The 108,165-nt window shown below is 69.1% G+C and carries 92 protein-coding genes; 39 read left to right on the forward strand and 53 right to left on the reverse strand.

Going from position 1 to position 108,165, the window contains the following annotated elements; genetic code table 11:
- The 24 genes from Rhe02_RS24385 to Rhe02_RS24500 form a co-directional block, all read right to left on the reverse strand.
- On the reverse strand, nt 1-756 hold a 756-nt coding region (locus tag Rhe02_RS24385), incomplete at its 3' end, for an FAD-binding protein (protein WP_203910665.1).
- Nucleotides 757-758: 2 nt separating this feature from the next.
- Nucleotides 759-1,574, reverse strand: coding sequence for a glycosyltransferase family 2 protein (locus tag Rhe02_RS24390; RefSeq protein WP_203910666.1), 816 nt, complete (start codon nt 1,572-1,574; stop codon nt 759-761).
- Nucleotides 1,575-1,680: 106 nt separating this feature from the next.
- The gene (locus Rhe02_RS24395; protein ID WP_203910667.1) at nt 1,681-1,917 is read right to left on the reverse strand and encodes a tyrosine-protein phosphatase; all 237 of its coding nucleotides are present in this window, start codon (nt 1,915-1,917) and stop codon (nt 1,681-1,683) included.
- Between the two features lie 39 nt (nt 1,918-1,956).
- Nucleotides 1,957-2,253, reverse strand: a complete 297-nt coding sequence (locus tag Rhe02_RS24400) for a hypothetical protein (RefSeq protein WP_203910668.1) — start codon at nt 2,251-2,253, stop codon at nt 1,957-1,959.
- Between the two features lie 11 nt (nt 2,254-2,264).
- Nucleotides 2,265-5,573 carry a DUF6519 domain-containing protein gene (locus Rhe02_RS24405; protein WP_203910669.1) on the reverse strand — a complete coding sequence of 1,103 codons (3,309 nt, stop codon included), beginning with the start codon at nt 5,571-5,573 and terminating at the stop codon, nt 2,265-2,267.
- An 11-nt stretch (nt 5,574-5,584) separates the two neighbouring features.
- On the reverse strand, nt 5,585-7,531 hold the full coding sequence (locus tag Rhe02_RS24410) for a hypothetical protein (protein ID WP_203910670.1): 1,947 nt from the start codon (nt 7,529-7,531) through the stop codon (nt 5,585-5,587).
- Nucleotides 7,528-10,314, reverse strand: a complete 2,787-nt coding sequence (locus Rhe02_RS24415) for a baseplate J/gp47 family protein (protein WP_203910671.1) — start codon at nt 10,312-10,314, stop codon at nt 7,528-7,530. The genes Rhe02_RS24410 and Rhe02_RS24415 overlap by 4 nt, the downstream gene beginning before the upstream one ends.
- Nucleotides 10,311-12,884, reverse strand: coding sequence for a putative baseplate assembly protein (locus Rhe02_RS24420; protein ID WP_203910672.1), 2,574 nt, complete (start codon nt 12,882-12,884; stop codon nt 10,311-10,313). Before Rhe02_RS24420 ends, Rhe02_RS24415 begins: the two co-directional genes overlap by 4 nt.
- Complete coding sequence (locus tag Rhe02_RS24425) at nt 12,881-13,237, reverse strand: GPW/gp25 family protein (RefSeq protein WP_203910673.1); 357 nt, start codon at nt 13,235-13,237, stop codon at nt 12,881-12,883. The genes Rhe02_RS24420 and Rhe02_RS24425 overlap by 4 nt, the downstream gene beginning before the upstream one ends.
- Complete coding sequence (locus Rhe02_RS24430; protein WP_203910674.1) at nt 13,234-13,515, reverse strand: hypothetical protein; 282 nt, start codon at nt 13,513-13,515, stop codon at nt 13,234-13,236. The genes Rhe02_RS24425 and Rhe02_RS24430 overlap by 4 nt, the downstream gene beginning before the upstream one ends.
- A 34-nt stretch (nt 13,516-13,549) precedes the next feature.
- On the reverse strand, nt 13,550-14,092 hold the full coding sequence (locus Rhe02_RS24435; RefSeq protein WP_203910675.1) for a phage baseplate assembly protein V: 543 nt from the start codon (nt 14,090-14,092) through the stop codon (nt 13,550-13,552).
- The gene (locus tag Rhe02_RS24440; RefSeq protein ID WP_203910676.1) at nt 14,089-15,222 is read right to left on the reverse strand and encodes a hypothetical protein; all 1,134 of its coding nucleotides are present in this window, start codon (nt 15,220-15,222) and stop codon (nt 14,089-14,091) included. The genes Rhe02_RS24435 and Rhe02_RS24440 overlap by 4 nt, the downstream gene beginning before the upstream one ends.
- On the reverse strand, nt 15,215-15,580 hold the full coding sequence (locus Rhe02_RS24445; RefSeq protein ID WP_239124017.1) for a LysM peptidoglycan-binding domain-containing protein: 366 nt from the start codon (nt 15,578-15,580) through the stop codon (nt 15,215-15,217). Before Rhe02_RS24445 ends, Rhe02_RS24440 begins: the two co-directional genes overlap by 8 nt.
- Complete coding sequence (locus Rhe02_RS24450) at nt 15,577-16,239, reverse strand: hypothetical protein (RefSeq protein ID WP_203910677.1); 663 nt, start codon at nt 16,237-16,239, stop codon at nt 15,577-15,579. The genes Rhe02_RS24445 and Rhe02_RS24450 overlap by 4 nt, the downstream gene beginning before the upstream one ends.
- On the reverse strand, nt 16,236-16,490 hold the full coding sequence (locus tag Rhe02_RS24455; RefSeq protein ID WP_203910678.1) for a hypothetical protein: 255 nt from the start codon (nt 16,488-16,490) through the stop codon (nt 16,236-16,238). Before Rhe02_RS24455 ends, Rhe02_RS24450 begins: the two co-directional genes overlap by 4 nt.
- On the reverse strand, nt 16,483-18,294 hold the full coding sequence (locus tag Rhe02_RS24460) for an ATP-binding protein (protein ID WP_203910679.1): 1,812 nt from the start codon (nt 18,292-18,294) through the stop codon (nt 16,483-16,485). Before Rhe02_RS24460 ends, Rhe02_RS24455 begins: the two co-directional genes overlap by 8 nt.
- Nucleotides 18,291-19,571 carry a Pvc16 family protein gene (locus Rhe02_RS24465; protein WP_203910680.1) on the reverse strand — a complete coding sequence of 427 codons (1,281 nt, stop codon included), beginning with the start codon at nt 19,569-19,571 and terminating at the stop codon, nt 18,291-18,293. The genes Rhe02_RS24460 and Rhe02_RS24465 overlap by 4 nt, the downstream gene beginning before the upstream one ends.
- Complete coding sequence (locus tag Rhe02_RS24470; protein WP_203910681.1) at nt 19,568-20,188, reverse strand: hypothetical protein; 621 nt, start codon at nt 20,186-20,188, stop codon at nt 19,568-19,570. Before Rhe02_RS24470 ends, Rhe02_RS24465 begins: the two co-directional genes overlap by 4 nt.
- The gene (locus Rhe02_RS24475) at nt 20,181-20,885 is read right to left on the reverse strand and encodes a T4 family baseplate hub assembly chaperone (RefSeq protein ID WP_203910682.1); all 705 of its coding nucleotides are present in this window, start codon (nt 20,883-20,885) and stop codon (nt 20,181-20,183) included. The genes Rhe02_RS24470 and Rhe02_RS24475 overlap by 8 nt, the downstream gene beginning before the upstream one ends.
- An 8-nt stretch (nt 20,886-20,893) precedes the next feature.
- A complete protein-coding gene (locus Rhe02_RS24480) occupies nt 20,894-21,421 on the reverse strand; it encodes a phage tail protein (RefSeq protein WP_203910683.1) in 528 nt (175 codons plus the stop codon).
- Nucleotides 21,422-21,435: 14 nt separating this feature from the next.
- Entirely contained in the window at nt 21,436-23,022 is a 1,587-nt protein-coding gene (locus Rhe02_RS24485; RefSeq protein ID WP_203910684.1) for a phage tail sheath family protein, read from the reverse strand.
- A 158-nt stretch (nt 23,023-23,180) separates the two neighbouring features.
- Nucleotides 23,181-23,867 carry a hypothetical protein gene (locus Rhe02_RS24490; protein WP_203910685.1) on the reverse strand — a complete coding sequence of 229 codons (687 nt, stop codon included), beginning with the start codon at nt 23,865-23,867 and terminating at the stop codon, nt 23,181-23,183.
- Between the two features lie 48 nt (nt 23,868-23,915).
- A complete protein-coding gene (locus Rhe02_RS24495) occupies nt 23,916-26,300 on the reverse strand; it encodes an ABC transporter permease (protein ID WP_203910686.1) in 2,385 nt (794 codons plus the stop codon).
- Complete coding sequence (locus Rhe02_RS24500) at nt 26,300-26,992, reverse strand: ABC transporter ATP-binding protein (protein WP_203910687.1); 693 nt, start codon at nt 26,990-26,992, stop codon at nt 26,300-26,302. Before Rhe02_RS24500 ends, Rhe02_RS24495 begins: the two co-directional genes overlap by 1 nt.
- 212 nt (nt 26,993-27,204) lie before the next feature.
- Between Rhe02_RS24500 and Rhe02_RS24505 the strand changes: the two genes are divergently transcribed.
- From Rhe02_RS24505 to Rhe02_RS24515, 3 genes are read left to right on the forward strand one after another with little or no spacing between them, the layout of a single operon-like run.
- A complete protein-coding gene (locus Rhe02_RS24505; protein ID WP_203910751.1) occupies nt 27,205-28,506 on the forward strand; it encodes a sensor histidine kinase in 1,302 nt (433 codons plus the stop codon).
- Nucleotides 28,503-29,171: a response regulator gene (locus Rhe02_RS24510; protein ID WP_203910688.1), complete on the forward strand. Its 669-nt coding sequence runs from the start codon at nt 28,503-28,505 to the stop codon at nt 29,169-29,171. The genes Rhe02_RS24505 and Rhe02_RS24510 overlap by 4 nt, the downstream gene beginning before the upstream one ends.
- A gap of 30 nt (nt 29,172-29,201) precedes the next feature.
- The gene (locus Rhe02_RS24515) at nt 29,202-30,467 is read left to right on the forward strand and encodes a hypothetical protein (RefSeq protein ID WP_203910689.1); all 1,266 of its coding nucleotides are present in this window, start codon (nt 29,202-29,204) and stop codon (nt 30,465-30,467) included.
- Between the two features lie 7 nt (nt 30,468-30,474).
- Here Rhe02_RS24515 and Rhe02_RS24520 read toward each other — a convergent pair whose 3' ends face one another.
- The gene (locus Rhe02_RS24520; protein WP_239124018.1) at nt 30,475-31,167 is read right to left on the reverse strand and encodes a response regulator transcription factor; all 693 of its coding nucleotides are present in this window, start codon (nt 31,165-31,167) and stop codon (nt 30,475-30,477) included.
- A 148-nt stretch (nt 31,168-31,315) separates the two neighbouring features.
- Here Rhe02_RS24520 and Rhe02_RS24525 point away from each other — a divergent pair, with 148 nt between their 5' ends.
- On the forward strand, nt 31,316-33,541 hold the full coding sequence (locus Rhe02_RS24525; protein WP_203910690.1) for a histidine kinase: 2,226 nt from the start codon (nt 31,316-31,318) through the stop codon (nt 33,539-33,541).
- Here Rhe02_RS24525 and Rhe02_RS24530 read toward each other — a convergent pair.
- On the reverse strand, nt 33,538-34,239 hold the full coding sequence (locus tag Rhe02_RS24530) for a MerR family transcriptional regulator (protein ID WP_203910691.1): 702 nt from the start codon (nt 34,237-34,239) through the stop codon (nt 33,538-33,540). The genes Rhe02_RS24525 and Rhe02_RS24530 overlap by 4 nt on opposite strands.
- A gap of 91 nt (nt 34,240-34,330) precedes the next feature.
- Here Rhe02_RS24530 and Rhe02_RS24535 point away from each other — a divergent pair, with 91 nt between their 5' ends.
- Together Rhe02_RS24535 and Rhe02_RS24540 are read left to right on the forward strand one after the other, a co-directional pair.
- A complete protein-coding gene (locus tag Rhe02_RS24535; RefSeq protein WP_203910692.1) occupies nt 34,331-34,813 on the forward strand; it encodes a DUF6194 family protein in 483 nt (160 codons plus the stop codon).
- A gap of 83 nt (nt 34,814-34,896) precedes the next feature.
- Entirely contained in the window at nt 34,897-37,818 is a 2,922-nt protein-coding gene (locus Rhe02_RS24540) for an AfsR/SARP family transcriptional regulator (protein ID WP_203910693.1), read from the forward strand.
- On the opposite strand, the gene Rhe02_RS24545 is transcribed toward Rhe02_RS24540, so the two are convergent.
- The 4 genes from Rhe02_RS24545 to Rhe02_RS24560 all read right to left on the reverse strand — a co-directional run bounded on the left by Rhe02_RS24545 (nt 37,815) and on the right by Rhe02_RS24560 (nt 41,502).
- Entirely contained in the window at nt 37,815-38,165 is a 351-nt protein-coding gene (locus tag Rhe02_RS24545) for a hypothetical protein (RefSeq protein ID WP_203910694.1), read from the reverse strand. The genes Rhe02_RS24540 and Rhe02_RS24545 overlap by 4 nt on opposite strands.
- A gap of 102 nt (nt 38,166-38,267) precedes the next feature.
- The gene (locus Rhe02_RS24550) at nt 38,268-38,579 is read right to left on the reverse strand and encodes a hypothetical protein (RefSeq protein ID WP_203910695.1); all 312 of its coding nucleotides are present in this window, start codon (nt 38,577-38,579) and stop codon (nt 38,268-38,270) included.
- Between the two features lie 86 nt (nt 38,580-38,665).
- Nucleotides 38,666-39,340 (reverse strand): esterase/lipase family protein, encoded by a 675-nt coding sequence (locus Rhe02_RS24555; protein ID WP_203910696.1) that lies wholly within the window; start codon nt 39,338-39,340, stop codon nt 38,666-38,668.
- 140 nt (nt 39,341-39,480) lie between these two features.
- Nucleotides 39,481-41,502 carry a cellulose binding domain-containing protein gene (locus Rhe02_RS24560; RefSeq protein ID WP_203910697.1) on the reverse strand — a complete coding sequence of 674 codons (2,022 nt, stop codon included), beginning with the start codon at nt 41,500-41,502 and terminating at the stop codon, nt 39,481-39,483.
- Nucleotides 41,503-41,716: 214 nt separating this feature from the next.
- Here Rhe02_RS24560 and galE point away from each other — a divergent pair, with 214 nt between their 5' ends.
- From galE to Rhe02_RS24590, 6 genes are all read left to right on the forward strand, one after another.
- A complete protein-coding gene (gene galE / locus Rhe02_RS24565; protein WP_239124019.1) occupies nt 41,717-42,688 on the forward strand; it encodes a UDP-glucose 4-epimerase GalE in 972 nt (323 codons plus the stop codon).
- Nucleotides 42,689-42,721: 33 nt separating this feature from the next.
- Complete coding sequence (locus Rhe02_RS24570; RefSeq protein ID WP_203910699.1) at nt 42,722-44,722, forward strand: hypothetical protein; 2,001 nt, start codon at nt 42,722-42,724, stop codon at nt 44,720-44,722.
- 8 nt (nt 44,723-44,730) lie between these two features.
- Complete coding sequence (gene pelF, locus Rhe02_RS24575; RefSeq protein ID WP_203910700.1) at nt 44,731-46,182, forward strand: GT4 family glycosyltransferase PelF; 1,452 nt, start codon at nt 44,731-44,733, stop codon at nt 46,180-46,182.
- Between the two features lie 107 nt (nt 46,183-46,289).
- A complete protein-coding gene (locus tag Rhe02_RS24580) occupies nt 46,290-47,609 on the forward strand; it encodes a hypothetical protein (protein WP_203910701.1) in 1,320 nt (439 codons plus the stop codon).
- Nucleotides 47,606-48,586 (forward strand): spherulation-specific family 4 protein, encoded by a 981-nt coding sequence (locus Rhe02_RS50585; protein WP_203910702.1) that lies wholly within the window; start codon nt 47,606-47,608, stop codon nt 48,584-48,586. The genes Rhe02_RS24580 and Rhe02_RS50585 overlap by 4 nt, the downstream gene beginning before the upstream one ends.
- Nucleotides 48,587-48,633: 47 nt before the next feature.
- Complete coding sequence (locus Rhe02_RS24590) at nt 48,634-49,518, forward strand: endo alpha-1,4 polygalactosaminidase (protein ID WP_239124020.1); 885 nt, start codon at nt 48,634-48,636, stop codon at nt 49,516-49,518.
- A 2-nt stretch (nt 49,519-49,520) separates the two neighbouring features.
- Here the strand turns inward: Rhe02_RS24590 and Rhe02_RS24595 are convergent, their stop codons facing one another.
- Entirely contained in the window at nt 49,521-50,006 is a 486-nt protein-coding gene (locus Rhe02_RS24595) for a hypothetical protein (RefSeq protein ID WP_239124021.1), read from the reverse strand.
- Nucleotides 50,007-50,072: 66 nt separating this feature from the next.
- On the opposite strand from Rhe02_RS24595, the gene Rhe02_RS24600 reads away from it, so the two are divergent.
- A complete protein-coding gene (locus tag Rhe02_RS24600) occupies nt 50,073-51,956 on the forward strand; it encodes a hypothetical protein (protein WP_203910703.1) in 1,884 nt (627 codons plus the stop codon).
- A 63-nt stretch (nt 51,957-52,019) separates the two neighbouring features.
- Here the strand turns inward: Rhe02_RS24600 and Rhe02_RS24605 are convergent, their stop codons facing one another.
- Together Rhe02_RS24605 and Rhe02_RS24610 are read right to left on the reverse strand one after the other, a co-directional pair.
- On the reverse strand, nt 52,020-52,838 hold the full coding sequence (locus Rhe02_RS24605) for a hypothetical protein (RefSeq protein ID WP_203910704.1): 819 nt from the start codon (nt 52,836-52,838) through the stop codon (nt 52,020-52,022).
- Nucleotides 52,835-53,350 (reverse strand): SigE family RNA polymerase sigma factor, encoded by a 516-nt coding sequence (locus tag Rhe02_RS24610; protein ID WP_203910705.1) that lies wholly within the window; start codon nt 53,348-53,350, stop codon nt 52,835-52,837. Before Rhe02_RS24610 ends, Rhe02_RS24605 begins: the two co-directional genes overlap by 4 nt.
- A 128-nt stretch (nt 53,351-53,478) precedes the next feature.
- Between Rhe02_RS24610 and Rhe02_RS24615 the strand changes: the two genes are divergently transcribed.
- Together Rhe02_RS24615 and Rhe02_RS24620 are read left to right on the forward strand one after the other, a co-directional pair.
- Nucleotides 53,479-54,594 (forward strand): WD40/YVTN/BNR-like repeat-containing protein, encoded by a 1,116-nt coding sequence (locus Rhe02_RS24615; protein ID WP_203910706.1) that lies wholly within the window; start codon nt 53,479-53,481, stop codon nt 54,592-54,594.
- Nucleotides 54,591-54,896, forward strand: a complete 306-nt coding sequence (locus Rhe02_RS24620) for a MoaD/ThiS family protein (RefSeq protein WP_203910707.1) — start codon at nt 54,591-54,593, stop codon at nt 54,894-54,896. The genes Rhe02_RS24615 and Rhe02_RS24620 overlap by 4 nt, the downstream gene beginning before the upstream one ends.
- A gap of 113 nt (nt 54,897-55,009) precedes the next feature.
- Here Rhe02_RS24620 and Rhe02_RS24625 read toward each other — a convergent pair whose 3' ends face one another.
- Complete coding sequence (locus Rhe02_RS24625; protein ID WP_203910708.1) at nt 55,010-56,164, reverse strand: hypothetical protein; 1,155 nt, start codon at nt 56,162-56,164, stop codon at nt 55,010-55,012.
- On the reverse strand, nt 56,161-56,670 hold the full coding sequence (locus Rhe02_RS24630) for a SigE family RNA polymerase sigma factor (RefSeq protein ID WP_239124022.1): 510 nt from the start codon (nt 56,668-56,670) through the stop codon (nt 56,161-56,163). The genes Rhe02_RS24625 and Rhe02_RS24630 overlap by 4 nt, the downstream gene beginning before the upstream one ends.
- A 186-nt stretch (nt 56,671-56,856) precedes the next feature.
- On the opposite strand from Rhe02_RS24630, the gene Rhe02_RS24635 reads away from it, so the two are divergent.
- On the forward strand, nt 56,857-59,892 hold the full coding sequence (locus Rhe02_RS24635) for a BTAD domain-containing putative transcriptional regulator (RefSeq protein ID WP_239124023.1): 3,036 nt from the start codon (nt 56,857-56,859) through the stop codon (nt 59,890-59,892).
- Here the strand turns inward: Rhe02_RS24635 and Rhe02_RS24640 are convergent, their stop codons facing one another.
- Genes Rhe02_RS24640 through Rhe02_RS24650 form a run of 3 tightly spaced genes read right to left on the reverse strand, consistent with a single transcriptional unit; the run spans nt 59,893 to nt 62,781 of the window.
- Nucleotides 59,893-60,786 (reverse strand): Calx-beta domain-containing protein, encoded by an 894-nt coding sequence (locus tag Rhe02_RS24640; protein WP_203910711.1) that lies wholly within the window; start codon nt 60,784-60,786, stop codon nt 59,893-59,895.
- A gap of 52 nt (nt 60,787-60,838) precedes the next feature.
- The gene (locus tag Rhe02_RS24645; protein WP_203910712.1) at nt 60,839-61,504 is read right to left on the reverse strand and encodes a response regulator transcription factor; all 666 of its coding nucleotides are present in this window, start codon (nt 61,502-61,504) and stop codon (nt 60,839-60,841) included.
- The gene (locus Rhe02_RS24650) at nt 61,492-62,781 is read right to left on the reverse strand and encodes a sensor histidine kinase (RefSeq protein ID WP_203910713.1); all 1,290 of its coding nucleotides are present in this window, start codon (nt 62,779-62,781) and stop codon (nt 61,492-61,494) included. Before Rhe02_RS24650 ends, Rhe02_RS24645 begins: the two co-directional genes overlap by 13 nt.
- 128 nt (nt 62,782-62,909) lie before the next feature.
- Here Rhe02_RS24650 and Rhe02_RS24655 point away from each other — a divergent pair, with 128 nt between their 5' ends.
- Nucleotides 62,910-64,745 (forward strand): hypothetical protein, encoded by a 1,836-nt coding sequence (locus tag Rhe02_RS24655; protein ID WP_203910714.1) that lies wholly within the window; start codon nt 62,910-62,912, stop codon nt 64,743-64,745.
- 41 nt (nt 64,746-64,786) lie between these two features.
- Here the strand turns inward: Rhe02_RS24655 and Rhe02_RS24660 are convergent, their stop codons facing one another.
- The 5 genes from Rhe02_RS24660 to Rhe02_RS24680 all read right to left on the reverse strand — a co-directional run bounded on the left by Rhe02_RS24660 (nt 64,787) and on the right by Rhe02_RS24680 (nt 74,059).
- Nucleotides 64,787-65,731 carry a fibronectin type III domain-containing protein gene (locus tag Rhe02_RS24660; RefSeq protein ID WP_203910715.1) on the reverse strand — a complete coding sequence of 315 codons (945 nt, stop codon included), beginning with the start codon at nt 65,729-65,731 and terminating at the stop codon, nt 64,787-64,789.
- Nucleotides 65,732-65,779: 48 nt separating this feature from the next.
- Complete coding sequence (locus tag Rhe02_RS24665; protein WP_203910716.1) at nt 65,780-66,430, reverse strand: hypothetical protein; 651 nt, start codon at nt 66,428-66,430, stop codon at nt 65,780-65,782.
- An 8-nt stretch (nt 66,431-66,438) separates the two neighbouring features.
- Nucleotides 66,439-68,112 carry a copper resistance CopC/CopD family protein gene (locus tag Rhe02_RS24670; protein WP_203910717.1) on the reverse strand — a complete coding sequence of 558 codons (1,674 nt, stop codon included), beginning with the start codon at nt 68,110-68,112 and terminating at the stop codon, nt 66,439-66,441.
- Between the two features lie 56 nt (nt 68,113-68,168).
- Nucleotides 68,169-73,436, reverse strand: a complete 5,268-nt coding sequence (locus tag Rhe02_RS24675; RefSeq protein WP_203910718.1) for a hypothetical protein — start codon at nt 73,434-73,436, stop codon at nt 68,169-68,171.
- 179 nt (nt 73,437-73,615) lie between these two features.
- Nucleotides 73,616-74,059: a DUF4352 domain-containing protein gene (locus Rhe02_RS24680; RefSeq protein ID WP_203910719.1), complete on the reverse strand. Its 444-nt coding sequence runs from the start codon at nt 74,057-74,059 to the stop codon at nt 73,616-73,618.
- A gap of 565 nt (nt 74,060-74,624) precedes the next feature.
- Between Rhe02_RS24680 and Rhe02_RS24685 the strand changes: the two genes are divergently transcribed.
- Entirely contained in the window at nt 74,625-74,906 is a 282-nt protein-coding gene (locus Rhe02_RS24685; RefSeq protein WP_203910720.1) for a hypothetical protein, read from the forward strand.
- Nucleotides 74,907-74,930: 24 nt separating this feature from the next.
- On the opposite strand, the gene Rhe02_RS24690 is transcribed toward Rhe02_RS24685, so the two are convergent.
- Both Rhe02_RS24690 and Rhe02_RS24695 read right to left on the reverse strand, forming a co-directional pair.
- On the reverse strand, nt 74,931-75,827 hold the full coding sequence (locus Rhe02_RS24690; protein WP_203910721.1) for an IS256 family transposase: 897 nt from the start codon (nt 75,825-75,827) through the stop codon (nt 74,931-74,933).
- On the reverse strand, nt 75,799-77,145 hold the full coding sequence (locus Rhe02_RS24695) for an RNA polymerase factor sigma-54 (RefSeq protein WP_203910722.1): 1,347 nt from the start codon (nt 77,143-77,145) through the stop codon (nt 75,799-75,801). The genes Rhe02_RS24690 and Rhe02_RS24695 overlap by 29 nt, the downstream gene beginning before the upstream one ends.
- A gap of 180 nt (nt 77,146-77,325) precedes the next feature.
- Between Rhe02_RS24695 and Rhe02_RS24700 the strand changes: the two genes are divergently transcribed.
- From Rhe02_RS24700 to Rhe02_RS24730, 7 genes are read left to right on the forward strand one after another with little or no spacing between them, the layout of a single operon-like run.
- Complete coding sequence (locus Rhe02_RS24700; RefSeq protein ID WP_203910723.1) at nt 77,326-78,081, forward strand: hypothetical protein; 756 nt, start codon at nt 77,326-77,328, stop codon at nt 78,079-78,081.
- Nucleotides 78,082-78,096: 15 nt separating this feature from the next.
- Nucleotides 78,097-78,918, forward strand: coding sequence for a hypothetical protein (locus Rhe02_RS24705; protein ID WP_203910724.1), 822 nt, complete (start codon nt 78,097-78,099; stop codon nt 78,916-78,918).
- 11 nt (nt 78,919-78,929) lie between these two features.
- The gene (locus Rhe02_RS24710; RefSeq protein ID WP_203910725.1) at nt 78,930-80,249 is read left to right on the forward strand and encodes a hypothetical protein; all 1,320 of its coding nucleotides are present in this window, start codon (nt 78,930-78,932) and stop codon (nt 80,247-80,249) included.
- Between the two features lie 10 nt (nt 80,250-80,259).
- Entirely contained in the window at nt 80,260-82,128 is a 1,869-nt protein-coding gene (locus Rhe02_RS24715) for a hypothetical protein (RefSeq protein WP_203910726.1), read from the forward strand.
- 13 nt (nt 82,129-82,141) lie between these two features.
- On the forward strand, nt 82,142-83,236 hold the full coding sequence (locus tag Rhe02_RS24720) for an aminotransferase class I/II-fold pyridoxal phosphate-dependent enzyme (protein ID WP_203910727.1): 1,095 nt from the start codon (nt 82,142-82,144) through the stop codon (nt 83,234-83,236).
- Nucleotides 83,226-84,053 (forward strand): amidohydrolase family protein, encoded by an 828-nt coding sequence (locus tag Rhe02_RS24725; protein WP_203910728.1) that lies wholly within the window; start codon nt 83,226-83,228, stop codon nt 84,051-84,053. Before Rhe02_RS24720 ends, Rhe02_RS24725 begins: the two co-directional genes overlap by 11 nt.
- Nucleotides 84,050-85,177, forward strand: coding sequence for an amidohydrolase (locus Rhe02_RS24730; protein WP_203910729.1), 1,128 nt, complete (start codon nt 84,050-84,052; stop codon nt 85,175-85,177). Before Rhe02_RS24725 ends, Rhe02_RS24730 begins: the two co-directional genes overlap by 4 nt.
- Here the strand turns inward: Rhe02_RS24730 and Rhe02_RS24735 are convergent.
- The gene (locus Rhe02_RS24735; RefSeq protein WP_203910730.1) at nt 85,166-86,566 is read right to left on the reverse strand and encodes a sigma 54-interacting transcriptional regulator; all 1,401 of its coding nucleotides are present in this window, start codon (nt 86,564-86,566) and stop codon (nt 85,166-85,168) included. The two genes, Rhe02_RS24730 and Rhe02_RS24735, sit on opposite strands and share 12 nt — an antisense overlap.
- 278 nt (nt 86,567-86,844) lie before the next feature.
- Between Rhe02_RS24735 and Rhe02_RS24740 the strand changes: the two genes are divergently transcribed.
- Both Rhe02_RS24740 and Rhe02_RS24745 read left to right on the forward strand, forming a co-directional pair.
- The gene (locus tag Rhe02_RS24740) at nt 86,845-87,804 is read left to right on the forward strand and encodes a hypothetical protein (protein WP_203910731.1); all 960 of its coding nucleotides are present in this window, start codon (nt 86,845-86,847) and stop codon (nt 87,802-87,804) included.
- Entirely contained in the window at nt 87,801-88,331 is a 531-nt protein-coding gene (locus tag Rhe02_RS24745) for a hypothetical protein (protein ID WP_203910732.1), read from the forward strand. Before Rhe02_RS24740 ends, Rhe02_RS24745 begins: the two co-directional genes overlap by 4 nt.
- A gap of 17 nt (nt 88,332-88,348) precedes the next feature.
- Here the strand turns inward: Rhe02_RS24745 and Rhe02_RS24750 are convergent, their stop codons facing one another.
- On the reverse strand, nt 88,349-88,525 hold the full coding sequence (locus Rhe02_RS24750) for a hypothetical protein (protein WP_203910733.1): 177 nt from the start codon (nt 88,523-88,525) through the stop codon (nt 88,349-88,351).
- Between the two features lie 122 nt (nt 88,526-88,647).
- Between Rhe02_RS24750 and Rhe02_RS24755 the strand changes: the two genes are divergently transcribed.
- The 5 genes from Rhe02_RS24755 to Rhe02_RS24775 all read left to right on the forward strand — a co-directional run bounded on the left by Rhe02_RS24755 (nt 88,648) and on the right by Rhe02_RS24775 (nt 92,693).
- Nucleotides 88,648-89,631 (forward strand): helix-turn-helix domain-containing protein, encoded by a 984-nt coding sequence (locus Rhe02_RS24755; RefSeq protein WP_203910734.1) that lies wholly within the window; start codon nt 88,648-88,650, stop codon nt 89,629-89,631.
- A gap of 115 nt (nt 89,632-89,746) precedes the next feature.
- Nucleotides 89,747-90,094, forward strand: coding sequence for a hypothetical protein (locus Rhe02_RS24760; protein ID WP_203910735.1), 348 nt, complete (start codon nt 89,747-89,749; stop codon nt 90,092-90,094).
- 54 nt (nt 90,095-90,148) lie between these two features.
- Nucleotides 90,149-90,985, forward strand: a complete 837-nt coding sequence (locus Rhe02_RS24765; protein ID WP_203910736.1) for a VOC family protein — start codon at nt 90,149-90,151, stop codon at nt 90,983-90,985.
- Between the two features lie 47 nt (nt 90,986-91,032).
- Complete coding sequence (locus Rhe02_RS24770) at nt 91,033-91,542, forward strand: GNAT family N-acetyltransferase (RefSeq protein WP_203910737.1); 510 nt, start codon at nt 91,033-91,035, stop codon at nt 91,540-91,542.
- Nucleotides 91,533-92,693, forward strand: a complete 1,161-nt coding sequence (locus Rhe02_RS24775; RefSeq protein WP_203910738.1) for an MFS transporter — start codon at nt 91,533-91,535, stop codon at nt 92,691-92,693. The genes Rhe02_RS24770 and Rhe02_RS24775 overlap by 10 nt, the downstream gene beginning before the upstream one ends.
- On the opposite strand, the gene Rhe02_RS24780 is transcribed toward Rhe02_RS24775, so the two are convergent.
- On the reverse strand, nt 92,690-93,265 hold the full coding sequence (locus Rhe02_RS24780; RefSeq protein ID WP_203910739.1) for a TetR/AcrR family transcriptional regulator: 576 nt from the start codon (nt 93,263-93,265) through the stop codon (nt 92,690-92,692). The genes Rhe02_RS24775 and Rhe02_RS24780 overlap by 4 nt on opposite strands.
- 168 nt (nt 93,266-93,433) lie before the next feature.
- On the opposite strand from Rhe02_RS24780, the gene Rhe02_RS24785 reads away from it, so the two are divergent.
- Nucleotides 93,434-95,644 (forward strand): MMPL family transporter, encoded by a 2,211-nt coding sequence (locus Rhe02_RS24785; RefSeq protein WP_203910740.1) that lies wholly within the window; start codon nt 93,434-93,436, stop codon nt 95,642-95,644.
- Here Rhe02_RS24785 and Rhe02_RS24790 read toward each other — a convergent pair.
- Genes Rhe02_RS24790 through Rhe02_RS24805 form a run of 4 tightly spaced genes read right to left on the reverse strand, consistent with a single transcriptional unit; the run spans nt 95,634 to nt 100,772 of the window.
- The gene (locus Rhe02_RS24790) at nt 95,634-96,419 is read right to left on the reverse strand and encodes a ceramidase domain-containing protein (RefSeq protein WP_239124024.1); all 786 of its coding nucleotides are present in this window, start codon (nt 96,417-96,419) and stop codon (nt 95,634-95,636) included. The genes Rhe02_RS24785 and Rhe02_RS24790 overlap by 11 nt on opposite strands.
- A gap of 23 nt (nt 96,420-96,442) precedes the next feature.
- Nucleotides 96,443-98,197 (reverse strand): ABC transporter ATP-binding protein, encoded by a 1,755-nt coding sequence (locus Rhe02_RS24795; protein WP_203910741.1) that lies wholly within the window; start codon nt 98,195-98,197, stop codon nt 96,443-96,445.
- Nucleotides 98,194-99,954 (reverse strand): ABC transporter ATP-binding protein, encoded by a 1,761-nt coding sequence (locus Rhe02_RS24800; protein ID WP_239124025.1) that lies wholly within the window; start codon nt 99,952-99,954, stop codon nt 98,194-98,196. The genes Rhe02_RS24795 and Rhe02_RS24800 overlap by 4 nt, the downstream gene beginning before the upstream one ends.
- A 50-nt stretch (nt 99,955-100,004) precedes the next feature.
- Nucleotides 100,005-100,772, reverse strand: a complete 768-nt coding sequence (locus tag Rhe02_RS24805; protein WP_203910742.1) for an IclR family transcriptional regulator — start codon at nt 100,770-100,772, stop codon at nt 100,005-100,007.
- Between the two features lie 335 nt (nt 100,773-101,107).
- Here Rhe02_RS24805 and pqqC point away from each other — a divergent pair, with 335 nt between their 5' ends.
- Genes pqqC through Rhe02_RS24830 form a run of 5 tightly spaced genes read left to right on the forward strand, consistent with a single transcriptional unit; the run spans nt 101,108 to nt 107,101 of the window.
- The gene (gene pqqC / locus Rhe02_RS24810) at nt 101,108-101,773 is read left to right on the forward strand and encodes a pyrroloquinoline-quinone synthase PqqC (protein ID WP_203910743.1); all 666 of its coding nucleotides are present in this window, start codon (nt 101,108-101,110) and stop codon (nt 101,771-101,773) included.
- Nucleotides 101,770-103,146 (forward strand): pyrroloquinoline quinone biosynthesis protein PqqE, encoded by a 1,377-nt coding sequence (pqqE, locus tag Rhe02_RS24815; protein WP_203910744.1) that lies wholly within the window; start codon nt 101,770-101,772, stop codon nt 103,144-103,146. Before pqqC ends, pqqE begins: the two co-directional genes overlap by 4 nt.
- Nucleotides 103,143-103,958, forward strand: a complete 816-nt coding sequence (gene pqqB, locus Rhe02_RS24820; protein ID WP_203910745.1) for a pyrroloquinoline quinone biosynthesis protein PqqB — start codon at nt 103,143-103,145, stop codon at nt 103,956-103,958. The genes pqqE and pqqB overlap by 4 nt, the downstream gene beginning before the upstream one ends.
- A 28-nt stretch (nt 103,959-103,986) precedes the next feature.
- Nucleotides 103,987-104,955 carry a ThuA domain-containing protein gene (locus tag Rhe02_RS24825; protein ID WP_239124026.1) on the forward strand — a complete coding sequence of 323 codons (969 nt, stop codon included), beginning with the start codon at nt 103,987-103,989 and terminating at the stop codon, nt 104,953-104,955.
- A gap of 31 nt (nt 104,956-104,986) precedes the next feature.
- Nucleotides 104,987-107,101 carry an outer membrane protein assembly factor BamB family protein gene (locus Rhe02_RS24830; protein ID WP_203910747.1) on the forward strand — a complete coding sequence of 705 codons (2,115 nt, stop codon included), beginning with the start codon at nt 104,987-104,989 and terminating at the stop codon, nt 107,099-107,101.
- Here Rhe02_RS24830 and Rhe02_RS24835 read toward each other — a convergent pair.
- A complete protein-coding gene (locus Rhe02_RS24835) occupies nt 107,052-107,426 on the reverse strand; it encodes a hypothetical protein (protein ID WP_203910748.1) in 375 nt (124 codons plus the stop codon). The genes Rhe02_RS24830 and Rhe02_RS24835 overlap by 50 nt on opposite strands.
- A 44-nt stretch (nt 107,427-107,470) precedes the next feature.
- Between Rhe02_RS24835 and Rhe02_RS24840 the strand changes: the two genes are divergently transcribed.
- The gene (locus Rhe02_RS24840) at nt 107,471-108,001 is read left to right on the forward strand and encodes a GNAT family N-acetyltransferase (protein ID WP_203910749.1); all 531 of its coding nucleotides are present in this window, start codon (nt 107,471-107,473) and stop codon (nt 107,999-108,001) included.
- The last annotated feature ends 164 nt before the right edge of the window (nt 108,002-108,165 follow it).

The raw sequence follows: 108,165 nt of genomic DNA on the forward strand, positions 1-108,165 counted from the left end.
CCACCGGCCCGCCGCCGTGCTCAAGCTGCCCTTCCACCGACGCGCCGACGCGCTCGAGCCGCCGGAGGTGCCGTCGCGGTGGGTGGCGGGTGGGGCGGGGGTTGCTTGCCAGGTTTGGGTTAGCTCGGTGTGGGGGAACCACCAGAAGCGGAAGTATGGTGTGGCCAGCAGCTCGTCGAGGTGGTCCAGGGTAGTGTCCAATGTGGAGCGATGGCTGGTGGCGTGCAGGTCGAAGGCGGGCACGTGGCGCAGGGTGACCGCGGAGATCACGCCTAGCGCGCCGAGTGACACCCTGGCCGCTGCGAGCAGATCGCCTTGGGTGTCCAGGATCTGGCCCGCGGCGTCGACCAGGCGCAGCCCGGTCACCTGCTGGTCAAGCGCGCCAACGGAAAGGCCGGTGCCGTGGGTGCCGGTGCTGATCGCGCCCGCCACCGTCTGCTGCGCGATCGAGCCCATGTTCGCAAGGGCTCGCCCATGCCCCGCCAAGAAGTCGTTCAGGTCGTGTAAACGCATGCCGCCCTGCACGGTCACCTCGTGGTCGGTGAACGACAGCACGCGGTTGAGCCGATCCAGCAGGACCAGGTCGCCACCGCCGTCGGCGGCCGCGATAGGGCCACAGCTGTGCCCAGACCCGGCCACCTTCAGCGGCCTGAGCGCGCCACTCACCACGGAGGCCAGCTTGGCTTCGGAGGCCGGGCGGTGCACCCGGCGCGGGCGGGCGGTGACCGTACCCGCCCAGTTGCGCCAGCGCGGCATTGCTAGGCTCCGAACCGGGCGGCCGGCGCCATCTGGTAGGCGGCGCCATGCTGCTCGAAACCGCGGCGTGCCTCGTCGATCGCGTCGAGCACGGAGGCGGGCGGCTCACTGTCGCGAGTGGAATCGATGCCACGGTAGGCCAGGGTGGTCAGCCGGTGCGCCCGATCCTGGGTCATCAGCGCCTGCAGCCGATGCGTGTAGGCGAAGGCCAGGGTGCCCGGATGCCACGGGTGGTAGAGCACCGGCTCGCGGGGCCAGCACACTTCCAGCCCCAGGTTCTTCAGGCGCACGTACATGTCGAAGTCGTTGCCGTGGTCGCCGGTGGCGAAGACTGGGTGCTGGTCGTATCCGTTGAGCTCCACCAGCCAGCGCCGGCGCACCCCCAGACAGCCGCCCCAGTTGGACGGGTGGGTCAGCACCCCGGTCTGCCGCAGATGGGCCAGGTCGACCTCGTCGCGGTGGCAGTCCTTGGGCTCGTTGTAGCGGTAGTTGTAGGTCACCAGCCGCGGGTTGCGTTCATGCAGCAGCCACATGCGTTCCACAAAATCGGGCTCCACCACCAGATCCCCGTCGGGGATCAGGACGAGCTCGCCGCGGGCGGCGCAAATGCCGGCGTTGAAGCAGTAGGACGAGTGGTAGACCCCGGTGCGGCCCAGGGTCAGCAGCCGGGCGCGCGGCGCTTCGGCGGCGATCGCGGCATTGACCGCGGGATCGACCGTGCCGTAGTACTCGACCCAGATCAGCTCGAAGTCGGCAAAACTCTGCTGCGCGAAGGCCGGGATGGCATGGAAGGCCTCGCGAAACGATCCATCGATCATGATGATACTGACCTTGGGTAGCACGGCTATAGTTCTACCCAAGTTGGCTTGCAGGCCACTAGAGCGCCGCCAAGCCGAGCAGGCGTGCTCTTACGCGCTGATCTGGTCAGGGGTGGCGCCACCGTCCAGCAGATAGCTGTCGGCCCCGCCGTGCCTCCCAGTTCCAGCGCAGATCGAGAATCCGGCTTACCCCGCTCTCGGTGATGGCGCGGATTCCCTGAGGCGTCAAGCGATTGTGGTTGTCGGAACGAAACAGCGCACCCATTCGAGTGCGGCCGCCGGTTGCGGTGGGCAGGCCGCCGAGGTCTCGGGCATTGACGCAGTCGGGCCAGAACATTCTCATCGCGATGCCTCCGGCCCGTCCTCGTCGTCTGCGCGAAGGTTAGTCCTCGCCGTGCAGCTCGGCCAGCTCGGCCAGTTTCTCCTCCCACTGCTTGGTCGCTGCGGCTAGCGACTCCTGCCACGCTTCGGCCACGGTTTTGGCGCCGGCCAGGGCTTCGGTGTGCCGGCCGATGGCCGCGGCGAGGTCGATGTCGGTGTCGGCGATCCGGCGCAGGTCGTCGGCAGCCAGCAGTTTGGCGGCCTCCTCCCGCTGGGCGGAGGCGACGCGCTGGAACCGCGCGGAGGTGTCCACCATCCCGGTGAGTGCGGACCGTAGCACCCTGATGTTCTCTGGCATCGGCTTGTGTCCTATCCGATCGGGTTGAGCGCGTCGCGGGCCACCTCGTGCCCGTTGATCTGGATGCCGCCGCTGGTGATGTTGCCGACGGCGACCGCGGCCGACCTGGCCGTGATGGAAAGCGAGGGATGCCCGCCGCTTAGCCGGTTGCCCTGCGCGATCGCGGTGGCCGCGTTGATCCGGGCCACCTCGCGGTCGGTCTCGCTGGGATGTGAGCCACGGTTGCCGGTCAGGTGGACGTCGCCGGTGACGGTGACGTTGATGGCCGGCTCCTGCCCGCCTCCCTGCAGCGTGTTGCGGGTCAGCTCGGCATCGGCGGTGACCTGTGCCATCAGGTAAGCGCTGTCGCCCGCGAAGGTCCACGTGCCGGCGGTGGTGGCGGCCGAGCGGAAGAGCTGGAAGCTGGCCCGTTGCACCCCCATCAGCAGCATCGGGGTCCAAGCAGCGCGCAGTCCCTCCTCGGTCTCGCCGCGTACGGTGTTGTCCGTCACCGACATCGTGCTCTGCCAGAAGGCGCAGCCGATGCCGACGCTCGTCCCGCCGGAGTTGGCCGAACCGATGCGCGACACCATGTTCCCCGAAATCCTTGCCTCCACACAGGAGGCGACGAGGATGCCGTAGCCGTTTCCGCCGGTGTCGCTCGCGGCCACCCCGTCGATGGTGTTGCCGCTGATGAGCGCGGATTGCACGCCGATGACGGCGATGCCCATCAGCATCGCGGCCTGGATATAAGGTCTGTCCACCAAGGACGCCGCCAGGTGCTCGCTGAGCACCGCCGACACCCGGCTTCGAGCACCCGCCGCCAGACCGACGCCGCCCGCGGCGGAGGCCGCGGAGGCCGCGGAGGCAGGGGCGGTGGTGGCGGAGGTGGGGATGGCGGCGGCGGAGAGGGCGGTGATGCCGGGGTTGACGCGTGCCGAGGCGCGCATCGCGGCGGCGCTGCCGAAGTGCAGCGTGGGCTCGTCGGCGGTGGCCTCCCGGAACGAGGGCTGGCCCGCGACCTCCGCCCGCAGGCGGTCGGCGAACCGGTCGGAGAGCCGGCCGGGGAAGGGAAGGCTTGACGAGCCCGCGGAAAGGTCGAGCACGTGGTTGTTGTCCACCGAAACCCGGCCGCTCAGCGCCGCGGGCTGGACCAGGACACCGCCACCGCATTTGCGCACGATGTTGTGCTTGATCAGCAGGCTGGAAAGCTGCGCCGAGACCACGATGCCGGTGCCGCCCATGCCTGCGATCCGGTTGCCGAGCACCATGGCCACCCCGTCCGGGGTGTCCGGCGGGGCCGCCTGCAAAGCGATGCCGTGCTTGCCCTGCACCCGGGACGCGCCGACGACGGTGTTGCCGCTGATGCTGGCGCGGCCGCCGGTGACGATGCCGGCGCCGGTGACCTCCAGCATGTTGCGGTCGATGTTCAGCGTGCCGTCGACTCCGGCCACGTCCTGTGGCACCAGGCCGGTCATCACTATCCCGGCGTCCTCGCACGCGGTGAACTGGTTGCCGGCCACCGAGGTCAGCCCGGTGTGCTCGACGACTCCGTTGTGGTCTATGCCCAGATCGATGCCTCGCCCGGTACACGAGAAGAAATTGTCTTGAATGGACAGACCCGCGGTGAGCAAGCCTTTGTCGTCAAGGTGGGTCTGTGCGGTCAGGCCGGCGAAGCCGGTGAAGAGGCAGTTGCGGATGGTCAGTAGCTGTTGCACACCGCTGAGGCCAAGGCAGCTGCCCTGTTCCCATTCGTGGGTCACCCGCAGCGCGTCGGCGACACAGTTGCGGTTCGCCGAGCCGAAGACCACGGCGGGCATGTCGCCCCGGGTGCTCACCGCAAAGTTTTCCAGCACCACGTCGCGGCTTCGGGTGACCGACAGAACCCCGTTGGGCGCCTTGAGCACGGTGGCCGCGCCTACCCCGCGGATCCGGATCGACCGCGCGCCGTCTATCTTCACCACATCTTCGAGCTCGTAGACGCCGGGGCAGAGGGTTATCGTGCCGCCATTGTGTTTCTTGAGCGTCTCGATGGCCTCCTGCAGCGAATCGCCTGGCGACACACAGATCTCGCAGCCGCAGCTCTCGCCGGTGGAGGGCCAGTCGGGGCGACAGTCGGTGACCGGGCCGCCGATCGTGAGCAGCGCCAGCTTCGCGTAATGCAGATGGGTGCCGCGAGGCGGCGCCGCGGTCAGCTTCTCCACCGAGGCGTCGGCGACGCGGGCGGCGAAGACCCAATGGTCGCCGGGGCGGGGCTTGCCGGTGGCGGCGAAGGTGAAGGTGACCGTCACCCCGAGCTCGAGCAGGAAAGCCTTGCCGCTGGCCGGAATCGGGATCGGACCCGAATCCCACTTGCGCACCCGCAGATGGTGGGTGGAATTCGCCAGGTCGGCGGGAAGCGGCGAATCCAGCAGGATGACGTTGCCCTCCTCCACGGTGACCTTGCGCATCTCGCCGGGGGTGTGGTCCAGCTCGAGCCGGTCGTCAAGCACCTCGACCCAATCGCCCGACTTGATGCTCAGCAGCTCGTCGCGGCCCAGCGCGGTCAGGCGCAGCCGCGACGTGGAGATGGATTTGTCCACCGCGCTGGTGATGGTGGCGTTGTCCCGGGACCACTTGAACTCGGTCGCCGAATGCAGCTCCACGCGGTAGAGCTGGTTCTCCGGGCCGCGGTAGCCCTTGCTCGGCGGCACCTCGCACGGGCCCGACGGCGGGTCGCTGTCGTCCGTGCCGGTGGTCAGCCGGGCCGAGGAGGGCGCGGTCAGCTCCGCCCACTTGGCGATCGTCGAGTCGCAAGTCAGACCCGTGCCCACGTTGGGCAGCACCCGAACCTGCCACGCGGTCTGGTTGCGGGTAGTGGTCTCGACGCCGATCGCGGGCTCGACGAGGTCTGGCGTGTTGAGATGGTCCAGCTCCCGTTGCCACGCCACGAGATAGAACAGATGCTGCCCGCCGGTGGTGGGCGCATCGGTGACGTCGCGGCGGTAGGGCTGCTGGGTGTAGGCGATGGCGGCGTTGCCGTTGGGCTCGGCGAGGATCGGCTCGAGGTCCGTTTTCGTCAGCAGGCCATGGTTTTCGGCGAGCAGCCCGTCGACGTAGAGGCGTCCCGCGCCGATCGAGATGACCCCGCCCGCCTCAGTGATCTTGAAGGCGTCGGGGGTCAGCCGCGACACGATCGACGGGGTCGGCGCCAGGTCGACCATCTGTGCGCGCACGCGCCGATCGGTGATGGCCACCTGCTCGTTGAAATCGGCGTCCAGCCACACGCGCCCTTGCAGGCTGCCGATGCCGCTGTGGTCGCGCAGCGGGTCGAACCGGACCCGGCTTAGGTCAGCACTCATCTTCGCCGTCCTTACGTAGCGTAGAAGATCCCGGCCTCAAGGCCGAACCGGAGGTATTCGTCAAGGCGCACCCGCAGGTTCGCTTCGCGCTGCGGGGCGAACAGGTAGTTGCCCACACCCATTTCACTCTCATTGTCCGCTCCCTGCCGCACACTGTCCGATGTGGAGCGCCGAAGCTGCGCATAGCCGACATCGCTGAAACGCATGCTGGTGAAGTCCGGCCGCGGCGTCGAGACGCAGCTGTACTGGCGCGGTGTCAGCGACTGCGCGGGCAGGTAGCTGAAACGCACGCAACCGCTTTGCCGGCGTTTGACGGTCACCTTGCCAAGGACGATCGAGTTGGAGATCTCCACCTCGGTCGCTTCGATGCCGCCGTACACCGTGCACGCTTCAAGAATCACCATGCCTTCTTTCTGGTACCCGGCAACGCCCGCCGAGCCCGCATCGACCACGCAGTCGGTGAGCTTCACCACCGCCCCCTCCACGGCCGTCACCGGCCCGGTCACGCAGCGCTCCAGCTCGACGGTCGCGAAGGGATGCTCGACGATCAGGCTGGCCGCGCCGGGTTTGCCCGGCTCGTTGGCAGTGGTGCGGGTCAGACCCGGTACCAGGGTGCAGTGGCGCAGCACCACCTTGCGTATCCCGATGTCGGCGTTGGCCGGGATCACCAGTGGCCCACCGCTGATCATCAGACCGTCCAGCACGATCGTCGCGTCGTCGGCCGGGCTCAGCTTGACCTGGGTCTTCGTGCTCAGGTGCGGCCGGTGCCAGTTGGCGCTGCGCAGCACGACCGTCTTGCCCTGCGCAGCGGTGATCTCGGCGGGCGCGGGGTACTCCCAGTTGTCCTCGATCTGCACCGTGCCGCCGTTGGCGTCGAGCAGGGCGGCCAGATCCTCGCCGCCGCTCGCCAGCACCGGCTCGGTCTCGGGCGCCACCAGCGCGGGCAGCCGCCGCGAGTATCCCCCGCCACCGATGTCCAAAGTGGACCCGTAGTGGTAGCTGCCGATCGCGGTGACATTGCCGGTGACATCCTGCGGGAAGTAGACCCGGCCCAGCACCGGATCGATGGCGATGACGCCGGCCTCGGGCGCGTGCGCCCAATCGTCGCCGGGCACATCGGAAAGGTCGCAAATCCTCACGGTGCCCGGGGTCGGCGCGCCCAGCAGCCCCACCAGCAGGCTGCGGTCGGGGCCGTAATAGTGGTCCAGATTGGCCTTGAGAACCCGCCGGGTCAGCGGCAGCGGAACGTCCGAGGGCTCGGCCAGATGCGTGATCTCCGCCTCGGCGCGCTGCTTGCCGAACAGGCGCTGATCGATGCCGAGCGGGTGGAACCGGAAGCGCCGCTTGTCAGTTCCGCCATGGGGGGTCAGCTTCACCCGGGTCAGCTCCAGCGCCGCCGCCCGCCACAGGAAGATGCCCACGTTGTGGATGTTGTAGCGGCCGGTGCCGGTGGAGATCCGGCGCACGTCGGCAAGGTGGGCGTGGTCGTCGAAGGCGGTGCCCAGCCACTCCAGCTGCGCCACCCGCATGTCGAGGGTGCCGCCCCGGCCCGGCCGGGTGTGGTTCATGTATTGGGTCGCGGCGAGGCGCTCGAAGAATTCGACCGCCCGCGCCTTCCAGCCGGTGACATCGAGCGCGAGCTGTTCCAGCATCGCGGCTGTGCCCTTGCGCCGCCTGTAAGCGATGGTGTTGGCCACCTCGGCGCGCGGCGACGAAATCCGCGCCGTGCTGCGCGCCGCATCCTCGTGCAGGGGCCGGTAACCGACCAGCTCGCCGATGTAGGGCACCACCCAGTCGGCGCAGGTCTCGATGAACTGGTCATCGTGAAACTGATCGAGACTGTCCTCGAGCACCCCGAGCTGGCTGGCGATGATGGTCAGCAACCGCTTGAGCTGCCCGTCGCCCAGCTCGTCACGCGCCCGGTAGACCCTCGGAAGAAGATCATAAAGCTCGGTCATGGCATCTTCCCGATCGCGTTGGGGGACAACGGGTTCAGCAGGAGCAGCTCAGCACCGAGCACCGTGCCCTGCTCGGCCTCGGCCCGCGCCGCGAGCAGAAGCTCTTGCACACCGAGCGGCGCGGGGCGGGGCCGCAGCGGCCTGCGCAGACCGCCGACGCCATGCAGCTCGTGCGAGCCGATGGCGATGTCGAATAGCTCGCTCAGGCCGGTGGTGGTGCCGGGGGCGCGCAGCTCGTGCGAGCCGATGGCGATGTCCAGCAGCTCGCTCAGGCCCGTGGTGGTGCCGCTTAGCTCATGCAGGCCGAGGGCGGTGTCGCGGGTTTGCAGCAGCTTACGCAGGCCGGTGGAGGTGGTGGCGGCGTTCAGCCCGTGCAGACCGAGGGCGGCGCTGCGGGTCTGAAACAGCTTGCGCAGGCCGGTGGCGGCGTCTAGCTCGGGCGGGGCGGGCGCGGTGTAACGGGCTAGCACGTCGAGGTCGACGGCGATCACCCCGGGCGCGCGGTGAATCACGGCGATCACCTCCGACTTGCGCACGGGCATGCCGAAATCCCTTGCCCCGAAACCGAAAGCCTCTTCGAGCCGGGCGGCGATCGCCTTGCGGACGGGTTCCCACTCCAGAGCCGGATCGGCGAGCACCTTCGCCGCCACCTGGAACCAGGCCGGCCGGTGCGGCACCACCAGGACGGGGGCGAGCGGGTCGCCGTAGCTGCGAAGGGACGCGGCCAGGCGGGCGCAGAGCAGATCCCCGGCGAGGTGGTCCTTTTCCGCCGAGGCGACGGTCACCACGATGGTGCGGGTGTTGCGGACAGCGAGCACGGTCACGTCGGCCTTGGCCACCCCGGCGAACGTGCTCGCATAGTCGCCGTAATCGGTCAGCGACACCGCTCGGCCCAGGGTGCGGGTCGAGCGCGGGATGCCGGTGCGGGCCTGCGCCACGGTGTCCGGGTCTGCGCCGCCCTGCGCCGGGACCGGGTTGGTCACCCCGGTTACCCCCAGCGGTGGCGACGCCAGCTGGGTCAGCGCGCCCGTGGGCAGGTTGCCGGCCTCCCCGGTTCCCTTGCGGTACTTGGCTCGAACGTTGTGGCTTCCGGCGGGAACACGTGCGCCGCGCGCGCCGTCGCCGGTGCCGACGACGACCTCACCGCCGGGCGCTTCGCGGGTGACGAAGGTGCGGTCGTTGGGCCCGGCCGGGTAGTGCGAGCCGACTTCGGCCCAGCGCACCTCGTTGACCCGGACCTCCAAAGTGGACTGTGCCCCGCTCGGGCCGTCGGCGGGCACATAGGTCAGCGGCGCGTGCTTGAGCTCGAAACGCTGGAAGGGCCGGGCCGAGCCATCGCCCAGAATCTGGTGCACGGTCTCGCCGTGGGTCGCCACCGCCACGTTGCCGAAGATGCTGACCTTGGCCCGATCATGCGGCTGCGCAAGGTCTTCGGCGAAGGTCAGCTCGGTGCCCTCGTCGGTGGCGACCGCCGAGGCGACCGCGAGCAGCTGGGCGCCGGCCGGGCTGGAGACGAGCACCAGCCGCCCGGGCGGCAGCGCCGACACGTCCCCGGCGACGGTGCACTGACCCTCCGCCACCGCGGTCGGGTCGGGCTCGCCGACCAGGTCCAGCGGATCGTTGACCGCGAAAATGGTGGTTTCTCTGACGTAGCTGATGAATTTGTTGAACTGGGTGGGGTTGCCGGTGAGGTGGGCGCGGGTCACCTTGCCGGAGACGGCGAACTCTGACCGGGTCAGCTCCTCGACCTCGGCCACCTCGAACAGGCCGCGCTCGTTGCCCTGCACCAGCATCAGCCAGCTGCCGACCGCGATCTCCGGATGAGAACCCTCGATGTCGACCGCCTGGCCCGCCGACGCCGGGCGGATGGCGTAGAACGGCCAGTTCTCCTTGATCGCGGCTTTGTACTCCTTGCCCGGGGCTTTCATCACCGGCAAAGAGCTCTCCACGGCGTTCTTGTAGTCCTTGCGGAAGGTGTCCGACATCGAACCCCACATCGGGGCCTGATGGCCGAAGACCGCCAGCCGCTTGCGCCACACATAAGGGGTCAGCGGCCCGGCCACGCCCAGGGCGGGCTTCCAGGTCACCAGCGTCGATTCGGTCGAAGGCGTGACCGTGGCCACCGTGGCGGCGGCCCAGGTGCCGAGATCGGCGGCGAAGAGCAGCTGATCGCCCGCGCGCAAACCGGTGGCCACCCCTCTGAGGTTCATCGAGGTTGCGCCTGCCCCCAGCACCGTCTTGCGGAAAGCCAAGGGGCGCAGCATGTTCCACTCGGGCCGGGCCACCAGCCGCTGTGCTGTCTCGAAGGTCTGCTGCTGCTCACCCGGGCCGGGTACGCTGCGCACCGCGGTGCCCGCCTCAATGATCACCTCGGCTGGCATCCTGACCCGCTGGAAAGGCGACGTGGCGTCGGTGAGCTGTTGGCGTGGCGGGGGTTCGACGTGGAAGGCCAGATGGGTGGTGGCCGCGACGCCCGGGCGCAACCGGTAGCCGACCAGCTTGCCTAGCTCGGCCAGAGACGTTCTGTCCAAAGCCGTGCCGAGGTAGGACTCGTTGATGAGGCGCTCGGAATAGAAAGTGAGCACCTCGGCCACGCAGGCCACCCCATCGAGCAGGCCGATGGTGAAATCGTCGCTGTCGCGGGTGGTCAGCTTCGGCAGCCCGCCCTCATCGTCGAGCAGGGCGTGCAGGCTGGCGCGGAACTCCGCGTAGCCGCCCGGCCGGTAGCTGACCTGGGGCAGGCCGGAGCGATTGGTGATCTCGCGCGGTGTCTCCAGGGTCATCGCCCGCCTCCAACGGTGAGGGAAAGCACGCCCCGCTCGGGGAAGTTGCGGTTGTTCTCCAGCCGCGCGATCTCCAGGCGGCCCATGGTGAGCACGCCGGTGTCCAGGCCGCTGACCGCCGGATCGTGCTGGCGGCGGAAGGTCACGATGTTCACCGATTCCACGCCCGGCACCGCCTGGGTCGCGGCGTAGATCGGGCTGAGGTAGACGGGCTGGGCGAAGCTGAGCCGGTCGGCGTGGAAGAGCGCTTCGATGCTCGCGATCACCTCTTGGCGCACCGCGGAGCGGTGATGGCCCGCGGCCACACACACGTGCAGCTCCAGCTCGACCGGGATGTAGTGAGGCGCGTCGATCTCCAGGTCGTAGCCGGCCAGCCGGTACCTTTCCAGCCTTTCCCGTTGCCGTGCTTCGAAAGCGCTGTCGGGGGCACCGCCGCCGATCGGGTCCACGGTCAGGAACACCGTGTGCCAGCTGCCCGTCCAGCGCCACGTCGCGGCGGCGCGCTGGATCAGCGGGTCGCGTACGGCGACCTCCGCCCAGTCGGCCGGGGTGACCGCCCGTTCCTGGATCAGGAAGGCCTCGGGCGCGTCGCGGCGCACCTCGTCGGCGGTCTGCTGCTCCAGCCCTCCCGCCGCGGGCAGCGGGTTGGTCACCGCCGTCGCGGCCGCCCCCTGCTCGAGGTGCTCAAGGCTATGCGCGCCAACGTTTCCGGACACCCCGTTGCCGAGCCGGTAGCTGGCCACGAAGGCTGTCCCGGGTGCGGGCCTTCGGCCGTGGCCATGGCCGTCCTCACCGTCGCCGAAGCGGAGATAGGCGGTGCCGTCGTGTTCTGTTTCCACGGCGAAGTCGGTCGCGTCCGGCCCGCTGCCGAGCAGATCCCACTGCGGGCTCCAGCCGGTGTCGGCTTCGCCGGTCTGTTTGCTGACCAGCGTGATGGCGGGTTCGGCTCGGGCTGCGTCGGCCTCGGTGAGCCGGGCGGCCGGCATCGGGCGCTGGGTCACCCGCACCTTGCCGGACGGCAGCACGGTGATCCGGGCCAGCGTGATGGTGTTGCTTACCGACCATTCGCCGTCGTTTCCCCGTACCACGAAGGAAAGGTCTTTGAAAACAACGCCCTGTCTGGCCAGCCAGTCGCGAACGGTCTGGGAGGACTTGCGCAGAGCCAGATCCGCTTGCACCGCGGCATCCGCATCGGTGGTCGCGATGACCTTCGCGGTCACCGGCACCGACCGGGTCAGCGGCGCATAGCGCAACCGCGGGCGGTAGCGCCGGTTTCCCACCACGCCGAGCTCGTCGTCCTTGGCGCGGCGGCCGTGGTCGGCCACGACAATGTTGCCCCACGCCACCGCGACCGGGTCGGTCGAGACCCGGCCGTTGATCGGCAGATCGAAGGGCAGCGCGTCGGCGGCCTCCCAGACGATTTCGGTGACCGGCAACGGGTTGTTGTCCGGGGTGTCCTTGAACAGCCCGCCGGACGGGTCCTGCGCCGAGGTGACGTGGACCAGCCGCACCGGGTGGCGGCGCAACCGGTCGGGGGTGGCGAAGACGAGCAGGTCTCCCGCCTTGAGATCGGGGTGATCCCCGGACAGGGTGGCCGCGGTGCTTCCCGCGGGCAGGCAGCAGTCCTCGTTTCCCCAGGCGTAGAACGGGATTTCGTCATGGTCGGCGTAAAGCACCGCGTGGTCGACGGTTTCAAAGACGACCGCGCCCGCGTTGAGGGCGGCTGTCACCGCCTGCGGGCCGAGCATGGGCGGCAGCCCTTCCACCTTGCTGTAGACGCGTGTCGCCTTGGGCAGCTGCACGGCACCGCCCAGCGGCACCGTGAAGCGCAGCAGCACCCGCGAGGAACAGCCGTCGTGCATCCGGTAGTCCACCAGCCGGGCATGGCGTCGCAACGCTATCCGGCTGCGGGCGGTGGTGAAGTAGGCGTCGGTGGCGTGCGCATCCTGCCGGTAGGAGAGCCGGTCGCCCGCGTAGGCGAGCAGCTCCACCAGAGTCATGCCCAGATCGGCCGGGCTGCGCTCGCGCCAGCGCGGGGTGACCAGGCTGAGCCTGTCCAGCAGCATCCGGCGCAAGCTCTGATAGTCCTTGGCCAGATAGTCCAGCTCGGGCACGCCGGTGGGCCGGGCCGTGCCGCACCGGCATTTGCCGTCGCGGCAGTCGAATCCGCCCGCGCACGCGATTTTGAAGGTGAACCGCACCTGGGCCAGTATTGGATCGAAGCCGGTGGTGCCGATGTGCAAGGTGTAGTAGGAGAAGTCGCCGGCCTGGGCCGTGCGCACCACCAGCACCTGGCCGGGGGAGTCCAGCCCGGCCACCAGGGCCGGGTCCTCACCGGAGGGCAGGCTGTCGGCCGCGCTGACCCACTCCACCCCGACGGTGGCTATCCTTTCCCCGCCATCGATGCGGACCTCCTCGGCCTTTATCCCGGCCGCCGGTTTGAGCAGCCGCACCAGCAGCGTGCGCTGCGCGGTGTCGGCGACGTCCAGATACTCGATGCCGTTGAGCAGCCCGGCCCGCTTGACCACACGCAGCCGCAGATCCTCCGCACACAGGTACCGGCCTATCACGCTGGCGCTCCGAAACTCTCGGTGCGGCGCTGCCGCGACCGCAGCTCGACAAATTGCACAAGCACCTCGAGCCGGCCGTCGATCCCGGTCACCTCAACGCTTTCCACCGCGATGAGATGACCCAGCCACTGCTGCAGGGACCCCTGGACCAGGAACTGGGTGGTGGCGGCGAGCTCAAGGCTGTTGGGCTCGAAGGTCAGCGCCAGCAGGCCCGACCCGAAATCCGGGCGCATCACCCGCTCGCCGGGCGCGGTGAACAGCACCTGGGCGATGAGATCGCGCAGATGGGTGTGATCGTCGACCGCGCTAGTCAGGCCGGTGCCCGCGATGCGGTAGGGAAATTCGAGATTCATGTCGCCATCGCCCTCGGCTGCACCATGACCGGCAGCATCGGCGAGCCGGTGGAGACACAGACCGAAACCCCGGCCTGGACGGCGACCGGCATGCCCATCACCTTGACCCGCGCCGAGCCCACCACCCACTGCCCGGTGGCGCAGAAGACCCCGCTGGGCGTCAGCGAGCAGCCCGCGATGGCGTAGGGCGTGCCGACGGTGACCACCGGCTGCCCGCTCACGGTCACCCGCGGATTCGGCGCGAGCGGCGTGGCCACTCCCGCATGGGAACAGAGCACGGCGGCTCCTAAGTGGAGGATGTATCCAGGCATCTCACGTCACCGTCAATCCGCCGACATTGATGTCCACCGGGGTGCCCACCATGCTGATGGCCGGACCGGCCAGCGTGATGACCGCACCCTTGCCGTTCATGATGCTGATCCCGGCGTCGGTGACCGCGATCATCGGAATGCCGCGACAGAAGATGGTCACCCCGCCCACCCCGGGGGCATCGTTGATGACCACCGCGTTGAGCGTCGTCGTCTGCATCGTCATGCCGGGCACCCCGGGCGGCACCGCGTGCGACAGCGCCGGCGTTTCCGCGGCCAGCCCCCAGTAGCCGCCCACCCAGATCGGATGGTCGGGGTTGCCCTGCTCGAACTCCACCCACACCCCGGCCCCGATCGCGGGGACGGCGAACACTCCGTTGTTGATGCCGGAGATCGGCAGGCAGGGCATGGCCCAGCTGGTCGGCACGACGGCCGAAACGTCGGGCACGATCACCTGGATCCGCCCGATCTGCATCGGATCCACGTTGTTGAGCACCGTCGCCCGGTATTTGCCGTAGTACTTCTTGGTGGTCGAGGTCATCGTCATGTCGGCACCTTCGGAACGGTGGAGAGCAAGCCGTTTCGGGCCAGCGTGAAGGACTGTTTGAACTCGCCGCGCTTGATCGTGCTGGAGACCGAGGAAACGTAGTAAAGGCCGTCGAAGGCCTCGCCCGCCCCGCGTACCCCGACCAGGCCCCGCGATTTGAGCACGTGCCCGTACCGGGCCACGTCCAGCGAGCCCTGGCCGAAGACCGAGTCGGAATGCTGCGAGGCGTAGGCCAGGCCGCGCATGAGCGCCACCCACGGCTTGAGCTTCGCCTCCTCGTTGAGGTTGGTGAGCTTGGTGGGCAGGGGAGGGATGAGGCCCAGCGGCGGGCTCCACGGCGTCACGTCGGGAATCGGGATGCCCAGGGGCGCCTTGGAATACTGTTCCTGGATCCACACGATCGGCAGCTCCTTGCGCTCCTTGTCGAAGGAGAAGCTCATCGATTCGACGTTGCGGTGCGGGGCGTCCAGGTCGAGATTGAGCGCCGGCTGCGGAGCGCCCACCCGGATCTCGGGACCCCAGTAGGCACGGCTCGTGCCCGGGATGGGGCCGGGGTCGAGGTAGAAGACGTAACCCACTTCGTAGGCGAGCATTTTCAGGTACGCGTAGTCCGTGCCCTGGTGCCGGGGGATCGACTCGATGGGGATGGGGATGTCCTCGACCACGCTCGGGATGGTCATCGGGATGACGCCGAGGGCGGCGTACTTCGCCAGGATCACCAGCGCCCGCAGCACGGGCGGCATGGCCGGATAGGGGATGCCGTCGAACTGGAAGTAGTCCATGACGACCGATAGATCCTTGCCCTTCACCACCAGGCTCGTCTCACCTGTCCCGGAGTCGCGCACCTCATGGTTGGTCATCACCCCATCCATGAGCACCTCGGACCGGCCGCGGATGGTCGCCACGATCACCACCCGCACGATCGGGATGGTGGCCCCACCGGTCAGCAGGAACAGGGTGTGCAGCATTGAGCGGCGCGAGAGCCGGAAGGTGATTTCGAAGCCGCCCTGGGTCTCGCCGGATCCGGTTTGGACAGTCACCGACTCGACCTCATCGATCACCTCCTTCGGCGCCGGGATCGGGATCACCGGGCCGATGTAGAGGGACAGCTTCACTCCGCCGTCAAGCATCCTGCACCCCCGGCATGCCGGCTTGCGCGGCGATGTGCAGCCTTCGGCCGATGGTGTCGGTCAGCTCGTCGGGATGGGCGGCCAGGTTGGCGTCGGCTATGCGCCACCACAGCTCCGGGTCGCCGAGATAACGCGCGGCTATCGTGTCGAGCCGGTCGCCGCTGGAAACCGAGTGCTCGCCGAGCGGGGCCAGCTGGTGCGGCTGCGGCAGCAGCCGCCGGCCCAGGTAGGCGATGACCGCCCGGCCGTCGCCGGGATCGTGCGCCAGGATGGGTGTGCTGGCGTACCGGCTGTTGGGCGGAAAGCTGTTGGCGGGAATGGCGCCCGCGGCGATCAGCGCCTGCAACGGATCCATCATGCGCTCAGCCCTTCCAATCCGAGACTGGACAGCACGCCCGGCTTCGCCTTACCCGCCAGCGATTCCTTGGCCTGCAAGTAGTTGAGGAACAGCACCCCGCCGCGGTGGCCGAAGCCCAAGTCGTCGACCGAGAGCACCCGCAGCCCGAGGCTCACCTTGGCCCGGATCGGGTTGAGCTGTGGGTCGAAGGCCTCCTCGGTGATGGACAGCTCGGTGAGCCGCACCGGAACTATGCGGCTCTTGGACCAGACGAAAAGCGCGAGAGGCGTCTCGATGGGAAGCACCTCAAGCGATCCCGACCGAGCCATCCGGTCGTTGGCCAGCATCACCGACGTCGCCGGATAGGCCATCGCCTCCAGCACGGCCAGCTGCGGGTGGATGCCGTAGGTGACGGCATCCTTATTGCTGTCGGGGAACTCCAGCTGATCGGTGGCGTTCAGCGTCGCCTCCAGCTTGATGGTCTCTACCGCGGCGCCCTTGAGCCGCAACGCCTGGGACCGGTCGGCGTTGTCGCCGCCGGCCGCCTTGAGCTGCAGCGACCGGGTCAGCGTGTCCGGGTTGTACTGCAGCGAGATCACCTTGAGCAGCGCGCCGCTGCCCGGGTCGACGAGCACTATGCCGCCCTTGACCAGCCGGGGTGAACCCGGAAATGCGCTCATGGCGTCCCCCTCTGGTCACCCTGCGCGACCATGCTTGACCACACCGATTGGGCCACCTGCGCTCCCAAGTTGTCCACATCAGACAGTGCCGTGCCGTGCAGCTCGGGCGCCGCGCCACCGGAGATGGCGCCGGTATGACCCAGGGCGAGCGTCGTCAGCTCGGCGATCAGGCTGGCCCGGAAGCCGCCCTCGTCGGGCACGCTCACCCCGTTGAGCACGATCTCGTCGATGGCGATGGAGATGTCACGCATAGCCGCCCCCGAGCTCCGCGTCGGTCAGCGGCTTCTCCAGCTTCACGTACTCGCGCCGGGCCGCGGTCAGGACGTGACCCATCCCGACCGGTTCGCCCGCGGCGGCGGCCAGAAACGCCGCGCCGAGCGCGATCGTGCGGATGTTCCCGCCGGACAGCTGCATCCGGGCGAGGCGATCCCAATCGAGATTGGCGGTTGGCGTCTTGGGCGGGAACATCAGCCGCCAGATCCGCGCCCGTGCCTGCGCGTCGGGGAACGGGAAGGGCACCACGAACCGCAGCCGCCGCAGGAAGGCCCGGTCGAGGGAGTTCTTCAGGTTGGTGGTGAGGATCGCCAGACCTCGATAGGTTTCCATGCGCTGCAACAGATACGAGACTTCCAGATTGGCGTACCGGTCGTGGCTGTCACGAACCTCGCTGCGCTTGCCGAAGATCGCGTCGGCCTCGTCGAAAAGCAGCACGGCCCCGCTCGCATCGGCGGCGTCGAAGACCCGCTTGAGGTTCTTCTCGGTCTCCCCGATGTACTTGCTCACCACCGAAGCCAGATCGATCCGGTAGAGATCCAGATCAAGCGCGCCCGCGAGCACTTCAGCCGCAAGGGTTTTGCCCGTCCCGGACTCGCCGGTGAACAACGCGGTCACGCCGAGCCCACGTCCGGACGAGCCCGCCATGCCCCAGCTCTCATAGACCTGCGTGCGGTGCCTTACCTGAGCGGTGATGTCCCGCAACATCTCGGTCGCGAACTCCGGCAGCACCACCTCTTCCCAGCCCGCGGCGGGTTCGATCAGCTGGGCCAGGTCGGCTATCCCGCCCCGGGAGCTGCGCCGGCAGGCGTCGTGCAGGTCGCTGGGCCGGTCCAGCGCGATGGCCTCGATCTGTTCCACCTCAAGGCGAAACGCCGCGGTGATCCCGTCCAGTTCCCCGGCCGGGCCGAGCAGCTGCTCCCAGAGCTGGCGTTGCTCGCCGATGCTCGGCGACGGCACCGCGCAGGTGAGGTCGGCCCGCAGCTGTGGCAGGCCGGACAGCACCACCGAACAGCCCAGCTCGCTGACGAAGGCGGCCACCGGGCGCGGCGCGGTCTCCGGCTCGGCGGTGATCACGGGCAATGCGCCCAGCAGCGCGGCTTCCCGCTCCACCAGCAGGGCCAGCAGGGCGTTCTCCGCGCCCAGCGGCGGTATCCGGTCGGCCGGAATATGCAGCGGGGTCAGGTCGAGCGCGGCCGCGGCGTGGCTGGCTATCCGGTTGCGGGTCTGCTCTCCGGCGCCGTGGATGCTGGCCACGACCTTTTCCGGCCGGGAACCCAGCCGGGACGCCAGATCCACGGCGATCACCTGCTGGGCCGGGGTGAGCCGGCCCGGGATGTCGGGCAGGGCCCTGACCACGCCGTCGAGCCTGGAGTCGAGGCATACCACGCCGACGAGGTGATGCAGGATCCGTTCGTCGATTCGCAGTGGCCGGCTGATCAGGCCCGCCCCCGCCCCCGGCTCGACCAGCCGCCAGCGGCGAAGCGGTGCGCTGGTGGCCATCGCGTCCCAGTGGCCGCCGCCGAGAACGGAAAGCGCGGCCGCGAAGGTGGGCGGGGTGAACCTTTCGTCGAGTTCGGCGCCGGTACACCACAGCAGCAGGTCCCGCTCGAACCCGGACAACCCGAAGACCGAAACCACTTGCGCCAGACGGGTTTGCTGGGGCACGACGGCATCCTGCGCGGGCGCCTGCCCGCTGATCACCGCGTGCAGGCGGTCCAGTTGCGCGACGAGCAGGCGCTGGTTGCGCGCCATCCAGGTCTCCTGCTCGGCTTCGGTCATGACGGCACCACGACCTTGCGGTCGGCGCGGAACTCGGGTGCGGGCTTGGTGGTGTCGATGATGCGGCTTTCCACACCGTCGACGCGCAGCCGCACCACGGCTGGGCCGCCCGGAATAGGGGCCAGGTCGGCTTCGATCTGGGGCAGCGCCGCCGCGTGCGGGGCCACCGGGCCCTGCGCCGAGTTGAGCCCGATGGTGGCCGCCTGTTCGGGTTGCACGCTGGGGGTCAGCGGCACGACGGCGTGGATCCGGTTCGGGTCGCGGGTCAGCGCCACGCCGGACACGGTCGGGACTGGGGCGAGCATCATAGCGGCCACCTTCGTGGTGCGCGGCTCCGATTCCCCTTCCGGGACCAGCTCCACGCTGACGCTCCACACCCCGGCGGGCCAGATCTGGTTCACCGGCTCGGTGGCGGGCAGCGCGAACTTCGCCGTGGTCGCGTCGGCGTTGGCGCCCACCGTGATGACGTGCGGCACTTTGAGCAGCCGGTGTTGCAGAAGAACCTTCAGCGCGGTGCCCGCCAGATGGGTGCCGTGCAGGGTCACGGTCTCGCCCAGCTCCACCACCGGGGTGCCGTCGGGCGCGCTCACCGATTCCAGGGTGGGGTAAGGCGAAAGCGTGGACGGCTCCACCCGCAGGGTGCGCGTGAGCACCGGCAGCGGGGTGACCACGGGCCGGGCCGGCTCGATGAGCACCACGCTCACCTGGAACGCGGCGCTGGGCCGATAGTGGCTCTGGGTGGCCGACCACAGCTTCGACATGCCTTCCAGGTCAAGCAATTCCCAGCTGATCTTCAACGTCTCCAGCTGATCGGCCAGTCCGGCGTTGGCCGGGGTCTGGAACGCGGTGGGCACGGTCGCCGACGGGTCGAGCGGGTCGAATTGCAGCGCGCTGCGGATGGCGGCCCGGTCCAGGAACGGCCGGTCGTGCAACAGCTGCATCCCGTAGCCCAGCAGCATTTCGGCCTGCAGATCCTCTTTGCCGTAGGCGGTCAGCAGGTAGTGCAGGTCGAGGGCGAGCGGGGGGCTGGAGGTGCGGCGGCCGCCGCTGTCGCGGGAGGGCAGATCGGCGTTGCGCCAGCCTTGGTTCAGGCTCACCCGGTAGAGGAACAGGTTGAGCTGAGGCCCGTCGGAGGGGTTGTCGAGCTTGATCAGATCGGGCGCCTTGGCGGACACCTTGACCGGGCTGCCCACCGCCGGTACGGCGTCGACCAGGCCGTTGTCCAGAACGTTGCGCAGCACCGCGCTCACCGCGCCGATGGCCAGGGCCGTGCTCATCTCGGCCTCCCGTCATTTCCGCGCAGGTAGTCGGAGAGGCTGACCCCGTCGCTGGCCGCAGCGACCGGTGACGGCTCGAAAACCGGTGCGGGCGCGGCACTCGGCGCTTGCGGCGCACGGATTTCGATGCGCCCGATGGATATTTGCACGGTCTGCCGTTCCGGCGGCTGTGGCGCGGGCCGGGGTTCGCGTCGGTGCTCGATCGGGGTGACCGGCCTGACCCGCTCGACCACCTCGCTGTCCAATGTGGACAGCATCTTGACGACGACCTCACGTTCCGCCGGCCGCAGCACGGGCGGCACCGCGACCGGCGCGGCCGATGGCGGCGCGCTGCGAGCCGGCGGCGCCGCGATGGCTTGCGGCGACGGCGAAATCGTGGCGGCGGCAGGTGGCGCGGGTCGGGCGGGGTCGGAGTGGGTCTGCGCATGCGGCTCAGCGGGCGCTGCGAAACTCAGCACGGCGGGCGATGGTGGCGACAACGCGGGCGCTGGCGGGTTCACCGTCGTTTCCTCGACGTGTTCCTCCAGCGGCGCCGCCTCGGTGTGCATCGGGCCACGGACGATCGGGGTGGTGCGCGAGACCGGGCCGGAGACCAGGCGGGTGAACAGATCACTCATCGCGCACCAGCTCCAAATAGTAGGCACGCCTGGCCTGCGACAGAGCGAGGATCTGCGTTTCGCTCCAGCCGTAGGCGCGGGCCAGCTCGTCCACCTCGCCCAGCAGCCGCCGTGCGGTGGACCGCAGCGCGGCCCAGACGAACTCGCCGATGTCCAGCGGGCTCTCCCAGGACGCGGCGCACTGCGGGCAGGTCAGCTCAAAGGTGATGTCCGCGAACGGGTCCGCGGCCGCCACCCGGCGCGCCAGCTCCGAGCGCGCCGTCTCGCTCAGCTGCGCGCCGTCGCTGCCCACCATGCGGGTCAGCAGCAGCACCGCCCCCTGCGCCGGGTCGGCGCAGCGAGCAGAAGCCGCCAAGTCCTCCGCGCCGGGAAGCCGCCACTGGACCGCCTCGCCGTCAATCTCAAGCGGCTCCGGCCCGAGCGGCTGCGGCATCTGCTCGACCAGCTCCGCCACCGGCACGTTGAGCTCCACCTCGGTGCCGCAATGGGGGCACCCGGCCACGCCGTCAAGCTTCTCGCCGAAGCTGGCGGCATAGAGCTGGAGCAACGCGGCCTGCCTGGCACCCGCCGTGTCCCGCGCGGCGGGCACGGCGAAGGCGTCGAGCAGAGCGGCGTTGCGGGCGTCCCAATGCAGCGCCTGCTTGCGGGCAAGGCGATCCCAGGCCGCCAGCAGATCCTGGGCGGCGACGGCGGTCACGGCGGGCCTCAGCCGGCCGGTTCGGTGAAGCTGGGCTCGGCCGGCTCCGCCACCTCGTAGTCGCGTTCCCAGCCCTCATGTTCCAGCTTGATGGTCTGGATGGCCACCGCGTTGGCGTTGGCGTCGAGGTCGGGCAGCGCCTGGAATTCCGACACCCAGGCGCGGTAGACCTTGTAGGCCAGGACAAGCTGCCCCGCTTCGTTGTACACCTCGATGATGATGTCCTTGCGGAAGTTCTTCAGCGAGGTCTCCATGCCCAGGCCGGAGCCGAAGTTCCACACCCGGTTGGCCCACTTCTCGAATTCGGTGTCGTGGGTGACCCCGCGTTCCATGGTGATGGCCTCGTACTTGGTGCGCCCAGGCGACTTGTGGGAGGTCGACGGGTCGCCGCCTTCGCGGTGCTCGACGACCTCGGTGGTGCGCTTGAGCGCGCCGACCTTGCTTACCCCGGCCACGTACCGGCCGTCCCAGCGCACCCGGAACTTGAAGTTCTTGTATGGATCGAAGCGTTGCGGGTTCACGGTGAATTTCGGCATCGTGCTTGCTCCTCCTAGACGGCGACCTGACCGGCCATTTGCTGCAGCTTGATCACCACGAACTCGGCCGGTTTGAGCGGCGCGAAGCCGACCACGATGTTGACCACACCGTTGTTGATGTTGGTTTGGGTGGTGGTTTCCTTGTCGCACTTCACGAAGTACGCCTCCTTGGGGGTCAGCCCCTGGAAAGCGCCCTGCCGGAACAGGTCGTGCATGAAGGCCCCGACGTTGAGCCGGATCTGCGCCCACAGTGGCTCGTCGTTGGGCTCGAAGACGACCCACTGGGTACCACGGAAAAGGCTCTCTTCAATGAAAAGCGCTGTCCGCCGGACCGGAAGGTACTTCCACTCGTCGGCCAGCTTGTCGTTGCCGTGCATGGTGCGGGCGCCCCAGACCACCGCCCCGGCCGCGGGCATGACCCGCAAACAGTTGACGCCCAGCGGGTTCAGCTCGCCGTTTTCCAGATCGGTGAGCTTGACCTCCAGCTCGGGCACGCCCACCAGCGAGGCGTCAAGCCCGGCCGGGGCCTTCCACACGCCGCGCTGAGCGTCGGTGCGCGCGATCACTCCGGCCACCGCGCCGCACGGGGCGAACGACTCCATCTGGTTGGAGCGCAACGGATTCGGCTGGCGCAGCCGGGGGAAGTAGAAGGCGGCGTTGCGGCTGTTGGTGCCGGTGTTGCCGCTGAAGTTGTGGGCGCCGGTGGTGGTGTTGGCGGCCTCCGCCTTGGTCTTCCAATGCGGATCCACGATGAGCACGGCCCGGCGCTTCTCGCAATAGGTGGCGGCTTTGGTCACCAGGGTGGTCTCGATGTCGGTGATGGTGTCGCCGTCGCTGGCGTGCGGCGGAATGCACAGCAGGTTGAACAGGTCGGCCTTCTCCAGCGCGTAGAGCCCGCGATCGGCCACGCCGGTGATGGCGGCGTCGTTGAGCACGACCCCGTCCTCGCCCTCATCGGCCGTTTTCACCTTGAGCACCACGGCATCGCTCCACGGCTTGGTGGCGTCGACCTGCGCGGGCCGCTTCTGGCCGTCGCCCACCACGGCGCCGGTCACCAAAAGCGAATCGTTTTTGAGAACCTTGTCCACCCGACGGGGACTGGCCTTGTCCACCGAGACGTTGCGGAACTCCTCCAGCGGGCCGTCTTCACCTTCGCGCACATAGAGGTTGAACAGCTTGGTATCGAGCGGATCCTTGGTGTTGTAATCCACCCGCGCGTGCAGCGAATTGGCCCACTTGCCCGGGTAGCGCGCGGTCAGGTCGTAAAACTCCGACGGCGCCCCCTCCAGCGGGAGCCCCACCTTGGCTTTGCCCGAAGGCTCGCCAGTGGGTTTGAAGATGCGCACTATCAGCGCCTGCGCGCCGCCGTTGAGGAAAAAGTCGCGCACCGCGAACGTCATGGGGCTGTCGAGCCATAGCCCACCGAAGATCCGCTCGAAGTCGGCGTAGCTGTTGACGACCACCGGTCCGTCCTCGTCGGTTGGCCCGCGCCGAGCGCGTCCGACAAATGCGGTGATGGACGTGGCCACGCCGGTGACCGAGCGAACTCCGCTGGAAATCTCCTCGACGTACACACCCGGATAGGAAAGAGACACCGGCATCTGGGACCTCCGACAGGTTGAGTCTTACGCGGAGGTTAAGCCCCAGAACGATCCCTGCGGAGTCGCGATCCCGACATTGTCGCCTTTCGCGTGATCAGGGTCGATATTCGATCTTCCCAATGTCACACGTTAGTGTCGTGTTCGGACCTGTGCCGGGCTCACATTGGGAAGCCGCGCCTCCACGGACGGGCGTACCAGCCGAGCCATAGGTCACTGCGATGGGTCTGCACGGCCCGTTCCACCTTGGAGACCGTGCCCAGCACCGGCGGCAGCGGGAAGCGCCAGCGGTTGGCGGCCAGCCCGGCCGCGGGAACATGCAGCTGTTTGCGATATCGGGTCAGTATCGGGTACCGGGAAAGGACCTCCGGGCTGGCCGGATAGATTTCCAATCCGAAGCGGCGCTTGCTGTCCAGATTCATGGCGCTTTTCGCCTTATCTACCACGAAGCCCTTAACGGCGTCCTCAATGGACAGTGGCAGCGACGGCGCTTCCGGCGGCTGGTCGTAGCCGATGCCGACGGCGGCGACATCTTGCCACGGCATGAGCGTCCAATCTGTCCCCTGAAAGTGGTGAATTCCGTCGGCGTCGAAGACGAAGACGCGTGGCTGGAACGCCCGGGGGAGAGCAAGCAGGCCGAACAGCGCGATGAACCCGAAGATGGTGGCGAAGAAAAGCCCGATGACTGTCACCATCGTCTCTTCGGTGTCCAGGGCCGCATAAACGCCACCCGCGCTGAACAAACCGAAGAGCACGATGGTCAGCAGCACCGCAACGATGCTGGCTCGTCCGAGGTCAACCTTGACGGCGGTCGGGCTGAAACTGGCGTGGGGGGTGGGATCGGCCATAGCCGACGATGCTACCGCCCACGCCAGGATCTCTCTTGCCGTGTGGTGCTATTCGGTGCGCAATGCGGTCGCGGTACGGGTCTTCGCTGCCCATCCGGCCGGCAACAGAGAACCGGTCACGGCGATGAGCAGGCCGCCCAAGCCGAAGAGCACCAGCTGCATCGGCTGGTAGACGTCCACGACCGAGGCGGGCAACGTGAATCCCGTGACGTTGCCCATTTGGGTGGCGATCGTCCTTTGTAGTAATACGCCCACCGGTGCGCCAATGGCGCCGCCGATCAGCCCGGTCACCACCACGGAGGCGATAACCATCGCGATGGTCTGCCGTGGAGTCATGCCAAGCGCCTTGTGCACACCGAGATCGTGCACGCGCTCCCGGGTTTCCAGCACCACCATATTGAGCACGCCCAGCGCGGCCACCACCACCAGCATCAGCGTGAGCAAGGTGGTCAGCGCGTTGACGACGATGATGAATTCGGCAGTGTCCTCCTCGGCGACCTCCGCGGTGGCCTCCACCGATTCCAGTGCGGTGTTCAGCGACTTGACGTAGGCGGCCTTGTCGGTGCCGGGCTTGAGGGCGATGCTGTAGCTCATCGCCCGCAACTCCGGCTCGGCCGTGGCGAGCGTTGTCGCCGCGGTGAGAATCTGCAGGCCGCGATCTTCGGTGTTGAAGACCTCGCCCACGATCCGCACAGTGATGTCGACGCCGTGGTCGGTGAGCACCACGGAGTCGCCGACCTTGGTTCGGGTGGCGGTCAGAAACGGCGTGCTCACCACGATTTCGTTGGCCTGGCTGAACCAGCGCCCGCCAATCATCCGGTAGCCGTAGGAGGAGTTGTCCCCGGTGTAGGCAAGCACGTCCAGGGCGTTGGTGAGCCCGGCGACAGTGACCTGCGTGTCCGCCTCCCCGCTGTATCCGGCTGTCCCGGCCTGGGCGGTGATCGCCCGGACCACGGCCACCGGATCGGGCGGCGACGGCGGCCCGCCCGCCACCCGTCCCTGACCCTCGGTCGGCAGACCCGCGGGCGGCGGTCCGGACATGCGCTTGCCGGGATGGATGATCACGTCGCCGTGGCTCTCGGTCGCCTGGACCTCGTTGAGCGTGCTGCCCAGCCCGACGGCGAAGGTCGCGGCGGCGGCGCCGAAAGCGATCGCCGCGATGATGGTGGCGGACCGGGCGGGCCGGGCGAACGGGTGAGCCAGACCGAGGCTCACCGGCCGGGGCAGCGGAAGCCGCGCGGTCAGCCGAGCCGCGGTGTGACCATGCCGCAGACCCTTGGTGCGGCCCACCGCGAGGGCATCGACGGTGCGTAGCCGTCCGGCCCGGGAAGCGGCGGCCCATGCGGTTATCGCCACCATCGCCAGCGCCCCGGCGACCACGAGGGCGTCGAGCCACCAGCTGACACCGGTGTCGGACGTGCCGTAGAGCCGGTTGGTCTGCGCCAGCACCCCAACCGTCAGCGCGTTGCCCGCCACCACCCCGAGCACCGCCCCGACCGAGGCGGGTATCAGCGCCTGGGCGAGATAGGCCCGCACCACCTGGCTCGGTGTGAAGCCGAGCGCCTTGAGAATGCCGATCCGGCGGGTGGCCATCCCCACCGCGCCGGCTATGACGTTGCTGATGATGAGCACCGCCATGAGCACGCCCAGCACCCCGAAGGCGATGAGGAACGGCACGTACAGCACCGTGTTCCCGGCGCTGTTGGTTCTCGTGACCAGCCAGGATCGCGTTCCGGTCAAGGATTCTGCGGGTACGTTCGCGAGCAGCGTGGTGCGGGCTGCGTCGATCTGCTCGGCGGTGGCTGCCGAAGCGAGACGGTAGAGCATCTGGTAGCCGCTATCGGCTCCCGGTGCGGTCAGCGCCTTGATCTGGTCGGGCATCACCCAGCCGCCGGCGGTCTCGCTGACCGAGCGCGCGGTGCCGACCACCTTGAGGGTCGGGCTGCCCGGAAGATCGGGCAAGCTAAGCGCGTCACCGACTTTCGGCTGGAAGAACTCGGGCAGCCGGCCGTCGCTGAACAAAACGATCTCGCCCGCACCGGTCACCCACCGCCCCGAGATCAGCGAGACAGCGTCCACCGGCCCGCCCGGATCGGCCCGCCCCACCACCGTCATCGGCTCCGAATCCCGGTTGCGCGCGGTGTCCGGGCTGATGATGGTCGTGGCGAACGGGCCGGCCGAAGCGGTCGCGCCGATCGCCTGCGCGGAGGCCGAGACTTGCGCCGCCGTGGCCTTGGCGGCATCGAACTGGGCGGTCAGGTGCGCGCCGTTCTGCTGCGCGAAGGCCCGGTCGAAAGGTGCGCTGGAGGCCACCATGAGCGAGCCGCCCAGCACCGCCGCGGTCACCGCGAGCATCACGACGAGCCCGACCACGACGGTCTGCACCCGTCTCCGCCCGACTCCGGAGCGGACCACCCCGCCAACGGCACTCATCAGCGCACCCGATTCATCGCGGTGTCGGCTGCGACCCGGCCGTCGACCAGCTGGATGGTGCGGGTCGCGCACGCCCGCGCCAGGGCCAGGTCGTGGGTGACCAGCACGATGGTTTGCCCGTCGGCGTGCAGGTCCTTGATCAGTTGCTGGACGTCCTCGCCGGAGGCGGTGTCCAGGGCCCCGGTCGGTTCGTCGGCCAGCAGCAGCGCCGGGCGGTTCATCAGGGCTCGGGCCACCGCGACCCGCTGCCGCTCGCCGCCGGACAGCCGACCCGGGTAAGCGCGCGAATGCTGGGCCACGCCCAGCTTGCCGAGCAGGTCCGCCGCCCGCTGCCGGGTCTGGTCGCGGGCCATCCCGGCCAGCTGGGCCGGCAGCATGACGTTGTCGGCCACGGTCAGGTCGTCCAGCAGGTTGAAGAACTGGAACACCATGCCGACCTTGGCCCGCCGGTAGCGTGCCGAGGCGGCCTCGCCGAGCTCGTCGACGCGCACCCCGTCCACGGACACCGTGCCGCTGCTCGGCCGATCCAGCCCGGCGACCAGGTTCAGCAGCGTGGACTTGCCGCTGCCGGACGGCCCGAGGATGGCGACTGCCTCGCCCGCGGCGATCCGCAGTGACACGCTGTCCAGCGCTGGAGGTCCCCCGTCGTACCTGCGGCTTACTTCGTGCAACTCGATCACGGGCTCGGTCATGTGAAGCTCCTTGAAGATTCGTTGGCGAATCGGTCGGACCAGACGCTAGGTCGACTAGCGCACGGCGGACGTCGGCCGGTTGAGCCATTTGCTCTACCGCGTGTGGATGAAGCCCGCCGGCGTCATCCTCGCGATGTAGTCCTGGGAGGTACCCGCGCTGATCAGCTAGGGTGACGCCGCGGGCCGCTTCCATCGGCCAGAATGGGCCGGTGATGAAGGTGGCTGTGGTCGGCCGACTGCGGGCATGGACAGGGCAGCTGGTGCGCCCCTCCGGTCCGCTGCCGCCACTGACCCGGCGCGGCCAATTGTTCGATCTGTTCCTTGCCCTGGGCCTCGGCCTGGCCGCGTTCTTGGATGCCGACGGTGGCGATGCCGAATATCGGGGGCCCACCTACTTTCCCAACATTGAAGTGCCGGCGGTGCCGCTGCCCGGCGCCGAGCCCTTCGACGCGCATGAGCCGGACCAGGCCACTTTGATGCTGGTCATGTTGCTCGTGGTGATGCCGTTGGTGTTGCGCCGCCGCTACCCGCTGACGATGCTGTGGGCCGTGCTGATCCTGGCGCCACTGGTCAGCGACTTCGACGCCGCGCTGCGGCTGTCCTTCTACGCCTGCGTGATCGCTGCCTACAGCGCCGCCGTTTACAGCCCGTTCCGGATACCCGCTCTGGTGAGCCTGCCTTTCGCGGCAATCCTTTACACGGGCCTGAGCGAAGATGCGGTGCCCACCGTTCCGGACAACGCCGTTCCCTTCTTGATCTTGATTCCCATCGCGGTCGTCGCGGATGGCCTGCGGCGCTGGAAACGGCGCGCCGACGAGGACCGGGCTCGTCTGTCCACATTGGAAAGTGAGCAGGCGGAAGCGCTGCGCCGTGCGGCCGAGCACGAACGCGCCCGGATCGCTCGCGAGCTGCACGACGTGGTGACCCACAACGTCAGCGTGATGGTGATCCAGGCCGGCGCGGCGCGCAAGGTCCTCGACGCCGCCCCGGGCCAGGCCCGCGAGGCGTTGCTCGCCGTGGAGGCGGGCGGCCGGGCGGCCATGGCGGAGCTGCGCCACGTGATGGGGCTGCTCACCATGGACAGCGATGGCCCCGATCCGGCGGCCGGCGCCGATCTGACCCCGCAGCCCGGCCTGGACCGCCTGGATGCCTTGGTGCAACGGGTTCGCGACACCGGCGTCCCGGTCGAGCTGACCATCGCCGGATCGCCGCGGCCGCTGCCCTCGGGGGTGGAGCTGACCGCTTACCGCGTGGTGCAGGAGGCGCTGACCAACACGGTCAAGCACGCGGCCGGTGCGGCGGCCCGGGTGCTTGTCGAGTACAGCCCGGAAGAGCTGCGGGTGGAGGTCACCGACAGCGGCGGCACCCCGGGCGCCGCGGCCGCCGCCGGCAACCGCCGCGGGCTGATCGGTTTGCGGGAACGCCTTGCCGTCTACGGCGGCACCCTGCACACCAGGCCCCGGGTCACCGGCGGGTACCGTCTCACCGCCCAGATTCCTTTGGAGGCCATGTGAGCGAGCCGCTGCGCGTCGTCGTCGCCGACGACCAGGCGCTCGTGCGCACCGGCTTCCGGATGATCCTGACCGCCGACGGCATAGACGTGGTGGGCGAGGCCACCAACGGCGCCGAGGCGGTGGAGGCGGTGCGGCGCACCCTTCCCGACGTGGTGCTCATGGACATCCGGATGCCGGAGATGGACGGCCTGGAGGCCACCCGCCGCATCCTCACCGGCGCTGCGGGCGAGCCGCGGGTCATCATCCTGACCACTTTCGATCTCGACCACTACGTTTACGCGGCGCTGTCCGCGGGTGCCAGCGGCTTCCTGCTCAAGGACGTGACCCCCGAGCATCTGGTGGCCGCGGTGCGCATGGTGCGCTCCGGCGACGCTCTGCTCGCGCCCGCCATCACCCGCCGTCTCGTGGAAAGGTTCGCCGGCCGTGGCCCCGACACCGCCGCGATTCACCGCGATCTTTCCGCGCTGACGCCCCGGGAGCTGGAGGTGCTGCGCCTGCTCGCCCAGGGCATGAGCAACGGCGAGCTGGCCGGGCATCTGCATCTGTCCGAGGCGACCGTGAAGACCCACGTCGCCCGCATCCTGGCCAAGCTCGGCCTGCGCGACCGCGTCCAGGCCGTCGTCGTGGCCTACGAGACCGGACTGGTCAGCCCGAGCGGGACCTGAGGCGATCCGAGCCTTTGACACAATGACCCGGTGCCAGACCTAGTCATCGAGCTCGATCGTCAGGAAGGGCTGGACGAGCTGCTCTCGTCGCCTCGCCCGTCCTTGACCTCGGCCGGGCGCAGGTGGATCGCGGCGGGTCTGGTGCTGGCGTGCCTGCTTGCGCTGGGCTCCGGCGGCAGACCCATACCCGCTGTCGAGCCGGTGGCCGAGGTCAAGCTGCAGATCGAAGGCGAGCTGGTCAGCATTTCCGGCGAGCTGCTGATCGATGAGCCGGGCCTGCTGACCGCGCTGGACTCCCGTACCGCCCGGCCGCGCTGGCAGGTGCGCACCGGGCTGGGCCGGCACCTGACCCACAGTGAGGGCGACCTGGTGCTGGTGAACGGCGCGACCGAGCCTGCCGATGGCAGGGCCGGGCAGCTGTGGTCATTGGGCATCCAGATGGATACCGGCCAGGTGCGCTGGCGGCTGCCGGGACGGGTCACCGTGGTGGGCGGTCAAGTGGTGACCCACGCGGTCGATCAGTCGACCTTCCCGCCGATCGGACGTCTCGCGGTCTACGACCTTGCCGGGCAACCGGTCTGGGCCAAGGCGCCGGTCGCCGTGCTGCACGCCGTGGATCTTCGGCGGCAGACCGTGCTCGTGCTCGATCGCCTGTCCGGCGAGATGGTGGAGTACAGGATCGACACCGGCGGCGAGGTCGCCAGGGTTGTGCTGCCCGACCTGATCGGGGCCACCGGGCTCGGCTATCTCGACGGCGAGGTGGTCGCCTTCTTCGCCGACGGTGGGGTGGTGAGCCGGCAGGACTCCGAATTCAGCCGCATCGGTTTCCCCGAGGGGCGACCAGAGCGGGCCGACTGCGGACCGCTGTGGTGCGAATACTCCACTTCCACCTACGACATCATGTTGGTGGACAAGGCAACCGGTGAGCTGGTGCATCGTGGCGAGCTGTGGCAGCTGGCCATCCACACCGAAGGCGGCGTGGTCGGCCTCGGTCCCGATTACGGCCGAGCCGTCAGCACCCTCACCTACTTCGATGCGACGACCCGCCGCGCGCAGGAGCTGACCGGCTGGCGGCCGTTGGGCCCGCGCCTCGACACCGGCGTGGTGAGCTGGCAGGGCCGTCTGTTCCTGCTGTCGGTGAGGCCTTCGCGCACCTTCGTCGCCGCGATCGATCGCACCGGGATGCATGTCGTGGGCTCGGTGCCCTACGAGCGCCTCACCCAGTGCGGGGCCACCAGCTACCTGATCGCCTGCCGGGTGGATCCCAAGACCATCAAGGTGTGGCGTCCCAACTGATCTGCCTCTACTCCACGCCCAGGCCGGCCTTGCGCGCCCGGACGATGGCCTGTGCCCGGTCGGCGACCTGCAGCTTGCTGAAGATGTTCGACACGTGGTTGCGCACAGTCTTGGCGCTGAGGAACAGCCGCTCGGCGATCGCGGTGTTGTTGTTGCCGGCGGCGATCAGGTTGAGGATTTCCCGCTCGCGGTCGGTCAGCTGGGGGAAGGGCGCGAGCGCGGCGGTGGCGCGCTGCGCGGCGAAGTAGTCGATGAGACGCTGGGCGATGCTCGGCCCGAAGACGGCTGTTCCCGCCGCCACCGCGGCGATCGCGTGCACGATGTCGCTGAGCCCGGCGCCCTTGAGCAGGTAGCCGCGCGCGCCGGCGCGCATGGCGGCGAAGACCGAGTCATCGTCGTCGTACATGGTCAGCACCAGCACGCCGATGTGGGGACTGGTGTGGGTGATGGCGCGGGTGGCCTCTATCCCGTTGAGGTCGGGCAGGTGCAGATCGATGACCACCGCGTCGGGCTGGGACTGCGCGGCCATCAAGATCGCTTCGGTGCCGGTCACCGCCTCGCCGATGACCTGCGTGCGGGGGTCGGAGTCAAGCAGCATCTTCAGGCCGGAGAGGAAGACCGGATGATCGTCGACGATCAGGACACGGAAGGGATCCACATTGCTGCCTTCCTCGATGGCTGGACCCCAGGATATGGACACGGTCACCTCCGTGCTGACAGCTAGGTGTCACTTGTGATGATCGGATGGGGCCGGTCCCGGTGTCACGGGGCCACGGCCCTAAGCCGGGTCGGGACAAATGCCGGACAGCAGGTTGATGCGGCGGGGGCGGGCAGGCGATGGTGCGGGGGTGGAGGCGACGCCGCAACGCCGGGAGCGAAGGGCCCGCAACATAGCCGTGGTGGTGCTCGCCGCCTGCGCGCCGATCGTGCTGCTGGTTTTCGCCCGCCTCGGCGCGCCCGCGGACGGCACGGCCACCTTCCCGTCCGCGCCGCCCTGGGGTGACGGTGTGGTGCTGGCCGACGTGACCAGTCAGCCCGGTGATCTGCGCCCAGGTGACCGGGTGGTCGCGGTCGACGGGGTGGCGCTGCGGACCTGGGTCGCCGACCCGCCCGCCACCGCTTTCCGGGTGGGCCAGGTGCTGCGCTATCAAGTGATCCGGGACGGGCAGCCGCGCACGGTCGAGGTGGTGCTGATGCCCTATCCGCTGGTCCGCAAGGTCGTCGACAATGCCGCCCTGCACCCGCTTCTGATCGCGCTGCTGGCGGTGGCCGGGTTCGTCTTCCTGCGCCGCCCGGACGACCCGGCGGCGCGGGCGCTGCTGGCGGTGGCGGCCCTGGTTCCCTTGGGGCTCACCGCTTTTCCCTATTCGACTCAGGTCATCGATGTGGTGACCGGACGGCTGTGGCCGCTCGTCGTGGCCGATACCGCCTCGCTGCTGATGTGGGGGGCGGTGCTGCACTTCACCTTCGTCTTTCCGCGCCCGTCCGGGCTGGTGGCGCGCCATCGCAGGCTGGCGGCGGCGGTGGCCTACCTGCTGCCGGCCGTGCTGTATCTGGCCAACCTGGCCCGCACCCTGCCCGGCGCGACAGGGGCGCTGGAACGCACCGGATTGCTGGTGACCATCTCGGTACCGGCGGCCAACGTCATCCCGTTCGCTGCCGCAGCGGTCATGGTCTTGAGTTATCGAGCGGCCCGCGACCGGGCCACGCGCCAGCGGCTGGCGTGGGTCTTCGCGGCCTTCGGATTCGGCCTTGCCTGCTATCTCGGGCTGGGCAGGCTGCCGGAATGGCTCAACGGCACGCCTTTGGTGCCGTGGGCCTGGCAGACGTTGTTCTTCCTGCCGGTTCCGCTCGCCCTGGGCGCGGCCGTGCTGCGGTACAGGCTGTTCGACCTGGAGATCTTTTTACGTCGCTCGCTGATCTATGGGGCGCTGACCGGCACGCTGATTCTGATCTACTTCGGCGCCGCGGCGGCGTTCGGCGCGCTGCTGGGCACGCCGGTCCAGGTCGGGCCGTTGCTCGCGGGCGGCATCGTGATCGGGTTGGTGTTGTCGCTGCGGGAACGCTTGCGCCGCATGGTTATCCGCCTCATCTTCGGCGACCGCGACGATCCCGACGAGGTGGTCCGCCAGCTCAGCCAGCGTTTGGAGGCCACCGCGTCGGCCGACTCGATCCTGCACAACGTGGCGCAGACGCTGGCGCGTGCGCTGCGGCTGCCCTACGTCAGCGTGGAGCTGAGCGGAACGGAGCCGCGCACTGCCAGCCACGGCCGCCCGGCCGGGAACCCGGTGACCGTCCAGCTCACGCACAGAGGTGAGCATGTCGGTCAGCTGGTCCTGGACAGCGGGCCGATCCGGGAGCCGTTCGGGCCCGACGACCGCAGGCTGCTCGATGGCCTGGCCCGCCAGGTCGGCGTGACCGCGCACAACTTGCTGCTGACCGTGCGGCTGCAGCGTTCGCTGGAACGCGTGGTCGCGGCGCGGGAGGAGGAGCGACGCCGGTTGCGCCGCGACATCCACGACGGGCTCGGCCCGGTCATGGCCTCCGGCGGGATGCGGCTCGAACTGGCCCGGGCGTTGCTGCGTACCGATCCCGATGCGGCGCAAGCCGTTCTGGCCGACCTCGCCACCACCCAGCAGCAGGCCCTCACCGACCTGCGCCGCCTCGTCGAAGGACTGCGGCCGCCCGTTCTCGACCAGCTGGGCCTGGTCGGCGCTGTCCGCCAGCGGGCCGACCGCTTCACCGGCCTGGCGGTGACCGTCGAGGCGGCCGCCGATCTCGAGCCGTTGCCGGCCGCGGTGGAGGTGGCCGCCTACCACATCGTTTCCGAGGCGCTGACCAATGTGGTCCGACATGCCGGCGCCCACGCCTGTGCGGTGCGGCTGTGGCGCGATGAGGGGTTGCGGGTGGAGGTGAGCGACGACGGTGTCGGCCTGGCGGAAAGCTATCGCGCCGGTACGGGACTGCTGTCCATTCGCGAGCGCGCCGCGGAGCTGGGCGGCGAGGCCGACGCCGCGCCGCGGGCCCAGGGCGGCACCCAGATCCGTGCCCGGATCCCCTTACCCAGGGCCTAGTAGTACTTCACCAGGTAGGCGTGAAACGCGGCCGAGGCTTCCAGGCGGCGCAGGCTGGTCTGGTGGACCTGCTCGTCGCGCCGGGCCAGCTGTTGCAGGGCTTGGTGCATGCTGCCGCTGGCGCGCACGGCGGCTATGGCGGCATCGATGATCGCGAAGGCGAAGCCGCCCGCGCGCAGCACGGCGATGAGGTGGGCGGCGCGCTGTTCGGCCGGGCTGTAGCTGCGGTAGCCGGTGCCCTTCTCGCGCTGGGGCCGTAGCAGACCCCGGCGTTCCCACAGCCGCAGGACCGGCGTGCGCACCCCGAGGTCGGCGGCGACCCGGCCGATGCGGGCCGGGCGCTGAACCTGGGCGGAGGGATCGTCCGCCGCCTGCGTGAAAGCGGCAGTGGCGGCGGCGATGGTGGCACGCTCACGGGCCAGCTCGGCATGACTGTCGTCGATGGCCGCCAGGGCCGCGGCAAGGGCGTCGCGATGGACCGCGGCCAGGATGATGCGGGCGCGGGGCCAGCCGTGTCCGGCGGCCAGGGTGCGCGCGGTGCGCAGGGCATCGGCGTGCTGGTCGGTGAAGACACGGTAGTTGTTGGCCGCGCGTTCGGCGGGCGGCAGCAGCCCCGCGGCAAGGTAGTTGCGCACCTGCTGCTCGGTGATCCCGGCCAGCTGGGCCAGCTCCACCAGCCGCCATCGGCCCGTCGTCACGGTTGTCGGCCCATTTGAGGGTTCATCTCACTGCCTCCGTCTAAAACATGGGCGAAGTCTCTAGAAGGAGATTCAATGAGAAAATTGAAGCATGGACGCCAGCGAGATGACGCACTATCTAACCGAAACATTTGACGGGGTCAACGTCTTGGAGGCGGGCGGCGACGCCTTCTTCCTTTACGACCCGCAACGTGACCTCCCGCCCGAGCGCCAGCTGCCGTTCGCGACGATCGTGACGGGTGACCACTACGACAGTGTCTCCAATCTGAACAGGCCGGGCGCCTACCGGCTCAACATCGGGCTGACCAAGGCCACCTACACCGCGCGGTTCGGGGCCCCGCCCACGCAACGCGACGCGAAAGGTGTGCTGCAGACCGGTTTCGACTATGCGGCGGTGGACACGCTCATGCCGCATCCGGAGTACGCGTCCCAGTACTGGGTGTGCGTGGTGGATCCGGGTGAGGCGACATTGGAGACGGTTCGGGCGCTGCTGGCGCAGGCGCACGAATTCGCTGCGCGCAAGCATCGCAACCAGGAAGCCCGCCAAAGCGTGAATAGAAGGGAAGTCATCTAGACTGGCGCGGTTCCTGGCGACAGGGGGTAGCGGTGCGGTTCTCGGTCCTTGGGCCGATAGGAATCGAGCATGATGGCTGTGACGTGCCGCTGACCAGGCCTCGGCGGCGGGCGGTGCTGGCCTATCTGTTGTTGAGCGCCAACCAGCCGGTTTCGATCGAGCGGCTCATCGACGCGCTGTGGCGGGAAGCGCCGCCCGCCACGGCTCGTGACCAGATCCACGCCGAGGTTTCGGCGCTGCGCAAGGTGATCCGGCAAGCCGGCGGGGTCGATCTCATTGAATCCTCTGCAGCCGGGTACCGGATAACGCTGCAACCCGGCCAGCTGGACCTCGACGAGTTCACCCGGGCCGTGGCCTACGCGCGGGCGCTGGCCGCGAAGGAGGAATTCGGTGCGGGCGCGCACCAGTTGCGCGGGGCATTGCAGCTGTGGCGCGGGGAGGCGCTGGCCGACGTCGCCGGTGAATATGTGGCCCCGCTGCGGGCCCGGCTGGAGGAGCAGCGGGTGACCGCCCAGGAATACCTGGCCGAGCTGGAGCTGGCCTGCGGCAATCACGACGAGATCCTCGGCTGGCTGGCCGACCTGGTGTCCGATCATCCACTGCGCGAAGGCTTGCGCGCGCACCTGATGCTCGCCCTCTACCGGTCCGGGCGGCGTTCGGAGGCGCTGTCCACGGCACGCGAGCTGCGCCAGCTGCTCAAGGAGGATGAAGGGCTCGACCCGGGTCCGGACATTCTCGCCCTCGAGCGCAGGATGCTGCGCGACGAGGCGGATCTGGTGGCGCAGCCCAGACCCAGGGCGCTGCGCCAGCTTCCGGCCGATATAGGCGACTTTCTCGGCCGAAATGAGGAGCTGGCCCGTCTGATCACCGTCCTGAGTGGACATAGGGCGGTCCCGGTGACGGCTTGTGTGGCGGGCATGGGGGGCGCCGGAAAGACGACGCTCGCGGTGCGGGCGGCCCATCGGCTGTCGGCCGGCTACCCCGATGGATGTCTCTTTTTCGACCTGCGCGGCTCGGATGCTGTCCCGCACAGCGACTTTCAGGTGATGGGCTCGATCCTGCGGTCGCTCGGCCTGCCCGGTGCGGCGATCCCGGGCGATCGCGACGCCCGGCTTGCCGTGTACCGGTCCGAGCTGGCCGACCGGCGGCTGCTGCTGGTCCTCGACAACGCCGCCGACGAGGCGCAGATTCGTGCGCTGGTGCCACCGAGCCCCACCAGCGGTCTGCTGGTCACGAGCCGCCGGGTGCTGGCCGGGCTCGACGGCGCCCACGTGGTGCAGGTCGGTGTGCTCGCGCCCGGCGAGGCGGTCAGCATGTTGTGCGCCATGGTGGGAAACGCCCGCGTCGACGCCGATCCGGTGGCCGCGGCGCGGCTGGTCGAGCTGGGCGGCAGGCTGCCCCTGGCCATCCGCGTGATCGGGACCCGGCTGGCCCAGCGTCCCGATCTTCCTTTGGCCCGGCTGGCCGACCGGCTCGCCGATGAACGCTCACGCCTGGACGAGCTGGCGGTGGGGGACAGGGAAATCCGGGCGGTGATCGGGCTCAGCAGCGCCCGGCTCGACGAGGACGCACGCAAGGCTTGGCGGCGGATGGGGCTGCTTCCGGTACCACAAATGGCATTGTGGACCGTGGCGGCGCTGCTCGATCTTCCCGAGGCGGCGGCCGAGCGGGTGGTGGACAGGCTGGTCGCCGCGTCGCTGGTGAGCCCGGTCGGCGGCGCGGGCGAAACCCGCTTTGCGCTGCACGACCTGGTGCGGCTGCACGCGCGGGAGCAGGCGGTGGACGACGAGGACACCGCATCGCTGCATCGCGCCTACGAAATGTTGCTGGCGCTGGCCGTGCGGGCCGACGCCGGGCTGCCGATCCGAGCCTTTCCCACGCCGACCATCGAAGCGGGCGCCGGTGCGGCCTCGCCGGCCGAGCCGGTGTCCTGGTTCGAGGCCGAGCAGGCCACCATCCTGGCGGCTGTGCGCGATTGTGTTGCGCGCCAATGGATCGGCCTGGCCTGGCGGCTGGTGGCCGCGATGATGAACTTCTGCAGCCTTCAGGACTACATCGAGGAATGGGTCGACGCGGCCGAGCTGGTGCGCAGTGCGGGCGGCGAAAATGAGCAGGGACAAGCGGCCTTGGCCCTCGGCCTGGGTGGCGTGCTGCGCGGCCGGGGCCGGGCCGCGGAGGCGTTGCCGTTGCTGCGCATGGCCCGGCTGGGGTACAGGCGGCTGGGTGATCGCCGCCGCGCCGGGTCGGCCGCGCTTCAGCTCAGCGCCGTGCACCGCACCGGCGGCCGGTGGCGGATGTCGCGCGCCGCGGTCTTCTGGGCCATCCGCGAGCTGGAGTCCATCGAGCAGACCGCGCAGCTGGGCTATGCGCAGCTGGCTCTGGGCAATCTTCTGCTGGAGACCGAGGCGACCGAGCCGGCCCGCCTGGCCTACCAGCGGGCGCTGGAAGTCATGCGCGCCACCGCGGACCGGGCCGGTGAGGGCACCGTGCTGATCTGCTTGGCCCAGACGTGGCGGCGCGACCGGCGGTTCGAGAAAGCACTGACCATCTATGAGGAGGCCAGTGTGATCTGTCATGAGGTGGGCGACCCGGTCGGGCGGTGCATGGCGGCCGACTCGATCGCGCGGGTGCACATGATGACCGGCGACCTGACCTTGGCGACACAGCATGCCAAGGCCGCGCTGGTCATCGCCGAACACTCCAGCCACCCGCGCGGGGTGATGAACGCCTTGATCACCGCCGGGGAGGTGGCAATGCAGGTGGGCGATCTCCTCGAGGCCATCGAGGGGCTGTCCCGCGCGCTGCAGCTGGCCCAGGGTTTCAACGCCAAAATGGACATCGCCCACATCACGTTCCAGCTGGCGCGGGCGCGGCATGCGGCGGGCGAGCCGGACCGGGCGCGGGCCATCGGGCAAGAGGCGCTGGATCTCTACACCGCGCTCAACCGTTCGGAGACCACCAAGGTGGCCGCCTGGCTGGCGGCCACCGCTCCTCCTGGGAACTAGACGGCTGGGTAGAGGTAACCCAAGCCCCCGTTGCCCAGACCGAGGTACTCCTCGTTGCTCAGGCAATAGGCCGACGAGGTGGTCGCGCCCGGAGGCAGGCTCGCCGCCCGCTTCGGGCCGTAGCGGTCGTGGATCGCGCCGCTGCTGAAGTTCTGGCACCTGGCTACGCCTTTGAAGGAGGTACCGGCCGGCTTGCCCCAGCAGTTGGCGACAGCCGCGTTCGACCCGCTGCTGTAGGCGCTGCAGCCTCCCGCCGCCTGGGCGGGGGCGACCTGCACGGCCAGGAAGGCGCTGGAAAGCACCGCGCTGGCGAACATCGTTCGAAGCAGTCTTGATCTGGACAACATCGTTCCTCCTGGCCGAAATGGAACCCCTTGGCTTGCCGGACCAGGATGGAAGGCTGCACCGAACATGATCTATGCGTCGGCTATGTCGGCCGCTGAGGCCGCCTATTCCACTGTGGCGAGCCAGCTCGCTTTGGTGGGCGCGCGCAGCAGGCTCTGCAGACTCTGGTGGGTCAGCCGGCCCGCCTCGGCCGAGGTCAACCGGCCATCGACCAGATATCCGGCCGCCGACCGATGCAGGGCAAGCAGGCGGCGCGCCTGCCGGTGGTCGTCTTCGGCGTGTCTGGCCCGCATCTTCAGCTCGTCATGCTTCGCCCAGACGAACAGAATGACCATCATCGACGCGATCACGGCCCCCGCCGCCGCGGCGAGCATCAGCTGACCGAACGAGAATGCTTGCGCAGAGAGTGAGTCCATGCCTTGAGAACGATTCGGATAACTTCTGCCCATCGCTCAAAGCGATACCGGGCCTGTCCTCGCGACAGGCCCGGCATCGATGCGTGTCAGCTGGCGATGAAGGAGCGGATCTGCGTCAACACGCTGGTGTTGGTGAGGAAACCGATGTGGGTTTCGCATGCCACATTGTTGTTGGTGGCGCCGGACAGGCGGGTGCTGGTGTAGGGGATGATGATCCCGTCACAGGCCGAGTACCAGGTGCCGTAGCGGGCGCTGCCGGGTGTCTCGTCGCCGTCGGCGAGGTCGGTGATGAACAGCGACCCCGGGTACATCTCCACACACGAGATGTTGATCAGGCAGGCGCCGGCGAACGTGGTGCCGTGGTTCGCGCCGGCGATCGAGGCGACGTGGCTGACGTTCGCCGAGCCGCCGAGTTCCTCGAGGTACCAGCGGGTGACCAGGCCGCCCATGGAGTGGTTGACGATGGCGACCTTGGAAGCGCCGGTCTGGCTGCGCACCGAGTTGACCATATTGCGCAGTCCGGCGGCGCTGGTCTGGTTGGACCCGGCCCAGTTGTAGTCGTAGGTGTAGAGCCGGGTGAAGCCGCCCGCGCGGAAGACCGACAGCGCCGTGGTCCAGTTGGAGGCGTTGCCGGTGTAGCCGTGCACGAAGATCACGGGCGTGCTCGTGGCGGCGCTGGCGGGCACGCCTGGGGCGATGACGAGCGCCGCGGTGGTGGCGAGAGCCGCGGCGAAAGCGCCGAGGCGGGTGCGTATGCGCATGGACCCCTCCGGGATAGAGGATGAGCGGGACGTTGAACGGTTATCGTCACGGCGCGCCCGCGCCCGCTGCATCGGCAAGATTGCCAGTCTCGATGCGTGCGGCGGCCGCCCAGGACAGACGGCCGCCGCGAGTGGAGGAATCAGCGGGTGGTGCAGAGGACGCCGTTGAGGGTGAACAGCGCCGGGGTCACGTTAGGGCCTTGGTAGGCGCCGACGAAACCGATGTTCGCGCTCGCGCCCGGCGCCAGGGTGCGGTTGAAGTCGGCATTGCTCACCTGTACGGCGGCGCCGGTCTGCGACCAGGTGCCGTTCCAGCCGCCGTCCATCCGCTGCCACCCGGTCGGCCAGGTGAAGGCGAGGTTCCAGCTGTCGATCGGGTTGGTCCCGGTGTTGGTGATGTCGACGCTGGCGACGAAACCGTTGCCCCAGTTGGCGGTGTCGGTGAAGGTCACCGCACAGGTGGAGGTGCTGGGCGAGCCGGTACGGAAGGTGACCGGCGGGGAGGCCCACGACACCCGCCCCGCGCCGTCACGGGCGATCACGTTGGCCGTGTAGGCGGTGCCCGGGTTCAGGTTGTAGACGGTGAACGAGGTGCCGGTGGTCTCGCCCCACTGCTCGCTGGTCGTGCCGTTCTGGCGGTGCACTTCGTACTTGACACCCGCCGGACCGGCCGGCCAGGCGATGGTGGCCGCCCGGTCGGTGACCGCGGAAGCCGTGGGCCGGCCGGGAGTGGCCGGTCCGATGATGGTGGCGCTCGGGCGGGCGACGATGGTGGTCAGCGAGTTCGGCGGGACGGTCAGCGAGGTGGCGCTGCCCGTGGAAGTGGTGATGGCGGTGGCGCCGTTGGTGAAAGTCAGCACCGTGGCAGTGGCGGCTGGGCTGTAACCGGCGTAGCGCAGGCTGATCGGCTTGGCGGCGGCCGTGTCCTGGTTGATGACAAGAACAGCTAGCTCACCGTTGGCCCGGCGGGCCGCGTGCACCTTGACGAGCGGGTCGGTGGCGCTGGCCCGGATGAGCTGGTTGCCGGGCTTGGCGAACTTCGACACCATCGACAGCGCGTAGTAGGGCGCGAATGGCGTGTTCATCGGGGGTTGGCAGGTGGTCCCGTCGGCGGTGCAGTTGCCGCTGGAGAGCAGGCCGAAGTCGCGGTAGTCAGGCTGGCCGTCGATCGTGGACACCGACTCCAGTCCATTGTGGACATTCCACCAGTTGACGGTGAAGACGCCTTGCTCGAGGTACGTGGCGAAGGCGTCGGCCGCGAACAGCGCTCCCGGCTGGGTGTTGCGCCCGTGCGGGACGTTGATTTCGGTGACCGCGATGCCCAGATCCCGGCCCGTGTACTTGGCGATCTGCTGGCGGGTCAGTGACAGAGCTTCGCTGATCTGGACGGTCTTGCCCAGCACCTCGGGGCCGGAGGAGCCGGACGGGTACCAATGCAGAATGACGAAGTCGATGGCCGAGCCCGCCATCGACAGCACCACCTGGTTCCAGGTGCCGGCGTCGCCCCCGCCGACGATGCCGTCGGGCCAGTCGCCGGCCGTGGTCAGCACGGCGCCAATCTTGATGGTCGGGTCGACGGCCTTCATCGCTTCGGCATGCTGCCTGACGACGGTGGCGTAGCCGGCCGGGGTCTTGTCGGCATGGTCGTCGGCTTCCCACTGCGCGCCGTAGTGGCCGTTGCCGTAGAGCTCGTTGCCGATTTCCCAGTACTTCACGCCATAACCCTTGTCCACATTGGCGCTGCGCACCCAGTCGGCGGCCTCCTGCGGCGAGCCGGTGCCATAGTTCGCGGTGACGATCGGCTGTGCGCCGGCCCGGCGCACGCCGGCCATGAAGTGGTCGAAGTCGGTGTCGGGGGCGACGTATCCGCCGGGTGCGGTGTGGTCGCGCCAGTGATAGATGTCGGAGTAGGAGCCGCCCGGGTAGCGCATCATCTGCACACCGGCGTCCTTCATCAGATCGGCAACCGTGTTGGTGCCCAGCTGGGAGTCCCAGATGGCATGGTTCACGCCGATTGCGGTGCCGCTGACGGTCTCCAGCCCGGCTCGGGTGTTGACCTGGACGGTGACGATGTCGGCGGCCTGGGCGGTGGTGGACGGCACGAACAGTGGGGTGGTGGCCGCCAGCGTGAGAGCCAGCATGGCGGCTAAACGGGGTCGCATCTCGGGCATCCTTATTAGAGTCGATGTATGGGAGCGTTCCCAAGCGTCGTACAACCCCGCACGGCTGTCAACGTCGATCTGTCAAGCCGCCGGATCACCCGGTTGGGGTCAGCCCTTTCGCGACGGTGCCAGGACGAGTGGACATTGGGCTTCATCACGTATGTCGCTGATCTGACTCTGCCGTTCCCGGGCCGATCGCCGTCGTTGAATGGGCATGCGTTGGTTGGTGACCGGAGGCGCTGGCTACATCGGCGCGCACGTGGTGCATGCGTTGCAGGCCACGGGAAATGACGTTGTGGTGGGCGACGATCTGTCCACCGGAATCGCGGCGCGGTTGCCGCAAGACGTGCCGCTGGAACGCCTTGACGTGTGCGACCTGAGCGCTGTCGGCGAGGCGATGTCCCGCCACCGGCCCGACGGGGTGATCCATCTGGCTGCCCGCAAGGATGTCGCCGAGTCCACCCGCCAGCCGTTGCGCTACTACCAGCAGAACCTCGACGGGCTGCGCTCGGTGCTGCACGCCGTTGCCGCGCACAAGGTCAAGCACGTGCTCTTCTCTTCCAGCGCAGCCGTTTACGGCAACCCGGTCCGCCCCGGGCCGATCCTGGAGACCGCCTTCACCAAGCCGGAGAACCCTTACGGGCGAACGAAACTCATTGGCGAGTGGCTGCTGCGCGATGCCGCGGCCAGCGCCGGGTTCAGCTGGGCCGCCTTGCGCTACTTCAACGTCGCGGGTGCGGGCAGTGCGGCGCTTGCCGACAGCGGGCTGACCAATCTGGTACCCAGATTGCTCAAAGCCGTCAAGGAGGGCTCCTCCGCGACCGTGTACGGCGGCGACTACCCGACCCGCGACGGCAGCGCGATCCGTGACTACGTGCACGTCTGCGACGTCGCGGAGGCCCATGTGCAGGCGGCGCTGGCGCTGGCCGGTGGTGCCCTGCGCGCCGACGTGCTCAACGTCGGGCGCGGCACCGGCGCCTCGGTGCTGGAGATGATCAACGCGGTGGTCCGCGCCTGCGGCGCTCCATTGTCCTATGTGGTCGGTCCACGCCGCGAGGGCGACCCAGGGGAGGTGGTCGCGTCGGTCGGCGAGATCGCCAAGAAGGTGGGCTGGGCCGCACGTTTCGGGCTCGACGACATCGTCGCCTCGGCGGCCGGCCATTTCGCGCTGGCCTCCGCCGTCTGATCCGGATAGACCATAGTTACCAAGGAGAATCCGTTGCCACGAAACATTCGCTTGCTGGCGGCCGCCGCCGGGCTGTGCCTCTTGACAGGCTTGGCCGCGGCGCCCGCTCAGGCCTACGCCAGCGCCTACCGGGTCGACCTTCGGGTCCTCGTGTTCAGCGACGGCTCGGCCGGGGTAGGGGTGATCACCGCCCAGATGGACCGCGAGGGCGTTCCCTACGACGCCATCGACCTCACCCAGCCGGGCCGCCCGGCGCTGACCGCGGCCGCGCTGTCGGACACTGTGGGTGGCGCGCCCAGAGCCAAGTACAACGGGGTGGTGCTGCCCAACGAGCAGGCCCTGGACGCCGCTGAGCTCGCCGTGCTGAGCACCTTCGAGCAGACCTTCGGCATCCGCCAGCTCGACGCCTACACCGCGCCGAGCGCCGCGGTCGGCCTGGCCACCACTTGGAGCGGTGTGCTCGACGGCGGCACGCTGGAGGTCACCGCGGCCGGCAAGGCCGCCGGATTCGGCTACCTCAACGGGTCGCTGGGGGTGGACGACAACGATCCCGGAGTCGACGAGAGCTACGGCTATCTCGCCGCGCCGGTGGCCGGTGCGGTCTACACACCACTGGTCAACGGCACCACACCGGGGTCGGGCGCCCTCATCGGGGTGTACCGCAACGGCAACCATGACGAGCTTGTGGTTACGCTGGCGATGAACCAGTACCAGAATGTGGCCCTGCAGCTGGGCCACGGCCTGCTCACCTGGCTCACCCAGGGTGTCCATCTTGGACACTGGCGCAACTGGATGAGTGTGCACGTCGACGACGTCTTCCTGCCCGACGCCCGCTGGGACGCCCAGCGCAACTGCACGGTCGGCGACGGGTGCCCGGTGATCCCGAACCCGCCGGCCGACATCCGGATGACCGCCGACGATGTGACCTTCCTGCAGACGTGGCAGAACGCGCAGGGTTTCAAGGTGGAGCTGGTTTTCAACGGCGAGGGCAGCATCGACGCGGGTCCGTCCGATCCGCTGACCGCGAAGCTGGTGGCCGATCGGGCCCAGTTCCGGTGGCTCAACCACACCCACGGTCACCCCTACCTCGGCTGCGTGCAGGACTTCAGCGTGACGCCGTGGCGCTGCGCCACCGACGCGGGCACCGGAGCGATCCAGTACATGTCGCAGGCGGAGATCCGCGCCCAGATCACCGACAACGTGACCTGGGCACAGGGCAAGGGGATCAGCGTCAACCGGGCCGAGCTGGTGACCGGCGAACATTCGGGGCTCAAGTCCTTGCCGCAGATGGCCGTGGACAACCCGAATCTGGCCCCGGCGCTGGCCCAGGCCGGGGTGACCGTGCTCGCCTCCGACGCCTCCCGCGAGAGCGGCCCGCGTGCCGCCGGTGCCGCGCGCACGGTGCCGAGGCATCCCATGAACATCTTCTACAACGTCGCCACCAAGGCCGACGAGGTGGACGAGTACAACTGGATTTACACCAGCGCCGCCGATGGCGGCAGCGGGATCTGTGAGAACAATCCGGTTTCCACCTGCATCAGTCCACTTTCGACGGTGACCGGGTTCGACAGCTACCTCGTGCCGATCGAGGCGCGGATCGCTTACAGCCACGTCATCGCGGCCGACGCCTACCCGCACTATGTGCACCAGTCCAACATCACCGCGGACAGGATCGTCTACCCGGTGCTCGACGCGGTGTTCAGCCGCTACCGCAACACCTTCACGCCGCAGACGCCGATCGTCAACCCGCGCCTGAGCGAGGTTGCCACCCTGCACAAGCAGCAGGAGGCGTGGCGGGCCGCGGTCACCGGCCGCAGCGTCGAGGCCTACCTGAAGGGCGGCCGGATCACCGTGATCAACCGAGGGGCTTCGCTCGCGGTGCCGATCACCGTACCGGCGAACACCCGCACGATAACGCTTTCCTTGCTCGGGCTGGAGGTCTCGGGCGGCGCATACGGCGCGAGTTACGGCCCGGAACGGTCCGCCTGGACCACCCTGGGCACCAACGGCCAGCAACTGCTGCGCCTTCCCTGAGGCTGCTGATGCGCGTCGCATTGATAAACGAAGGCACCTATCCCTATGTGCAGGGTGGCGTCAGCACCTGGTGCGATCAGCTGGTCCGCGGTCTCAGCGAGGTGACCTGGCACCTGGTGACCATCGTGGGACCGGCGACGGTGAAGCCGGTGGTGCAGCTGAGCGACAATGTGGCGTCGTTGACCCCGGTCCCGATCTGGGACGCCTCAAAGGCTCCGCGCCGCCGCCGCGATGACGCGGCGGCGCGGATGTGCACCGGGATGCTGGGCGAATCATCGGGCCATGCGCAGTTGTTCCGCGAGGCCCTGCGTGAGCTCGCCATGATGCGCCGCGACGAGCGTCGCCGCGGTTGCGGCGATTGCCTCGCCAACGCCGCCACCTGCGTGCGGCACGGCCTGATCGGGCGGCATCCGCTGCTCGGCGTGCCACTGGCCGAGCTGCTGCTCGACGCGTGGGCGCAGGCTCAGGCCGGTGGGGCGGACCTGCCGCGGCTGACCCTGCGCGAGGCCGACGAGGCCGCAGTGCTCATCGAGCACGCGGTGCGCCCGCTGGCCGCGGTGCTGCCGCCGGTCGACGTGTGCCACGCCAACGCCAACGGGTTGTCGTCGCTGGTGGCGCTGGCCGCGAAATGGCGCTTCCGGGTGCCGTTCCTGATGACCGAGCACGGTGTGTACCTGCGTGAGCGCTACCTTTCGGCCGGAGACCTGTCAGCCGGGGTGAAGGTGGCCCTGTTGCGGTTCCATCGGGCGCTGGCCCGGCTCGCCTATGCCGAAGCCGATCTGATCGCGCCGGTCAGCGGATTCAACCAGCGCTGGGAGGAACGCCACGGCGCCGACCCGGCCCGGATAGCGGTCATCCCCAATGGCATTGACCCGCAACGGTTCCCGCCGTTGCCGGAGGAGCCGGCGGTGCCCACGATCTCGTGGGTCGGCCGCATCGATCCGCTCAAGGACCTGGAGACGCTGATCCAGGCGATGGCCGTGGTAAGGGAGCGGTTGCCCAATGCCCAGCTGCACCTGGCCGGGCCGGTGCCGGCCGGCAACGAGGACTATGCGCGCCTTTGCTATTCGCTCGTGGCCCAGCTGGGCCTGGACGCGTCGGTGAACTTCGCCGGCCCGGTGTCCAGCAGCCGGGAAGCCTTCCAGGCGGGCCATGTCGCCGCGCTGTCTTCCATCTCCGAAGGCATGCCCTACACCGTGATGGAGGCGATGATGTGTGCCCGCCCGACCATCAGCACCGACGTCGGGGGAGTGGCCGAGATGGTCGGCGACGCCGGTCTGGTCGTGCCGCCGCGCGATCCGGTCGCCTTCGGCAACGCGTGCCTGCGCCTGCTCTGCGATCCCGGCCTGCGCAGCGATCTGGCCCGGCGGGGCCGCGACCGGGCACTGGAACTGTTCACCCTCAACCGTTGCCTCGACGCGTACAGGCAACGATATGGAAGCCTGGCCGTGGTGGCATGACCGAGCTTGTCGAGGTCATCATGAGATTGGGATTCGATCATGCCTGCGCCGCAGGCGATTGCCGACGGCAGGAGGCAATGGCATGACTGATTTGAGCGGGGACAACCATGGGTGCTGACTCAGTCTTGCTGCATGCCCGGCTGGTGCCGCAGGTGCATCCGCGGGTCGGCTGGGCCGCCGACACCGATGAGGTGGCCGCGGTGCTCGAATCGACCGGCATCAACGACTCCGTGGCCAGTCGCGACTATGGCCACGGCAACGTTTTCACGCTGGCGCGCCAGGTGCGCCTGGCGACAGCGCGGCCGAGCCCGGACGAAGCGAAGCCACGGCCTCCGTTGCCGTTGCTGGGCGCGATGATCCGGGCCGGGCTCTACCTGACCCCGACCGTGGTGGCGGTCGGGATGGCCGGATCGCTCGGGACGCTGCCCTGGTACGCCACCACCGGTCTGCTCGTGGCGGGCTGGGGTTCCGCGCAGGGACTGGCGCATCTGGGCTATCTGGCCGCCAACGAATCCGGCAGCCGCGCTGCAGCCCGGCTGCTCGGCCTCGGTTTCGTTGCGCTGACGGCGATTTGGGCCGCACTGCTGATGTGGCTGGGCGCTCCGGCGATGGCCTATCTGGTCAGCGCCGCACAGCTGATGCTCTTCGCGGCCAACACGGTGACGCTGGTGACCGGCACCGAGCGGCGGGTGCTGGCGATCGCGCTGACCGGCTGGGCGGCGGTGCTCGCGTTCATGGCCGGTGCCGGGCCGGTGGCGGTCGTCGCTTTGTTCGCTGCGCTGGCCGCCATGGTGGTGGTCGGCTTCTGGCCCGCGTTCGCCGGCGGTGGCAGCTGGTGTCCGAGCCTGCGGCAGGGTGGGGTGGCGGCGGGTCACGGCATCGTCGGCGCGGGGCAAGCGGCGCTTTTCGTTCTGGTCGTGTTGACGCCCGCGGGCACCTTGACGCCGATCGCGGCCTCCGCGCCGCTGCTGCTCGGCATCCCGTTGACCGAGCTGATGCTGCTGCAGCATCAGCGCCGGGTCGCCGACGGCCGGGAGCGGGCCGCGCAGCGTGCCACCTTCGAGCTGCACCTGCGCCGGATCAGCTGGCTCACCGCGGTGCCGCTGGTGGCGCCGATGCCGGCCGCTTTGGCCCTGGTCTGGCTCGCGTCCAGCTCCGACGGCTGGGTGCTGGCCGCCTGCACCCTGTTGACGGGAATCAATGCCATTTGTCTGGTACTGGTGGCGCACCGCCGCCAGTCCACGGCGATCCTGCTGGTCTGGCTCAGCGCCGCCCTGATCGCGATGGGCACGCTGGTCACCGCGACACTGCTGCCCGAGCTGCGGGCGGCCGCCGCGGGAGCCGCCGCGCTCGCCATGCTGTGCGTCTACCTGCCGGCCGCGGCGGTAGCCGTGGCCGCGATCAGAGATCCTTGGAGTTACCGATGACCGTGCTGCTGCCGCTTTACATCCACCCACTGGAGTCGCCGGCCGCCTGGGAAACGGTTGCGCTCGCCGGACCCGGGGTCACGGCGATCATCAACGTCCACAATGGACCGGGCGCCGACGCGGCCTACGCCGACGCCGCCTCCCTGCTGCACGCGGCACGGGTGCCTATGCTCGGTTACGTGGACCTCGACTATGGCCGCCGGCCGCGCGCTCTGATCGAATCGGACATCGTGGCGTGGCAACGCTATCCGGTCGCGGGCATCTTCTTCGACCAGGCGCCGTCGGATCCGGCGCTGCTGAGCTGGACAGCCGGCGCGCTGCGGCGGGCGCCGGGAGTGACCGTGCTCAACCCCGGCACCAGGCCACATCCCGGCTACCCGGCCCTGGCCGACCTGATCTGCACCTTCGAGGGGCCGTGGACGGCCTACCACCAGCTGCCCGGCGAGCCCGACTTCGGCAACGCGGCCCATCTCGTCTACGGCGTGCCCCCCAGCCAACTCGGCCCGGCCCATGCACTGCTGGCGGCACGCTGCGGCACCGGGCTGGTGACCGACCTCGAAGCCCCGCTTCCCTACCGCGGCATCCCCTCCTGGCTCCCCACCCAGACCCACCGCCCACCCCCCGCCCCAATCCCTAACCCGACTCCCCAGCCGCCGCGCCCGTCCACCGTTCCCCAGCCACCCGTCCCCTCCGCCGTTCCTCGGCCATCGCCGGCCGTGCCCTCGCAAACGTTGCGGGCTTCGGCTCCTCAGCTGTTGCCGGGCGTGCCGCCTCGAGGGCTTCAGCCATCGGCTCCGCGGCCATCAGGCGCCGTGGTTGCTCAGCCATTGCGCGCCGCGATCCCTGAGTCATCGCCGGGGGTGCCGCTTCGGGGACTTCAGTCAGCGGCTGGTCAGGCGGTGCGGGCGGTGGTCCCGCAGGCGCGTTCGGTGCGGGCGGTCCGGGCGCTGGTGCGATTGACCGGGGTGGGGCGATGAGCGCGGGTGGGAGTGGCGAGAGGGGGCCGGGGTGGCGGGGGCTTGGTGTGCTGGCGGTTACCGTGGGGCTGGCCGTGGCGGTGGGACTGGCGGTGGTGGGAATCCAGCACAGCAACAGTTTCGACCTGTCATCGTCCAAAGTGGAGGCCATGACCTCGGCCGCTGCCAGCGTGCCGGCCACGGCGGGCGGCACTCCGGCTAGCGCGGTGGGGCCGGCGGGCGCCGCGGGGCGGTGGCAGCCGGCCGTCGGGATGAGCTGGCAGTGGCAGCTGACCGGCACCCTCGACCTGACGGTGGAAGCCGATGTCTTCGACCTCGACGCGTTCACCACCACGGCCGAGGATGTCGCGCTGCTGCACGGGCGCGGCCGGCATGCGATCTGCTATGTCAATGTTGGGGCTGCCGAGGACTTTCGCCCCGACCATGGCCGGTTCCCCGATCGTCTGCTGGGCAAGCCGCTGGACGGCTGGCCGGGCGAGCGATGGCTGGACATCCGGGCTTGGGAAGAGCTGCGCCCCATCTTCGCGGCGCGCTTCACGATGTGCCGGGACAAGGGTTTCGACGCGGTGGAACCGGACAATGTGGACGGTTACGCCAATGACAGCGGGTTTCCGCTTACCGGGTCCGATCAGCTGGCGTTCAACCGGCGGGTAGCCGAGCTGGCCCACGAGCACGGGCTCGCGGCCGGGCTCAAGAACGATGTGGAGCAGGCCGCCGATCTGGTGGCGGCGATGGACTTCGCGGTCAACGAGGAGTGTGCCCGATATCGGGAGTGCGATCAGCTGCGGGTCTTCGTCCAGGCGGGCAAACCGGTGTTCCATGTGGAATACGACCTTCCGGTCACCGCTTTCTGCCCGGTGACCCGGCCGCTGCGCTTCGCGAGCCTGCACAAGCACCTCGATCTCGACGCGTGGCGGCAGACCTGCCCCTAGCGCTATTGGTAGACCAGATCCATGGTGTCGGTGTGTTCCGGCCAGGTGAGGGTGAGCCGCCAGCAGCCGGGCTGCGGCAGGTCGATGATGGAGGGCCCGGGACCGCCGGGGACGCTGCGGTTGGCGGAAACGTCTGAGCCGTCAAGCCGCGCTTCGATCACGAGGTCGCCGGTTGGGAAAGCTGTCTTGGGTACCCACAAAATTTTGTTGTTGGATCCATCGGGTCTGACCACCGCAAGGGGATAGGCGAAGATCGCCGCCACGATCTCCCCTTGGTCGCCCATGACGTGCGGCATGCTCGAATCGCCGGAGAACCCGGCCTGGGCCCACTCGGGCAGGGGACCCTTCTCGACCGGGGAACCGCAGACCGTCCGGGTCGGGCGGGGCGTGGGCGAGGCCGGTTGAGGCGAGGGGCTGGCGGGTGTGCATCCGGCAAGCACCACGATTGCGGCCGGTGCTATCCGGCAAGCCAAAAGCGAGATTCTCACGAAGGCTTGAGTCACCGTCAGCGCGCGGGGTTCCCCAGCTTGACAAGATCCGGCATATTGCTTGCTGTGGATTTCTCGGAGCTGACCGCGGCGGAACGCAAGGTGTGGGAAGCGTTTTCCACCGGTGCCCTGGTGGACCTGCGTGAGCTGGAAGCCGGTCAGCGGGAGGTGCGCGGCGCGGTGGTGGCCGCGCTGGCGCTGGGCGCCCGGCCGGATCGCGAGCTCGGGGCCATCCCGGCGCTGAATGTGGCCGGGGCACGGGTGACCGGCCAGCTGCAGCTCGGCTTCGCCAGCGTCGAACATCCGCTGATGCTGCAGGACTGCGACTTCGATCAGGCGCCCGACCTGTACTGGGCACGCCTCGATTTCCTGCGTTTCGTCGGCTGCCGGATGCCCGGATTGCGGGCCTCACATGTGCAGGTGGCTCGGCACTTGCAGCTGAGCTCGTCGGTGTTCACCGGCGAGGTGAGGATGTCCGGCGCGAAAATCGCGGGCGGTCTGCTGCTGGACCAGGTCGAGCTGCACGGCCCGGACAAGGCGCTGGTCGCCGAGCGGCTGGAGGTCGGCGGCGATCTGGTGATGCAGGGCGCGAAGGTGACCGGCGGGCTGCGGTTCTTCAAATCGACCATCGGCGGCAATCTGTCCCTCGACGACCTCACCGTTGCCGGGGAAGGCGGTCTGGCCCTGGGCGCCGACTCGGTGACGGTGGCCGGCGCGGTCTTCTGCCGGCGGGCCCGCATCACCGGGGAGCTGAGCCTGCGGCACGCCCGGACCGGCGGCGCGGTGACGCTGAGCGCCTCCGAGCTGTCCAATCCCGGCGGGGTGGCGATGCGGGCCGACCGAGCTGACCTGGAGGGCGGGCTTTGGCTCGGCGTGCCGTCGCAGGGCGGGTCGTTTCGGGCGCAGGGCCAGATCCGGTTGGTCAGCGCCCACGTTGGCCGCGGGCTGACCCTGGCCGGGGCGACGCTGGAAAATCCAGGCGGATATGCCCTGCTCGCCAGCGCCGCGGTGATCGACGGCGGGCTCGACGCGATGGGCCTGCACACCACGGGTGGCGTGAATCTGAGCGACAGCACCATTTCCGGGCTGATCCGGCTGGACGGCGCGCACCTGTCCCACCCCGGCGGGGAGGCGCTCAAGGCGACCCGGCTGACCGCCAACTCGGCGCTGCACTGCGCCGGCGGGTTCCGCGCCGACGGCCTGGTGTGGCTGTCCGGTTCCACCATCGGCGGCGTGCTGACCTTCCACGACGCCATCCTGTCGGCACCCGGGCAGACCGCGCTGCGAACGCGGCGGCTGCGGGTGCCCGAGCTGGTGTTGCGCTGGCGCGAAGCCCCGCAAGGCTTGGTGGACTTGCGTTTCGCACAGGTGGAGGTGTTGCGCGACGATCCGGTGACCTGGCCGGCCGAGATTCGCCTGGATGGCATGACCTATGAATCGGTGGAGCCGATTCTCGATGCGCCACGGCGGCTCCGGCTGCTCGAAAGAGATCATGACGGGTACCGGCCACAGCCCTACGAGCAGCTGGCCGCGGTGTGCCGGCGGCTTGGCAACGATGACGATGCCCGCACCGTGCTGCTGGCCCGCCAGCGTAAGCGGATGGCCGGCCGGGCCTTCGCGGTGCGGCTGTGGGGGCTGCTGCAGGAGGTGACCGTGGGCTATGGCTACCGGCCGATGCGCGCGGCGATCTGGCTGGTGCTCGCGTTGAGCATCGGATCGTTCGAGTTTTCCCGGCATCCGCCCACGCCGGTCGGCGCGGTCAAGGCCTCGTCGTTCGAGCCGATCGCCTACACCGCCGACGTGTTGCTGCCCCTGATCGACCTGGGCCAGGAGAAGTCGTTCGAGCCGCAGGAGGTCAACCGCTGGCTCACCTACACCCTGGTCGCGGTCGGCTGGATCCTGGTCACCACGGTCGCGGCCGGCGTCGCCCGCTCGGTGCGCCGAGATTGAGCTGAGGCGAAACCGAAGGGGCCCAGCAGTTTTCACTGCCGGGCCCCTTCGCTGAGGTGGAATTTAGTCGATGAGCGCAGCCAGGGCCGGGTCCGTGACGACCGTGCGCAGGGCCTCGGCGCTGATTTCGGGTTGCTGGTCGCTGGCGGTGGGATGCGATTCCATCCAGACCCGGTAGCCGGTGTAGGACGCGGTCACCACGGGCGTGGAGTAGCTGCTGGTGGCGTACACCATGGGTGCCGTGCCGCTGGCTTCGTCGCAGAACAGCAACTGCGGCTTGGGCCCTTCGGGATTGTTCGGGTTGGGGGTGTCCAGTTGTTGCTGGAGCGCCGCGCAGGTGGCCGGCACGCTGCCCGGGCTGAACTTCTCGAGGTACACGGTCAGGTGACCGTGTTCCCTCATCGGACCCAAGTTGATCACCGCGTAGGCGCTCTTGAGGATGTCGGGCGCGACGCCGGGTTGTTCGGGGGCACCCTCGGGCGTGCACAGGTCATAGCCCGATTGCATCATGTAGTCGCTGCGCGCCGGCAGCTTCGCGATCGTGATCTGAACGAAGGCAGGCCAGTTCTCCTGCGCCACCCTCTTCTCGGTGGGTGACACGCTAGGCGCCGCCACACATTCGTCGGAGGCGTTGGCTGTGGCGGTGTTCGCCGGCAGGACCACCTGTGGTGCGGGTGCGGCCGGCTGCAGGCCGGCCGCTGGCTTCAGCAGGAACGGGGCCGCGATGACGCCGGCGGCGGCGATGGCGGCCAGGCCGCCGAGCGCCACCTGCGTGCGGCGGGAACGCTTGGCGCCCTTCAGCGCCACGTCGGCCAGACCGGCCGGTCCGGGCGCCTCGGCCAGCTCTTGCAGCGCCCGTTTGAGCGCCGTTTCGTGACTCATGCTGTCTCCAAAGTCATTGATAGCTCAGGACATATGACACGGAGCCGGTCCAGGGTCCGGTGCGTCTGGCTGCGGACTGTGCCGACCGAGCAGCCGAGGATTTCGGCCACCTGGGCTTCCGGAAGATCCTCGTAGTAGCGAAGCACGATCACTGCTCGCTGCTTGGGCGTGAGCTGCCGCAGCGCCTTGGCCACCGAGAGGCGAATTGAGCTGTCCCCGGCGACATCGGCGATGCTGGATAGCTCCGGCGGCTCGGCGGTGATGTACTCCCGCCCGTGCCGTGCCCTTCGCCACCAGCTGACCTGCTGGTGGTAAAGGATTTTCCGGACATATCCGTCCGGTGAGCCCGATCGCTGCAGGCGTGTCCACCGCGTGGCCAACTTGGTTAGCGCAGCCTGCAACAGGTCCTCGGCATCCTCGCGATGTCCGGTGAGCAGAAGCGCGGTGCGAAAAAGGGCACCCTGCCGCATCTGCACGTACTCCCGGAACTCCCGCTCGGCCACCTCGTCCATCCGGTACCTCCCTCGTGTCACCTCTAACACGAGGCTGGAGGCTCCGGACTATGCCAGGCTCCGCAATGTCGTAGGAAGCGGGTATGAAGTGGGCTGGAAGACCTCACCCGAAATGAAAGGATGAAGGTATGAGCGGTGTAAGGGTTCTTGTCGGCACGCGCAAAGGCGCGTTCATTCTGACCTCGGACGGCAAGCGCAGCGACTGGAAGGTCGACGGGCCGCATTTCGCCGGATGGGAGATTTACCATCTCAACGGCTCGCCCGCCAACCCCGATCGGCTCTACGCGTCGCAGTCGGGCGGATGGTTCGGGCAGGTGATCCAGCGCTCCGACGATGGCGGCGCCAACTGGACGACAGTCGGCAACGACTTCGCCTACCAAGGCGATGTCGGCGACCACCTGTGGTACGACGGCACCCCGCGGCCCTGGGAGTTCAAGCGGATCTGGCATCTGGAGCCCTCGCGCGACGACCCGGACACGGTCTACGCCGGGGCTGAAGACGCCGCGCTCTACCTGTCCCAGGACGCCGGTCAAACCTGGAAAGAGCTCACCGCGCTGCGCCAGCACCAGACCGGCCCGACCTGGCAACCCGGCGCGGGTGGGCTCTGCCTGCACACGATCATCCTCGATCCGGTGCACAAGGACCGCATCTATGTGGCCATCTCCGCGGCGGGAGCGTTTCGCAGCGACGACGCCGGGGCGTCCTGGCTGCCCATCAACAAAGGCCTGCGCTCGGGCGAGATCCCGGACGACGACGCGGAAACCGGCCACTGCGTGCACCACATCACGCAGCATCCGTCCCGGCCCGACACCCTGTTCATGCAGAAGCACTGGGACGTCATGCGCACCGACGACGCCGGTGGAAACTGGCGAGAGGTCAGCGGCGACCTGCCCTCCGACTTCGGCTTCCCGATCGCTGTGCACGCCCACGAGCCGGAGACCGTCTACGTGATTCCGATCAAGAGCGACTCCCAGCATTTTCCGCCGGAGGGCAAGCTGCGCGTCTACCGCAGCCGCACCGGCGGCGACAAGTGGGAGCCGCTGACCAAGGGCCTGCCGCAGGAAGACTGTTACGTCAACGTCTATCGCGACGCGATGGCCGTGGACACGCTCGACGAATGCGGCATCTACTTCGGCACCACCGGCGGTCAGGTCTACCATTCCGCCGACGGCGGCGACAGCTGGGCGCCGATCGTGCGGGATCTGCCGGCGGTGCTTTCCGTCGAGGTGCAGGTGTTGCCGTGATCCGGGTGGTCCTGCCCGCCCACCTGAAGAACCTGGCCCACGTGAGCGGGGAGGTTCAGGTTCAGGTCGACGACTCGGCCGGGCCGGTGACGCAGCACATGGTGCTCAAAGCGCTCGAGACTCAGTACCCGATGCTGCTGGGCACCATCCGCGATCGCCACACCGGCCAGCGGCGGGCGTTCGTGCGTTTTTACGCTTGCGAGCAGGATCTCTCCAACGAATCCCCAGAGACGCCGCTGCCCGACAGGGTGGTCAGCGGGCAGGAGCCGTTCATCATTCTCGGGGCGATGGCGGGCGGCTGACCAACTCCGCGATAACTGGGCATTTACTGGTCAGGCAGTAGGGAGTACGCTTCAGTCAGCTCGCCCGGAGGGTTCCCCCCGTGATCTTCCGGGCGGGCTTTCTCATGCCGCCATCACACCGAAAAACGCAAGTAGGCCGCACCCGGCCCGAGGGCATCCCCGTTGCCCAGCACCAGATATGTGGCCTCAGCCGGGATAGGCACCAGCAGCTGCCGCTGTTCGCCGGTGCGCACCTGCACGGCGACAAGGTTGGTTCCCGGCGGCCCTCCAATCTCCACGATGATCGTGTCGGTGACCACGTCCCAGCCCACGGCCCGAGCGCTGACCGCCAACGGCACTTTGAGCTGGATCGGCCCGCGCACAAGGGAGTCGCCCACCAGCCGGGAGATGGCGAAGGCGTGCCGGCCGTTGATGTCGGCCTGCACCACCACGCTGTTGTCCCGCACCAGCTGGTGCCGCCAGGGGTAGACCGGCCCGGTACGGGCGGGCACGGCGGTGAAATCCGACAGCGTGCCGGTGTCGGGATCCATTGCGGCATAGAGGAGCTGGGCAGGCCCCGGGTCGGGCTGCCCGGTGAACAGGCGCGCCGCGAACATGGAGATCAGCAGGCGCGATCCTTGCCACGACAGCGAGGTGGCCTCGGTCTCCCGCGTCTGTTGAATTTGGACCACCGACAGGCGCAGGGAGTCGATGTCCACCACCGCGTAGCGCCGGAAGACGGCTCGGCCCGCGACGGGCTGCGCCCACAGCGGCACGGCAATCCGTTCCCCGTCATAGGAGATGCTCACCGAGCTGTACTCGGTGGCTTGGGGCAGGTCGACCCAGTCCGGCTCGGCATCCCCCGTCGTTGGTGCGATGCCGAGCCGGCCCGTCCCGGTGAGCACGACCGCGGTCCTGAGGTCGGCGGAAACGGCGACTGCGGTGGTGCCCTGCGGCGCGCGGAAGTACTGGCCGGTCTCGGGATTGAGCACCTGCCAGGCGCCGCCGGAGCCGGCGAAGGCGGTCAGCACATGGGTTGGCAGACTCGGCGGGGAAGGGGTCACCTCCGCCGGTGTCGAGGTCGGCGGCTCGGGCCGGGCACCGTTGCGGGCCCACCAGGCCGGCACCAGCATGACCAGGACAGCGATGCAGGCGGCTACCGCGCTGACCCGCCTGCGCTTGCGGCGCTCGCGCACCCGGCGGATGGCAGCGTCGCCGAGCAGCACCGGCCGAGCCCGGTCGGCCAGATCGGTCAGCGACCGCCGGACCTCATCGGTCAGGTCGATCATTCGGCCACCTCCTTGGCTTTCGTCTCCATGAGCCAGCCACAGGCCGAACGCAACTGGGCCAAGGCTCGGGAGGACTGACTGCTCACGGTCTTCACCGAACACCCGAGCAACTCGGCTACCTGCTGTTCGCTGAGATCTTCGAGGTAGCGCAACACCAGCACGGCCCGCTGCCGGGGCGGCAGGCCGCCCAGCGCGGCATGAAGCGCCCGCCTCAGCAGCACCTGCGCGGCCGAGTCGACATCGGACAGCTCGGGCAGCACCGCCATGGGCACTTCCCGCCGCCGCCACTTTCGCCACCACGAGACATACTCGTGGTACATCACGCGTTTGGTGTAGCCGGCCGGGTCGGTCAACCGGTGCCATCGCACGTAGACGCGTTCCAGCGCCACCTGGAGCAGGTCCTCGGCAGCGTGCTGCTGCCCGGTCAGCGCGAAGGCGACGCGGAACAGTGCGGGCGTCGATTGCGCGACAAAGGTTTTGAAGTCGCGCTCGGTTGCCGAGTCCACATGCACCTCCACCATCAAGACGCGCGGACGGAGCCGAACCCTGCATTCGTGATCGAAATGTGACCTGTGGTCATCCGGGGAGGGCGTCGGAAAGACGACGTGGGCGCATACCAGATTCTGAACAGCGTTGAACGCCATTGCGCACCCCTTAAACTGACAACCGCAGATATATCAATGGGGAGTGCGATGGCCAAAGGCGAGACACTGGCCGACCTTGCTCGGATGTTGCGCCAGCTCAAGCGGCGCGATGCTCGGCGCAGGGGCGGTGCGGAGCTGAGCTATCGCGCCCTGGCCGCCAAGACCGGCTGGTCGGCCGGGATCATCGCGCACTACTTCACCGGCAAGACCCTGCCCCCGACGGATCGCTTCGACGCCTTGGTGCGCCTGCTGGGCGCGTCGCCGGTGGAGCAGGGCAGGCTGGCCACGATGCGCGACCACATCGATGAAGACCGTCGTCAGCGGTCCTCGGGCGGCGCGGAAACCGTCCGTCTTCTCGGCCCGATCGAGGTCATCGGGCCGCACGGCCCCGCCAATCTCGTCGGCGCCCGCCAGCGGACACTGATCGGGCTGCTCGGGCTTCGGGTGGGCGTTCCGGTGTCGCATGTGAATCTGGCCGATGCGCTGTGGGGCGATCAGTTGCCGCGCACCGCCATGCGTTCCCTCTACTCCCACGTGGCCAGGGTCCGGCAGGCGCTCGACGACTGTGGCCTGCCGGGCGTGCTGGTGACCCGCGATTCCGGCTATGTGCTTGAGCTGCGACCCACCGAGGTGGACGCGGTGCGCTTCGAGGAACGGGTGGCTCAGGGCAGGCGGGTCCTGGCGGCAGGGGCTGCCGCCGAGGCCGTCACCCACCTGCTCGACGGCCTGGCGCTGTGGCGGGGGAAGGCATTGGAGGATGGCGAGCCCTCCGGCTGGGCGGCCACCGAGGTGGATCGCCTCGCCCACGCCCGCCTCAACGCACTGGAGGATCTCTGGGACGCCCGGTTGCGCCTCGGCGAACAGGAGAGCGCGATCACCGAGATCGAGCGCTTGCTGGCCGCCCATCCGGCCCGCGAGCGGCTGGTCAGCCTGCTGATGCTGGCCCTGTGCCGGTCGGGCCGGCACGCGAGCGCGATCGAGGCCTACCAACGGTTGCGGGCTCATCTGGCCGACCAGCTGGGGGTGGAGCCGAGCCCGCAGTTGCAGCGCCTGAACGTGGCGGTGCTGCGCCGCGATCCCGAGCTGGAGATGGATGGCCCCACCGCGGCCGTGCGCAAACCGGCGCAGCTTCCGGCCCGGGCCGGTCATTTCACCGGCCGGGCCACCGAGACGTCCACATTGGACGAGATGCTGGCGGCCACCAGCCGGCTGGCGGTGATTTCGGGCCCGGGTGGGATGGGCAAGACCGCGCTCGCCGTGCACTGGGCTCACCAGGTCATCGACCGTTTCCCGGACGGCCAGCTCTTCCTCGATCTGGGCGGGCACGACCCGGCCACCGCGATGCCGGTCAACGAAGCCCTCGCCCACGTTCTGGGCAGCCTCGGTGTCAACAGCGACCGGCTGCCGGCCGGCGCCACGGCCCAGCTTGGGCACTACCGTTCGGCCCTGCACGAAAGGCGGATGCTGATCCTGCTCGACAACGCCGGATCGATGGAGCAGATCGCGCCGCTGGTGCCGCCGGACTCGGCGAGCCTGCTGATCGTCACCAGCCGTCACCAGCTGGCGGGCCTTGCCCTGGACCACGATGTGACCACCATCCACCTCGACATGCTCACCCACGATGACGCCTCGACCCTGCTGCGGCGGGTGCTCGGGCGCAGCCGCGTGGAGCGGGAACAGGCCAGCGCCGACCAGCTGGTCGACCTCTGCGGCCGGATGCCGCTCGCCCTGCGCATCGCCGCCGCCAAGCTTGCCGCCAGGGCGATGCGGCCGCTGGCCGAGCTGGTTGACGACCTGACCGGCGACGACCGCCTGGGCGCGCTGACCGTCCCGGGGGACTCGCGCAGTGTGCGGGCCATCTTCGCCACCGCCTACCAATCGTTGAGTCCGTTGGCCGCCAAGCTTTTCCGTCGCCTGAGCAGCCATCCCGGCTCGAGCTTCACGGCTTACCTGGCCGCCGCCGTGGTCGAGGACCAGGTCGACGATGCGCTCGACGAGCTGGCCGCCGCTCACCTCGTGTCCGAAGTGGACTGTGGCCGGTACCGCTTCCACGACCTGATCCGGCTCTACGCGATCGAATGCGCGAGCGCCGATGAGCGATCAGAATCAAATTCGTTAATCTTTATGTGGTACCTGGCAATGGCTGAAACGACCAATCAGAAGCTGGAACCCGCCCGGGACAGGGTGAAAGTCGCCTGGGCCAGCCCCGCCCCGGACATGCCGTTCCTGGCCGACGCCGACGCGGTGCTCTCCTTCCTGGACGCCGAGCGGCCCAACCTGCTCCCGGTCGTTCGCGGGGCCGCCCAGCACGGCCATCCCGAGATCACCTGGCAGTCGGCCTACCTGCTCGCGGGCTACTTCACCCGCCGGGGCTACTGGTCTGACTACACCGAGATCTGCCGGGAGGGTCTGGCCGCCGCGCTGCGGCTGGATGATCCGATCGCGGAGCGTCTGATGCGCAGCGGCCTGGGCGTGGCACACAACGTCATGCACCGGCACGCCGAAGCGCTTGAACAGCTGACCCGCGCCCTGCACCTGATGCGGGCCGGCGGCGACCAGCGCGGGCAGGGCATGGCGCTGAACAACATCGCCCATGCCCATGCCCAGCTGGGCCGGCTCGACGAGGCGGTCGCCGCTTTCGAGCAGGCGCTGCAGCTGCACACCGCCGACCGCCACCTGCCCGGCATCACCTTGGCACTCAACAACATCGCCGACATCTACACGCAGATGGGCGACTCGGAACGCGCTTTCGCCCATCTCGACCGGGCACTGAGCATCGCCCGTGAGATCGCCGACGACCATCTGGAAGGCGCTGTCCTGCAGAACATCGGCGAAACCAGCCTGGCCATCGGCGACGAAGACCGGGCGCTGCACCATTTCCGGCTGGCCCTGGACATCCGGCGGCGGATCGGGGAGAAGGGGCGTGAGGCCGAGACGTGTAACGCCATCGGCCTCATCCACCTCTCCCGCGGAGACCACGCCAGCGCGCTGGACGCCTTCGGCCGGGCGCTCGCGCTGAGCCGCGAGATCAACGACCGCAACCTGGAGTCCGCCACCCTGGCCAACATGTCGGGTCTTGGCTAGTTAAGGCAGCACGGTGATCTGAGCGTCGCCCTGGATGACCGAGCCACCGCCGGTGTAGTTGGAGATGTGGACGTTGAAATGCCCGCCCGCCACGAAGGCGTGGGGGAGCACCCTCACCTCGACGAACACCCCAGTCGTCCAGGCCGGAATCGTCACGACGCGGTGCACCGCCACGTAGTCCAGGCCCTCATGGAGATCGCCGTCCGAGGTGTCGAACTGGATCGTCTCGTTGGTGGCGTTGGGGGTGTTGAGCACGATCGGCGACAGCAGGAAAGCGATGTGCCCGGGCTCGATGGTGCAGGTGGCCCAGGACGGGGCCGGGGCGGGCTGGGGGCCGGGCGACAGCGACAGGCCGGGCGCCTGCATCCGGTTGAGTGAAGGCGCGGAACCGTTGGAGCCCAAGCAGATCTGGCTGTCGGTGGTGGCTTGATGCCGCCCGCTGTCGTTGTCGAAGATCCGGCCCTGGCCGGCCCCGGCGACCACGCGGACCCCGGCGCTCGGCTCGACGAGGGTGACCTTGAAGTCCTCGAGCGGGGCCTCGATGAGCCGGTCGTCCACGATGGTCGCGGTGATCCTGCGGCTCGAGGTGTCACCCGCGGCCCAGGCCAGCTGGCCGTCGGCCAGCGCGAAATCACCGGGCGCCGGTTGCCGCTTGGCCGAGCCATCGGTGACCACATAGGACACACTTCCCGCTGCCGGGCACGATCCGGTGTTCACGACGAAGGTCAGGTTGCCGGCCGCCTCGGAGACCGTCACCTGCGGATCGATCGCGACCGACCGCTGGCACGAGGCGGCGGCGCCCGGCAGGTCACCGGTACCCAACGCGGCCACCGCGGCGCTCAGACCGGCCAGACTCGCGACAAACAGGCGCAGCATCTTAGATTTCATCGTCATGCGGGCATCATCGGGCATCCAGGTTGTGGCGAGCTTGTGGCGGGCGGAGCCGTCAGCGCAGCGGGCCGTTGCGCAGGTAGGTGAGCACCGCCAGCACCCGCCGATTGGTGTCCTGACTGGGCGCAAGATCGAGCTTGGTGAGGATGTTGCCGACGTGTTTGCCGATCGCGGCCTCGGTGATGTGAAGCTGCGCCGCCATCGCCGCGTTGGAGTGGCCCTCGGCGAGCAGCACCAGCACTTCGCGCTCACGCGGCGAGAGCGAGGCCAGCGGGTCACGCGGGCGGCGCAGCAGGTGCCGGATCACGTCAGGGTCGATGGCGGTGCCTCCCTCGACCACCTCGCGCAGTGTCTTGACGAATTCGGCGATGTCGGCGACCCGGTCCTTGAGCAGGTAACCGACCCGGCGGCCATCGCCGCTGTCGAGCAACGCCGCGGCGTATTCCGCTTGCAGGTATTGGCTCAGCACCACGACCGCGACATGGGGGCGTTCCGTTCGTACCGCGACAGCCGCGCGCAGACCGTCGTCGCGGCGGTGCGGTGGCATCCGGATATCGGTCACGACCAGGTCCGGCTCATGCAGATCGACGGCCTCCAGCAGCTCGGGCGCTGAGCCGACGGCCGCGACGACCTCGAAGCCGAACCTGGCGAGCAGGCCGACCAGTCCCTCGCGCAGCAGGACCTCGTCCTCGGCGAGCACCACTCGGGTCAGCGGGGGCACGGCAGCTCCACCCGCACCACGGTAGGGCCGCCGGCCGGGCTCGCGAGCAGCAGCCGCCCGTTGACCGCGGCGACCCGATCGGCGAGGCCGACCAGACCACTGCCGCGGGCCGGGTCGGCGCCGCCGCGGCCGTCGTCTTCCACCTCGATCACGAGATCCTGGGCGGATTGGCTCAGCCGCACCTGCGCCCTGGTCGCCGCGGCATGCTCGGCGATGTTGCCGAGGGACTCCGACACCACGAAGTAGGCGACCGTCTCGACCCGTTCCGGCACCGGCCGGCCGAGGTCGGCAAGGACGCTGACCTCGACCGGGGCCTCGCCGGCCAGCTCCCGCACGGCACCGGCCAGGCCGAGCTCGGTCAGGCTCTGCGGGCGGATGCCGTGCACGATCTGGCGCAGCATGACCATCAAACCCTTGGCCTGTTCGTGGGCAATCGCCAGCGGCTTGGCGGCGGGCGAGTCATCGGGCACGTCCAGCTTGGCCATGGCCAGCTGAAGGGTGAGGCTGGTCAAGCGGGGCTGGGCGGCGTCGTGCACATCGCGCTCGATGCGCCGCCGTTCGGTCTCGTAGGCGTCGGCCAGGCGGGCCCGGGACCGGGTCACCTCCCGCAGCGCCACCTCGCCGGCGGGCACCCCGAGCAGCCACCGGGCCACCATGGTTTGCGCGGCGGCCAGCAGGCCTACCAGGTACCAGATAATCGGAATGAAGAAAACGCCGGCGATGGCGTAGGGGATCGCCTGGCCGGTGGTGTCGACCTCGGTCCAGATGACGATGATGTGGTCGGCGCCGCCGGCCAGCCAGGGACTGGCGATCAGCGTGAAATCGAGCAGCGCCAACAGGGCGAGGATCCAGTAGGCGATCGGCACCACCCCGCCGAGCCAGCAGGCGTAAGCGACCTCCCGCCACGCTGCGGCGCTGACATAGCGTGCCCTGAGCCCCCGCAAGCGCGGCAACGTCAGCGGCCGCGGATCGGCGATGGCCAGCCGCCACCGCTCGATCGCGGCGACCGGGATGCTCACCAGCGGCGCCAGCGCCAGCGCTATCAGGCTGACGATGACCAGAGACACGACAATGGGCAGCTCCACCGGCCGGCCCTGCCGCGCCGCATTGACCACCGCGAACAGTGGCGCGCCCACGATGAACAACCCGACCGACAGGACGCCCGCGACCGGCACGGTGGTGGCGAGGTACAGCAACGCCCGCCACGGCCACGACGAGATCAGATAACCGCGCCGGCGCAGCGCCTCGGCCAGGTGCGAGGGGTGATCGATGGTCATGGCGCAAACGGTAGCCAGCGCACGGCCGCGAACCCAGCCGATTGCTGCTACCTATGCGGGTATGCCTAGCCCTACCCACTGTTTGGCGAAAGTGCGGCACATGGGGCGGCTGCGCCATTCAGACTGCGATGGTGATCGGTTCCAGCGATGCCCCCGACCTGCCGCCCGGCGTGGACCTGATGGCGCTGGTGCGGCGCTTCGAGCCGGTGCTGCATTTCACCGAGGGCGAGATGTTCTTCCCGATGCGGGTCGACGACTATCTGCGCCGCGCTGCGCTGTGGTCTTTCTCCTCGGCCGACGATCCGGCGACGCTGCTGGTGGATCACGGCAGTCTCGACTCGGAGGCCTTGGCCGCCGCCGCGCTGGCCCACCCGGACTGGCCGCTGTTCCTGCGTTACGCGCCCAGATCCTTGCAGCGGCGCGAGTTGCGCGCGTGGCGGCGGCGTGCGGATCGGCCGAGGTTCACCGGGGTCTCGCGGCTGGCGGCCGTGGGCATGCTCGGCCGGATCATCGACTCGGGGATGCGGCTGTCGCTGACCCTGCGCGGCAAGGTACCGGGCGGGCTCACCGCAGCCGCGCAGCAGCAGTACGCGCTCACCACGCCGGTGCGCGACGCCTATCACGCGCACGTCAGCACCGACGGCGGCTACGTGATCATCCAGTACTGGTTCCTGTACGCGATGAACGATTGGCGCTCCAGCTTCAGCGGCGTCAACGACCACGAATCCGACTGGGAGCAGGTCACCATCTACCTCGTCCCGGCACGCGGCGAGCCCGCGCAGACGGCACAGGATCTCCAGGTGGGCTGGGTCGCGTTCTCCGCCCACGACGAGGTCGGCGACGACCTGCGCCGCCGCGCCGACGACCCGGACCTCGGCTGGGTCGAGGGCACCCATCCCGTGGTCAACGTGGGCGCAGGTTCCCACTCCGGGGCGTACCTGGCGGGCGATTATCTTGTCCGCATTCAGCCCCCGGCGCTGGCCCGGATCTTCAGCGCGGTCAGCCGGGTGCGGGCGCTGGTGTTCCCGTGGACCCGCAACCGGCCATCGCTGGGCGTGGGCATCCCCTACGTGGACTACCGCCGCGGCGACGGGACCAGGATCGGGCCGGGTAGCCGGCGGCCGTGGACGGCGATCCTCATCGACTCGCAGACGCCCTGGGTCCGCGACTTCCGGGGGTTGTGGGGCCTGGACACGGCCGATCCGTTCGGAGGCGAGCGCGCTCCGGCCGGCCCGCGCTATGAGCGCGCCGGTTTGGTCCGGGCCTCGTGGGCGGATCCAGTGGCCTGGGCCGGCCTGGACAAGGTACCGGCCACCCCGGCCGCTCAGGCGATGGCGAACGCGGCGCGGGTAGCCGAGCTGGACGGCATCATCGCCGAGCTCAACGAGCAGATCGCTGAATCGCAAACGGAACTGCGGGGCACGGCCGCCGGGATGGAGGTGCTGCCGCCGGCGATGACGGCCGCACGCCGAGGCCGCGACAGCGCCGGAACGCGGCTGGCTTCCCAGGAACAGGCGATCGCCGGGCTGCGGGAGCGGCGTCGCGAGGCGGCCAGCGAACGCGATCAGCTGTCCCAGGTGCGCCACGACACGCTCACCCGGCCGCCGCATGCCCATCTGCGCCACCGGGCCACGCCCGACACCACCATGTCGACCGGGGCGCTGCTGCGCTTCTGGTCCGGCGCATCGCTGTCGGTTCTGCTTGCGCTGCTTGGCCTGGCGCTTCTTTTCGAGCGGGGTTCGCTGCTGATGACCTGCGCGCTCGCGGTGGTGGTAGTCACCGCGGTGGAGGCGATACTGCGCGGCCGGATGCTGGTTTTCCTGCTGGGCCTGGCCATCATCGCCGGCGCGCTGACTTTGACCTGGCTGTTCCTCACCCATCTGCGGGTGGCGGCCGGCTTGCTCGCGCTGGTCGCTGCCGTCTCGATCGGCGTCGCCAACCTCCGTACCCTGGCGCGGAGATGATTCTGGCGCGTGCGCAGCAACGCACGCGCCAGATCTACTTTTTACCTTACGGTGACGGTGATCGAGGTGCTGGGCGCTGACAGCGTGCCGGTGAGGTCCTGGGCCCGCACGCTGAAGGTGTAGGTCTCGCCCCTGGCCACGGTGCACAGCTCATCGGTCAGGGCCAGGAAGCTGACCCCGGGACCGCCGCTGAAAACCGTGTCGCCGTCGGCGAAAAGCCAGTAGACGCCGACGCCGCGGTCGTCGGTGGACGAATCCCACGCCAGGCCGATCGGTGCGCCGGTGCCGCCGGTGACCACGCGCAGGTTCGCCGGGGTGCTGGGCGCCCCGTCGTCGGCACGCGTGCTCGCCGAGATGCTCGCCGGTGCGGAGAGGTTGTTCTGGCTGTCGCGTGCGCGCACCTCGATGGTGTAGGTGGCGCCCGCGGCCAGGTGCCCCAACGTGATCGCCGTGCCGTAGGAGGTGTCCACCCACTGGCCGTTGCGGAAGATCTGGTAGTACATCACGGATCCGGCTGCCGGATCCCAGGTGAGGGAGAGGCTGTCGTAGCCGTTGGCGGTGAGGCGGAGGTTGCGGGGCGCGCCGGTGCCGCCCGAGGGCGGAGGCACGGTGGGGGCGGTGGTGCCGTTGACGGCGGCGCTCGGCGCTGAGACGTTGCCGTAGCGGTCCTGGGCCCGGACCATCACCGCGAAGGTGGTGTCGCTGTCCAGGCCGCTGATCGTGTACGAGGCGGAGGCGGGACTGCCCACCTGGACGCCGTTGACGTAGACGCGATAGGTCACCGCGCCGGACCGGTCCGTGGAGGCTGTCCAGGCGACCGAGACCGAGCTGTCGGTCGCGTCGATGACGCGCAGGGCTTGCGGCACCGTGGGCGGGGTGCGATCGGTCGCCCCGTGCGCCGGCGAAGGCGTCGAGAACAACGCGATGAGCAGAGCAGCCGAGGTTCCCGCGAGCGTCCTGAACGGATGGCTGAGAATTTGGGCCATATTTCTCCCCACGTATGGATCAAACAATAGGTTCGACCTGATACGGCATTATTTGCTGGGCAGCCGGGTGACGAGCAGCGCCGCCGCGGCATGGATCAAAGGAGCCAGCTCGGTCTCCTCGTCGGTCCTGTTCGCCCGCACCGGGGTGGCCGCGACAGCGACCGTGTAGTGATTGACGCCGAGCTTGACCACGAGCACCGACCCCTTGTCCAGACAGGCTTCGTCGCCCACGTCCGCCCGGCCGTGCGGGAAGGCGCTCGCACCGGCCAGGCAGTCGGCGAGCAGCTTCGCGCCGCCCTGCGCCACCTGTTTCACCGTGATCACCACTCGGTGATAGGTCTCGGCCGTGTCGGTGCCGTCGGCGAGGTAACCGTAGCCGCAGCCGCCTGAGGTCCGCTCGGGCGGCCGGTCGCGGCGCAGCAGGGTCCCGGAAAGCACGTGAAAAGGCTTGGCCAAGGCCAGACCCAGCTCGTCGACGGTGGCCACCGCGCACGGGTCGCGGGCGAAGTCGGCGGCCGAAGCGGCGGCCGCCCCGGTGGGCAGCGGCGGCGTCGCGGTCAGCGCGGGATGGCCGAACACGTTGGAGCGGTCGGCGGAAATGTCGGCGACCGGGGGCTTTCCGCCGCGGGTCAGCACCACCGCCACGATCGCGGCGATCGCTGCCACCGCAACGACTATCGCGATGGATCGTCTGTTCATCACTTTCCTCATTTCACCGTCACCTCCGTCTCGACCGTGTGCTGATCGAAGTCGGAGACGCGCACGGAGATCCGTAGCCGCCAGCCACCGGGTGCGGGAAGGCTGAGCGACTGGGACTGGTACCGGCCCGCCTGCAGCCGGCTCAAGGCGACCGGCAGCGGCCCGATGCTGCGGGCCGGCAGGGAGAGCGAGGCCGAAACCTCGGGCACGTCCCAATCCGTCCCGGCCTTGTCGCGCACGCTCAGGGCGAGCCTGCTGACGCCCACCCGCGCCGGGTCGAGCGTGACGCTCACCCGGGCGCCGCCGGGCAACGACAGGGTGGCCTCGGTCGCGGTGCTGGCCGCGATCGGGGCGGTGGTGGGCCGCGAGCCGGGCGGGGTGGAAACCAGCACCGAGGTCAGGGCCAGTACGGCGACCGCGGTCACGGTTTCCAGGCCGACCGAGCGGCGCAGCCCGGCTCGGGAGCGCTGTTCCTGTTGTGCCGCTTCACGTGCGGCCCGGCCGCGCAGGGAGGTGGCGGCGTTGGCGTAGCCGCGCCGCACGGCGGAGTTGGACAGCGCGCCGAGCCAGAGCAGCACGCCGATCCCGGCCACCTTGTAGAGCAACAGCCTTCCGTAGGCCGAACCGGCCAGGGCGTCGATCGAGCCGACCCCGCGCCAGGCCTGGTAGATGCCGGTCAGCACCAGCGTCGCGACGCATCCCGCGGCCAGCGGCGAGAACCGCGTCAAAGCCGTCGCTGCTTGCGCCGAAGGTGGCGCGGAACGGGTGAGCAGAGCCGTCAGCAGCACGGCCAGCCCGCCCAGCCAGATCGACATCGCGGACAGGTGCAGGGTGTCGACGGCCTTGGTGAGAGGGTTGCCCGCGGCGGCGTGCCCGGTTCCGGCCCACGTCGCGGGGAGGGCCACGCCGAGCAGGACCACGGTGCAGACCTTTATCCACATTGGACGCTGGCGGGTCAGCGCGAGGGCCAGCAGGCCACCCGCGACCAGCAGCCCGAGCCGGGCGAGCATGAACGCGCCGTAACCGCTGCGCAGGGTGGCGGCGGCCAGCGCGGGATCGGCGACCCCGGCCAGGGTTCCGCCCTGGCTGTAGGGGCCTTGCAGGACAAGCGCCGCGCCCGCGCACATCACGCTGGTCAGCCATCCGGCGGCGATGACGCGGCGGACCCGGGCGCTGGCCCATCCGCTGGGCCAGCAGACGATCAGGAAGCACACGCCACCGGCGAGCAGCGCCAGCCCGGCGTAGCCAAGCCAGCGGGCCAGCCAGAAGACGGCGGCCAAACCGGGGTCCACATCGGACTGTGCCCCGCCGGGCAGGGCGGCCACCACCGCGTCGCCCACGCTGAAGACGAAAGCGCCGTGGATGGGATGGGAGTCGGCCGACACCACGCGCCACACCACCGTGTAGACGCCGTCGGGCAGGGGCTTGGTGATGGCAAGCACCGATTCGCTGCCGGGGGAAGGTGTTCCCACCAGCTGCACCGCGCCCGCCGAGTCGAGCAGCGTCACGCCGTCACGCACCGCGTTGACCTTTTCGCTGAACCGCAGCCGGATCTCAGCCGGTGCCTCGGCCAGCCTGCTGCCGTTGGCGGGGGTGCTGCCGATCAGCTCGGCGTGCGCCCATGCGGGCTGGGCCGCGCCTAACAGGTACCCGACAAAAGAAAAGGTCAATAGCGCAAGCACAAACAGACGGTGGGGGTTTCCCCCGGCCGCACGGGCCGGGGGAAACCAAATACCTGTTACAGCCATGGCAGCGTGCTGCCAGAGGGTTCTACCCGGAAGATGCCCCACATGCCGGCCTCTTGGAACGGCTGCTTGGCATCGCCATACAGGTAGTCGCCGCGGAAGCGCTCGCTGCCGCCCGCGCCGCCGGCCAGCCACGCGTCCAAGGTCTCGCCGGCGGTGACGGTGCGCGCCGCCATGAGCTGCGAGCCCCACATCTTCGGTTCGAGCGGGAAGACGTGACCGGAAACGGTGAACGAGTGGAACTGATCGCTGGCGCCGACGCCAAGGCGGAAGACCACCTTGTCGCCGGGGTGGGCCCGGAACACGGGCGTGTCCGGATCACCGAACTGAGTGGAGCTGAACGCCAGGTGGTACCCGCCGATCGGGGTGACCGTGGTGTAGTCGGCGGGGTTGGCGGTCAGGCCCAGCCGCTGGGTGAGCGGCTCGGATCGGTAATTCAGGTGGTTGTACGCCTTGTCCAGGGACCCGGCGTTGGCGGCGGTGCCCGGTGGTGCTCCCGGCACCGGCGCGGCGGGGATGTTGGCACCGGTCAAGCTGTTCAAACCGTTGCCGGCCACCATGTCGATATACGGCACGATGCTGCGCGCGTACTGCTGATCCGTGGTCTGCATGGTCAGCGTGAACTCGCGGTAGGGTGTGAACCCGGCCGGGCCGCGGATGATGGCCTGGGTGCTGGTACGGGTAGAGCTCAAAGCCATGTTGGTAAGGCTGTCGAACCAGGTGGAGTTCTGCGGTTCGACTATGAGCATCCCGTAGGCGCCGTGGCGCAGAGAACCGACGCTGCCAAGGTTCTGGAACAGCGTGGTGCCCAGCTCGGAGTCGGCATAGAACTTGTAGGTGAGCGAACCTCCGGCGGCCACGGTGGTGTCGGGGTTGAGACCGACCGCCGACCCGGAAGCCAGCTGCCGGTTGGCCTTCAACCGGCCGAGGTCGAAACCGGCCCGCGTGCCGCCGAAGAGCGAGCCCGCGGTGGTCTGGTTTCGCAGGGTGATGCTGACACAGTCACCCTTGTTGGCCCGCAGCACCAACGGTTCCACGGGTTTTGTCCCGGCGTTGATGGCGGCCACATCGGAGGTCAGCGCATAGACCACCCCGCTGGCGTCGGAGAACGGCGCGGTGGGCAATGCCTTGTTGATCAGTGATATGTCGTAGTTCATGGCGCGGGCGCCACCGGGACAGGGGTCGGTGGTCGAGGTGACCACGGTGGTGTTGACCGTCCCGTTGGCGTTGTAGGCCGACGCCGGGTTCGGGCCCGGGGTCTGCTGGGTGTTCCCGGTGGCCGCGGTCTGCTTCGGGAAGCCGGAGCCGCTTGCCGGAGCGGTGCGTCCCGGCAGCACCTTCAGGTTCGACTGCAGCTTGTCATGCACCCGGAAGATGCCCCACGCGCCGCTTTCGAAGGCGAACGAGCGGGTGCTGTAGTACATGTAGTCGCCGGGCCCGCCTGCGCCGCCGTCGAGAACGTAGTCGAACCGTTCCGAGATGCCGGTGGTGGCCGTGTCGGTGAACTGGCCGTCGGCGTTGAACCGCTCGACCCGGAACCGGTGTCCTTGCAGGCGAAGCGCTTCAGCACGTTCGGCCAGGCCGATGGTGCGGATGACCACGGGGTCGCCCACATAGGCCCGCAGCAACGGCGTGGTCGGATCGCCGTACTTGACCGACGAGAACACGTACGGGTCCACCGTGGTGATGGTGGCGCGCTGCGTGTTGGCGTTGGCATCGGTCGCCACGTCCCCGGTGCGGCTGAACGCGTTTCGGCACCGGACTCCGTTGTATTCCTGCCGTTGCATGGTGGTGGCCGGGTCGGCCGGGGTGGCCCCGGGCGGGGTGCGTTCACCGACCGGTGCGGCACGCAGATTTATCGTGCCCTCTTCGCATTCCTGCCCGAAGTTGAACGGATTGAGCCCACCTCCCGACGCCGCCGTGAGCTCGTTTCTGCCTCGTCTGCCGTTGTGCAGGAATATCATGAACTCTCTGAAGGAGCCGGACTGGCCGGCACCCACCGATCCCGACGTGTTGACGATGTCAACAATCGTGCCGCTCTTGACCGGGTTGCCGGTCAACGGATCGCGGTAGGTGGAGTTCTTCGGCTCGATGATGTGCGCGGCGAACAGGCCGTGCGCCCACGAGTCGATGCCGTTGACGTGGTCGTGCCAGAACACCGTTCCGGAGTCCACATCGGAGTACCAGCGGTACTGGACGAACTCCACCGTCACCGGCTCGCCCGCGGCGTGCGTGTTGGTCAGCGCGCTGTCGAAGGTGAGCTGGTTGCCGGAGATCGCCGTGATCTTTCGGATCTCGATGTTGGCCCGGCCCACGCCGATGCCGATCGAGATTCCCACCCGCAGCTTGGTCACGTTGGAAACGGTGACCTTGGTGCTGCTCTGCACCGAGACGATGGTGCGGGCATCCTTGGCCGCGTTGAAAATCGACTGCTCGTAGGCGAAACCGGTGATGACGCCGTCGGAGGCCTGCGGGTCGAACTGCACGAAGTGCGTGTGCATGTTCACCTTATGCTGTACGGCGGCGTTGAGCTCGCTGCCGAACGTGATGGCCACGCAATCGCCCACATTGGACCGAATCACCAGCGGCTCGGTGGGTTTGGTCCCCGCGAGCACCGCGGCCTTGTCCTCGTTGAGAACAAAGATCTCGCCGTTGGCGTCGCGTTCCCTCGCCGTTTCCTGGATCGCGATGGCGATCGCGGTCACGTCGTACTTGCGTACCGGCGCGGCGGTCGGGCACAGGCCGTCGGGCCGTCCCGTCGCGACGGTGTTGCCCAGATACGGTGCGCCCGAGTGCCCGTTCGGGGAGAACGGCGGCCGCAGCGCGAAGTGGGGCTTGAACATGGGATAGGCCGGGCGGCCGTTCACCGGGTTGAACAGGATGTCGGGCCGCACACCCGGGGTGGGCGAACGATAGTTGGCCCAGATGGTGGTGGTCTCCGGTTCACCCTGATAGACCGGTGCGGTCGCTGTCCCTCCCTTGTTCCAGTCCCAGACGGTGGCGTCATCGGGATCGGGTCCGGTACCCGGGTCGAACCGGGCGCCCTGCGGCGGAAGCTGGCCTTCCACCAGCGACTCCAGAGGTACCTGGGTGCTCGGGTTGGTGTAATTCGCTTGCAGCACCACAGTCTTGCCGTCGGACAGGGTGCGGCCGAGCAGACCGGCGGAGGTGACGCCGGCCGGCGGAGCCATCTTGGTGGGAAGCGGCGCGAGGCCCATCTGGGCGGTGTTGAACACCCGCCACATTCCCCACATTCCGGCGATGTAGTGGTGAGCGATGTGGCAGTGATAGAGGAAATCACCGACTGCCTGCTGGCAACCACCCGCCCCACACTCGTGTTCCAGGGTGAAGGTCTCGGTCGGGCTGATCGTCTGTGAGTCCAGCCGGATCGAGCTGGCGTTCTGCAGCGGTACCTTCTGCAACCCGCCGTCTATCTCCGTGTCGTCCGCACCGGGATTGAGCCGCCAGCGGGTGCCACCACCGTGCAGGTGATGCACATGCAGCTGTTCAAATCCGGCGTGGACGAGGCGAGTCTTCGTCGGCTCGCCCAGATATGAGCGCGGCATCGGCGTCGGCGGGTCGCCGAACGCGTAGGAGCTGTAGGTGAGGGACTCGTTGGCCCGCACCGCGTCCAGCCCTCGCGCGGCCATCAGCTGCAGCCGGCGGAAGAAGGACTCGGCACGATAGTTCAGCGCGCGGCTGCTGGGACGATAGGCGTTGGTGCCACCACCACCGGCGGTCGGGGTGGTCGGGTTCAGCGCACCGGTGTCGATCATCGGCAGCGGCCGGCCCAGCGTCACCTGGTCACCGACCGGTGCGCCCTCGGCGTTTTCGCGCAATGGCCTGCGCAGGTTGAAGTTCTCGTCGCCTATCTCGTGATAGATGATGGTGAACTCCCGGAAGGCCGGCCCGGAGGCTGGCCTGATCATCGCTTCCCAGTTGCTCCAGGTGCTGTAACCGGTCACGTCGTGTCCCGTGGCCGGGTCGTACCAGGAGGCCCCGGCCGGTTCGGCCACCAGCGCGCCGAACAGCCCATGGGAGGTGAGCTGGAAGGAGTCGCCGCCACTGCGGAACACCTTCGCGCCCTCACCCATCACCGGGTCGAGGAAGAACTTGTACTGCCGCGTCGCGCCCGGGGCGGTCATGGTGGCGTGCGGGTTCGTCCCGACCGCCTGCCCGCCGTCCCCGGCGGCCGCGTCGTAGGCGACCCCGGACATGTCGATGGACACCGACGGGACGCCGCCGGGCTGGGTGATGGCCGGGTTGCCGTTCGGGCCGCTGCGGGGCGCCGCGGTCAGTTTGTTGGTGAGGTTGATGGCGACGCACTCGCCGAGGCGAGCCCGCAACACCAACGGCTGGATGACATCCTGCGCCAACCCCGCCGAGACCTTCGCCGCCGCCGGGTCGTCGATCGGCAGCGACGAGGCCGCGATCAGGGCCGCCTCCGCCGCTCGAACATCGTCTTCCTTGTCGGCCAGGGCGTACATGAACCCGTACGGGTCATGATCGCCGAACCGGTTGACGACGATGTCCACATTGAGGGCGACCACATCGTAGGTACGCGACGGTGCCGTGCCGCATCCGCCGCCCAGCTCGGCGACGGTCTGCGCGACAGCCGGGGCTGGGGTGACCATCGCGCTGGTGAGCATGCCGGCGACCACGACGATCGCCGAGCCGCCCGCACCGAGCGGGCGCAGGCGGGGCGTCAGCCCGTGCCGCCACAGCCCTGACAAGCCGACGCCGGTCAGGGCTGTGCCGCAGATGGCGAGCAGCAGCAGGACCGGCTCGACCTGCAACGCTTCGCGCATCCCGTAGCCGAGCAGGCCGGTAAAGGTGCCCGGTACGGCGGTCGCGCTGTGATGCTGGGACGGCGCTGTGCCCAGCGTCAGATGCCCGAGGGCGGAGAGAATGGACAGCGGCACATACATCACGGCCAGTGCCATGCCGATCGATATGCCGCGGGCGAGCTCGCTGCGGATGGTGCCGAAGGCGGCGACAAGCCAAATCGCCAGGCCAGCGGCAGGGATGCCCAGTGCAGCGTCTATGCCGATGCTAGGCAGATGGCTGATCATGGACTCGCCGCTGCCGGCGAGCTGAATCCAATGCAGCCAGAGCGTGCCACCCAGGCCCAGCACCACGGCGAACAAGAGGTGGTGGGATGGGACCTGCGGGTTGGATATGGTGGGGATGTCGTTCCGGACCGGTGATCGGGCCTTCGGGCCCGTGCCACCTGGAACGGGCACAGTTGATGATTCGCGCATAGGGGTCCTCCTCGTCAAATGCGCGTTCGCAGCTGTCGGCAGTGCCGGACCGGCCGCCGGCGAGAGCCACCTCGCCGGCGGAACGGCTGCACTGCTTAAGAATTCGGTCGCGATAGGCCGCGACGTCAGATCAGATTTTCGTGGGTACCTCCAGCAACGGTTACGGTCGGCGGGTGACCTTAGGGGCCGTGATGTCCGGACGGAGCATCACCGATGGAAATGGCGAGGATGACCTCCTCGCCGCCCCTCACCCAGCGCAGGGCCAGCGGCGGGTCGTCCGGCTTCGGCACCACGGTGTCGAAGTAGACGGTCCCGTCCACGGCGCTGCCGGGATTGAGCCGGGTAAGGCGGCCAAAGGTGTCCGAGTGCGGCACGCGGGGTGCGCCGCTGCCACCGAGCAGAAGAAATTCTTCTACCGGGTTGAACTGGCGGGCCAGCTCGCTCGTGTTGTGCAGTGTGAGCCGAACTCCAAGGCGGGCTTCACCTTCGGCCGGGGCGCCAGGCATCATCTGCGCCGGCATCTGGTACCCACCCTGCTGGTCCATGGAATGAGCATCCATGGCATACCAATCGGCCCGGCTCACCGCGGTGGTGATGCCGGATAGGGTGGCAGTCCCTGGCACAGAGCTGTCCTGTGTATTAAATCGACCGGCCAGCAACGCTGCGCCGGTGATCGTGGTTATGAGCGCGATCGCGCCGATGACCATAGATGTCCTCGTGTGCGGCGGGCGAAGTCCGGGCACGCGTGCCCGCCTGGCACGGGGAGGACCATGGGGGGAGATTGGGCTGGGCTTCACCTAGGCCTCCCAACTAAGGTGAACCAATTAAATTGTGGGGGGATAAGCTACAAAAAGGCTCCATGAGATCTAGACGTATGTCAATGGCATAGTTGCTGTAGGGGCAAGATTTTTCCTATAAGCGTTGGTGGACAAGGAAATCAGTCGGTCTCGTTTACGAAACGGTCCACTATGGATAGGCGTCGCGCACAGGTTTATTCGCGGCACGAATTGGGAATGCGACTGCGCGTGATGTGTCTTACCAGAATCCACTAAGGGATCTGATTGGGCTATATCCCCCAAAACCCTGATAACCGGGATGAACTCTGGCTATGGTTCTTGAGGCAGACCTCCACGCCGGCCGGCTGGCTGACCGCATATCAAGCGTCCCCAACCGAAAGGGAGCCCACAGATGAAAACCAAGCTTGCCCGAATGCTGCTGGTACCAGCCATGGCCGTAGCCGCCGTCGCCGTCGCCGTCCCGCCCGCACAGGCGGCCCCGTCCCCCTCCGCGCAATCCGCGCTCTACAACGGCAGCGACAGCGGCCAGTGGGGCGGTGACGAGGGCAACGGCCACGGCAACGGCAACGGCAACGGCAACGGTTACGGGTATTACGGCCACCACGACGACGGCCTTATCGAGCTCCTCTTTGAATGCGGCCTGATCAGCCTGCTGCTCGGTGGCTGCGACTAAAAACGACTGTGCGGCTGCGCTCCTTCACGGGATGGGCAGCCGCCCATCGAAGGTCACCGTGAAGGCCTGCAGCGCGGGCTTCCACGCCGGGCACTTCGATCCCCCGTCGAGCGAGCGTTCCTCTTGCAGGGCAAGGTAAAGCGCGGCAAGGGCGGTCTGGCCCGAGGCGAACTGGCCGTGGTCGCGAACCACCTTGCGCAGGGCCGTGTTCATCGACTCCACATGGCTCGTGGTGTAGATGACCCGGCGCACCTCGGGCGGCAGCTTCCACAGCGCGGCGAAGTCCGCCCAGTGTTCCCGCCACAGCCGGACCACGGCCGGGTATTGGACTTGCCAGCGTTTGGCGAAAGCTTCGAGGGCCACTGTCGCGGCCCGCTCGCTGGCCGCGGTCTGGATCGCGCGCAGGGACTGGGCCAGCGGGGTGCGGTCCTGCCTGGTGGCGTAATGCAGGCAGGCGCGGGTGAGCCGCACGACACTGCGCTGCACCACCGCTTGCGGCCAGGTCGCCGCGACCGCTTCGGGTATGGCGGTGTTGTCGTCGCAACACACCACGCACACGTCGGCGACGCCGCGCGTTTTCAGCTCGCCGAGGGCGGTGAGCCAGAACGGGCCGGCGTCGCCGTCCGCGCGCCACAGGCCTAGGACGTGGCGGTAGCCCTCGCAGTCCAGGCCGAGGATCACGTGGATGGCCACCCCGCCCGCGCTTGCCGCGTCACGGGTTTTCACCGTGAGCGAGTCGATGACGATGACGGGATAGACCGCGTCGAGCGGGCGTGACTGCCAGTCCTCGTACCCGGCGAGTTCGCCGTGGTGCAAGCCGCTCAAGGGTTGTGGCACGCTGCCGTTGTGGCGTTGGGTCAGCTCGCCGAGAACCTCCATGAATTCAAGGTGCTCACCGACGGGCAGGCTCTGGGGTCGCATCGCGCTTTCCTCCTCCACGATCGCGTTGGTGTGGGATTCCCAATTCGGCGCGGTATTTCGCGATGGTGCGCCGCGCCACGACGTGCCCGCGGCCGGCGAGGGCACGGGCGAGTTCGGTGTCGGACTGGGGCGCGGACTCCCCGGCCACCAGCTCCCGCAGACATTGCCGCAGCGCGTCGGAGCCGCCGAACAACGAAGCCAGCTCCACTGTTTCGCCGGTGGGCAGGAGCAGGTGCTTGTTGGCCACCACCCGGCTCACCGTCGACTCGTGCACACGCAGGTGCGTGGCCACCTCCCGGCGGGACAGCGGCAGGTGGGCCTCGCGCCCGCAGCTGACACGGGCGGCCTGCCGGTCCACGACCACGCCACAGACCCGGCTGAGGATGTCGTCGCGGCGGGCAAGCACTTCGACGAATCTGGCGGCTTTCATCATGTCCGGGCGCAGCGCCGGATGATCGGCATGGGCCAGGTAGGACGGTGCCACCCGTACCGCCGACCACGGCCCGGCAACGGTTTGCACGACCAGACCGGCCGCCTCCCGCGCGACGATGACATCGACCGACGCCGGTGTTCGCGCGACATCGTCGCGCTCCACGATGTCGGCCCGGATGTGCCTGCGCAACCAGGCCAGCGCCAACGCCACCTGATCGGCCGTGAGCCCACTGGCCCGCGCCGCCGCCTGCGCACCGGCGCTGAGCGCCTCAAACCCGCTCGGCCGGGCGGCCGCCGGGACACAGGCGGCTAGCGCCTCAAGGCCGTGCCGCAGTAGCTGGCGGACCTCTTGGGGGACAACCAGTCCGGTGGCCGCGACCTGGAGAGCGAGACGCTCCGCGAGGGTGGCGGCGCACAGCCCCGGCATCCCGGCCCGCCGTAACGCTTCTATCACCCGGCGCAGGCGCGGCACGTGGCAGCCCAGCCGGGCAGCCACCACCGGCAGCGGGTCGGCGAGCAGGCCGTGGGAGTCCACATCGGCCAGCAGGTACTCGGCGATCCCTCGGTCACCCGTGTCAAGCGCGGCGACCGCGTCGCTGAGCGGATACGAGTGAGAGCTCGGCAGCGACGCCAGCATCGCCTGGTGATCGTATGCGGTGCGGGATCCGAACCGGCAAGGCGCGCACCGCCCCCGCCACAGCGGCAACCCGCACCCGCCGCACGACGCGGGCTGCGGTAGTTCGAGCGCGGGATTGGACTGCAGCTCGGCGTCGAGCCGCGACGCCAGCGCGCTGACCGGCAGCGTCACCAGCTCCGCGAGCAGCAGCTGGGCCGGGCCGATCCGGTGTTCGGCCCGCTGCGAGATGTGCATGTCCATCGCCCGCATGGCTAACAGGATGCGCGGCTTACCGGCCCGGCCGGCAAGCCGGCGAACGCCGCTTCGCCCAGCCCGCCGAAGCGGCGAACCACGGTTCGGCGGCGAACGAGGAAACCCCATGTCGCCGGTTGGCACGCGATGTGCACAGGTTTTGGCAACGAAGTCAGGCGTGACGTTGAGGAGGTCGCCATGCACGACCTGGACCGGGCCATGTTCGAGAGTGCCGCGGCAGGCCAGGAAATGGGACAACCGGAACACCGCGAACAGCAGGAGTTCCTCGAGGTACTGGGTGGCCTGTTGCGAGAACCCGGCCGGCAGGCCGAGACCTACGAGAGCTACGAGCTCGGTCAGGAGATGGCAGGCAGCCACGAGCTGGTCGAACGCACCACGCACGAGGCCGCGCTTGCCGGCGAGTTGCTGGAAGCGCATGAGGCGGGAGAGCTCGAGCAGTTCCTCGGCAACCTGATCAGCCGGGCCGGTTCGGCGGTGCGCAACTTCGCCCGCTCCGACACCGGCAAGGCGCTGGGCGGGATCCTGAAGAACGCCGCCAAGCAGGCCCTGCCGGTCATCGGCAAGGGCATCGGGGGCGCGATCGGGCCGCAGTATGCCGGGCTCGGTGAACGAATCGGCAAGGGCGCCGGGACCATCTTCGGCCTGGAGCTGGAAAGTCTGTCCAATGAGGACAGAGAGTTCGAAGTCGCCAAGGCCTTTGTCCGCTTCGCGAACGAAGCCGCGAGACGAGCGGCCCAGGCACAGGCGCAATCGAAGAACTGCGGGCCGCCGCAAGCGGTGGCGAAGGCGGCGGCAACCCTTGCCGCCAAGCGCTTCGCACCCGGCCTGCTGGGCAAGGCCGTTCTCGCCGCCCCGGCGGCGGGGTCAACACCAGGCGGAGCACACGGGCAATGGGTGCGCCGCGGCAACCAGATCGTCATCTTCGGCGTGTGAAGGGGAGTACCAAAGATGAGTGCTTACGAAAGCCAGGAATGGGAAGGCTTCGAGTTCCAGGAGAGCGGGCTCGGCGAATGGGAGTCGCACGAGTGGGAGTCGGGCGAGAACGAGTGGGAGCAGGAACAGTTCCTCGGCGGGATCCTGAGCTCGGTGCTCGGTGGCGAGACCGAGTCGTCGCAGATGGAAATGGAGCTGACCCACGAGCTGCTGGAGGTCACCAGCGAGGAAGAGCTTGAGCAGTTCCTCGGCAACCTGATCAAGCGGGCCGGAAAGGCGGTCGGCGGGTTCATCAAGTCGCCAGTCGGCAAGGCCCTCGGTGGGGCGCTGAAGGGCATCGCGAAGAAGGCCCTTCCGGTCGCCGCGGGCGCGCTGGGCAACCTGGTGGTTCCCGGCGTCGGCGGCATGATCGGCTCGAAGCTCGGGTCGATGGCCACCAAGCTGTTCGAGGTCGAGCTGGAAGGCATGAGCGAGCAGCAGGCCGAGTTCGAGGTCGCCCGCCGCTACGTGCGCTTCGCCACCGCCGCAGCGCGCAACGCGGCCCGGGCGCCGGCCGGTGCTCCTCCTCGCGCCGTCGCGCGGGCCGCGCTGATCTCGGCCGCCCGCCGGCACGCCCCCGGGCTGGTCCGGGGCGGGCGTCCGGGCAGCGGCCCGCGCCCGCGGTTCCGGCCGCGCCGCGGCGGCGGCTCCGTCAGCGACTTTGCCTACAGCACCAACGGGTCTGGACAGGACTGGGCGGACGATGACGGCTTTGCCGGCGACGAAGACGGCGGCGAAGCCCGGCGCGAAGGCCGCTGGATCCGGCGCGGGCGCAAGATCCTCATCATCGGGGCCTGACGGCGGCGGCCATGACGACCTCGCCCGCAACCGCATTCCTCGAACACGAAGCCCGCGCGCTGTTGACGCGGCTGGACCGGGTTCGGCCCTTCGTCATCAACGAGACGATGGTGCTGGCGGCCGCGCCGCTGCCCGCGGCGCTTTCCGCGGTCGAGCCGTTCCTGCTCAACGGCCGCCGGGTGCTGCGACGCAACGTGGAGCAGTTCCTTGAGTGGTTGCGGGGACCCGGACGTGACATGCCGGCAAGCGAACAGCAGCACCGGTTCACCGCCATCCGGATCGCTTTCAACGACGTGCTCTCGCAGTTCGACCTCTTCACCGAGGCGATCACGCAGCGCAGCGAACACCAGACCGGGGTATGGCTGTCCGGATTGGACATGCTGGCCACCGACGCGCTGAGACTGCGCCAGCAGCTTTTCGATCCGCCACCGCTCATCTGTTACCTGGCCCGGGGACCGGGCGCGGCCATCCGCCGAGCCCGGACCCGCCTGCCCGGGGGCGCCTCCAGCCCGGCCGCGCTGATCCGGGTACCCAGGGAAAGAATGATCGGGCACGGTATCGGATCGTCGCTGATCCACGAGGTCGGCCACCAGGGCGCGGCATTGCTGTCGCTGGTGGAAACGCTTCGGCCCGCGCTGCTCGATGCCATGCGGCGAGCCGAAGGGGCGCAACGCCACGCGTGGCGCTCGTGGGCGGGATGGATCTCCGAGATCGCCGCGGACCTGTGGTCGGTGGCCAAGCTCGGGGTCGGATCCACGCTGGGCCTGATCGGAGTGGTCAGCCTTCCCCGCTGGTTCGTCTTCCGGCCCAGCGGAGCCGACCCGCATCCGGTGCCATGGATACGGGTACAGGTTTCCGCCGCGATCGGTGCGGCGCTCTACCCGGATCCACAGTGGACGACGGTCAGCAAGCTCTGGTCCGCGCTGTATCCACTGGAGCGTGCCCCGGCCGCGATGCGCGGGGAGCTGGCGAGTCTGGTGGCGCACATCCCGGAATTCGTCGGGACGCTGCTGGATCACCGCTCGGCCGCCCTGCGCGGTGAGCGGCTCGGCAACGTGCTGTGGATGCCGGGGCGGCAGCGTTCCGAACTGCTCGCCCGGTACGCCTCCTGGCAACGCGCGCCGCAGGAGCTGTTCGCGGTGCCGCCCGCGCTGGCCTTCGCCGTGCTCGGCCAGGCCCGCGGCGAGGGTCTGCTCAGCCCCGAACAGGAGAGCCGTCTGCTGGGCGCACAGCTCACTCGATGGGCCGTGCGCGGCAGCCTGGACACCTCAGTGCTGTGCGCACAGGCCAGCCGACCCGTGCCGGTGCGTGCGCCGGCACTAGCCAACTAGGAGAGACGCAGTGTCTGACAACAACAACAGGTTCAGGGTCCAGGGCTACCCGCGGACCCCGGTGCAGGCGGGCACGACGGTCCGTCTAGAAGCGCTCCTGGATGGGGAGCTGGTGCCGGCACAATGGCGGATCGACTGGACCATCCGCGGTCCGCGTTCCAACGACGAGAAGCTCCTCCCGGATCGGGGGCCGAAGATTGACTTCGATCCCGGGGTTCCCGGCGCCTACGCGGTGACCGCCCGCAGGTTGCCGGCCGGCGGCACGCCGTCGCCGGGAGGTGAAGCGCCACTTGAAGAATCCACGCCGTTGCCCGGTATGGAGGGGGGCGCCTTCTCGGCCAAGGCCAAGACCGGCGTCATCGCCAAGCCGGTGGTGTCGGGCGGGCCGGTCGACAACCTCGAAACCGAACCGTGGGACATCACCGTGCAGTCCTCAGGCGTGATCAGCCCCGAGGGAACAGTTCCGGTCAGCCTGCAGCGCACCGGGGTCACCGGCACGCTGGACCAGGTGCTGTGGACCATCATCCGCAACCGCACCAACGCCATCTCGTTCCGCCGCTACAAGCAGTTCATCGACGGCGTCATGTGCGGTGGGACGGAGCTTCGCGGTTACCCGGGCAACGGTGGCCGGCTCAACTTCACCGGCACCCAGGCTTACCAGGTGCTCAAGCAGGCCACCGATGCCTTCCTCATGCAGGAGTGCGGCGTCGTGGACGTCACACCCGAGGGCTTCCTCGACCCCGCTCTGGTGGAGCGGGAGCTGGAGACCGGTTCGCTTGAGGCACAGCGGTTCCTGGAGCAGGAGCCGCGCCGCTACAGCCGCAGCACCCCGGTCACCGTCGAGGAGCTCAAGTCGCTGCGTTCGCTGTACTACGACCAGCTTCGCGATGACGGCGCGGTGGCTTTGCCGTACCTCAAAATAATCCGGGACCGGCTCAGCGACGTGCCGCTGAAGGGGCCCAACGAGACCTTGCTCAACTGCTATGGCATTCTGCGCTCCCGGCTCACCGGGCCGCTGGCCATGGAGCTGATCTGGTCCTACTGGCACGAGGAGGGCATGCTCGTGCAGACCCTCAACGCGATCCTGGCTCGCTTCCAGAACCGCCGCCTGGTCGACGGGCGCGATCCGCTGGCCCGCCTTGACCTCGACCCGCTTCGCCCGCTGGCCAACCTGTTCTGGGGCTGGGCCGAGGACGAGATGCACCGGCTGACGGTGCGCCGCCGCGCGTTCGAGTACGACCACGAGTACGGGCTCACGTTGCTGGGCAAGGCGATGCCCGAGCGGCGCACCGTGGACACCCGTTCCCGGTTCATCGAGTCGTTCCACACCCTGCTGCACAGCTGCTACCTGTTCTTCAAGGAGGACGACGACACCACGGTGCTGGCCGACGGCTTCCCGTTGCTCAACGCGTTGCGCGAGACCCATCTGATCCTGTCGGAGGGCGCGCACAACCAGTTCGGCGACTTGCCCTCGGCGGCCCGCGCGGAAATGATGATCATGCAGTGGCTGCTCGCCCGTCCCGAGATGCGCGAGTTCCTCGGCGGGCGCGTGATGGTGCCCTATGAGGAGGAGTGGATGGATCGGGTGGACACCATGAAACAGCTGCAGGGCTGGACCGACACCACCGTCACCCATCCCCGCGACCTCGGGGTGTTCGGCGAGCAGATCCTGCTGAGCATCCGCTACGGCAACTGGAGTGTCATCAACGACCCGCAGCAGGCCGCGAACTGGGCCCGCTACTGGCGTCCGGAGATCCAGCGGTACACCCACGCCTACCGGGCCACCACCGGGATGGACCTCACCGAGAAGGTGGACGCGACAGTTCCCGCTTACCTGTTGCAGCGCCGGCTGGTCGCGCAGCAGCGCGTCTCGCGCTGAGCGGGCCGATGCCATGAGGGTGGCGGACTTCACCTCGTCGCTCTATCTCGGCATGCGGCACGCCGGTGCGGAGCTGGCGACCCTCTTGCCAGAGTCGTCGGCGCTCACCAGCGGCCGGCCGGCGGTACTGGATCCGCCGGCCGGGGCGGGCGCGGCGCGCAGGCTGGCGCTGCGGGCGGGCGCCGAACAGGCGGCGTTCACCCGGTCGACGCTGCACGGGCTGAACGACTGCCTGGAAGTGTTGCTGGGCAAGGACACCGCGCTGGCGGTCGACTCCGGGGTGTACCCGGTCGGGCGGTGGGCGGTGCAACGCGCCGCCGGAACGGGGACTCCGGTTGCCTGGGTCGGCCACCACGACGTCGCGGGCCTCGAGTCCGGGCTGCGCAGGTTCACCGGCCGGGGTCTGCGGCCGGTCGTGGTGGCCGACGGGCTGTGCACCGGCTGCGGCCGGGCCTATCCGGTCGCCGAGGTGGTCGCGTTCCTCGACCGTTACCGGGCAACGCTTCTGCTCGATGACACGCAGGCGCTCGGCATCCTCGGCGTCAAGAGCGGACAGCCCTATGGCAGCGGGGGCGGCGGATCGGTGGCGCATGCCGGTGTTTCGCACTCGTCGGTACTGGCCGTTTCCTCGCTGGCCAAAGCGTTCGGCGCGCCGGTGGCCTGCGTGGCCGGACCGGCGCGGATCGTGGGAAAGCTGCGCACCGCGGGCAGCGCGGTGCACTCCAGCCCACCGTCGCAAGTGGACATAGCGGCCGCCACCCACGCCGTCGATCGCAACGCGGCCGACGGCGACCGGTTGCGAACGGCGCTCGCGCATCGGGTGCGGATGCTGCGCCGGGTGACCGCAAGGCAGGACCTGACCTTGGTGGGCGGCCTCTTCCCGGTCCAGAGCACACCGGTGATCGCGGTCGGGGCCGGGCGCTGGCTGCTCGACCGGCTGGCCGCCAACGGGGTTCGTGGGGTGTTGCGGCAGACCTGCCGCGGGGGCAGCGCGGTCACCCTGGTGGTCACCGCGGTGCACTCGTTCGCCGATGTCGAGCGGGCCGCCGGGCTGCTGGCGGGTTGCTGGCAAGAACTTTTGGACAAGGGGGTGCGCCGTGTCGCCTGAATCGCCCATCATCGACTGCCATTGCCACGCGGGCAAGGGCGACGGCCTTACCGGCCCGTGGGACACCGATGCGCCGCTGGCCGGTTACCTGAGCCGGGCGCGGGCCGCCGGGATCGACGCCACGATCGTGTTCGCCGCCTTCGGCTCCGACTACGAGCGGGCCAACCGGGAAGTAGCGCGGATCGTACGCGGCGATCCCGGAAGGCTGCTCGGTTTCGCGCTGGTGCACCCGGACCGCGACAGCGGCCGGATCGCCTCGATGATCGCCACGGCCGTGACCGAACACGGTTTGCGCGGCATCAAGGCACATCGCCACGACGCCCGGCTGACCCGCGAGGTCTGCGAAGCCGCGCGGCAGTGGCGGTTGCCGCTGCTCTACGACGTGATGGGCGACGTTGCCCCGATCGAGCTCTTCGCGACCGAGTACCCGCAGGTCGCGTTCATCATCCCGCACCTGGGCAGCTTCGCCGACGATTGGCGGGCCCAGCGCGCCTTCCTCGACCTGCTCGCCCGCCACCCCAACGTGCACACCGACACCTCGGGCGTGCGCCGCTTCGATCTGCTGGTGGAGGCGGTGCGCAGAGCCGGGCCGCACAAGGTGCTCTTCGGCTCCGACGGCCCGTGGCTGCACCCGGGGGTGGAGCTGGCCAAGGTGAAAGCGCTCGGGCTGGCCCCCGACGCGCAGCGGCTGGTCCTCGGCGGGAACCTGGTGCGGCTGCTGCGCCGGGTTCGCGTGCCGTCGGCGATGCCGCGTGCCGTGGCGGTCAGAGCCGAGCTGCCGTCCGCGGCCGATCCCTGGGAAAGAAGACCGGCATGACCACGGTGGCCGCGCTGAAAGCGGCCGTCTGTGAACGCGTCGACGAGATCGCCGACGAGCTGGTCGACCTGTCACACGCCGTGCATCGGTTCGCCGAACCGGCGTTCGAGGAGCATCGCTCCGCCGCGGCGGTGGCCGCGTTGGCGTCCCGGCACGGGCTGTCTGTCCGGCGACCGGTCGCCGGGCTGAAGACCGCGTTCGTCGCCGAGTCCGGCAGCGACGGCCCGATCGTGGCGATCTTCGCCGAGTACGACGCGCTGCCCGGCCTCGGCCATGCCTGTGGCCACAACGTGATCGCGGCCGCCGGGGCGGGCGCGGCGATCGCCCTGCACGCGCTCGGCGGCCGGCCCGGCCGGGTGCGGCTGATCGGCAGCCCCGCCGAGGAACGCGGCGGGGGCAAGATAATCCTGGCCCGCGCCGGTTTCCTGCACGGTGTGCGAGCCGCGATGCTCATACACCCCAACGCTTTCGAAACAGCCCGGCCGCATATCATCGCGGCCCTGCACCTGCGCGTGCGCACGCTGGGCCGGGCCGCGCACGCGACGCTGTTCCCGGAACGCGGCATCAACGCCCTGGACGGGCTGATTCTCGGCCTGGCCGGGTTGTGGTCCATTCGCGCCGGGCTGCCGCACGCCGGTCAGGTGCACGGCGTTCTGGTGCAGGGAGGCACGTCTCCCGGGGTGATCCCGGATAGGGCCGAAGCGGCGTTCCTGGTCCGTGCCGCCACCCTGGCCGGGCTGACGCCCGTGGCCGACCGCGTGCTGCGGACCTTGGCCGGCGGCGCGGCCAGCGTCGGCGCCGGGCTGCGAGTGCGGGCCACCGCCCCCGCCTACGCGGAGCTTCGCACCGATCCCGAGCTAGCTCTCGCCTGGGAGCGCAACGCCAGATCACTTGGCCGTCAACCGTTGCTCAATGTGCCGCCGAACCGGGTCGGCAGCAGCGACCTGGGCAACGTCAGCCATCTCGTCCCCACGATCCACCCCATGCTGGCGATCGCCGACGGCGACACCGTCCCGCACACGCCCGGGTTCGCCGCCGCCGCGATCTCCGACCGCGCCGACCGCGCGGTCCTCGACGGAGCAAAGGCCATGGCCATGACCGCAATCGATGAGCTACTGCAATAGTGCTCTGCCTTGGGCTCGCCACTTTTGCAGCATGCGGTCGGTTACCCCGAGCCGGCGTGCCGCCTCCTGCAGATCGTCGCCGCATCGGCGTAGCGCCAGCCGGATGGCTGTCTCGGCCGCCGAGTCCCGGATGTGGCGGTAGCCGCAACCGGCGCTGAGCGCCGCCTCGACCGCGTCGTCGAGCAGCACCTGCACCTGCTGCTCCTGCGCGGCCGACACCTCCAGCGGGCGTTCCTCATCGGGGATGTCGCCCGGCGTGACCGGGCCGGGTCCCACGTGACGCGCGGCGATGCGAAGCGCGAGCTGGCGCAGATCGCGCACATTGCCGGGATATTCGCGCTGATCGAGCATGCGCGCCACGGCCGGGTCGAGCCGCAGGCCCTCGACCCCGGTGGCTTCGGCGAGAAAGTGGCGGAACAGCATGAGGATGTCGGCTCGCCGTTCGCGCAGCGGCGGAAGGTGGACCATGGTCGCCGCCAGCCGGTGGTAGAGGTCCAGCCGGAACCTGCCCGCGCTCACCTCCGCGCGCAGATCCCGGTTGGTGGCGCAGACCAGCCGGAAGCTGACCTTGCGCCAGGTATCGCCGCCGACCCGCTTGAAAGTGGACTCCTGCACCACCCGCAGCAGCTCGGCCTGCAGCGGCAACGGCAATTCACCGACCTCGTCAAGGAACAGGGTGCCCTTGTTGGCTGCGGCGAACGCGCCGTCGCGGGCCGTCATCGCGCCGGTGAAGGCGCCCCGTTCGTGGCCGAAGAACTCACTGCCGGCCAGGGTCGGGACAATGGCGCCGCAGTCGACGACGATCAGGTCGCTCTTGTCCGGCCGGTTGTCCAAGTGATGAAAGAGCCTTGCTATTAACTCTTTTCCGGTACCGGTCTCGCCCGTCACCAACAGGGCTGCCCCGGTGAAGTGGGCGACCTCCACCACCCGGCGCAGGGCCCTGAGCCAGCCCGTTGTGGCGCCCACCAGCTGACGGCGCACCACGTTCGATCGCACCAGGCCATCCACCTCGCGCCAGCGCTGCAGCCGGGCCAGTACGCTCGCACCCGGGTTGTCGGCCGACGCCCACGCCACCACGTCCTCGGCGCCGCTTGCCAGCAAACGCCACGTCAGTCCCTCGGCGCAGCCGCTTTCGCCGACCACGACCAACATCCGGCGGCCACCCTCGCTCAGACCGGCCACGAACTCGAGCAGGGCACTGTCGGGCGCGGCGGACACGCACAGCCGAGGCCGGTCTGGATCATCCACGGTGGCGCGGCCGTTGCCCGGCCGGTGCACTATCTCGGCCGACACTCCACGCAGCAGGAGATCAGAGCGAACGGCCACGGCCAGTGTCGCATCGCGATCGCCGGCAAAGTGGATGCTGCAACTGATTTCCGGACCCGCCACGTTCGGTCCTTCCTTCAGCCGTTAAGGATCCGAGCGTGCTAGCGGGAATTCAAGCGTAGTAGCGGCAATACGACGCGCGCGCTCGAAACAATGCCTTGCGATCAAAGGCTTGACGGGGTATGAACGAAAGCAGGCGTGACGGAGGCCGTGTCATCGGCGAGCGCCCAAAAAATGCTCAGTGAGCAAGTGGCATCCATCGCGGTGCGGGTCGTGTGATCGAGCGGTGGGTCTGTTTGGCGTCTCCGCATTCTCTTACCAAAGCCATGAGGAGCTTTGTCATGCCTACCCAAAAACGCGCCGCCGCAAAGGAACCGGTCGCCGAGCCGGTAACGGCCGAAGCGCCCCAGCAGGATTTGCCCCCCGACGACGATGACACGCCGACGCTGGGCGTGATCGACAAGCGGCCCAGCCGATGCAAGACCGCCGGCGTCGATCTGACGCTGACCACCATCTCCCGCCCGTTCGACCTCGCCGACTCCGGCCGTGTCGAAGCCGCGGGCGCCCTGATGCTGATTCACCAGTACGGGACCCGGATGGGGTTCTTCGCCGCGATCGATCGCGCGCGAGATCTGCTCGACGAGGACAAGCTCTGCCTCGACTTCGTCAGCGGCCAGCGCAAGCTGCTCAACGCGTTGTACTGCTGGCCACGGCTGACCGAGCAGCTCGAAAGCTCACGGATCGCGGCGGTCAAGGCGAAGGTGCTCGGCATCGGGGATGCCGGTGTGCCGGAAAGCGAACGCAACACCGCCATCGGCCCGCAGCTGGGCCGCCTGGTAGCCCTGCTGAACCGGGCTTGCAACCCGGGCAAATGCCAGGACGAGCCGACCACCACCGAGCTGTTCGAGCTGGAGCGGGCCTACCGTGCGGTGCGGTTCAACCTGACGATGTCCACCTCGACCGGCACGATGCTCACCATCAAGGAGATGAAGGCCAACCTGTCCACCGCGGTGAGCATCCTCGACGGGCTGGCCGACCATCTCTACCTGCCGTGCCATCTCGACGCCACGGATGGCGCCTTCCGCTCGGTGCTGGCTCTGGTCGGCGACGATCTCATGGCCGCCGGGGTGGATCTGACCGAGGCGGCCGAGATCGCCGAGGCGTGGCAGGTCATCTTCTCCTGGCTGGCCTACGACGCATCGGCGGCGGTCGCCATGACGTCGATTCCCGACGACCTTTGCGGCGCCGCGGCCACACTGCGCCCGGTACCACGTGATATGCCGAGATTTTCACTGCGATGATCCGGCTCGGGCTGCGTTGCCTGCCTTCCCATGGACGGCACGACCTGGCCTGGCTGGCCCGGCTCACCGGCTCGCTGCAGGAGATCTACGAGTTCCTGCTGCGGACGGAGATCGGCGCGCACCTGGCCGCAGACCGCGATCTGCGCCGGCTCACCGACGACGAGCGGCAGCTCGTCATCGACGGGCAAGCGATCGAGGCCGGCAGCCCACTGGTCAAAGTCCGTGCCGGGTCGACCCGGGTGGAGCTGCGCACCCGGGCACCCGACGGCACCCCGGTGCAGGCGCTGGCGTGCCTGGCGCTGATGCTCGAAAGCGGGCCGGAGGTCGCTGCGTGGCCCGGCCATGTCAAGCAGGCCTGGTTCGGCGAAAGCCTTGCCGCGGCCAGGGCCAGGCAGGCCCATGACTGGATCCGGCGCAGCGCGGTCGTCCATATTGTCCAAGACGGTTCATCCGGCAAGTCCGTGAAGAAACGGAGGAAAGGAGAGGATCTTCCCGCTGGGGTAAGGCGATCGCCGCCGCTGGCGTGAGCCTGCCCGGCCTGCGGCTACGGATACGGGCGCTCGTCGGGCCAGATCCAGGGTTGCACGCATTGGTTGGGCGGGATGCTGATGGCCGGTCCGGGGCAGCGTTCGGGCGCGGTCGGGCCATCAGCGCCGGCGGGCGCTGAGGCCATCAGCATCGCGACGACACCGATGAGAGCCGCTTTGATGATCCGCGCCATAGTCACTCCTTTTGGAAGATCCAGCTATCCGAGTATCAGAACTTCTCACTGCCTGAACCAGCGATTGCCGGTTGCATAAACAGACCATGTCCACAAGTTGCCATCTTGCGTATCGTGCGAACGTGTTCGAGACATTTGGCATTTCGGATCTCGCCGAGTCCGGGTACAGGCTCCTGCTGGCCGATCCAAGCCTCGACCCGGCCGGGCTGGAGCGGGCCTTGGGCGGCGGGGCGAAAGCCGCGCTGGCCGAGCTCGCGGAGCGTGGTCTGGTGGCGCGGCGGGAGGCCGACGGCCCGCGGTTTCGGGTCGAGCCACCCGAGCGCGCCCTGGAGCTGCTGATCGCCCGGGAGGAGGCGGCGATCCAGGCCCGCCGGGCCGCGCTGGCCGAGCTGCGCCACGGGGTCGGCGAGATGGTGGCCGAATATGTCAACGGCCGCAGCCACGCCTTCGATGGCCTGATCGAGCAGGTGGTCGGCGACGACGCGGTGCGCTCCCGGCTCTACCAGCTCGCGGTCGGCGCACGGCGTGAGGTGTGGACGACCAATCCGGGCCCGGCACCCTCGGCGCGGGCGCTGGCGGCCAGCCGCGCCATGGACGAGCTGACCCGGGCCAGGGGAGTGCGCAGCAGATCCATCTTCTCCGCCGAGGTGCTGCCAAGCGAGCCGATGCGCGCCTATCTCGGAGAGGTGGTGGCGGCCGGGGACGAGGTGCGCGTGCACGCCGACCCGCCGGTGCTGCTCTTCGTGGTCGATGCCGAGGTGGCCGTGGTGCCGGCCGACATCCGGTCTCCCGGCCGGGCGGCCCTCGTCGTGCACAGCCCGGCCCTCGTGCAGCCGCTTATGGCGTTCTACCACCAGCTCTGGCAGGCGTCGCGGCCGTTCGATCCGCTCGGCGAGGTGGGCGACGTCGAGGAGGAACGCCTGCGCCGGATAGTCGCGATGCTGGCGCAGGGGCACAAGGACGAGTCGATAGGCCGCCGTCTGGACCTTTCCGTGCGCACCGTGCGCCGGCTCATTTCCGTTGCCGTGGAACGCCTCGCCGCCGAGAGCCGGTTCCAGGCCGGGGTGCATGCGGTGCGGCGGGGCTGGATCCCCGCCGACGAATGACGCTGGCCTAAACCGGCAACGGCCGCTACCTACCGCCGCGAATGCCTGGTCTGGCTCACGACATCGAAGCTAACTTTCGCCATCGATGTCCACCCCCAGACAGGGAGAAGTCACCATGCTCAAATCAACGCGGCCTCGTGTGCTGGCCTGCATCGCCCTTGCCGCGGTGTCGGCTTTGGCCGTTGCCTCGCCCGCGAGCGCCCGGCTCAACCCGGCCGGTCTGCTCGACTGCGAGTCCGGCGGCAATTACCACTACACCTGCCACATCGAGGATTTCGCTCCGCAGACCAATGAGGTCTGGAAGTACAACGGCTCGCATGTCCCAGCTTTCGACGGGCACAGCAGCGTCTACGGCGCGTGCGCGGCCGGGTTGCGGTTCAGCATCGGGGTCACCTACCGCAGGGCCAATGGCACCACCATCACCACCGGCATGACGATGAACTGCCTGCGCGACTGGCAGTAGGTTGCTGCCCGCCCGCGGTCGTAGCGACCGCGGGCGAGTCATAGGCTTGATCCCATGAACGCATCGAGGACTTATCCGCAGGGGGTACCGAGCTGGGTGGACACCTCCCAGCGGGACCTGGACGTGGCGAGGCGGTTCTACGGCGGGCTGTTCGGCTGGACGTTCGAGACCGTCACTCCGCCCGGCGCCCCCGGCGAGTACGTCATCGCGAAGCTCGATGGCCGCGATGTGGGCGGCCTGTCCAGCAGCGGGGACAGCGGCGGGGAGAGCATCGCCTGGCACACCTACGTGGCCGTGGACGACGCGCAAGCCCAGATCGCGGTGGTGGCCAAGGCGGGTGGCAGCGTGCTTGCCGAGCCGGCCGACGCGGGACCGGCCGGGCGCAGCGCGGTCTGCGCCGATCCGTGGGGCGCGCAGTTTCGGCTGTGGCAGGCGGGAAGGCGGCTGGGCGCGCAGGTGGTCAACATGCCGGGCGCCTGGAACTTCAGCGATCTGCACACCTCCGACCCGGCTCAGGCGGCCGCCTTCTACTCGGAGGTGTTCGGATGGGTGATCGACGACGTCGGTTTCGGCTCAATGGTGCGGGTTCCGGGCTACGGCGACCATCTTCAGGCCACCATCGATCCGGACATCTACGCCCGGCAGGATGCCGTCCACTCACCGCCCGGGTTCGCCGACGCCGTCGGCTGGGTAGTGCCGATCGGCCCCGGCTCGGTGCCGCACTGGCATGTCACCTTCACCGTCGCCGATCGCGACGCGACGGCGGCGGCCGTGTCGCGGCTGGGTGGGGAGGTCGTGTCCACCGAGGAGTCAGAGTGGACGCGCACGGCTCTGGTGAGAGATCCGTCGGGAGCGGTCTTCACCGCGAGCCAGTTCACCCCGCCCAGCTGACGAGAATCCGGACCTTGAGCCGGCCGGGCTGGGGGTAACGTCGCCGGATGCGACTGGAACAGCTCTCCGCCGAGCACCTGGAAGCCGTGCGGGAGTTCGAAAGGGTCAACCGAGCCCACTTCGCCGCCTGGATACCCGATCGCGGCGATGCCTTCTTCGCCGACTATCCGGCGCGGCACGCCGCGCTGCTGCGGATGCAGGAGGAAGGCACGGATCTGTTCCATCTGCTGGTCGATGACGACGGCACGCTGGCGGGCCGGGTCAACCTTGTCGACATTCGCGATGGCGAAGCCGAGCTCGGTTTCCGCGTCGGGCGTGACTTCACCGGCCGCGGGGTGGCCACCGACGCGGTGCGTCAGGTCATCGAGCTGGCCGCTGGCGCCTATCGGCTCAAGCGGCTTCGCGCGGCCGCGAACGTGACGAACGTGGGCTCACGCAATGTCTTGCTGCGCAACGGCTTCACGCTCACCGAAGAGACCACATTGGATGGACAGCCCTGTCATCTGTTCATCCTGGACCTCGCAGGCGCGGCTGAGGCGGTGGCCGGATGCCGTTGATGGGCTTGGCCTACCTCGGGTTCATCAGCCTCGGGCTGCCCGACGGCCTGCACGGGGTGGCCTGGCCGTCGATGAGCGCCGGGTTCGGCGTGCCGCTCGGCTCGATCGGCTACGTCATCGCGATGAGCACGACGGGCTATGTCCTTTCGAGCGTGACCGCTGGTTTCCTGCTGGCCCGAATGGGCGTCGGGGTGCTGCTGGCCGGGAGCACGGCCCTGTCCGGCCTGGGCCTGACCGGATACGCGCTCGCGCCCAGCCTGGTCTTCGTGATGGGCGCGGCCCTCGTGCTGGGTCTGGGCTCGGGCGCGATCGACTCCGGCCTGAACGCCTACGCGGCAGCGCGTTTCAGCGCCCGCCACATGAACTGGCTACATGCGAGTTTCGGCTTCGGCGCGATGATGGGGCCGCTGGTGATGACCGGTGTGCTGAGCGCAAGCCTCTCCTGGCGTTGGGGTTACGGCATCGTCGCGGTGGCGCTGGCCTGCCTGTCGCTGGCGTTCACCGCCAGCAGGCGAGCCTGGCGGCCCAGCGATCCGGCCCCCGCCGCCGAGGCGTCCGGGGCGAAGGTGGGCAGTTCCTTCCGGATCCCGGCGGTCTGGCTGGGCGTGGCCACCTTCGGCGTCTACACCGGGCTCGAGATCGCCGCTGGGCTCTGGGCCTACACCATGCTCACCGACGCTCGGGGCCTGACGCCCGCCACCGCGGGGATCTGCGTCTCGGCCTACTGGGGCGCCCTGTTCGCGGGCAGATTGCTGCTCGGCGCGATAGGCGACCGGGTGACGCCGGACAGCACGCTGTGGGCCGCGACGGTCGGTCTCGGGCTGGGCGCGCTGATGCTGATCCCGCCCTCTGCAGTGCTGAGCGTCGCTGGTTTGATCCTCATCGGATTCGCGGCCGCGCCGGTGTTCCCGATGCTCACCCTCACCACGGCGCAACGCGTCGGCCAGCACCACGCCGATCGCGCGGTGGGTCTGCAGATGGGCTCGGCGGGCCTGTTCGGGACCCTGCTGCCGGCGCTGGTCGGGGTGCTCATCCAGCGCTACGGCGGCGCGGCGCTCGGCCCGGCGCTGGTGGTGCTCACGGCCGTCTTCGTCGGCCTGCACGCGATGCTCACGGTGAGCGCGCGGAGGCTGGGCGCGGTCGCGGGCTAACGCCCGGCCGGGGCCGGATGATGGCGGTTACGCAGGCCGAGCAGCCGCCGCGACGAGCTGAGCAGGTGCTCCCGCAGTGTCTCGTCGTCGATGTGGGTGAGCAGGGGCGAGGAAGCGGTGCAGGCGATGCCGCTGAGCACCAGGCTGGCGTTGATCTCCCCGGCCGGGCTGGGCTCATGGCTGGAAAGGATCTCCAGTGGGCGGCCGAACAGCTCGACTATGTCCGGGTGGGTGCTCAGCGCGTGGGCCACACCCGGGTCGGTGCCCATGATGCCGATGAGAGCGCGATGCCGCACGGTGATGTCGACGAAACCCGTCAGCAACGTGTCGATGCGAGCATGGGGGGAACGCTGAGCCTCGGCCCTGGCGATCACCTCGCGCAGCTCCTGCAGCCCGGGTTGCACCACCGCGGTCAGGATCTCGTCGCGGGTCCGGAAATGGTGGTAGATGGCGGCTTTGGTGACGCCGAGATTGTCGGCGATCATCTGCAGCGAGGTGCCGGCGAAGCTGTGCATGGAGAAGAGGCGCAGCGCCGCGGTCAGCAGGCGGTCGCGGGTGCTCACCTCGCTCACGGCGGGTCCTCTCGTTACCTGATCATTCACTGTAGGGAAATCACCCCTGGGTGTCAAAGCTAGCCGATCGGCAAGTGATGTACTTTACGTTCGGCTAGCTTCCTCCTTTACGTTCGGCTAGCTTCGAGGGAGTCACGCTATTCCCTTGATCACCCGGGAGCCCACGTCATGGCGACGTTTCTCTATCGCATCGGCCGATTCTCGTACCAAAGAAGATGGCTCGTAGTTGGCATCTGGGCCTTCATCCTGGTCGCGTTGGGTGCCAGCGCCGCCACGATGTCGGGCAAGATGTCCAACGACTTCTCCATCCCGGGGACAGAAGCCCAGCAGGCCATCGACGACCTGAGCGAGCGCTTCCCCCAGGCCAACGCGGGTGGGGCCACGGCCCGCATCGTCTTCGGCGCCCCCGAGGGCAAGACGGTCGCCGACCCGGCCGTGCAGGCCGCAATCGCGCAGGTGGTGCAGGGCGCATCGAAGGCGCCCGAGGTGGCCCGGGTCATGGACCCGTTCACCGCCAAGGCCATCTCGCCCGACGGCAAGTACGCCTTCGCCCAGGTGAGCTACACGGTGCAGGGGCAGGAGCTGACCGACGCCGATCGTGAGGCGCTGTTCGAGACCGCGCAGTCCGCCCGCGACGCGGGCCTGGCCGTCGAGTTCGGCGGGGACGCCCTTCGCGCAGGCCCGGAAACCGGCATCGTCGAGGTGCTCGGTGTCGTCGTCGCCGCGCTCGTGCTCGTCATCACCCTCGGCTCGCTGATCGCGGCGGGGCTTCCCCTGCTGACCGCGCTCGCCGGGGTCGGCGTCGGGGTCGCCGGCATGCTGCTGGTGGCCAACGTCGCCGACATCAACGCCAACAGCCTGATCCTCGCGCTGATGCTCGGTGTCGCCGTCGGCATCGACTATGCCCTGTTCATTGTTTCCCGGTACCGGCATGATGCATTGATAAGGAAAGACGGCGCAGAAGCTGCGGGAAGGGCTGTGGGCACCGCGGGCTCGGCGGTGGTTTTCGCCGGCCTGACCGTCATCATCGCCCTGGCCGCGCTGACCGTGGTGGGCATCCCGATGCTGGGCTCGATGGGCCTTTCGGCCGCCGGGGCGGTGGCGGTGGCGGTGCTCGTCGCGCTCACCCTGCTGCCCGCGCTGCTGGGCATCGCCGGCCGCCGGGTCACCACGAGCAAACTGTTCGGGCGCAAGGCCGTTGACCCGGAGGCGAACACCGGCCCGGTGCGGATGGGGGAGCGCTGGGCGCGCCTGGTGGTGAAGCTGCGCTGGCCGGTACTCATCCTGGCCCTGGCCGGGCTGGGTGTGGTGGCGATCCCCGCCGCCGATCTGCGGCTGGGCCTGCCCGACGATGGCATGGCCGCGCTCGACACCACTCAGCGCAAGGCTTATGACATGCTCAGCGCCGGGTTCGGACCCGGGTTCAACGCGCCGCTGACCCTGGTGGTGGACACCAACGGCAAGGATGCGCAGCAGGCCATGGGCCAGGTGGGCCAGGCCGTGCAGTCCATCAAGGACGTCGTCTACGTCAGCCCGCTGGGCGTGAGCCCGGACGGCGGCACCGCCCTGCTCGCGGTCATCCCCTCGCACGGCCCCAACGATGTGGCGACCGCGGATCTGGTGCACGCCATCCGCGCCCAGGCCGGCCAGATAAAGGCCGGTACCGGGGCCGACATCGCGGTGACCGGGCCGACCGCGCTGAACATCGATATTTCGCAAACCCTCGACGACGCGATGGTGCCTTACCTGCTCATCGTGGTCGGCCTGGCGTTCCTGCTGCTGATGCTGGTGTTCCGGTCGATCCTGGTGCCGCTCAAGGCAACGCTGGGCTTCCTGCTCAGCGTCGCGGCCACCTTCGGCGCCGTGGTGGCGGTGTTCCAGTGGGGCTGGCTGTCCGAGGTCTTCGGCGTGCACGAGACCGGGCCCATCATGAGCATGCTGCCCGTGTTGCTCATCGGCATCCTGTTCGGCCTCGCCATGGACTACCAGGTGTTCCTGGTGACCCGGATGCGGGAGGAGTTCGTGCACGGCGAGCCGGCCCAGGCGGCGGTCATCAGCGGATTCCGGCACGGGGCAAGGGTGGTCACCGCGGCGGCCATCATCATGGTCAGCGTCTTCGGCGGGTTCGTGTTCTCGGGCGAACCGCTGATCCAGTCGATCGGGTTCGCGCTGGCCTTCGGGGTGTTCGTGGACGCGTTCATCGTGCGGATGACCCTCGTCCCGGCCGTCATGTCGCTGCTGAACAGGGCCGCGTGGTGGCTGCCGCGCTGGCTCGACCGGCTGATGCCCAACGTCGACGTCGAGGGCGAGAAGCTCGCCCTGGCCGAGGACGAGGCCCTGCCGGTGCGCGAGCCGGAACCGGCCGGCGCTAGCCGATGACCTCTTCGCTGGCGTAGTAGCGGTAGAGGAAGTAGGCCGACACCGCGCCGAGAAGATGCCAGATGGCGTGACCCTGGATCAGCGATCCAGGGTCACACAGCCACGTCTTGGCGGCATTCCAGATGGCGAAGGCGATCAGGATGGAACCCAGCGAGGCGAACGCATACCACCGGGTCGCGCGGGTGGCGCCCCGGCGCATGATCAGCACCTCGAGGACCACCGCGATGGTGAGCAGCAGGGCGAAGGCCACGTTGCCCGAGTAGTTCACCACCGGGATGTCGGCCCTGGACAGCCCGACGATCTCGCAGAACACGATGCCGCCGGCGAAAAGCGCGGCAAACAGCCGGGTGCCGCCACGCAGCCAGCGCATCCCGGCATAACCGGCGGCGAACGAGGCCACCAGGTACATGCTCGCCATGTCCAGATGCCCGCCCAGCGCGGATTGGGTGGCGTGCATGGCCGCGCTGCCCGGCCCGAGCAGGACGACCAGGCAGGCGATGAAGGTGGGCAGGCCACGATGGGCCGACAGGACACCGCCGACATTTTCCCGAACCCCCGCGTGCCAGGCGATCAGCAGCCCGGCCACGACAAAGCCGACATTGCTGAAGCTGTTGGCCGGTTGCCGGACCACCCAATCCCTTGCCGCTTCACAGAAATTCGCGCCCCGGCCGACGTCTGGCCCGAGCCAGCCGAACGCCACCGCCAACGCCAGCACTGCGCAGGACACCACCGCTGTCGCGACGGCAATGCTGAATGGCCTCAGGTCACGCCGCATGCGCGCCAGTATTACGCGTTGCTTTAGCACGCGCCAGTATTGCTGCTACCTCCATGCCAGGAGCGCCAGAGCTGGGCGTAGGAGCCGTTGGCGCGCATCAGCTCGGGGTGGCTGCCCAGCTCGGTGACGCGGCCGCCGTCGAGCACGGCCACCCTGTCCGCGTCGTGGGCGGTGTTGAGGCGGTGGGCGATGGCGATGACTGTGCGCCCGGTGAGCACGGCGGCCAGCGCGCGTTCGGTGCGCCGGGCGGTGGTGGGGTCCAGCGCGGCGGTGGCCTCGTCGAGGATCAGGGTGTGCGGGTCGGCCAGCACCAGCCGGGCCAGCGCAAGCTGTTGTGCCTCAGCGGCGCCCAGCTCGTGGGCGCCGTCGCCGAGCCGGGTGTCGAGACCCTCGGGCAGCTCGCCGGCCCAATCCGCGCCCACCGTGTCCAAAGCGGACTGGAGCTGGCCATCGGTCGCGTCCGGCGCGGCGAATCTGAGGTTGTCGCGCAGCGAGCCGATGAAGACGTGGTGCTCCTGAGTGATCAGCGCTATCCGGCGGCGGCGCTCGGCGGGGTCAAGGTCGGTGACCGGGCAGCCGCCGATGGTGACCGTGCCGGAGCGAGGGGCATCGATTCCGGCCAGCAGCCGGGCGAGCGTGGATTTGCCCGCGCCCGAAGGGCCGACGATCGCGAGGCGCTCCCCGGGCCGTACCTCAAGGTCGATGCCGTGCAGCACATCGTGGCCGTCGGAGTAGGAGAACCGCGCGCCGCGCACGACAAGCTCCCGCGAGGCCGGGGCCTCGGCTGCGCCCCGCGGCTCGGGCGTCACCTGCCCCACCCCCAGCACCCGGGCCAGCGAGGCGAAGCCGCGCTGCGCCTGCTCGACCCATTGCAGCACCCGGTCGAGCGGCTCGATCGCCTGCTGCAGATAGAGGGCCGCCGCCACCACCGCGCCCAGGGTGACCATGCCCCGGTTCAAGAAGTAGCCGCCCGCCAGCAGGATGGCGGCGACCGGCAGCGCATGACCCGACTCGACCACCGGGAAGAACACCGAGCGCAGCGCCAGGGTCCTGCGCCGGGTGGCCCATTGCGCACCGATGCGCTGCCTGCCGAAGGCGATGCGGGCCTCGGTGAGCCGCAACGCTTCCACCGCGCGGGCACCTTCGGCGGTGGTGGTCAACGCATCGGTCAGCTCGGCGCTGGCCGCGCCCTCGGCCAGGTAGGCCGCGCTGGCCCGGCGCAGGTACCAGCGCACGGCTAGAAAGGTGGACGGCAGCCCGGCGAAGGCGACCAGCCCGAGCAGCGGATGCAACAGGAACACGGCGCCGAAGAGCAGACCGAGCTGCGCGCTGGCCAGGACGATGACCGGCACCACGTCGCGTACGGTGTTGCCGACCGCGGCGACGTCGACCGAGCTGCGGGTGGCCAGGTCGCCCGTCCCGGCCCGTTCCACCACCGACACCGGCAGGTTGAGCGTGCGGTGCACGAAGTCTTCGCGCAGCCCGGCCACGGCCCGCTCGCCGAAACGGTGGCCGTAGTACTGCGCGAATCTCTGCAGAAGTCCTTGCGCCAGAACACATCCCGCGATCGCCAGGGTCAGCCGGTCCACCGCCGAGGCACTCGCCCCGGCCACCACCTCATCGATGATCTTACCTAGCAGCCACGGCGCGGCCAGGCCGCTGATCGAGGCTGCGGTGTGCAGCCCCAGCACCACCGCCACGGCCCGGCGATCGGCGGCGAACAAGTCGACCAGGGCGCGGCGCACGCCCTTGCGGTCGGCCACCGGAAGTATGGTCATCGCCGCACCGCCTCGAATCCGGTGTCGCTGTCGCTGTCAAGGTCGTCGTTGCTGTCGACGTCGCGCGAGACGAGCGCGCGGTAGGCGCGGTCGGTTTCCATAAGCTCGGCATGGGTGGCGGTCGAGACGATCCGCCCGTCGCGAAGATGAGCCACCCGATCGGCGCGGCCGAGCATCAGCGGAGAGGTGGCTATCACCACCGTGGCGCGCCCCTGCCGGGCCGAGCGCAGCCGCAGCGCGATGCGTGCCTCGGTATGGGCGTCCACCGCCGAGGTGGGATCGATGAGGATTAGTACCTCGGGCTCGGCGAGCAGTGCTCGCGCCAAGCGCACCCGCTGGCGCTGGCCGCCGGAAAGGTTGCGGGCGCGGACGCCGACCGGCGTGTCCAGGCCCAGCGGCAACGCCTCGACCACGTCCTCGGCCGACGCCGCGTGCAGGGCGGCCGTAATCTGCGCGTCGCCCAGCTCAGGACGGATCTGCAGCACCTCCCGCAGGGTTCCGGCGAACAGGTACGAGTCATGCTCGTCCACGAGGATCCGCTCCCGCACCTGCGCCAGCGGCATCCCGGCCAGCGGCTCGCCACCCCAGGTCACCTCGCCGGGAGCGAAGCGGCCCAAGCGATCGGCGAGCGCGATCGCTTCGGCCGGGTCGGCGGCGGCCACCGCGAGCAGCTCCCCGGGGCGCACCCGCAACCCGGTCGCCGGGTCGTGCAGATCGGCCGGGGCGCTCGGGGTCTTCGCCGTCACCGCCTCGGCTGTCCCGTCGGGCGCCAGCTTGAGCAGGGCGATGATCCGGCGCGCGGCCACCCGGCCGCGAATGAGCTGATATCCGCCTTCCAGCAGGAAGTAGACCGGCAGGATGAGGATCGCCACGTAGCCGTAAACGGCGACCATCTGGCCGATCGTGATCTCACCGGCGCCGGCCATCCGTGCCGCGAGCCACACCACCGCCGCCAGGAACAGGCCCGGGATCACCACGATGCCGGCGAAGATCCAGCTGGCGACCGCGCCTACCCGGTACCCCTCAAGAAGCAATCGCTGAGAACGGCCGGCATAGGACCGAGCGAACAGCGACCGCCCACCGACCCCGGCGAGCACTCGCAAACCGGCGACGATATCGCTGGCCTGGGCGGTCAACGCGCCCTGTTCCCGCCGGTAGACCGACTCGGCCCGGTCCAGCCGGCGCAGCAGCGGGCCGATCGCCACCGCGATCGCGGGCACGCCGAGCAGCACGAACATGGCGAGGAAGGGCGAGACCGACCACAGCACTATGGCCACCACGCCGTAGGCGATGACCGCGCCCACCCCCGGCCCGGTCAGGGTGAGCACATGGGAAACGTTGCCAATGTCGGAGCCGGAGACGGTGGCCACCTCACCGGCGTCGAGCTTGCGGGTCAGCGCCGCGCCGCCGCGCGAGACCGCCCGCAGCACCACCGCCGCCGAGCGGGCGGTGGCGTCCTCCCGGACGAAGGTCATCGTGCGATGACGCATGATTCCCAGCCACGCCAAGGCAATCCCGGCCACGACGATGGCGGCGACCCACCACAGCAGAGCGCCGTAGTCTCCCGTCCTGAGCCCGCCGTCGACGGCGCGGGCGATCAGATAGGGGCGCACGGAAAGCCCCACCATCCAGGCCGTGCCGATCACGCTGCCGCGAAACACCCGCCACGGCTGGCACCGGGCGAGCCACCAGGCGTAGCGCAAAGGGCTGCGGATGTCGGGGGTGCCGGGATCGGCATGGGGCAAACGCGGGGGCACTCAGCCCAGGCTACAGATTGCCCGGCCGCCGGTGGGGTGGCGTCTCAGGGTCAGCCGGCGGAGCCGAGCGGATGATCGAATCCGCGGTCGGACATCTGCTTGGCGACCTCCTTGAGGTCATTGGCGAAGCCGGCTATCCGGTCGTCGGAGAATCGCACGGTGGGCCCGCTGAGCGACAGCGCGGCCACCACCGACCCCGACTTGAGGATCGGGGCGGCGACGGCGGTAAGGCCTTCCTCCCGCTCGCCGTGGCTCACCGCGAAGCCCTGTTCGGCGGCCTCCTCGGCCCACTTCTGCAGCTGCTTGAGGTGCCGCTCGCCGTAGGGCGAGCTGGCCGCGACCCGGGTCAGCAGGGCCGGCGAGGCGCCGATCAGGAGCACCTTGGCCGACGCGCCCGCCCACAGCGGCAGCTCGTCTCCAATGTGGACTACGTGGCGCAACGGCTGCGGGCTTTCCTGCTGCGCGATGCAGACGCGGTAGATGTCGCGCAATACGTAGACATTGACGGTTTCCCGCTGGCGCTCGGCGAGCTCGCGCATCATGCGCTGGGTTTGCGGCGGCAGCTCCCAGCTGCGCCGGGCCAGGTGGGCCCACCGCCACAGGCCCGGGCCGGCCATGTAGCCGCCCGCGGTGCCCCACAGCAGGCCGCTCTGTTCCAGTGTCTGTACGAGACGGATGACGGTCGTCTTGGCCAGTCCGGTGGCTTCGACGATGTCGCGAATGGAGACCGTCGGGCGTTCCTCGGTCAGCAGCGACAGAATGTCCAGCGCCCGCTGGACGCTGCGAACCCCCTGCGCCTCGGATTGTTCCGACGTCACGTTCCCTCACTCTCCTCGCCCTCGGGTGGCACCCTAGCCCGATTCTCCAGCCTCGCGGTACCGATCGGCACGGCCGCGCCGTGGCCAATTCTGCTGTGTCACCGCTGCGCTGCGGGCAGGCATCGACCTATTGCGTTCACGTTAACCGGGTTCTAAGGTGGGTCCATTGGTCGGTCCGCAAGGTCCATCTAGCGGACCAATTCCCTGGAGGTGCCGAGAATGCCCACTCCAACAACCGTGCGCAAGAAGTGGCTCTCGCCCAAGGTCGAGTGCCTTGAGGCGCGTCCCGAGGTCACCGCCTATGCGGGCGACGGCTCAAGGCCACCGGCCAGCCGGTGAACCGTCAGGAGTTTGCCGCGGCGCTGCGCGCACTCTCCGACCGGTACTGGGACAGCCACCGTTTCCACGTGCGCCTGCACGCCGGTGGCTGCACCCCGGCCCAGGTACGGTCGTGGGTCGCCAACCGCTGGTACTACCAGCAGATCCTGTCGCGAAAGAACGCGGCCATCATCGCGAACTGCCCGCTGCCACAGGTGCGCCGGCGCTGGGTGGAACGGATCACCTTCCAGGACGCCGGTGGTCTGGAGGACTGGCTCGTCCTGAGCGAAGCCGTTGGCCTGTCAAGGCAGGAGGTGGTCAGCGAGCAGCACGTGCTGCGCGGAGTGCGTTTCGCGGTCGACTCCTACCTTCGGTTCTGCCAGACCCGGCCCTGGCTGGAAGGGGCCGCGGCCGCGCTGACCGAGCTGTTCTCGCCCGACCTGATGGCCTCGCGAATCGTTGCCTGGCAACAACACTACGACTGGATCAAACCAGACGGCTTCGCCTACTTCGAGTCGCGTATCCCGGTCGTGCGTTCCGACAGCGAGTACACATTGGACCTGGTGCTCACCCACGCCGTGGATCCGCAAGCGCAGCAAGCGGCCATCGCCGCGCTCAGCTTCAAATGCGACGTCCTCGGGGCGATGCTCGACGCGATCGACTACTCAGCGATGACGTCATGAACCGCTACGGCGTGGCGCGCGGAGTGCGCCTCGAACACGACCCGATCCGGGGCAGCGACGCGATCCTTTACCCGGAAGGCGTCCTGCTGGTCAACGAGACGGCCGGCGACATAGTCCGCCTCTGCGACGGCACCCGGACCGGCGCGCAGATCGCGCAGGAGCTTGGCCGGGTCTACGAAGGCGTGACAGGAGCGTCGGTGGCGTCGCTTCTGGACGACCTCGTGGCACGCAGGATCCTTGTCGCGGACGGCTCGGGGGCGCCCGCGGAGGTCAAGTGGCGCAGCGGCGGCGGCCATGGGCAGCCCCGCGACCCGGTGCCGGTCGGGCTGCTCGCCGAGCTGACCTACCGCTGCCCGCTGCGCTGCACCTATTGCGCCAACCCGGTGTCGCTTTCGGACTATGCTGGCGAATTGAACACAGCGGAATGGCAGCACGTCTTCGAGCAGGCCCGCCGGCTCGGTGTGCTGCAGCTGCACCTTTCCGGCGGGGAACCCCTGCTCCGGCGCGATCTGCCCGAGCTGCTGCGGCACGCTCGGGCCTTGGGCATGTACACCAACCTCATCACCAGTGGCATTCCGCTTGCCGAGAGCGGGCTTGCCGCGCTGGCCGACGCCGGGCTCGACCATTTCCAGTTGTCCATTCAGGACAGTGAGCCGGACGCGGCCCGTGCCGTGGCCGGAATCGACGCCCACCAACGCAAGCTGTCGGTGGCCGCCATGGTGCGCCGCGCCGGGCTCCCCTTGACGGTCAACGTGGTGCTGCACGCCGGCAACGTCGGCCGCCTGGCCGCCATCGCGCAGCTGGCGGTGGAGATGGGCGCCGACCGGCTGGAGCTGGCGCACACCCAGTACTACGGCTGGGCCCTGCGCAACCGGGCCGTGCTCATGCCGTCACCCGCGCAGATCGAGGCGGCGACGGAAGCGGTCGAGGAGGTCAGGCAGCGGTTCGGCGAGGCCGTCGAAATCGTCTACGTCCTGCCCGACTATCACACCGGCAGCCCCAAGCCGTGCATGAACGGGTGGGGCAGCCGGCAACTGGTGGTGGCGCCCAACGGGGACGTGCTGCCCTGCCTGGCCGCCGCCCAGCTGCCCGATCTGGAAACGCCCAGCGTGCGGCGGGAAACGCTGGCCGGCATCTGGTACGGGTCGCGGGCCTTCAACCGCTTCCGGGGCACCGATTGGCTGCCCGAGCCCTGCCACAGCTGCGCGTTGCGGGAGGTGGACTTCGGCGGCTGCCGCTGCCAGGCCTTCCAGATCACCGGTGACGCGACCGCCACCGACCCGGCCTGCCGGCTGTCCCCGCATCACCACCTGCTCCAGGCCACGCTCCTGCCCGGCCCCGCCAAGGTTGCCGTCCCCAGGCGATTATCATGAAAATCCGTTTTCTGGGTACCGCGGCCGGCGGCGGTCTTCCCCAATGGAACTGCGCATGCGGCCCCTGTAATGCCGCTCGCCGCATCGGAATCGACCGCACCCAGGACTGTCTGGCGATCAGCGGTGACGCGAAAGCTTGGTATCTGGTCAACGCCTCGCCGGATCTGCGCACGCAGCTGCTGCGCACACCCGAGCTGACCCCCGGCCCCGGCATGCGGGAAACCCCTTTGCGCGGCGTGCTTTTCACCAGCGCCGAGCTCGATCACACGCTGGGTCTGCTGAGTCTTCGCGAGGGCGGCGAGCTCACCGTCCACGCCACGCAGACCGTGCTCGACGCGCTGCCCTGGCTGCCGATCCTCGACCACTACACGAAACTGACCCGGCATCGGCTGGTGTGCGGTGAGCCGCTGACCCTCGACGGCGACCTGACCGTCACGCCGATCGCCTTGGGCGGCAAGCAACCCCGCTATGCGTCGGACCGGCCCGCCGCCGCCGACTGGGTGATCGGGCTGCGCTTCACCGGCGGTTCCGGCGGTTCCGGCCGATCGCTGATCTACGCGCCGGGCCTGGAGAGCTTCACCACCGACATCGTTGACGCCGACGTGGTCGTGCTCGACGGCACCTTCTTGACGGCAAACGAATTCGCGGCCCGGGGACACCTGCCGATCCAGGATTCCTTGCCGTTGCTGCGGTCGCACCCCGGGCCGCGTTACCTCTACACGCACCTGAACAACACCAACCCGGTCGGCGATGCAGACCTGGCGCAGACCGGTGCCGAGGTCGCGCCGGAGGCCGGCCTCATCGAGCTGTAAAACCCACTCCCCACGGAAAGGCACACCTGTGAACATCCAGCGAAAGCCGATCATGGCTGCCCTGGCAGCCGTGGTCGTCGCCGCGAGCCTGCTGGTCGCCGGCTCGACCAGCGCCGCCAACGGCCGCGGCGACTCACGCAACGAAGGCGCGCAAAACCTCGGCAGCCCCGACTATGGTGTGTGCCGCGGTACCGACCCCAGGTGCTATCACGACTGGCACAACTTCGACCCGGCCACCGACGGCTACCGGGTGCTGGTCTACTCCCGCACCGCCGGACCACGCCACGCCAACCTCGGCCCCGCCCTGCCGGCCGGTCTCAACCCGCCGCTGACCGAGGCACACGCCGCGCAGAACTTCATCATCCGGCTCGGCCAGGAGAACGGCTTCGCCGTCGACTGGACCGAAGACGTCACCCAGCTCAACAGCCCCGCGCGGCTGCTGCGCTACAACGCGGTGATCTTCTTCAGCACCACCCGCGACACCCTCGACGACCCGGCGCAAACCGCGCTGCGCCAATACATCCGCGGCGGCGGCGGGTTCGTCGGAATCCACAACGCCTTTGGCACGGAATACAACTGGGAGTGGTACGAGGGCCTCATCGGTGGCGCGAACTACTACGACCACGGCGCCAACCAGGTGGCCACGGTGAAAACCGTCAACAAGCGCGACGTGTCCACGGCCGGGTTGCCGGAAACCTGGACCTTCACCGACGAGTGGTACAACCTGGTGCCGTTCCCCTCGCAGGTGCGGTTCCTGGCCACCGTGGACGAGAACACCATGGCCACCAAGCGCACCGCCGGACATCCCGGTCACGGCGACTTCCACCCGGTCACCTGGTGCCAGTACTACGACGGCGGCCGGTCCTGGGTGACCACCATGGGTCACGACGCCAGGGCGTTCCTGACCGACGGATCCTTCGCCGGCGCCGAGTTCTTCCAGAAGATGGTCCTCGGTGGCATCGAGTCGGCCATGGGCAAGCGCCCGTTCTGCCGCTGAGACTTCTGAATCGAAGAGGTGAAACAGCACCATGGCAAAACTTCCCCGTAGAGATCTCATCAAGGGTGCCGCCGCGACCGCGGTCGGGGCGGCCCTCGTCCCGGCGATCCCCGACTCCGCAACTGCCGCGCCTACTGCCGCGCCTTCGGCGCAGCGCTGCGACCTGCCGGGCGGCCGGGACTTTCCGAAAGTCGGCGGCAACCTGGGCAACCAGAACTACTCCGCCCTGTCGCGCATCAACCGTGGCAACATCCGCAGGCTCGGTGCGACCTGGGTCAACCGCATCGAAGGCGGGCTGACCACCGGCACCAACCAGAGCACGGCGGTCGCCGTCGACGGCGTGCTCTACATCGAATCGGCGCTGGGCAATGTGCATGCGGTCGATGGCGTTACCGGTACCACAAAATGGGTCTATCAAACGACAAGAGGAACCCTGACCCGGCGCGGGGTTGGCGTCGGCGGCGGCATGGTGTTCACCATCGCCGGCGACAACTGGCTCATCGCCCTGGACCAGGAAACCGGCGCCGTGGTCTGGGAGAGGCAGGTCGACGGCTACGGCAACGTGGAGAAGGTGGCGGTCACCTACCACGACGGCGTGCTGCATGTCGGCACCAACGACGGCCCGCGCGGTGCTGCGCTCGCCATCGACGCGGGCAACGGCGATGTGCTCTGGCACTTCTGGGGCACGCCGGGGCCGGGCGAGCCCGGTCACGAAACCTGGGAAGGCGAGTCGTGGCAGGAGGGCGGGGCGACGCCCTGGCTGCATCCGGCCATCGACCCGGAGCTGGGCCTGGTCTACTGGACCTTCGGCAACGCCCGCACCAGCCGCTCCGCGCAGGACGGCTCGACGCGCGGTGGCCAGAACCTTTTCGCCAACTCGATTGTCGCGCTGGACCTGAAGACCGGCGAATACAGATGGCACTTCCAATCGATCCACCACGACATCTGGGACATGGACAACACCATGGCCCCCGTCCTCGCCGACGTGCGCATCCGCGGCCGGATGCGCAAACTCGTCTACTACGGCAGCAAGTCCGGCATGTACTTCGTGCTCGACCGGCGTGACGGCTCAGCTCCCCTCGGGATAGACGAGCTGCCGGTGCCGCAGGAGCCGAGGCAGAAGACGTGGCCGACCCAGCCCTTCCCGCGCCAGGGGCCGTGGACCGAACATCAGGTGGTGGCACAGCCGTTGGGCACCACCGTTCCCGGCGACCCGAACCGGGCCGTGCCCAACTATCGGACCGGCCCGATCTATTCGGCGCACTGGGATGAGCCGATCCTGACCACCCCCGGTCACGGTGGCGGAGCCGACTGGAACCATCAGTCGTTCAGCCACAGCACCGGTCTGGTCTACACCGGCTACGGCTACGTCGCCTCCGCCCACTCCCTGACCGAGGCCAGCAACGGGCTGCGGCCGCCGGGGGAGTACCAGACCGGTGGCGTCGTCGCCGTGGAGGCGAGCAGCAACGAGGTCCGCTGGCGTCGGCGCATGCCCTACTCGCTCGCGCACGGCAACGGCATCCTCACCACGGCAAGCGATCTGCTGTTCATTGGCCAACCCGACGGGTACCTGATCTGCCTTGACGCCCGCCATGGCCAGGAGCTGTGGCGGTTCCAGACCGGTGCCGCCATCAGCAGCAGCCCCATCATGTACGAAGTGGACGGTCAGCAATACCTGGCGGTCTACGCCGGCGGGACCGGAATCCCCTACGGCAACTCCGCACCGCGCGGCGACTTCCTGTGGGCGTTCAAAGTCGGCGGCTCGGTCGCGCCGGCCCCGGCACCCGCACCGCCCGTGGTCCGGCGTCCCGTTTCCGGCGGCCCGGTCGAGGGCGCCGCCGTCGCCAACACCGTCGTCATCGGCCGCACCTACAATCCCACCACCGGCCAGTACGGGGCGACCGAGTCCACCGGCGTGAATGGCATGGGCCCCACCCATCTGCGGGTCCCGGTCGGCACTGCCGTCACCTTCACCAACCACGCCGGCAACGCGGGAGTCCGTGGCGCGACGCAGTTCTTCGAAGGACTCTTCGACGTCCGGCTCGCCCCCGGCGAGTCGTTCACGTTCACCTTCACCGCCGCCGGCGAGTACTTCTTCAACGACCCGGGCAGCCCACGCTCCACCGGAAAGATCGAGGTCTACTAGCCGGCACATCGGTCGATGGCGGCAGGTCCCGCGCCGCCATCGACCAGCCCCGGCCGGGGCAAGCCAACACGCCGTCGGTGGCGATCTGGTCTCCCACCACCAGGCCCGGCTGCGGATCCAGAAAACGCTTGGTGCGAAAGGGCTTCCACGACTGCGCGTGATAGCGGCACCGCAACCCTTCGTCAGCGACGGGAAGCGTCAGCCGCCGCGCCGAATTGGTGGCGAACGCGACGACCTCCAGCCCCCGCACCCCCCGCGGCCGCAAAGACTCCACTAGAGCAAACACATCGCTGACCGCCCAGACACGGTGGCGTGGCACTCGCATCAGCCAAGTATGCCCCCTGCCCGGTTGACCGTATCCTGCCAGGCATGACCGAATTGCGCGTCGCACACACCTCGCAACTCGACCCGGCCGAGCTCGCCGCCGCTCGCGCACTGCTCTACGACGTGTTCGACGACATGTCCGAAGACGACTGGGAACACGCGCTGGGCGGAATGCACGCCCTGGTGAGCGACGGCGACACCGTCATCGGACACGGCTCGGTGATCCAACGCCGGCTCCTGCACGGCGGCCGCGCGCTCCGCACCGGCTACGTCGAAGCCGTAGCGGTGCGCCCCGACCGGCAACGCCAGGGAATCGGCAGCCTGCTAATGCGCGCCCTCGAAGACGTCATCGCCCGCGCCTACGATCTGGGCGCTCTGGGCGCCACAGACGAAGGCGCAGCCTTCTACCGCTCACGCGGCTGGCGCCCATGGCGCGGCCCAACCTCAGTCATCACCCCAACCGGACTAGTCCCCACCCCCGACGAGGACGGCAGCATCTACATCCTGCCCGGCCCCGTCCCCCTAGACCTGACCGGCCACCTAACCTGCGACTGGCGCAACGGCGACGCCTGGTAACACCCCACGCCCCACCCTTGGCTGCGGCCTGCGGGCCCTGCGGCACTGCGGGCCCTGCATCTCTGCGTTAGGGCGGTGGGGCAGAGATACAGCTGCCGTGGACCTTCCGCCGCCGCCGACTCTCGCCGCCCACCGCGCTACGTCTGCTTCTACCGGCCTTCGCC

Source organism: Rhizocola hellebori, assembly GCF_016862955.1.
Lineage (GTDB): Bacteria > Actinomycetota > Actinomycetes > Mycobacteriales > Micromonosporaceae > Rhizocola > Rhizocola hellebori.

Coding starts and splice junctions, on each gene's coding strand:
- Rhe02_RS24390 (WP_203910666.1), bottom strand. CDS start 1,574: ATGATCGATGGATCGTTTCGCGAGGCCTTCCATGCCATCCCGGCCTTC.
- Rhe02_RS24615 (WP_203910706.1), top strand. CDS start 53,479: ATGAGCGGTGTAAGGGTTCTTGTCGGCACGCGCAAAGGCGCGTTCATT.
- Rhe02_RS24750 (WP_203910733.1), bottom strand. CDS start 88,525: ATGGCGCGGATCATCAAAGCGGCTCTCATCGGTGTCGTCGCGATGCTG.
- Rhe02_RS24460 (WP_203910679.1), bottom strand. CDS start 18,294: ATGACCGAAGCCGAGCAGGAGACCTGGATGGCGCGCAACCAGCGCCTG.
- pqqB (WP_203910745.1), top strand. CDS start 103,143: ATGAAAATCCGTTTTCTGGGTACCGCGGCCGGCGGCGGTCTTCCCCAA.
- Rhe02_RS24830 (WP_203910747.1), top strand. CDS start 104,987: ATGGCAAAACTTCCCCGTAGAGATCTCATCAAGGGTGCCGCCGCGACC.
- Rhe02_RS24790 (WP_239124024.1), bottom strand. CDS start 96,419: ATGCGGCGTGACCTGAGGCCATTCAGCATTGCCGTCGCGACAGCGGTG.
- Rhe02_RS24665 (WP_203910716.1), bottom strand. CDS start 66,430: ATGAACAGACGATCCATCGCGATAGTCGTTGCGGTGGCAGCGATCGCC.
- Rhe02_RS24470 (WP_203910681.1), bottom strand. CDS start 20,188: ATGAGTGATCTGTTCACCCGCCTGGTCTCCGGCCCGGTCTCGCGCACC.
- Rhe02_RS24450 (WP_203910677.1), bottom strand. CDS start 16,239: ATGAGCGCATTTCCGGGTTCACCCCGGCTGGTCAAGGGCGGCATAGTG.
- Rhe02_RS24840 (WP_203910749.1), top strand. CDS start 107,471: ATGACCGAATTGCGCGTCGCACACACCTCGCAACTCGACCCGGCCGAG.
- Rhe02_RS24445 (WP_239124017.1), bottom strand. CDS start 15,580: ATGATGGATCCGTTGCAGGCGCTGATCGCCGCGGGCGCCATTCCCGCC.
- Rhe02_RS24700 (WP_203910723.1), top strand. CDS start 77,326: ATGCACGACCTGGACCGGGCCATGTTCGAGAGTGCCGCGGCAGGCCAG.
- pelF (WP_203910700.1), top strand. CDS start 44,731: ATGCGCGTCGCATTGATAAACGAAGGCACCTATCCCTATGTGCAGGGT.
- Rhe02_RS24710 (WP_203910725.1), top strand. CDS start 78,930: ATGACGACCTCGCCCGCAACCGCATTCCTCGAACACGAAGCCCGCGCG.
- Rhe02_RS24485 (WP_203910684.1), bottom strand. CDS start 23,022: ATGCCGGTGTCTCTTTCCTATCCGGGTGTGTACGTCGAGGAGATTTCC.
- Rhe02_RS24555 (WP_203910696.1), bottom strand. CDS start 39,340: ATGCGCATACGCACCCGCCTCGGCGCTTTCGCCGCGGCTCTCGCCACC.
- Rhe02_RS24400 (WP_203910668.1), bottom strand. CDS start 2,253: ATGCCAGAGAACATCAGGGTGCTACGGTCCGCACTCACCGGGATGGTG.
- pqqE (WP_203910744.1), top strand. CDS start 101,770: ATGAACCGCTACGGCGTGGCGCGCGGAGTGCGCCTCGAACACGACCCG.
- Rhe02_RS24675 (WP_203910718.1), bottom strand. CDS start 73,436: ATGCGCGAATCATCAACTGTGCCCGTTCCAGGTGGCACGGGCCCGAAG.
- Rhe02_RS24785 (WP_203910740.1), top strand. CDS start 93,434: ATGGCGACGTTTCTCTATCGCATCGGCCGATTCTCGTACCAAAGAAGA.
- Rhe02_RS24410 (WP_203910670.1), bottom strand. CDS start 7,531: ATGACCGAGCTTTATGATCTTCTTCCGAGGGTCTACCGGGCGCGTGAC.
- Rhe02_RS50585 (WP_203910702.1), top strand. CDS start 47,606: ATGACCGTGCTGCTGCCGCTTTACATCCACCCACTGGAGTCGCCGGCC.
- Rhe02_RS24795 (WP_203910741.1), bottom strand. CDS start 98,197: ATGACCATACTTCCGGTGGCCGACCGCAAGGGCGTGCGCCGCGCCCTG.
- Rhe02_RS24535 (WP_203910692.1), top strand. CDS start 34,331: ATGGACGCCAGCGAGATGACGCACTATCTAACCGAAACATTTGACGGG.
- Rhe02_RS24730 (WP_203910729.1), top strand. CDS start 84,050: ATGACCACGGTGGCCGCGCTGAAAGCGGCCGTCTGTGAACGCGTCGAC.
- Rhe02_RS24695 (WP_203910722.1), bottom strand. CDS start 77,145: ATGCGGGCGATGGACATGCACATCTCGCAGCGGGCCGAACACCGGATC.
- Rhe02_RS24640 (WP_203910711.1), bottom strand. CDS start 60,786: ATGACGATGAAATCTAAGATGCTGCGCCTGTTTGTCGCGAGTCTGGCC.
- Rhe02_RS24705 (WP_203910724.1), top strand. CDS start 78,097: ATGAGTGCTTACGAAAGCCAGGAATGGGAAGGCTTCGAGTTCCAGGAG.
- Rhe02_RS24610 (WP_203910705.1), bottom strand. CDS start 53,350: ATGGACGAGGTGGCCGAGCGGGAGTTCCGGGAGTACGTGCAGATGCGG.
- Rhe02_RS24465 (WP_203910680.1), bottom strand. CDS start 19,571: ATGAGCACGGCCCTGGCCATCGGCGCGGTGAGCGCGGTGCTGCGCAAC.
- Rhe02_RS24495 (WP_203910686.1), bottom strand. CDS start 26,300: ATGAGTGCCGTTGGCGGGGTGGTCCGCTCCGGAGTCGGGCGGAGACGG.
- Rhe02_RS24660 (WP_203910715.1), bottom strand. CDS start 65,731: ATGGCCCAAATTCTCAGCCATCCGTTCAGGACGCTCGCGGGAACCTCG.
- Rhe02_RS24745 (WP_203910732.1), top strand. CDS start 87,801: ATGATCCGGCTCGGGCTGCGTTGCCTGCCTTCCCATGGACGGCACGAC.
- Rhe02_RS24720 (WP_203910727.1), top strand. CDS start 82,142: ATGAGGGTGGCGGACTTCACCTCGTCGCTCTATCTCGGCATGCGGCAC.
- Rhe02_RS24550 (WP_203910695.1), bottom strand. CDS start 38,579: ATGGACTCACTCTCTGCGCAAGCATTCTCGTTCGGTCAGCTGATGCTC.
- Rhe02_RS24480 (WP_203910683.1), bottom strand. CDS start 21,421: ATGCCGAAATTCACCGTGAACCCGCAACGCTTCGATCCATACAAGAAC.
- Rhe02_RS24685 (WP_203910720.1), top strand. CDS start 74,625: ATGAAAACCAAGCTTGCCCGAATGCTGCTGGTACCAGCCATGGCCGTA.
- Rhe02_RS24490 (WP_203910685.1), bottom strand. CDS start 23,867: ATGGCCGATCCCACCCCCCACGCCAGTTTCAGCCCGACCGCCGTCAAG.
- Rhe02_RS24425 (WP_203910673.1), bottom strand. CDS start 13,237: ATGAATCTCGAATTTCCCTACCGCATCGCGGGCACCGGCCTGACTAGC.
- Rhe02_RS24650 (WP_203910713.1), bottom strand. CDS start 62,781: ATGACCATCGATCACCCCTCGCACCTGGCCGAGGCGCTGCGCCGGCGC.
- Rhe02_RS24740 (WP_203910731.1), top strand. CDS start 86,845: ATGCCTACCCAAAAACGCGCCGCCGCAAAGGAACCGGTCGCCGAGCCG.
- Rhe02_RS24440 (WP_203910676.1), bottom strand. CDS start 15,222: ATGCTTGACGGCGGAGTGAAGCTGTCCCTCTACATCGGCCCGGTGATC.
- Rhe02_RS24655 (WP_203910714.1), top strand. CDS start 62,910: ATGGTGATCGGTTCCAGCGATGCCCCCGACCTGCCGCCCGGCGTGGAC.
- Rhe02_RS24770 (WP_203910737.1), top strand. CDS start 91,033: ATGCGACTGGAACAGCTCTCCGCCGAGCACCTGGAAGCCGTGCGGGAG.
- Rhe02_RS24625 (WP_203910708.1), bottom strand. CDS start 56,164: ATGATCGACCTGACCGATGAGGTCCGGCGGTCGCTGACCGATCTGGCC.
- Rhe02_RS24835 (WP_203910748.1), bottom strand. CDS start 107,426: ATGCGAGTGCCACGCCACCGTGTCTGGGCGGTCAGCGATGTGTTTGCT.
- Rhe02_RS24435 (WP_203910675.1), bottom strand. CDS start 14,092: ATGACGATGACCTCGACCACCAAGAAGTACTACGGCAAATACCGGGCG.
- Rhe02_RS24775 (WP_203910738.1), top strand. CDS start 91,533: ATGCCGTTGATGGGCTTGGCCTACCTCGGGTTCATCAGCCTCGGGCTG.
- Rhe02_RS24455 (WP_203910678.1), bottom strand. CDS start 16,490: ATGCGTGACATCTCCATCGCCATCGACGAGATCGTGCTCAACGGGGTG.
- Rhe02_RS24505 (WP_203910751.1), top strand. CDS start 27,205: ATGAAGGTGGCTGTGGTCGGCCGACTGCGGGCATGGACAGGGCAGCTG.
- Rhe02_RS24690 (WP_203910721.1), bottom strand. CDS start 75,827: ATGCGACCCCAGAGCCTGCCCGTCGGTGAGCACCTTGAATTCATGGAG.
- Rhe02_RS24760 (WP_203910735.1), top strand. CDS start 89,747: ATGCTCAAATCAACGCGGCCTCGTGTGCTGGCCTGCATCGCCCTTGCC.
- Rhe02_RS24560 (WP_203910697.1), bottom strand. CDS start 41,502: ATGCGACCCCGTTTAGCCGCCATGCTGGCTCTCACGCTGGCGGCCACC.
- Rhe02_RS24545 (WP_203910694.1), bottom strand. CDS start 38,165: ATGTTGTCCAGATCAAGACTGCTTCGAACGATGTTCGCCAGCGCGGTG.
- Rhe02_RS24500 (WP_203910687.1), bottom strand. CDS start 26,992: ATGACCGAGCCCGTGATCGAGTTGCACGAAGTAAGCCGCAGGTACGAC.
- Rhe02_RS24395 (WP_203910667.1), bottom strand. CDS start 1,917: ATGAGAATGTTCTGGCCCGACTGCGTCAATGCCCGAGACCTCGGCGGC.
- Rhe02_RS24765 (WP_203910736.1), top strand. CDS start 90,149: ATGAACGCATCGAGGACTTATCCGCAGGGGGTACCGAGCTGGGTGGAC.
- galE (WP_239124019.1), top strand. CDS start 41,717: ATGCGTTGGTTGGTGACCGGAGGCGCTGGCTACATCGGCGCGCACGTG.
- Rhe02_RS24415 (WP_203910671.1), bottom strand. CDS start 10,314: ATGACCCTGGAGACACCGCGCGAGATCACCAATCGCTCCGGCCTGCCC.
- Rhe02_RS24605 (WP_203910704.1), bottom strand. CDS start 52,838: ATGAGTCACGAAACGGCGCTCAAACGGGCGCTGCAAGAGCTGGCCGAG.
- Rhe02_RS24405 (WP_203910669.1), bottom strand. CDS start 5,573: ATGAGTGCTGACCTAAGCCGGGTCCGGTTCGACCCGCTGCGCGACCAC.
- Rhe02_RS24580 (WP_203910701.1), top strand. CDS start 46,290: ATGGGTGCTGACTCAGTCTTGCTGCATGCCCGGCTGGTGCCGCAGGTG.
- Rhe02_RS24635 (WP_239124023.1), top strand. CDS start 56,857: ATGGCCAAAGGCGAGACACTGGCCGACCTTGCTCGGATGTTGCGCCAG.